Genomic DNA, 112265 nt, shown 5'->3' on the forward strand with positions numbered 1-112265 from the left:
TTTGGCTTCGGCGTTGCGCTGTTCCTGGCTCCAGCCGGCCCACGCGGGCTGCGTGAAGTTGGCGCCTTCGGTGAAGGTCGGCGTGAAGCTGTAGGCCGGGATCTGCCCCTGGCCCATGATTTTGTTGGCGATAATGTCGCGATCCAGCGTCATCTTCACCGCCGCACGCACCCGCGGATCGGTGAACGGCGCCCGCTGGTTATTGAGTTCGTAATAGAAAGTGCACAGATAAGGGTTAACGTGCAGTTGATCGGGCACTTCGCGCTTCATTTTGACGTACAGGTACGGCGGAATGGCGCTGTTGGTGATATCGATCTCGCCGCTGCGGAAGCGATTGACGTCGCTGACTTCAGAAGCGATCGGCAGGAAGGTCGCCTGGTTGATCACCGTCTGCTTGTTATTCCAGTAGCTCGGGCTGCGCTCCAGCACAATGCGCTCGTTCACCACCCATTCTTTCAGGCGGTAAGCGCCGTTGCCGACATAGTTGGCGGGCAGCGTCCATTTGTCGCCGAATTTCTCCACCACCGCGCGTTTGACCGGTTTGAGCGACGTGTGGCTCAGCATGCTGATGAAATACGGCACCGGTTCGCTCAGGGTCACCTGCAGCGTTTGATCGTCCAGCGCCTTGACGCCGAGAGTCTGCGGGCTCTTTTTGCCAGTCAAGATGTCGTCGATATTCTCGACTTTGGTGTACTGCAGGTAACTGGCGTAGGGCGAAGCGATTTTCGGATCGGCCAGGCGCTGCCAACTGTAGACGAAGTCTTGCGCGGTGACCGGGCTGCCGTCGCTCCACACCGCGCCGGGGCGCAGGTGGAAGGTCCACTGCCGATAATCCTGGTTTTCCCAGCTCGCTGCCGCCGCCGGCACTACATGCCCGTTGGCGTCGGTGCTCACCAGCCCTTCCAGCAGGTTAAGAATGATATTGCTCTCGGGTACGCCCTCGACCTTATGCGGATCCAATGAAGCCACTTCGCTGCCGTTGTTGATGACAATATTCTGCTGCTGCGCCAATTGGACGCCGGCCGGAACCTCCGCCGCCAAACTGCTATTTACGGCGATGACGCTCAACGCGCCGCTAATCAACAAGGTCAAAGAAGTGCGCTTCGGGGTTTGCTGCATAATCGAGGCTCCTTTTCACCGACAAGCATCGCTTATCGAAGTTTGTGAAGTGTTTATAAGAATTCTAAATAAACGGATACCAGCAAAAATCATTCCCGTTTTTATGGCGCATTTCAGTTAATTGACCACGGGAAAGTTGCTCGGAAATTAGCAGAAGCCAAATTCCATAGCCAATAAATTTTACAAAAATGTTAAGCAATTCTCTTTTATCGCACCAAGCCCGATCCAGCCCTTGTGATGAAGGGCAAAGGAAAACATGAAAACAACTTTGATTTTGAAGGAGAAAACTCAAAATTAGTTTCATTTGAAACTGTCGGCGCAATCCCGTCGCCGCACAAAGAAACATTCAGTTAACAAACCAGCCATTCAAAGAACAAACACCTGCCTACAGGCGGTTAATCACTAATAACACCTGGATGAAAGTGAGACAAGCCCCACAGAATGATGTGATTAATTTAACAACAGCTTTACCGTTTAACGAGGAGAAAACGCGCGGAAATGGGGAAAGAAAAGTGTCTTAAATAACGCTTAGCGTTTTTTTTAAGCAGCAACATGAGATTTATGCAACATAAGAGTGCAATGGCATAAATTTTATTCATCTTGTGCACTATAATAATGCGAACCAATAAATAATTTAACTTTTAAAATTAATTTTAGCCGCGCTCAAGGACAGAGACGCGGCCAAACGAGAGCGATTACAACAGGCCGGGGAATATCGCCTTAATGCCGGTAACGATAAATTCGATCCCGAGCGCCATCAGCAACAGGCCCATGATACGGGTGATCACGTTGATGCCGGTCTGCCCAAGCAAACGCACCAACAGCGGCGCGGCGCGGAACAATAACCAGCAGCAAAAAGCGAATAAGGCGATCGCCACCGTAAAGCCGAGCAGACTTTGCCAATTGTGATAACGGGAACTCCACACGATGGTGGAACTGATCGCCCCCGGCCCCGCCATCAACGGCAGCGCTAACGGCACCACGCCGATGCTTTCGCGGATCGCGCTCTCCGATTTCTCCTGTTTGTTCTGCTTATCTTCACCCAGCTTGCCGCTGATCATCGACATGGCGATGGTCACCACCAAAATACCGCCGGCGATGCGGAACGAATCGATGGAGATGCCGAACATCCGCAATATCCCTTCACCCAGGAACAGCGATGTCCATAGAATGATGGCAACCGACAGGTTGGCGGTCAGGTTGGTTTTATTGCGCCCCGCTTCCGCCTGGTAACTGGTCATGCTGATAAACACCGGCAAGATGCCCACCGGGTTGACCAGCGCAAACAGACCGACAAAGAACTTGATAAAGCCGGAAAGATCCAACAGAGATTGGCCCACAGATGGCTCCGCGTTAATTGCTGTAAAGGTGTGCTGACTATGCGCGCTAATGTAATGGAATTGCCGCGGGTAATCCATCCGGCCAGAGCAGCATTTTTGACTACCAGCAAGTTAGGCAACAAAACAAATGCCCTTTGTTAAAGTGATGTATGGCCTTTTGATTTTTTATGTTGAAAAAAGAGTCACCGATCACAGTTATTGAGAATCACTCTCAAAAACACCAAGCTGAAAGGTGTCAGCTTGCACTTTTCATGATTTAGATCACAAATCAACTACCCAACAGTGGGTAAGCTCTTAGTCGTAGTCAGGGAGTAGAACAAAGTAGGCCGCGGCATCGCCGGTTCCGTTCTCCTCACTGCCTGCCCCTCCGGTTGGCGTAGGGTGAAGCTCTTTAAGCAAATCAGCAGCATGCGAAGAAATAACGCGGGAAGACCCCGGTATTCTCATCACCGCTTATCCCCGTTACGACTATACTAGTGGCTCGCACGGCTTATTTACTGAAAGAGTTTAACATTATCAGGAGAGCATTATGGCTGTAACGAATGTCGCTGAACTGAACGAGCTTGTCGCACGTGTCAAAAAAGCCCAGCGCGAATATGCCAACTTCACTCAAGAGCAAGTGGATAAAATCTTCCGCGCTGCCGCCCTCGCCGCTGCTGATGCCCGTATCCCGTTGGCCAAAATGGCCGTGGAAGAATCCGGAATGGGTATCGTCGAAGACAAAGTGATCAAAAACCACTTCGCTTCCGAGTACATCTACAACGCCTATAAAGATGAAAAAACCTGTGGCATCCTGTCTGAAGATGACACTTTCGGTACCATCACCATCGCCGAACCTATCGGTCTGATTTGCGGTATCGTTCCTACCACCAACCCAACTTCTACCGCGATCTTCAAAGCGCTGATCAGCCTGAAAACCCGCAACGGCATCATCTTCTCGCCGCACCCGCGTGCGAAGAATGCCACCAACAAAGCCGCCGACATCGTGCTGCAAGCCGCTATCGCCGCCGGCGCGCCGAAAGACATCATCGGTTGGATCGACCAACCTACCGTTGAGCTGTCCAACCAGCTGATGCACCACCCTGACATCAACCTGATCCTGGCCACCGGTGGCCCAGGCATGGTGAAAGCCGCCTACAGCTCCGGCAAACCGGCAATCGGCGTAGGCGCCGGTAACACGCCGGTCGTGGTGGACGAGACCGCAGACATCAAACGCGTGGTCGCCTCTATCCTGATGTCCAAAACCTTCGACAGCGGCGTTATCTGCGCTTCCGAACAATCGGTCATCGTCGTTGACGCTATCTATGATGCGGTACGCGAGCGCTTCGCTTCCCACGGCGGCTATCTGCTGCAGGGCAAAGAACTGAAGGCGGTGCAGGACATCATCCTGAAAAACGGCGGCCTGAACGCGGCCATCGTCGGGCAATCCGCGCCGAAAATCGCCGAGATGGCGGGCATTAAAGTGCCGGCCAACACCAAAGTGCTGATCGGCGAAGTGAAGCTGGTCGACGAGTCCGAACCTTTCGCCCATGAAAAACTGTCGCCAACGCTGGCGATGTACCGCGCCAAAGACTTCGAAGACGCCGTCGCCAAAGCCGAAAAATTGGTCGCCATGGGCGGTATCGGCCACACCTCTTGCCTGTATACCGACCAGGATAACCAAACGGCTCGCATCGCCTACTTCGGCGATAAAATGAAAACGGCTCGCATCCTGATCAATACCCCGGCTTCTCAGGGCGGTATCGGCGACCTGTATAACTTCAAACTCGCGCCTTCGCTGACGCTGGGTTGCGGTTCCTGGGGTGGTAACTCCATCTCTGAAAACGTCGGACCTAAGCACCTGATCAACAAGAAAACTGTAGCGAAGCGAGCAGAAAACATGTTGTGGCATAAACTTCCGAAATCGATCTACTTCCGCCGTGGCTCGCTGCCAATCGCGCTGGAAGAAGTGGCGACCGACGGGGCGAAACGCGCCTTCATCGTGACCGACCGTTTCCTGTTCAACAACGGCTATGCTGACCAGATCACCAAGGTTCTCAAGTCACACGGCATCGAAACCGAAGTGTTCTTCGAAGTGGAAGCCGATCCGACGCTGAGCATCGTGCGTAAAGGCGCCGAGCAGATGAACTCCTTCAAACCGGACGTCATCATCGCGCTGGGCGGCGGTTCGCCGATGGACGCCGCGAAAATCATGTGGGTGCTGTACGAACATCCTGAAACCCACTTCGAGGATCTGGCGCTGCGCTTCATGGACATCCGCAAGCGTATCTACAAGTTCCCGAAAATGGGCGTCAAAGCGAAGATGATCGCCATCACCACGACGTCAGGCACCGGTTCGGAAGTCACGCCATTCGCCGTCGTGACCGATGACGCCACCGGGCAGAAATACCCGCTGGCCGACTATGCGCTGACCCCGGACATGGCGATTGTCGACGCCAATCTGGTGATGAACATGCCGAAATCCCTGTGCGCCTTCGGCGGCCTGGATGCGGTGACCCACGCGCTGGAAGCCTACGTGTCGGTGCTGGCGAACGAATACTCTGACGGCCAGGCGCTGCAAGCGTTGAAACTGTTGAAAGAGTATCTGCCGGCCAGCTATAAAGAAGGCGCGAAGAACCCGGTTGCCCGTGAACGCGTGCACAACGCCGCCACCATCGCCGGTATCGCTTTCGCCAACGCCTTCCTCGGGGTTTGTCACTCCATGGCGCACAAACTGGGTTCGGAGTTCCACATTCCGCACGGCCTGGCTAACGCGATGCTGATTTCCAACGTCATTCGTTACAACGCGAACGACAACCCAACCAAGCAGACGGCCTTCAGCCAGTACGACCGCCCTCAGGCGCGCCGCCGCTACGCTGAAATCGCCGACCACCTCGGCCTGAGCGCGCCGGGCGACCGCACCGCGCAGAAGATTGAGAAGTTGCTGGCCTGGCTGGACGAGCTGAAAACCGAGTTGGGCATCCCAGCTTCCATCCGTGAGGCAGGTGTGCAAGAAGCCGACTTCCTGGCGAAAGTCGACAAGCTGTCGGAAGACGCTTTCGACGACCAATGCACCGGCGCCAACCCACGCTATCCGCTGATTGCCGAACTCAAGCAAATCATGCTGGATACCTTCTATGGCCGCGAGTTCAGCGAAACGGTGGAAGAGGAAGCGGCTGCACCGGCCGCAGCCAAAACCGCGGTAAAGAAGTCCAAGAAATAACGGTTCCGTGAACCGATGAAAAAACCCGCCATTCGGCGGGTTTTTTATTGCGCCTGGCGCGCGGTTTTTCTTATCCCGCCGCCAAAACGCCTCAGCGGGCGCTGGCGGCATTTTCGCCCCTACTCCAGGGAGTGAATCGCCTCTTTATAATGCTTGCGACAGACGGAGACATAGCTCTCGTTACCGCCAATCACCACCTGCTCGCCGGCGTGCATCGCCTTACCATTCTCATCCAACCGCAACACCATGTTGGCTTTACGCCCGCAGTGACAGATGGTTTTCAATTCCACCAGTTTATCGGCCCAGGCCAGCAAATATTGGCTGCCGGTAAACAACTCGCCGAGAAAATCGGTACGCAAGCCGTAACACAATACGGGAATGTCCAGTTGGTCCACCACATCGCATAATTGCTCAACCTGCGCTTTGGTCAGGAATTGGCTTTCATCCAGCAGCACACAATGCACCGGCTGCTGTTGATGCTCTTGCTGGATCATGGCGTACAGCATCGAGTCGTTGTTATAGAGCTGCGCCTGCGAGGATAAACCAATGCGCGAACTGACTTTGCCTACGCCAAAGCGGTGATCGATCTCCGCAGTGAACACCAGCGTGCGCATACCGCGCTCTTGATAGTTATATGAAGACTGTAGCAGCGCGGTGGACTTGCCGGCATTCATCGCAGAGTAATAAAAATAAAGTTGAGCCATGGCCCCGCAACTCCGATGGTATAAGAAATATTCAAAATGTTGATTAGGACGGTAAGTGTACCATAACCTGCCCCCCGCCTCAGCCCAAAGCGAACGAATATTGCGTTCGCCGTAATAATGCGCTTTCAAGCGAAACATATCGTTCTGTCGGCCTGTTCTTTTTACAGCTATTTACAGGATAATGTATGCCTGTCATCACTATTAATTCTTGCTAATGGTTAAGCCCGGTGATTTGCCCATTAATGCCGACTTGCCCATTCCCTCTCGCTGGCGCTGCAGCCGCGGCGGAGCCCCCGTCTATTATACGCGAGCCCAATACCGGGCATTTAATCACCTGCGCCGACGCGCCAAGGTTTACTGACGCAATCTTTACCTATATACCCCTATTGTTTACAATGTCTGGCCTGCCGTGGCGTGATTAAGCCCACAGAACTCATTGTAATATTGATATAAATTACTACGATAACTTATCGATGAAAGCCTTGTGATACGCGCCTTTTAAAGCCTGTCTGCTGAAATTTTGACTTAAGCGTGCCAAGGGTAATAGTTAACAGCCCTTCCTATTATTAGTCGGACTGATCCGATTAACGGTTTTTTTAAAGGTAAATTTGAGTATTCAAGCCAATTTGGCTATTGCAGAAAAGAAAAGAGCACTCTATTATTATCGAGACGCCCCCCACCAATATAATTTGAGACTAGGACAATGAGCGAAGCATTAAAGATTTTGAACAACATCCGCACTCTGCGCGCCCAGGCAAGAGAATGCACACTGGAAACGCTGGAAGAAATGCTCGAGAAACTGGAAGTTGTTGTGAACGAACGTCGCGAAGAAGACAGCCAGGCTCAAGCAGAAATCGAAGAACGCACTCGTAAACTGCAGCAATACCGCGAAATGCTGATTGCTGACGGTATCGATCCAAATGAACTGCTGCAAACCATGGCTGCCAACAAGGCTGCCGGCAAAGCAAAACGCGCAGCACGTCCAGCTAAATACCAATATAAAGACGAAAACGGCGAACTGAAAACCTGGACCGGCCAAGGCCGTACTCCTGCGGTGATTAAGAAAGCAATCGAAGAGCAAGGTAAATCTCTGGATGATTTCCTGCTGTAATAGCGATTCAGTCCGTATCTGAAAGGCTCCCTGCGGGGGGCCTTTTCATTTTTAGAGCGTATAACCCTGATCCCGTCATTCCTCTCTCTTTTAGTAAATATCCTAATTCGCTTTTGCGCCGTACATGAGATCGCAGCGAAAAAAAAGGGACCCAAAGGCCCCTTCTCTCGCATTTATCCGCGTTCAATTATTGAACCTGATAGAATGCCTTATACCAGTCAACAAAGCGCTTCACGCCCTCTTCAACGCTGGTTTCCGGTTTAAAACCAATGTCACGATAAAGCTCTTCCGTATCCGCGCTGGTATCCATCACATCGCCCGGTTGCATCGGCAGCATATTCTTACGGGCCGTTACCCCCAATGCCTGCTCCAGAGCGCTGATATATTCCATCAGTTTAACAGGAGCACTATTGCCGATATTATAAACATGGTACGGCGCGGAACTGGTTGCCGGCGAGCCCTGCTCAACGGTCCATGACGGATCCGCCTGCGGAATAACCGCCTGCAACCGCACTATCGCCTCGGCGATATCATCGATGTAAGTAAAATCGCGGTGCATTTCACCGTGGTTATATACGTCGATGCTCTCCCCGGCCAATATGGCTTTGGTAAATTTGAACAGCGCCATATCCGGACGCCCCCAGGGACCATATACGGTAAAGAACCGCAGCCCGGTCGTCGGGAGACCGTATAAATGGGAATAGCTGTGGGACATCAGCTCATTGGCTTTTTTAGTCGCCGCATACAGTGACACCGGATGATCGACAGAATCTTCGGTGGCGAATGGAAGCTTGCGATTCAGGCCATATACCGAGCTGGAGGAGGCGTAAAGTAAATGTTCGACCTTATTATGACGGCAGCCTTCCAAAACGTTTAAATGACCGATCAGGTTGGCATCGGCATAAGCCAACGGATTGACCAGCGAATAACGTACGCCGGCTTGAGCCCCCAAATGAATGACTCGCTGGAACTGATGCCCGGCAAACAATGCCGCCATGCCTTCACGATCGGCCAAATCCAGCTTGATAAAGCGGAATCCCGGCTTATCCGCCAGTCGATCCAGACGGGCCGTTTTCAGGCCCACGTCATAATAATCATTCAGGTTATCAATGCCGACAACCTGATGACCGGCGGTCAATAAACGCTCTGCAACGTGATAACCGATAAACCCTGCGGCGCCTGTAACCAGGAATTTCATGCTCACTCCTTAAATAACCGGTTTAATCGAGGCGCCGCGGCCAATTGCGTAATAGGTGAAACCGCGGCTCTCTAAACGCTCCGGATCGTACAGGTTACGGCCATCGAAGATCACCGGCTGCTTCAACGCGCCCTTGATCACATCAAAGTCCGGCGCGCGGAAGTTCTGCCATTCGGTGCAGATCACCAGCGCATCGGCGCCGTGCAATGCAGCTTCTTTGGTGCCCACCAGCTTCAAATCGTCACGCTGGCCATAGATGCGCTGAACTTCGTTCATCGCCTCCGGATCGTAGGCTTGAACGGTGGCGCCTGCGGCCCACAGCTGTTCCATCAGCACGCGGCTGGAAGCTTCACGCATGTCATCGGTATTCGGCTTGAACGCCAACCCCCACAGCGCGAAGGTTTTCCCCTTAAGATCGCTGCCGAAGTAGTCGTTGATAAAACTGTTCAGCTTGTCTTTCTGCTGATAGTTGACCTGCTCTACCGCCTGCAACAGCTTCGGTTGGTAACCGATCTGCTCCGCCGTACGGATCAGCGCCTGGACATCTTTCGGGAAGCAAGAGCCGCCGTAGCCGCAACCCGGGTAGATGAAGTGATAGCCGATGCGTGAGTCGGAACCGATGCCCTGACGCACTTTCTCAATGTCCGCGCCCAGCATTTCCGCCAGGTTGGACATTTCGTTCATAAAGCTGATCTTGGTCGCCAGCATGCAATTAGCGGCATATTTGGTCAGCTCCGCACTGCGGATATCCATCATGATCATACGATCGTGATTGCGGTTAAACGGTTCGTACAGCTCGCGAATAGGCTCGATCACATCTTTATTGTCGGTACCGATCACGATGCGCTCAGGACGCATGCAGTCTGCCACCGCCGCGCCTTCCTTCAAGAATTCCGGGTTGGATACCACGTCAAACGGCACGTTGCTGCCGCGTTTCGCCAGCGTTTCAGCCATCACCTGACGCACCTTGTCCGCCGTACCGACCGGCACGGTGGATTTGTCGATCACCACTTTGCGATCGGTCATGTGCTCGGCGATAGTGCGCGCCACCGCGGTGACATACTTCAGGTCGGCGGAACCGTCTTCATCCGGCGGCGTGCCGACGGCGATGAACTGGATAGTCCCGTGCGCCACACCCGCTTTGGCATCGGTGGTGAAATGCAGACGGCCGGCCTCATAGTTTTGCTGCACCAGCGGCGTCAGACCCGGTTCGAAAATCGGGATATTCCCTTTTTTCAGGTTTTCGACTTTTCGCTCATCGACATCAATACACATAACGTCATGGCCAACTTCAGCCAGTACGGCGGCCTGCACCAAACCCACATAACCAATACCAAAAACTGTTACTTTCATGTGAAAATCCTAGTTTTCAAATTAAGACGAAAGATCACTCAATTATTTCTTGTCAGCGGCAACGACCTGTTGCAGCCACTGAGAAAATTCTTTGCCCAAGCTGGCATGGCGCATGCCGTATTCCACGAAGGCCTGCATGTAACCCAGTTTGTTACCGCAATCATGGCTCACGCCTTTCAGGTGATACGCTTCCACCGTTTCCTGCTGCATCAGCATTTCGATGCTGTCAGTCAGCTGAATTTCGTCGCCGGCGCCCGGAGGCGTTTTCGCCAACAGCGGCCAGATATCGGCGGAGAGGACATAACGACCGACAATCGCCAGGTTAGAAGGCGCTTTCTCCGGCGACGGCTTCTCGACCACGCTGACCATCGGCGCGCTTTCGCCCGGATGCAATTCGACGCCCTTACAGTCGGCTACGCCGTAGTTGCCAACATCTTTATGCGGCACAGGTTCAACCATGATCTGGCTGATGCCGGTGGTTTCGAAGCGCTGCAGCATGTCGTGCAAGTTGTCTTTTTTCGGATCGGCGCTGTATTCGTCAAGGATCACGTCCGGCAACACCACCGCGACCGGCTCATCGCCCACCATCGGGTAGGCACACATAATCGCGTGCCCCAAGCCTTTGGCATTCCCCTGACGGACTTGCATCACGGTAACGCCCTTCGGACAGATTGACTGCACTTCGTCCAGCAATTGACGCTTGACGCGTTTTTCCAACATCGCTTCCAGTTCGAAACTGGTATCAAAATGGTTTTCGATCGAGTTCTTGGAGGAGTGGGTGACCAGCACAATCTCGTTAATCCCTGCCGCAATGCACTCATTGACGACGTATTGGATCAGCGGTTTATCAACCAGCGGCAGCATTTCTTTCGGAATGGCTTTGGTGGCCGGTAACATCCGCGTACCCAAGCCTGCAACCGGGATCACGGCTTTTCTGACTTTGCGATTTACAGCAGGCATTATTTCCTCTCTTAAAGCTGAAGCGCTCATTTCATGAGCTCGGGCTCGATATAAAAAAACCTTCGGAGTATACCAGCTTATGCGCGCCTGGCATTAACCAGAACACAAATAGGAAACATTTAGGACTATTACCCGTTCTGATAATCGGAGAAGAAATAGACGGTTTAATTACCGATAAGTGAATAGCTTAAGATATCGCCGATCAACGTCCATTATTCGGCGCTGAGCATCAGCCGCAATCGGCCGCCGCTGCCCCATACCTGGCATTGCCAGGCCGTACAGCGTTGACTGATCTGGTTCATGTAGGTGGCGCCCAGCGTGCCCAGCGGCACGCCGTTGCTTAGCTGAATTTGATTGTCGCCGGTATTGACGTTGGCATGCAGCCCGGCGGAAACCAGAATCAGGTTTTTATTTTCGGCATGATAATATCCCAGCAACAGCGGGAATTGGCCGTCTAATTTCCCCTGCCGCAATAATTGATTAACCTGCTTTAACAATGCCGACATTTGCGGCAGGCGATGTTGTTGATTAGCCAGATGGTCTTGCAGCAACCCATTAAATAATGCGCGTAACAGCAGCGCCGCCAATACGCCATTATCACCGGCGCGCGTGACGTCCAGGCAATAGAACGCCAGGTCTTTTTCTGACAATGCCGCGATATCCAGCACCAGCCCGGGATTTTCGCCCGTGGTTAACTGGCGATAGTTGATCCGGCAATGCGCAATGGTTTGCTGCACCGGCGGCTGCAATTGCTTAAGCAGTTTGACGGCTTCGGAAGGATTCTTGCTCAGCGCGTCCCAATCCTGAAACAGCTCAACCTCTTCAATCGCCTGGGAGGTGAACATATTGGGGTATAAACACGCCAGCACCGCCTCACGCAGGCGATTGAGATCGGTCAGCGGCTTCAGCAGCACATCCTGTACGCCCAAACGCAGCACCTTGGCGATGTCCGCCATCTTGTCGGTAGCGGAGATCACCAGCACCGGGATCTGCAGCCCCTGCAGACGCAGGTGTTCAACGAATTCGATGCCGCCCATTTCCGGCATCGCGAGATCGCACAGAATCAGATCCGGCTTGAAGTCATCGACGGCACTCAGCGCCTGTAAACCGTTGGTCGCCTCGCCGGTTTCAGCGCCCAGCGAGGTCAGATAACCGACCAGCACGGAACGAAAAACCTGTTCGTCCTCAACGATCAAGATACGCTTGTGAGTGAGTGGTAATGCCATCAGCCGAGCCTCGTCCCTTTCCATAGTGTAATAGTGGCTCAAAAAGGTCACTTATGCTCGTCTGAAACAGACCAACCGCGCATTGCCAACCAAGAACCGATAATTATCTATTTTTTATCAACGGCAACAACCGATCCAGTTGTTTTTCAACCGCCAGCAACCCCGCCTCGATCGCTTCATCGGCGCGGTGGAAATCCAGCGTTGAGATCTGCGGGCAAAAAGGCTGGATCAAAACGTCCGGCGGATCGCTCGCCATCCGGTTGCGCTTCAGGCGATTTTCCAGCATTTGAATCGACGTGCTCATAATCTCCATCGCCGTCGGCGCCGTCGTCGGTTTGCGCTTGCGCATTCTGCCGACGCGCTCCCGCAGGCGCCCGCGCCAGGTCTCCGCAGGCGTATCGTCCGGGCGTTCGTCCTCGCCGCGTATCGAGAACAGATCCTGCTGCATCAAATGCGCGTCATGCTGCAGATCGACCGCAATGACAATATCGGCGCCCAGCGCCCGGCAGAGCGACACCGGTACCGGATTGACCACTGCGCCGTCCACCAGCCAATAGCCGTCGGCCCACACTGGCGCCAATAGACCTGGCATGCTGCAAGAAGCGCGCACCGCCTGATGAATATCGCCTTCGGTCAGCCACAGTTCGCGGCCGGTGCTGAGATTGGTCGTCACGGCGCCGAACTTCAGCGCACATTCGGCAATATCATTGATCTTCAACAGTTGCCCGACGGCAGTGAACACCCGATCGCCGCGCAACAAACCGCCGCGCTGCCAGGAAAAATCCATCAGACGAATGACGTCCCAATAGCTGAACGACCGCACCCACTGCTCCATCACCGGCAAACGGTGACTGGCGAATGCCGCCCCCACCAACGCACCGACAGAGCAGCCGGCAACGATATCGACCTCAATCCCCAGTTTCTTTAACGCATTGATCACGCCGATGTGCGCCCAGCCTTTAGCCGAGCCCGCTCCCAGCGCCAGTCCGATCTTGATTTGCCGCATAGCGCCATCCTCTCGGTAAAAGGTGTTCTCTGCTTTCAGGGTAGATTGTCACTGACGAATATTGTTAGGTAACATATGCGCTAAATTCATTTTCAGCCTCGTTTTCTCAGGAGTTATTTTGCCCGAATCATGCCCATGCGGCAGCGGACTGGCGTATAACGCGTGCTGCGCCCCTTTTATCAGCGGCAGTCAGCCGGCGCCGACGCCCGGCCAACTGATGCGTTCACGCTTCACCGCCTACGTGAATCATAACGTCGACTATCTGATCGCCACCTGGCACCCCGACTGCGGCGCCGAAGCATGGCGCAATGCGATCGTCGACAGTTTCAAAAACACCGAATGGCTGGGCTTGACGATCGTCGAGGAGCAAACCGGCCATGAGCCGGACGAAGGCTTCGTCGAATTCATCGCCCGCTTCACCGATGGCGAAAGCGGCGAGCCCCAGGCGATGCATGAGCGCTCACGCTTCCTTCGTCGCGATCAACGTTGGTATTATATCGACGGCAGCAAACCCCAGCCCGGCCGAAATGCGATATGTCCCTGCGGTTCAGGGAAAAAATATAAGAAGTGCTGCGGGCGCTAGCCGGCCGGCGCTTCACGTTAACGCCTGCGCAGACAGGCCGTTCAGTATCAGACAGGATCCTCAAACCCATGCCACACCAAAATGTACAACGAAAAGTGTTACGCACCATCTGCCCGGACGCCAAAGGGCTGATCGCCAAGATCACCAACATCTGTTACAAGCACGAGCTCAATATCGTCCAGAATAATGAGTTCGTCGATCACCGCACCGGGCGTTTCTTCATGCGCACCGAGCTGGAAGGCATTTTCAACGACAACACGCTGCTGGCCGATCTGGACAGCGCCCTGCCGGAAGGTTCGCTGCGTGAGTTGCACAGCACCGGACGTCGGCGCATCGTGGTGCTGGTCACCAAAGAGGCGCACTGCCTGGGCGATCTGTTGATGAAAAGCGCCTATGGCGGCCTCGACGTTGAGATCGCCGCCGTAATCGGCAACCACGACACGCTGCAAACGCTGGTGGAGCGTTTCGATATTCCTTTCCATCTGGTGAGCCACGAAGGATTGACGCGCGAACAGCACGACCGCGAAATGACGGCCAAGATCGATCAATATCAGCCGGATTACGTGGTGTTGGCCAAATATATGCGCGTGCTGACGCCGGCCTTCGTGCAACATTATCCGAATCAGGTGATCAACATTCACCATTCGTTCCTGCCGGCGTTTATCGGCGCGCGGCCTTATCACCAGGCCTACGAACGCGGCGTGAAAATCATCGGCGCCACGGCTCACTACGTTAACGACAATCTCGACGAAGGCCCGATCATCATGCAGGACGTGATCCACGTCGATCACACCTATTCCGCCGAGGATATGATGCGCGCCGGCCGCGACGTAGAGAAAAACGTGCTCAGCCGAGCCCTGTATCAGGTGTTGGCGCAGCGCGTCTTCGTCTACGGCAATCGCACCGTTATTCTGTAATCGCTCAATAAATCGGTGCATTTCGTTCAGGGATGCACCGCCAAGAATAAAAAAACGGCAAACGATTCATTTTCTGCATTTCAATGCTTTACACATCCGCTTCATTTGATATGATGCGCCCCGCTTACCGAGACAGCGCTCTCGCAAGCAAGGCCAGTTAAATAGCCATGCATATGGTGGGGTTCCCGAGCGGCCAAAGGGAGCAGACTGTAAATCTGCCGTCACTGACTTCGAAGGTTCGAATCCTTCCCCCACCACCATCTTCTCTCTGTTGATGAACTTGAAGCGAAAGCTGAAATATCATTAAACGCCGAGGGGGAGGATGAGAAGCTTCGACAAGGTTCGAGCCGAGCGCAGCGAGACAACGCGCTTTAGCGCGGTAATCCTTAGAAGCACACAATAGGAATTTAGCCCATTCCTTAAAAAATCAGCAAATCCATGAATACCATGGTGGGGTTCCCGAGCGGCCAAAGGGAGCAGACTGTAAATCTGCCGTCACTGACTTCGAAGGTTCGAATCCTTCCCCCACCACCATCTCTTACAAGAAATCCCAAAACCGAATTAAAAGCACATCGCCTCCATAATGCTCCGTATTGGGGAAGGATGAGAAGCTTCGACCAAGGTTCGAGTCTCACGCAGTGAGACAACGCGCTTTAGCGCGGCCCGCAGGGTGAGTCGCGCAGCGACGAATCATCCTTCCCCCACCACCATCTCTTACAGAAAATCCCAAAACCCACTTAAAGCACATCGCATCCAACACGTTGCATCCAATGTTCTCGTATCAATAAATCAAGTTATCTCCCCTTATTAACCGCTTTGATCCAGACGTTTTATTTCTCTCCTCCGCCCGTAACTTGAACTCCGGCCGACAATTCGCTATACCACTGGCTTCTTTAGTGCAGTAAGGAACAGGTGGATGCGAAACAATATTTGCGTTTTTTGTGGCGCCAGCGAAGGTGTCAATCCCGCTTATGCCGAGCAGGCTCGCCAACTGGGGCAATTGCTGGCCGCACAGGGACGCCGTTTAATCTACGGCGGCGGCAAAAAAGGACTGATGGGGATTGTGGCGGACGCGGTGTTGGCGGCGGGCGGTGAAGCTGTCGGCATTATCCCCGAGCGCCTGGTTGAAGCGGAAACGGCGCATCGCGGCCTGACTGAATTGGAAGTGGTGCCAGACATGCATACGCGCAAAGCCCGTATGGCGGCGCTGGCGGACAGTTTTATCGCCCTGCCCGGCGGCATCGGCACGCTGGAAGAGCTGTTTGAAATCTGGACCTGGGGGCAAATCGGGTATCACAACAAACCGGTCGGCCTGCTGAACGTCAACGGTTTCTATCGCCCACTGAGCCAGTTCCTCGAACACGTCGCCGATCAGGGCTTCATGCGCCACGACTATCTCGGTACGCTGCACATCAGCGAATCGGCGCAAACGCTGCTGCAACAGTTTGACGACTATCAACCCAAAAATTACGACCGCTGGGCGAAATAATGCCGGCTGCGCAGTCAGCGGGCTCGCCGCTGTCTGCGTTACATTTCCCGCCAAACTCTGCTACTATCACAGCACATTTTTCTCGTGAAAACGGCACCGCTCATGAAGTTTGTCTCTTTTAATATCAATGGACTGCGCGCGCGTCCGCATCAGCTGGCGGCAATTATCGAACAGCACCAGCCCGACGTGATCGGTCTGCAGGAAACCAAAGTTCACGATGACATGTTCCCATTGGAAGAAGTCAGCCAGCACGGCTATCACGTGTTCTATCACGGGCAAAAAGGCCATTACGGCGTGGCGCTGCTGACCAAAGCGGAGCCCCTGGCCGTGCGCCGCGGCTTCCCGACCGATGAAGAAGACGCGCAGCGTCGCATCATCATGGCCGATCTGGCTACGCCGCAGGGCACGCTGACGGTGATCAACGGCTACTTCCCGCAAGGTGAAAGCCGCGACCACCCGATCAAATTCCCGGCTAAAACACGCTTTTATCAGGATCTGCAAAACTACCTGGAGCAGCAGCTGTCGGCGGAATCCCCGGTGCTGATCATGGGCGACATGAATATCAGCCCCAGCGATTACGATATCGGCATCGGCGAAGACAACCGCAAACGCTGGCTGCGCACCGGTAAATGCTCCTTCCTGCCGGAAGAGCGCGAATGGATGGATCGCCTGCTGAACTGGGGCCTGGTCGATACCTACCGCCACGCCAACCCGGGGCGCAACGACGAGTTCTCATGGTTCGACTACCGCTCCAAAGGGTTCGACGACAACCGCGGCCTGCGTATCGATCTGCTGCTGGCCAGCACCCCGCTGGCTTCGCGCTGCATCGCCACCGGCATCGATTACCAAACCCGCGGCATGGAGAAACCTTCCGACCATGCGCCGGTCTGGGCGGAATTTACGCTGTAACCCCATCACCCCGGCGTCCGCCGGGGTTTTACTCTGTGAAGCCAATGAAAATTATCGACGTGGTAGCCGCCATTCTGGAAAAAAATGGCCGCATTTTGCTGGCCCAGCGCGGCGCAGACAGCGATCAGGCCGGTCTGTGGGAGTTTCCCGGCGGCAAAGTTGAGCCGGGTGAAAGCCAACCGCAGGCGCTGGCGCGCGAACTGGATGAAGAATTGGGGATTTGCGCCCGTATCGGCAACTATGTGGGCAGCAATCAGTGGCAGCAAGGCGAACGCCTCATCCGGCTACACGCCTGGCGAGTCGCGGAGTTCTCCGGTGAATTGCAGCTGCATTGTCACTCAGCGCTGGTGTGGGTCACGCCGCAACAGGCGCAGGAATATACCCTGGCCCCGGCCGACGTTCCACTGCTGGCGGACTATATCGCCGCGCAAGGCGATGCACGCTGAGCGCGGCGATAGGTTACATGGTCACTTCTTCAATCGCACCCAAATCAAGGGGTTGGTGCCGATGGTGTTAGGCTCACGCACGCACTGCAGCACTTCTCCTTCGACTTTGAGCACCGCGCCTTCGGAATAGTTTTGATTCTGGTAGACGCAACAGCGGTTGCAGGGTTGCGCCGGTGGCGAATTGGCGCCGTTTTTCGCCGTGCCCCAAATCTCCGGCGAAACCGGCAACACCACGTCCACATCGCCCCGGTTGGCGGCCGCCAGGCCGCAGTACGCCAGGGCAGCGGCAGCCAGCACCCCATTGAGTCCGTGCTTCATTCACTCTTCTCCTGCGCCTTACCGGCGCTTTTCCTGCGTTTTTTGCCTCCGCTGGAAGGCGGCGGCGGCAACCCACGAAACGCCATGCTCGCCCGGCTCTGCTTAGCCTGATAAATCAGCTCTTGCAGCGTGCCGACCAACGGCTGCATAAAGTCCTGATAACGGCAGGATTTCTCGCTGATTTGCGTCAGCGTTGCCTCCCAGTTGGCCGTCATATCAGGACGCGCAGCAAGATCCGGCAGCGAGTGAATCAACGCGCGCCCGGTTTCGCTGGAGTGAATATAGCGTCCCTTCTTGTACAGAAACGCCCGTTTGAACAGCAATTCGATGATCCCCGCTCGCGTCGCTTCCGTACCTAAACCATCGGTCGCCCGCAGGATTTTCTTTAGCGCTTTATCTTGTACAAAGCGCGCGATGCCGGTCATGGCCGACAACAGACTGGCGTCGGTAAACGGCCGCGGGGGCTGCGTCTGGCGCTCCACCACCTCACCGCGCTCACACAGCAGCTCATCATCTTTAGCCACCACCGGCAGCGGTGCGCCTTCGTTTTCTTCGTCGCGCTCCTTGCTGCCCAGCAGCGTACGCCAACCGGCTTCTGCCAGGAAACGCGCCTTGGCGATAAATTTGCCGCCGGCGATATCCAGCTCAATCACGCATTTGCGGAATACCGCATCCGGACAAAACTGCATCAGATACTGGCGCGCCACCAGCCCATACACGTTCCGTTCATCCTGCGTCAGATTAATCTTGCCGGCACGGGCGGTGGGAATGATAGCGTGGTGCGCATCGACTTTTTTATCGTCCCAGCAACGGTTGCGGCGATCGCTGTCGATCACCGGCTGCGGATACAGCTCAGGCTGGTGCACGCTGATGGCGTTCAGCACCGCGTGACGGCCGGCGAAATGCTCTTCCGGCAGGTAGCGGCAGTCGGAACGCGGATAGGTGATTAATTTATGGGTTTCGTACAACCGCTGGCAAACGTCCAGCACCTGTTGGGCGCTGAGGTTATAACGCCGGGCCGCTTCGATTTGCAGCGTGGAGAGCGAAAACGGCAGCGGCGCGGTATCTGATTCCCGTTTATCGTTATAGGACGTGACCAGCGCCGGCTGGCCCTCGATGCGCTTGACCACGTGCTCCGCCAACGGCCGGTGCAGCAAACGCCCCTCTTCGTCCTGATAAGGCTCGCACGACTCGCTGGGCTGCCACAGCGCCACGAAACGCTCTTCTTTCGGCGTAACGATGTGCGCCTTGACCTCAAAGAAGTCTTTCGGCACGAAGTTTTCGATCTCTTCATCGCGCCGCACCACCAACCCCAGCACCGGCGTCTGCACCCTGCCCACCGACAACACGCCGTCATAACCGGCGTTGCGGCCCAGCAGCGTATAAGCGCGGGTCATATTGATACCGTACAGCCAGTCGGCGCGTGAGCGCGCAAGAGCGGACACGCACAGCGGGATGAAGTCACGGTTGTCGCGCAGGCGTTCAACCGCGCGCTCCACCGCCTGCGGGTTGAGATCGTTGATCAGACAGCGGCGCACGTTCTGGCGTTTTTCCGGCGTCAGATCCAGGTAGTCCAGCACCTCATCCACCAGCAGCTGCCCTTCACGATCCGGGTCGCCGGCGTGAACTACTTCATCGGCTTCAAGCAGCAACTTTTTAATGGCGTTGAGCTGTTTACTGACCGAAGGCCGCGGCTGCAACCGCCATTTTTCGGGAATGATCGGCAGATCCGCCAATGACCAGCGCGCATAGCGGCTGTCATAAGCGTCAGGCTGAGCCTGCTCCAACAGGTGGCCTACGCACCAGGTCACCACATCGTTGTTGCCGCAGGCGATATACCCGTCGCCGCGGCGATGCGGCTTGGGCAATACGTCGGCAATGGCGCGCGCCAAACTCGGTTTCTCGGCTATGAACAGTCGCATTATTCACCGTTTTTCTGGCTGAACGTCATCAAGAATTCTCTTACTTCTGCATAGTTCCCACGGAAGACAATCCGCTGGGCTTTCTTTTCCAACTGATAGCAATACATCGGATCGTAGTACTGCTGCAACAGGGGCGCCAACCACTCGCGGTGCGCCTCGCCCTGGCCGCTGAGCCGCTGTGTCCGCAGCGCCGCTTCCAGTCGTTGCGTCAGCTGCTGGAAGCGTTCCAGCCCCAGGCGGCGGCGTATGGCAAACAGGCCGTGGTGCAGATAGTCGTCGTACTGTCGCCAGCCCTCTTCCATGCCATAGGCCTGTTCGAACTGTTCGCGCATGCCGTCGATATATTCCGCCTGCAAACGCGCCAGGCGAATGTCAAACGGATCGTCGATCACCGCCACCGGCGCCTGCTGCATCCCATTGAACAACGGCAGCGGCAAATTGTTGCTGCCGATGATCCGCCCTTCGTCTTCCAGCACCCAACGGCGGCTGCCACCATGCTGTTTTTTCAGCAATAACACAGCCAGACGATTCTCAAAATCGATCTGCGAGCTCTGGCCCGCCAGCGTTCGACCAAAAGATGAACCGCGATGGCGCGCCGCGCCTTCCAGATCGACGCCGTCGGCCAATTCGTTGACCAGCAACGTCTTGCCGCTGCCGGTATTGCCGCCCACCAGGGCCATCGGCAATGCCGCGCTTTGCGCCAGCACGCCGAGCAAATAATTGCGCAACGCCTTATAACCGCCAATGATCCGCGGGTACTCGACGCCGGCCTCATGCAGCCATTGCTGCACCAGCTGCGAGCGCAGACCGCCGCGGAAGCAATAGAGATAGCCTTCGGGCCGCTGCGCACAGGCCGCCAGCCAGGCGGCGGTGCGCTGTTCGCGCAGTTTGCCGTTCACCAGACTGTGGCCGAGCGCTATCGCCGCTTGCTGCCCATGCTGTTTATAGCAGGTGCCCACCGCCTGCCGCTCGCTGTCGATCATCAGCGGCAGGTTCAGCGCCTGAGCGAAGGCGCCCTGCTGAAACTCGATCGGCGCGCGCACGTCAATCAGCGGCACGTCCTGCAGGAAAATGCGTTGGTAATCGTCGCTGTCCGGCCTTCCTTGCATGTTGGACACTACACGACCTCGATCAGCGGCTTATCGGCCGATGCCACATGCAGCTCGCCAATGGCGTTGAGCGTAATGCCATGCTGTTCGGCAATCGCCAGCACCTGCGCTTCCGCCTCCGGCAATACCGCCAACAGCAAACCGCCGGAGGTCTGAGGATCGCACAGCAACTGGCGCTGCAGATCGCTCATCTCGCCCACCAGATGGCCATAGCTGTCGAAGTTGCGCCCGGTACCGCCCGGCACGCAGCCCTCGGCGATATACGCCTCGACGTCCGGCAGCTTCGGCACCCGATCGAACCAGACCGTCGCCTGCAGGCCGGAGCCCTGACATACCTCGCTCAGGTGGCCCAGCAGGCCAAAACCGGTGATGTCGGTCATCGCCGTGACGCCCGCCACCTCGGCAAAGTCGGCGCCCGGCTTGTTCAGGCGGCACATCACGTCCGTCGCCAGCCCCTGATGCTCGGGGCGCAGCTTGCTTTGCTTCTCGGCGGTCGTCAGCACGCCGATGCCCAGCGGCTTGGTCAGATAGAGTTTAGCCCCGGCCCGCGCGGCGCTGTTCTTCTTCACCCGCTCGGTATTGACCACGCCGGTGACCGCCAGGCCGAAGATAGGTTCAGGCGCATCGATGGAGTGGCCGCCGGCCAGCGCGATCCCCGCCTGCTGGCAGGCGAAACGCCCACCGTCGATCACCTGCTGCGCCACCTCCGGCGGCAGTTTGGCGATCGGCCAGCCGAGAATGGCGATCGCCATGATCGGTTTGCCGCCCATGGCGTACACGTCGCTGATGGCGTTAGCGGCGGCGATGCGGCCGAAATCGAACGGATCGTCGACGATCGGCATGAAGAAATCGGTGGTGCTGATAATGCCGACGCCGTTGCCGATGTCATATACCGCCGCGTCGTCGCGGGTTTCATTGCCGACCAGCAGACGCGGATCGACAAATTTCTCCCGCTCGCTGTGCAGGATGGTTTCGAGAACTTTCGGTGAGATTTTGCAGCCGCAGCCAGCGCCATGGCTGTACTGGGTTAAACGGATCGCTGGCGATGTCATAGTCCACTCCCTTCGATAACGGCACTCAAGATAACATAGGGTAGCGCTTGCCGAGGGGATTGATAAGAGCGTGCCGCCGATAAGCGAACGGCCTGCTCAGAAACCATGCAATTTTGCGGGGTTTGGCGCATTTTCGCCGCGCCCCGTCGGATAATACTTAGAAATAGCTGACGAAAGGCGTGCTGTCCGGCGGCGTCACTTTAGTGGCGGCCTTCAGCTGCGGCGTGCCCAGATAGAGGAAACCGACGATCTCGTCCTGCTCGCGGCAACCGAAGGCTTCACGCACCAGCGCATGCTCGGTCCAGGCGCCGGTGCGCCAGATGCCGTTAAAGCCCTGCGCCAGCGCCGCCATCTGCATCGCCTGCACGGCGCAACCGGCGGAAACCACCTGCTCCCAGCGCGGCACCTTGGTCTCTTCAGTGCAATGCGCGATGACGGTGATGATCAGCGGTGCGCGGAACGGCGCCTTGGTGGCTTTTTCGATCGCCGCCTCATCCAGCTGATCCTGCTTCGCCGCCGCCTGCAGCAGCTGACTGAAGCGCTCCAGGCCCTGATTCTCGATCATCACGAAACGCCACGGCTGCAGCGCGCCGTGATCGGGCGCACGCAGGCCCGCGTTGATGATGTTTTGGCGCACTTCCCCCGCCGGCGCCGGTTCCGCCAGGCGCGAAGCCGAGCGACGATTCAATAAAAGATCCAGAGCATCCATCGTAAACTCCTGATAACAATTTTCATTCCGGCCACGTTAACATAGCTAAACGGCGAGTTACAGCCTCGGCGATAGCGTCTGTGTGCCACGATTTAAAGCTGACATTTACCCGGCCGCTCATTAGGATAGCGGAACATTCTCGACTCTTGTTGGAGAGCACATGCGCACATTGTGGCAAATTATTGCCGGCATTTTCCGGTGGACATGGCGTCTGCTGAATTTTATCAGGGAACTGATCCTTAACCTGTTCCTGGTCCTGCTGATCCTGATTGGGGTCGGCATCTATCTGTCCTTCCAAAGTTCCTCCACCTCAACGGCCCCGGCGCGCGGCGCGCTGTTGGTCGATTTAAGCGGCGTGGTGGTCGATCAGCCTTCGGTAAACAACCGGGTGCGGCAATGGGGGCGTGAACTGTTGGGCGCCTCCAGCAGCCGCCTGCAGGAGAACTCGCTGTTCGACGTGGTGGACAGCATCCGCAAGGCCAAAGACGACAAAAACATTACCGGCATGGTGTTGCAGCTGAATGACTTCGCCGGCGCCGATCAGCCCTCGCTGCGCTATATCGGCAAAGCGCTGCGCGAGTTCCGCGACAGCGGCAAACCGATCTTCGCCATCGGCGACAGTTACAATCAAACGCAATACTACCTGGCCAGCTACGCCAACAAGGTCTACCTCTCGCCGCAGGGCGCGGTCGATCTGCACGGTTTCGCCACCAACAACCTGTATTACAAGTCGTTGCTGGACATGCTCAAGGTCACCACCAATATCTTCCGCGTCGGCACCTATAAATCGGCGGTCGAACCGCTGATCCGCGACGACATGTCCCCGGCGGCGCGCGAAGCGGACAGCCGCTGGATCGGCGGCCTGTGGCAGAACTATCTGGAAACCGTGGCGGCCAACCGGCAGCTGACGCCGCAGCAGCTGTTCCCCGGCGCCGCCGGCGTGCTGAGCGGCCTGCAGGCGGCAGGCGGCGACACCGCCCGCTATGCGCTGGACAATAAGCTGGTGGACGAGCTGGCGTCGCGCACCGCGATCGAAAATCAGCTGGTCAAAACCTTCGGCTGGGACAAACAGGCGAACGATTTCAACGCCATCAGCATCTACGACTACCAGCCGAAGCCGGACGCCAACCAGGGCGGCAAGATCGCCGTGGTGTTCGCCAACGGCGCCATCATTGACGGCCCGCAGACGCCGGGCAACGTCGGGGGCGACACCACCGCCGCCGAGCTGCGTCAGGCCCGTCTGGATCCGGCCGTCAAAGCCGTGGTGTTCCGCGTCAATAGCCCTGGCGGCAGCGTCAGCGCGTCCGAAGTGATCCGCTCCGAGCTGGCCGCCGTGCGCGCCGCCGGCAAACCGGTGGTGGTGTCGATGGGCGGCATGGCCGCGTCGGGCGGTTACTGGGTCTCGACGCCGGCCGACTACATCATCGCCAGCCCGAGCACGCTGACCGGCTCCATCGGTATTTTCGGCATCATCAATACCTACGAGAAAACCCTGGATACGCTGGGCGTGCACACCGACGGCGTAGCGACATCCCCGCTGGCCGATATCGCGGTCACCAAGGCGTTGCCGCAGGAGTTCTCGCAGATGATGCAGCTGAATATCGAAAACGGGTATAAGAACTTCCTCGATCTGGTCGCCAAATCACGCAAGATGACCCCGCAGCAGGTTGACCAAATCGCACAGGGCCACGTGTGGCTCGGCAGCGACGCCAAGGCCAACGGCCTGGTCGATCAGTTGGGCGATTTCGACGATGCGGTGAAGAAAGCCGCTGAGCTGGCGAAACTGCAACAGTGGCAGCTCGACTGGTTCGTCGACACCCCGAGCCTGAGCGATATGGTGCTCAGCCAGTTCGGCGTTTCCATTCACGCCATGCTGCCGGCGGCGATTCAGGCCATGCTGCCTGCCCCGCTGGCCTCGGTCGCCAATGCGGTGAAAGAGCAGCCGGGTTTGTTCAATAACTTGAACGATCCGCAGAACCGTTACGCGATCTGTCTGACCTGCGGAGAAGTCCGCTAACAAATAATTCTGCAGCCCGGCCTCCGCCGGGCTTTTTTTCTGCCGCCATGTCCCTATAATTCAGCCCATCTTATCTTTGTTAAAATCATAACCATGCAAAAGAAATCCATTTACGTCGCCTACACCGGCGGCACCATCGGCATGCAGCGTTCCGAGCACGGCTATATTCCGGTTTCCGGCCACCTGCAGCGTCAGCTGGCGCTGATGCCGGAATTCCATCGGCCGGAGATGCCGGATTTCACCATTCATGAATACGCGCCGCTCATCGATTCCTCGGACATGACGCCGGAAGACTGGCAGCACATCGCCGACGACATCAAACAGAACTACGATCGCTACGACGGCTTCGTGATCCTGCACGGCACCGATACCATGGCGTTCACCGCCTCGGCGCTCTCCTTCATGCTGGAGAACCTGGCCAAACCGGTGATCGTCACCGGCTCGCAGATTCCGCTGGCGGAGCTGCGCTCCGATGGCCAAACCAATCTGCTGAATGCACTGTACCTGGCGGCCAACCATCCGGTGAACGAAGTCAGCCTGTTCTTCAACAACAAGCTGTTCCGCGGCAACCGTACTACCAAAGCGCACGCCGACGGCTTCGACGCTTTCGCGTCACCCAACCTGCCGCCGCTGCTGGAAGCCGGTATCCACATTCGTCGCCAGCACGGCATCGACAGCCCGGTTTGCAACGGTGCGTTGCAGGTACATGACATCACGCCACAACCGATCGGCGTCGTCACCATCTATCCGGGCATTTCCGGCGCGGTGGTGCGCAACTTCCTGCTGCAGCCGGTCAAGGCGCTGATCTTACGCTCCTACGGCGTCGGCAACGCGCCGCAGAAGGCCGAGCTGATCGACGAGTTGCGCGCGGCTTCCGAACGCGGCATCGTAGTGGTCAACCTGACGCAGTGCATCTCCGGGCGCGTCAATATGGAAGGCTACGCCACCGGCAACGCGCTGGCGCACGCCGGGGTGATCAGCGGTTTCGACATGACGGTGGAAGCCGCTCTGACCAAGCTGCACTACCTGTTGAGCCAGCCGCTGACGCCGGAACAAATCCGCGCCCTGATGCAGCAAGATCTGCGCGGCGAGCTGAGCATCAACGGTTAACCTACCGATCTTTGGAGCGGCGATGAAAACGGCCCTGTTGTTGATTGATCTGCAAAATGATTTCTGCCCCGGCGGCGCGCTGGCGGTCACGGAGGGCGACGCCGTCATCCCGGTCGCCAATCAGGCGATCGCCGCCTGCCTGGCGCGCGGCGAACCGGTGGTGGCCAGCCAGGACTGGCATCCCGCCAATCACCGCAGCTTTGCGGTGAACTCCGATGCGCAAGTCGGCACCCTCGGTGAACTGGAAGGTTTGCCGCAGGTGTGGTGGCCGGTGCACTGCGTGCAAGGGAGCCTCGGCGCCGATTTTCATCCTCAACTGCAGCGGCAACACATCAATGCCGTCTTTCGCAAAGGACAGGATACGGACATCGACAGCTATAGCGCGTTCTTCGATAACGGCCACCGGGCGCAGACCGAACTGCACGGCTGGCTGCAATCGCAGGGCATTCAGCGGCTGGCGATCATGGGCCTGGCAACCGACTATTGCGTGAAGTTCAGCGTGCTGGATGCGCTGGCTGCCGGCTATCCGACGCAGGTGATCGTCGACGGCTGCCGCGGCGTGAATCTGCAGCCGGACGACAGTGAGCGGGCGCTGCAGGAAATGGCGCGCGCCGGCGCGCAGCTAGTTACCCTGTCACAATTTCTCGCCAATTAAATCCTGCCGGGCGCTATCGGCGCCCTCTCTGGGCGGCGGCGAAAATATCGACGCCGCTCACAATGCTGTTCTTCTTCTCCTCCAGCCGCTTGTGACCGGCAGGCGCTTTTGCTGTTATGGCAGCGACGCTTTTGGCGTCAAACGGTTATACGCATCCGGGGCCCGCTGAGCCCGGCTTTATTGTGACCGCTACTGGCGGTACGGTCGGCCTTGCCGATCCCAAGGAGACAAACATGAAAATAACCCGAAAACTGCTGCCTTTGCTGGCGGCGGTGCAGTTGGCTATCGCCGGTATCGGCGCGGCTCAGGCGGCCTATCTCTCCGTCGGCTACTTCAACGGCGGCGGCGACGTCACCGCCGGCCCCGGTGGTGACATCGACAAGCTGGACGTGACGCAAATCACCCACCTCAACTATTCGTTTGGCCTGATCTACAACGACGAGAAAGACGAAACCAATGCGGCGCTGAAAGACCCCGCTCGCCGCCACCAGATCTACCTGTCGCCGAAAGTCACGGCCGATCTGCAACGTCTGCCGGTGCTGCGCAAACAGAACCCCGAGCTGAAAGTGCTGTTGTCGGTCGGAGGCTGGGGCGCACGCGGTTTCTCCGGCGCCGCCGCCACCGCGGAAAACCGGGCGATTTTCATTCGCTCCGCGTTGCAGGTGATCGAGCAGTACCGGCTGGATGGGATCGATCTGGACTGGGAATACCCGGTAAACGGCGCCTGGGGTTTGGTGGAAAGCCAACCGGCAGACCGCGACAACTTCACCCTGCTGCTGAAAGAGCTTCATCAGGCGCTGGGTAAAGGCAAACTGTTGACCATCGCCGTTGGCGCCAACGTCAAAAGCCCACGTGAATGGGTCGATGTGAAAAATATTGCGCCCTACCTCAATTACATCAATCTGATGACCTACGACATGGCTTACGGCACGCAGTACTTCAATGCCAACCTGTACGATTCAACGCGTTGGCCAACCGTAGCCGCCGCCGATCGCTACAGCGCCGATAACGTAGTAAAGCATTATCTGGCCGCCGGTCTGAAACCGGCGCAGATGAACCTCGGGATCGGTTTCTACGGCCGGGTGCCGAAACGGGCGACCGAGGCGGGCATCGACTGGGACAAACCGGATGCCGCCAACCATCCGGTGACGCAGCCTTACTTCAGCGCGCGAGAAATCGCCCTGTTCCGCACGCTGGGATTGGATCTCAGCAAAGACACTTATTTTAAATACCGCGATATCGTCAACAAATTGCTCAACGATCCGCAGCAGCGTTTCCGCGAGCACTGGGATGACGACGCCAAAGTGCCATACCTGACGCTGCAATCCGCCGAAGGCAAACCGCTGTTCGCCATCTCGTACGAGAACCCGCGTTCGGTGGCCATCAAGGCCGATTACATCAAAAGCCAGGGATTGGGCGGTGCGATGTTCTGGGAATACGGCGCAGACGACAATAACCGGCTGGCGCAGCAGCTGGCGGAATCGCTGGGCATAAAGGGCGAGAAACGTTGAATCGACGGGGCGATGGCGACATCGCCCCGCTTTAGGGGTGGAGCCTTACTGCGGCTTGAGTTTCACCAGCGGCTCGGCAACGAACTGCTGCTTCAGCTCTTGTTTGCTCTTCATCACGATCTGCCCGTCGGTGCCGATGCTCATATGCTGCGGATCGACGTTGTTCATCGACTGCCACAGCATCACCGCCTGTAGGCTGTTTTCCTTTTGCTCCGGCGTCAGCGCCACGCCGTCCGGCCATTTGCCCAGTTCAACCGCCTGCACCAGGCGTTGGTATATCTCGGGCGTCATCGCCGCAATCAGATCTTTCACGTCCATCAGGGCCCTTCTCGCTTACGGAAGAATAATTAGCTGAATCGATTTTGTTGGTTAAATTACCGCTTAACCGGCCGTTTGATCGCCATTTTCACCATCGGTGAAACTCAGCGAGGCGGAATTGACGCAGTAACGGTCACCGGTCGGCTGCGGGCCATCGGGGAATACATGCCCCAGGTGCGCGTCGCAGTGGCCACAGCGGATTTCAACACGATGCATATTATGTGAATTATCATCAAGATAACGGATTGCATCGGCGGAAACCGGCTCGTAAAAGCTGGGCCAGCCGCAGCCGGAATCGTATTTGGTTTCGGAATAGAACAGCGGCTGGTTACAGCACAGACAATGGTACACGCCCTCACGCTTGTTCTGCAGCAATTTGCCGCTAAACGGCGCTTCGGTGCCACGCTGTTGCGTGACATAACGTTGGATTTCATTCAGTTCCGTGACCGGATGAGCGGGGGTTGTCTCTTTAGCCATTTGTGCTTATCTCTGAATGTGGATAATGTCAACGAAAACAATGATTAATAATAACAAAAAATTAACACCGCTGCAGGGGTTTTTGGCCTAAACTGTAGCCCATAAAGGCCACGTCACGATGATATGTGATAGCGATCACACATCTTGCGTATGCTGACTTTATACTTGGCGGCTTGTCCCCATATAACGGATGAGGCCGAGCGCAAATGGACTGTGCAATAAGCGTGCAAAACCACCCTTCCGGTTTGACTTGCCGCAAGTATTGACACGATTCCGCTTGACGCTGGGTAAGGTTTTTGTAATTTTACAACCAACCTTTTATTCACTAACAAATAGCTGGTGGAATATATGACTATCAAAGTAGGTATCAACGGTTTTGGCCGTATCGGTCGCATTGTTTTCCGTGCTGCTCAAGAGCGTTCTGACATCGAGATCGTTGCAATCAACGACCTGTTGGACGCAGAGTACATGGCTTACATGCTGAAGTATGACTCTACTCACGGCCGTTTCAACGGTACGGTAGAAGTTAAAGACGGCCATCTGGTTGTTAACGGCAAAACCATCCGTGTTACCGCAGAGAAAGACCCGGCTAACCTGAAGTGGAACGAAGTGGGCGTTGATGTGGTTGCTGAAGCGACCGGTATCTTCCTGACCGACGAAACCGCGCGTAAACACATCACCGCCGGCGCTAAAAAAGTGGTTCTGACTGGCCCATCCAAAGATGCGACCCCAATGTTCGTTCGCGGCGCCAACTTTGACAAATATGCCGGCCAGGACATCGTTTCCAACGCCTCTTGCACCACCAACTGCCTGGCGCCGCTGGCTAAAGTCATCAACGACAACTTCGGTATCGTTGAAGGCCTGATGACCACCGTTCACGCCACCACCGCGACTCAGAAAACCGTTGATGGCCCGTCTCACAAAGACTGGCGCGGCGGCCGCGGCGCATCCCAGAACATCATCCCTTCTTCTACCGGCGCAGCGAAAGCGGTTGGCGTGGTTCTGCCAGAGCTGAAAGGCAAACTGACCGGCATGGCGTTCCGCGTACCGACCCCTAACGTGTCCGTTGTTGACCTGACCGTGCGTCTGGAAAAACCGGCTACCTATGAAGAAATCAAGAAAGCCATCAAAGACGCCGCTGAAGGCTCTATGAAAGGCGTTCTGGGCTATGTTGAAGACGACGTGGTTTCCACCGACTTCAACGGCGAAGTGCTGACTTCCGTGTTCGATGCCAAAGCCGGTATCGCACTGAACGACAACTTCGTGAAACTGGTTTCCTGGTACGACAACGAAACCGGCTACTCCAACAAGGTTCTGGATCTGATCGCTCACATCTCCAAGTAATGGCATGATGTTAAGCTGATAATGAGGGCGACATTTTTTGTCGCCCTTTTTTTACCCGTCATCTTTCGAGTCACAGCGTTGTTCGCTGCACACACTCACCTCAGTCACTGTCTAAGCATGCGCCTGAGGGCCTGGTTGTGACCCGAAAGCTAATAGGGTCCATTTCTATTTCCGGCAAACAATAGGTTATGAAATGAACGAGAAAATTTTCACCCTGCCCGTTTCCGAACAGATTTCTCCTTATATCAGCCAGCGCCAACTCGATGAGCTGGGCGTGGTGGTCGTGTCGCACCCGAAAGTGCGCGCGGCGGTCGCGCTGCAGGGCGCCCATTTGCTGGCCTGGCAGCCTAGCGGTGAGCAGCCGGTGATTTGGCTCAGCAACAACACGCCTTTCGCCAAAGGCAAGGCCATCCGCGGCGGCGTGCCGATCTGCTGGCCGTGGTTCGGCCCGGTGGCGCAACCCTCCCACGGGTTCGCCCGCAACCAGCCCTGGAGCCTGACGGCGCACGATGAAGATGACAACGGCGTCATCCTGACCTTTACGCTGAAAGACAATGAGCAGACCCGCAAGCTGTGGCCGCACGCCTTCACGCTGATTGCTCGCTTCAAGCTGGGTGAAGAGTGCGAGATCGAACTGGAATCGCACGGCGATTATCAAGCCACGGCGGCGCTGCACAGCTACTTCCAGGTTGGCGATATCGATCGGGTCAGCGTGGCGGGCCTGGGCGAACCTTATATTGATAAGGTGGCGGGCGGCGTCGAAGCGCGTCAGACGGGCGAAGTGACCTTCGTCGGCCAAACTGACCGCGTCTATACCCGTCCGGAGGCCTTCAGCCTGATCCGCGATCCGGCGCTCGCACGCACCATCGAGGTTCATCACCATCATATGAGCGACGTTATCGCCTGGAACCCCGGCGTAGAGCTGTCCTGCAGCATGGGAGACATGCCGAACGACGGTTACAAGACCATGGTCTGCGTTGAGACCGGGCGCGTCAGCAAACCGCTGGTCGCCGCCGGCGAACAACCCGCCCGTTTGGGTGTGACCTTCCGCAGCCGTAAAAAGGCCTGAAACCCCGTGCGCGTCAGCGCACTACGGATGTGCAAAAGGGGCGCTCGCGCCCCTTTTTGATGCACGCCATGCACGCTTATCGTGCAATGCGCGATTAGAAGGTGTAGCTCACACCCGTCATCAGCAAACCGGTGTAAGATTTATCCACCATCGGGCTGTCTTTCACTTCATCCGACAACTTCACATAGCGGCCGAGGAAGAAGGCGTTCCAGCTCTTGTTGATCTGGTAATTGGCGCTCAGCTCGAGATACGGCGCCCAGCTATCGCTCGGGGTGTAGCTGTCCAGACCGCTGCGGCGCGATTCATTGGCGCTGATGCCATAGTAATATTTGTTCTGGTTTTTGCTGTTCCACATCACGCCTACGCCCGGAACCAGCGTCAACGCGTCCAGATCAAACTTGTACAGATAGGCCACATCGCCCACCAGCCCGTTGCTGTAGTTCAGCGTGTCGCCGGTGAAGGTGGTGCGAATGGTGCCCCACTCTGCGTTGTGTGAATAGGCCAGGCCGGCCATCAGCGTGCCGCGACGCTTGTCGAGACGCTTCATGCGATCGTCGTCGCTGTCGCCCGGACGGTAGCCCCATGGCGTGTAATACCCCATGATGCTCAGCTGATTTTCTTGATCTTTCCACAGGTAGTAACCGGCGGTCAGAGTACGGAAGTAGAAGTCGTCACCTTCATAGTCGATGACGGGCACCGGATAAACGCGATCCTGATAACCGCGATACGGGTCCGGGCTAACCAGCGCGGCAGCACCCAGTGACCAGGTTCCCGCCTGGGCACTTTGCGCACAAACCATTGCGGAAGCGATAATTGCTAGCGTTTTGAGTTTTGAAATCTTCACTGGTTCTTTTTCCATAAATTACAGGGTTAATAGCCGCAATAGTTTATGTGAAAATTTAGTTACGCGCCTAATCTTTACAATAGAAAACGACCAAGATCGAATAACTTATAGCGGAATTATGAATTAATCATGGCGGAACGATGACGATTCATGCCGCAGGCCGCGCCAGACAAGGCATTTGGTTATCCCGGCAATAACTGAGTCATTGATATGACTTAAAAAAAGCTTTTTCTACGGCAGGAAATTTTCCGGCAAGCAAACTAAGCTTAAATCAGAAGGTGAATTTATCCTGGGCCCAGTGGCATACAGCGCAACTCGCGATAATAAGCGCACCAAGTTGGCATACGGGTTGCTGTACTCAGGCGTATTCTCATCTTTCGGGAGCCAGAACACTATCACACGCTCTCTTTAACCTGTGCTAATAACGAAAGGACGGGCATCATGAACATATTTGACCACTATCGCCAGCGCTACGAAGCTGCCAAGGACGAAGAGTTCACACTGCAGGAATTTCTTACCATTTGCCGGCAAGATCGCAGTGCCTATGCCAACGCGGCCGAACGTCTGCTGATGGCTATCGGTGAACCTGTGATGGTCGACACTGCGCTAGAATCACGCCTGTCGCGCCTGTTCTCCAACCGCGTGATCGCACGCTATCCGGCCTTCGAAGAGTTCTACGGCATGGAAGAGGCCATCGAACAGATCGTCTCTTACCTGAAACACGCCGCTCAGGGCCTGGAAGAGAAGAAACAGATCCTTTACCTGCTGGGCCCGGTGGGCGGCGGCAAGTCCTCGCTGGCGGAACGTCTGAAAGCGCTGATGCAGCGCGTGCCCATCTACACCCTCAGCGCCAACGGCGAACGCAGCCCGGTCAACGATCATCCGCTGTGCCTGTTCAATCCGCAGGAAGATGCCACGATCCTGGAAAAAGAGTTCAATATCCCAAGTCGCTATCTCGGCACCATCATGTCGCCGTGGGCGGCGAAGCGCCTGCATGAGTTCGGTGGCGATATCACCAAGTTTAAAGTCGTGAAAGTGCGCCCTTCCATTCTGGAACAGATCGCCATCGCCAAAACCGAGCCGGGCGATGAGAACAACCAGGACATCTCGGCGCTGGTCGGTAAAGTGGACATCCGTAAACTGGAGAACCACGCGCAGAACGATCCGGACGCCTACGGCTATTCCGGCGCCCTGTGCCGCGCCAACCAGGGGATTATGGAATTCGTCGAGATGTTCAAAGCGCCGATCAAGGTGCTGCATCCGCTGCTGACCGCAACCCAGGAAGGCAACTACAACGGCACCGAAGGCATCTCCGCCCTGCCGTTCAGCGGCATTATTCTGGCGCACTCCAACGAATCCGAGTGGGTGACCTTCCGTAACAACAAGAACAACGAAGCGTTCCTCGACCGCGTGTATATCGTCAAGGTGCCTTACTGCCTGCGCGTGTCGGAAGAGATCAAAATTTACGACAAGCTTCTGGATCACAGTGAGCTGACCCATGCGCCCTGCGCGCCGGGCACGCTGGAAACACTGGCGCGCTTTAGCGTGCTGTCGCGGCTGAAAGAGCCCGAAAACTCGAGCATCTACTCGAAAATGCGCGTGTATGACGGCGAAAGCCTCAAAGATACCGACCCGAAAGCCAAGTCCTATCAGGAATACCGCGACTACGCCGGGGTTGACGAAGGCATGAACGGCCTCTCCACCCGTTTCGCCTTTAAAATCCTCTCGCGGGTATTCAACTTCGATCACGCCGAGGTGGCAGCCAACCCGGTGCACCTGTTCTATGTGCTGGAACAGCAGATCGAGCGCGAACAGTTCCCGCAGGATTTGGCGGAGAAATACCTGGAGCACCTGAAAGGCTATCTGATCCCGAAATACGCCGAGTTTATCGGCAAAGAGATCCAGACCGCCTATCTGGAATCCTACTCGGAATACGGACAGAACATATTTGACCGCTACGTCACCTATGCCGACTTCTGGATCCAGGATCAGGAGTATCGCGATCCCGACACCGGCCAGCTGTTCGACCGCGAGTCCCTGAACGCCGAACTGGAGAAAATTGAAAAACCGGCCGGCATCAGCAACCCGAAAGATTTCCGCAACGAAATCGTGAACTTCGTGCTGCGCGCCCGCGCCAACAACAACGGCCGCAACCCGAACTGGACCAGCTACGAGAAGCTGCGCACCGTGATCGAGAAAAAGATGTTCTCCAATACCGAAGAACTGTTGCCGGTGATTTCGTTCAACGCCAAAACATCGACGGACGAGCAGAAAAAACACGACGACTTCGTCGATCGCATGATGGAGAAAGGCTATACCCGCAAGCAGGTGCGCCTGCTGTGTGAATGGTATCTGCGGGTCAGAAAATCCTCATAACGCCTCAGGTAAGCGGCATTATCAGGGCCATGTCCACAGTCATGGACGTTGCAGCGCAGCCCACGGAGGGGCTGACACATTGCGCTGCCGCGCCGGGACATGAAGAGTTGGCAACGTCGTTTGGGGGAAGTATGGCCTATTTCATTGACCGGCGGCTGAACGGCAAAAACAAGAGCACGGTGAACCGCCAGCGCTTCTTGCGCCGTTACAAGTCGCAAATCAAACAGTCGATTGCCGAAGCCATCAACAAGCGTTCGGTCACCGACGTAGACAGCGGGGAGTCAGTCTCTATCCCCACTGACGATATCAACGAACCGATGTTTCATCAGGGGCGCGGCGGCACGCGCCATCGCGTTCACCCGGGCAATGACCACTTCGTGCAGAACGATCGCGTCGAACGGCCTCAGGGCGGCGCAGGCGGTGGCGGCGGCCAGGGCAACGCCAGCCAGGACGGTGAAGGCCAGGATGAGTTCGTCTTCCAGATATCCAAAGACGAGTACCTCGATCTTTTGTTCGAGGATCTCGCCCTGCCCAACCTGAAAAAGAATCAGTACAAGCAGCTGACCGAGTTCAAAACCCACCGCGCCGGCTACACCGCCAATGGCGTGCCGGCCAACATCAGCGTCGTGCGTTCGCTGCAAAACTCGCTGGCGCGGCGTACCGCCATGACCGCCGGTAAAAGGCGCGCGTTGCACGAACTGGAAGACGCGCTGACCCAGTTGGAAAACACCGAGCCGGTGCAACTGCTGGAAGAAGAGCGGCTGCGCAAAGAGATTGCCGAACTGCGCAAGAAAATCGAAAGCGTGCCGTTTATCGACACCTTCGATCTGCGTTACAAAAACTACGAGCGTCGGCCGGAGCCCTCCAGCCAGGCGGTGATGTTCTGCCTGATGGACGTATCCGGTTCGATGGATCAGGCCACCAAAGACATGGCCAAACGTTTTTACATTCTGCTTTATCTGTTCCTGAGCCGAACCTACAAAAACGTCGAGGTGGTCTATATTCGCCATCACACCCAGGCGAAAGAGGTGGACGAGCAGGAGTTCTTCTATTCGCAGGAAACCGGCGGCACCATCGTCTCCAGCGCATTGAAACTGATGAACGACGTGGTCGAAGAGCGTTACGATCCGGCGCAATGGAATATCTACGCCGCGCAGGCGTCGGACGGGGACAACTGGGCCGACGATTCACCGCTGTGTCACGAGCTGTTGGCGAAGAAGATCCTGCCAATGGTGCGGTACTACAGCTACATCGAAATCACTCGCCGCGCTCACCAAACGCTGTGGCGCGAATACGAAGATCTGCAAGCGAAATTCGACAACTTCGCCATGCAGCATATCCGCGAACCGGACGATATCTATCCGGTATTCCGCGAACTGTTCCGCAAACAGACCGCGTGAATAATATCGCGGTAATCATAGCAGCCGGAGAACCCGTTTTCCGGCTGTTTCTTTTTCACCCTGATATATCCCTCACACATAAATTTTGACCTTCACCGGCAAAATAATAAGCCGCATTATCCCGAATGACGACCTCTATTATTATTTCTTCTGAGGTTATTCCTAAACCTTCACATCCTCCCTCATGCGTCTTGATGGGAATATTCCCATTCAGTTATCGTTAACACACGCATCGGGTTCCACCCTAAGCGAAATTTGACTCATTTTATTTTCTATGGCTTCTCAGCCCGCTTCGGCGGGCAATTTACCTGTCAGCAGGTTAGACACCATGATCGATTACACCCTCTATGGCCTCAACAAGAATGATGTTGATGAATACCATAAGCAAATCTGCTGCCTGCTCGGCAAAAGCGTGCTGCTGGTGCTTATCGCCAACAAACCGATCACCAAACAGAATCTGCTGGCCAGTCTTATTCAGGAAGTTGAACAACAGCACGACGAGTATTTTCAAAAATTGCATCGCGCGGCAATAGAAATGATCGGCGTTAACGGGCGCTAGATCGATATGCGCAAGGCGGAAATCTACGCCATTATTGCCGCCGCCGTGGTGTTGATTATGCTGTTAATAATGAACTCCGGCAGCGATATCAGCGCTTATCCCTAATGCGAAGCGAAGCACCCCTTTGCCGCAAGGTGTCTCTTTTTTGGCCCGAAGCGCGTTTCTGCCCGGGTTTTATTTTGAACCGGCCGCTTCGTCAATCAATCCCGCCACGTCATCGGCATGGGAAACCAGCGAGGCATGACTGGCCTTCAGCACCATCACTTTCTTAGCCTGCAGCCGCTGCGCCATACGCCGTTGGTTCTCCGGCGCTATCATGCGGTCGTCGCTGGAGAGTTGATACCACGACGGTTTATGTTTCCAGGCGGGCTCACCGAGGGGGTTGCCGAAGGTATCGGCCAATGGCGCCTTCTGCGTCGCCGCCATCACCAGAGCCTCGTCGGCGGTAAGATCCTGGCAAAAGCTTTCGTGAAACTTGTCGGTCTTGATCCACAGATAACCGTCGCTGTCCGGAATCAGATTCGCGACTGCCGCAGGAGGATGCGCTTGCGTAATGCCACCGGGGCTTTCACCGGCATCCGGCGCAAACGCGGCAATGTAGACCAGGCCGACCACGTTAGGCTGGTTGCCCATTTCCGTGATCACCGCGCCACCGTAAGAGTGCCCCACCAACAATACCGGTCCCGCTTGCTGCGCGACCATCTTGCGCGCCCGTTCCGCATCCTCAGCCAGTGAGGTCAGCGGCATTTCCACCGCATGAATCGCCGAATAGCCCCTGCGCGACAACTCGATAATCACCTTACTCCAGTGCGCGGCGCCGCCCCAGAATCCGTGCACCAGCACGATGGTTGGTTTTGTGCTCATTGCCGACCTCTTCATCTCATTTGGAGGCGCTGTAGACAGATCAACAGCCGCCCTACAGGGACGCGCCTTGCAGCCGGCGACGTCGCGCGATCTCCATTTATATAGTTAGCACTGCGGTATTCGGCAATAGCTACGACGGGTTAAGGCGCTCGGTTTACAGGCGTCGTCATGACTTGCCGAGGCAGCGTACGCCGTGGCGGCAGTGCAAAAAACGGGATTAAAACTAGGATTTTTACCCATACCGATCTAAAATCCCACGCAAAAACAAAGACAAGTAAATTTGGTTCATCGGGAAAAGGAATGAAGTTGTGAAGGAAATGATCTCCATCGTATTGATGACATGCCTGCTGGCGCTGCTGTTTTCGTGGCTGTTCGTCTACGGTCTTAACATTCATTAAACCTACAGCAACACCAACCCCCCCTTCCTGGCTGACCGGCAGCGCATCCGGACGATGCGCTAAAAACCCCTCTCCCCGCATGTTTCTATCCCATCATTCGCCCGCCGACAGCTAAAAAGAACCCAAAGCTCGCCGGCGCAACGCGATCTCGCCTTCGTCTGCTCGCCCACTAAAACATCAATAAAATTTATGATTGATAACCTCGTCGCGTTTCCGGACATCTGAATGACTATTTTCCTTCTTCACACCGTTCCCGCCTGAAATCAGGCTGACAACCTTAAAATGTTACCGGTAACTATGTTGTTGATTTCTTTTCGTAATAAACATAAAGCCGTTAATAACCTTACATTCTTTATAGAAATAAATTATGCATTCTTATGGATAAAGGCATGAATTAACGGCCTTCGGTCATTGATTATCGCCCGCCAAGCTCCTAAAATTCGCGCGTAAAAATACAACTGGGATCGAGTTTCATGTCGTCGCTGTGGGTTGCAACGCAATACTGTTATTTTATTGGTCTGTTAGTTTCAATGATTTTCACCTACCTGGTAAGCAGGGACACCGTCAAAATTCGTTGCATCAGCGCGCTGACCATCGGGTTAACCTGGCCGTTGAGTCTGCCGGTCGTCTTGCTGTTTTCGCTGTTCTAACGCCCTAACCGGCTGTGCCGCCACGGATGCTTTTAAACAGCCGTGCTAATGGAATGGGTCAGCCGACGACGCTGCCCCCTCACCGGCGAAACAAGTGACGATACGGCGCATTGTTAAATGAAAGGCCATTTCCCCGCGTAACGTATTATTTAGGGGGCGACTATTCACCGCGCCGCGATCGCCAACGGCGGTACAGCCGCCCCGCGCCCCATACCATCAGCCATAGTAAAATATTCCCCCCCAACCAAAGCATCAGCAGGTAGAGGAAAGTCTGATAACCGGGTATGCCCCGATCGGCGAAGAACGGATTAAAGTGCAAGAATTTGACGATCGCGAAGGGATTAAGATTGAAACGGGTGAAGACGCAGGCGGTCAGCACAGGCGGCAACAGGATGTAAAACGCCAGGGTGAATATCAGCAGCAGCCTGGTGCCATGCGTGTTTTTATAATCTTTCATATCAGCGTATTGCTTGCTTCATCTCAGTGCGAGAATCGCCTGGCGATCGCTCGCCAATCGACCCTGCGGGCCAAAAATAGTTCCGCGCAAACGCGGGAATAAAGCCGGTTCAGCGTTTAATTCTCATTTAGCGCTCGGGTGATATATACCCTGTGGATTATAAATTACGATGCCGACGCGCCGCCTTCAACTGCAGCGTTTGCGTGGCGTCATCAGGAGGCCCTAATGAAACCGGACGCACTCTCCCTGCCGCCGAGCGCCAAAAAACTCAAAGTGATCTACGGCTGGTATATTTATGTGATCTATATCCTGCTGGTTTTCAACATTTACATGGCGGTCTACAACGTCTGCGTTCGGCATCCGATCGAAGCCCCGCTGCTATCGCTGTGTCACAGCCTGTTTCTCGCGCTGATGTTGCAACAGGTGCTCAAGAAAAACGTCGTTTTCGCCTGGATCTTGTTGGGCTATTTTATTCTGATGCGCCTGTATTACGCCAATGTGCTGCACATTGAGTTCACGCTGGTGAGCCGTGGCCTGGTGCTGCTGATTCTGACGCTGCTGCTGACCGGCACCGTGGCCGTCGGGCAGCTGGCCACGCCGCCACAGCGGCATGACTGGCTGGCTCGCCTAGGCTGGCGGCAATGGACGACGCTCGCGGCGCTGGCGGCGATCCTGACCCCGCTGATCACCACCGATTACCTCGGCTAAACGCGGTGCTATCTGGGGATATGGGGCTCTGAAATGTCTACGATGCGGCATATTTTGGTGTAGTTGCCTGCCTTCTCACAGATCTTGTCCGTGACGAACACGCTAAGGTAGCCCAGCAGCAGCAAGTAGCCAACCATGCACAAAATAAAGATAAGCGTTCTCACCGATAGCGACCAACCTGACAAGAGTATCTCCAGCATCATAACCTGAACGAGGCGCTTTAAAAGGATTTCATGTGCGCACTGGCCGCATCGGCGCACGTTCTGTAGTAACATTAAGCCACCACGCCAACCACCGGAAACGCCGATGCACCATCTGATGTTAGACATTGAAACCCTGGATATAAAACCCAGCGCCGTGATTTTGGTGGTCGCGGCGGTGTTTTTCGATCCCCGCACCGGCGAACTTGGCGCAGAATTCGAGGCCGCCGTCAGCAGCCAGAAAGATCAGCCGGGACGAACCATAAGCCTGGACACGGTTGCCTGGTGGGCGAAACAATCCGATGAAGCGCGCAAGCTGGCCTTCGGCGGCACCGAGAGCCTCAAGCGCGTGCTGAGCAGTCTCAGCCGTTTTATCCATATGAACAGCACCGATACGGTAAAGGTCTGGGGCAACGGTAAAGAGTTCGACTGCGCAATCCTCGAACACGCCTTCCAGCAATTGGAGATGCCCTGTCCGTGGAAATTCTGGGATACCCAGGATGTGCGCACGGTGATCACGCTGGCGGAACTGCACGGCTTTAACCCGAAAAAGACCCGTCCGTTCGAAGGCATGCCGCATCGCGCGTTGGATGACGCTCGCCATCAGGCCCGTTATGTGGCCGATACCGTCTCGGCGCTTTATCTCCGCCCGGGAGCGCAGCGCTGACCCGCTTTGCCCCTTTTCATTTGCCGCCAGAATCTCTACTCTAGCCCTCTTTGTCACTCGGACGTGCCTTTCCTGCTATGCAAAAGTTCCTGTTTCTGCTTCTCAGCCTGGTGCTGCTCGGCCCATTGGGCATCGATCTCTATCTGCCCACCATTCCCGCCATCGCCGTCGGCCTGGGCAGCAGTGAAGCGCTGATCCAATCCACCATTTCGCTGTTTATTCTGGTGCTCGGCCTCGGTCAAATCATCGCCGGTCCGTTGGTGGATAACTATGGCCGCAAACCGGTGGCGCTGGCCGGCATTATTCTCTACACGATCGGCGCGGCAATGGCGGCGCTGGCCACCAGCCCGACGATCTTCATCGCGTCGCGCCTGTTGCAAGGGGTTGCGGTCTGTTGCACCGCCGTCGTCGCCTTCAGCGGCGTGCGCGATCGGCTGAATGGCGACGACGCCGCCCGCGCCTTCGGCTTTCTCAACGGCACGCTGAACATCATCCCGGCATTGGCGCCGCTGCTCGGCGGCCTGCTCGCCGAAGCCTTCGGCTGGCGCGCGCCCTTTTGGTTCCTGGCCGGTTACGCGCTGCTGGTGTTGGTGCTCATCGCGCTGCGCCTGCCGGAAACTCGCCCCGCCGACACCGTGCCGGTCAAAGGGCTGCCGGTGCGCCAATACGCGCGCATCCTCAGCGAACGGCGTTTCCTTTCTTTTGCGGTGGTGAACTCCGGGGCGATGGGCATGGCGCTGACCTACGTTTCTCTGGCGCCTAACGTGCTGATGGGCACTGCGGGCCTGACTCCGCTGCAATTCTCGTTGGTGTTCGGCGCCAACGGCTTCTGGATCATGTTGGTCAGCTTCTTCGCTAACCGCATCATCCACAAAGTCGGCCGCCCGGTTTGTCTGGCGACCGGCGGCATTTTGATGGGGTTGGGCTGCCTGGGCCTGCTGCTGGGCGTCATGTGGCTTCCCGCGGCGGCGCAAGCGCACTGGCTGGCGTATATGCTGCCGGTCGCCAGCGCCTGCGCCGGGTTGGCGTTCGTGATGGGCCCGGCCACCAGCTATGCGCTGGAACCGTACTCCAATGAGGCCGGCGTCGCGTCCGCACTGGTCGGTTTCGTACAGATGGCCGGGGGCGCCGCGCTGGGGCTGCTGGCGATGGCGCTGCCGCTGCAACCGAAGCTGTCGCTGGCCTTGGTCATGCTGGCGGGCTGCCTGCTGGCGCTGCACGCGCGGCGGCTCAGCAAGCAGATTAAAGGACAGATCAGAAAAGTCGCCTGAGCCGCAGCTCAGGCTTCGGTAACAACCGGCACGCGTGCCGCCAACGCCGACAACAGTTCATAGCCTAACGTCCCTGCCGCCGTGGCCACCTCGTCCACCGGCAGGCGTTTTCCCCACAGCTCCACCTCGGCGCCCAGTTCAACGTGGGGACAGGGCGTCAAATCCACCGCCAGCATATCCATCGATACCGTTCCCAGGGTGCGCGTCAACACGCCATCGACCCATACCGGCGTTCCGGTCGGCGCATGACGCGGATAGCCGTCGGCATAACCGCAGGCCACCACGCCGATACGCTGCGCGCCGGCGGCGCTGTAACGGCCACCGTAGCCCACGCGATCGCCAGACTTCAGCTGCTGAATGCCGATGATCTCGCTGCTCAGCGTCATCGCCGGCTGCAACCCCGTCGATGCGATATCGTTCCAGCACCCGCTCGGCGAAGCGCCATAGAGAATGATCCCAGGGCGCACCCAGCTGCCGTGGGTCGCAGGATGCCACAGTGTAGCGGCCGAGTTGGCCAGGCAACGCGGCAGCGGTACATCGGCCGCCGCCGCCTCGATGGTAGCCATCTGCTGAGTTACGCCTTCCGGCCCGTCGGCGGTGGCGAAGTGACTCATCAGCGTAAGCTCGGCAATATTGGCGACAGCCTGCGCCCTGCGCCACACCTCATGCAGGCGCTCGGGCGCAAACCCCAGCCGATTCATGCCGCTGTTCACTTTCAGATAGACATCAAGCGACGCACTCAGCTTTGCGTCGGCGATCGCCGCCAGTTGCCAGTCGCTGTGCACCGCCGTCGTCAGGCGATAACGATCGAGCAAGGCCAGATCCTGTCGCTGGAAGAAGCCTTCCAACAACAGGATCGGCCCCTGCCAACCGGACTCGCGCAGCAACACCGCTTCGGCCAGATCCAGCATGGCGAAGCCGTCGGTGTGCGCCATGCTGCGCCAAACGTGTTTGATGCCGTGGCCATAGGCGTTGGCCTTGACCACCGCCCAGACTTTGGCGCCGGGGGCGAAACGGCGCACCACCTGCAGGTTGTTTTCAATTGCGCCGAGATGCATCGTGGCGGTTATCGGACGGGGCATCGCTTCTCCTTGGGGCAGCGTACAGCGGCCACGCGCGCCTGCGCGTGGCCGAAAAAGTCTATGACAGCGTCGACGATTAACGTGCGGGATGCACGTCGTTCAGCGGAACCGCGTGTTGCTGGCGAAATCCGGCGCTGTAACGCGCCACCGCCAGGTCATCGGAAGGGATTGCCGGCGTAATGCCGGACATCAGATCGGACAACAACTGCCCGGAACCGCAGGCCATGGTCCAGCCGAGCGTGCCATGCCCGGTGTTGAGGTACAGGTTTTTCAACGAGGTGCGGCCGACGATCGGCGTGCCGTCCGGCGTCATCGGGCGCAAGCCGGTCCAGAACGTCGCGTCTTCCACTCTGCCGCCGTTCGGGTAGAGATCGCGCACCACCATCTCCAGCGTTTCTCGCCGCTTTTGCTCCAGCTGAGTATTGAAACCGACGATCTCCGCCATGCCGCCGACGCGAATGCGCTGGTCGAAGCGCGTGATGGCGATTTTATACGTCTCATCCAGTACCGTAGAGAATGGCGCCGCCGCCTCATCGACGATAGGGATCGTCAGCGAATAGCCCTTCAGCGGGTAAACCGGAATAGACACCAGGCCGCGCAGCAGCGCCGTGGAGTACGAACCGAACGCCACCACATAGCTATCGGCTTTGAACACTTCCTCGCCGCACTGTACGCCGGCGATCTTGTCCCCCTCCACCAACAGACGGTCGACGCTGCGGTTGAACAGGAAGGTCACGCCCGCCTGCTCAGCCATCTTCGCCAACTGTTGCGTAAACAGTTGGCAATCGCCGGTTTCGTCGTTCGGCAACTGCAGGCCGCCGGTCAGCTTGTGCGCCACCTGCGCCAGCGCAGGCTCAACGCTACCGAGTTGGCCGGCTTCCAGCAATCGGTAAGGCACTCCGGCATCTTCCAATACCGCAATATCTTTCGCGGCGTTTTCGAACTGTTGTTGGGTGCGGAACAGCTGCAGCGTGCCGCCCTGACGGCCTTCGTACTGGATGCCGGTTTCCTGCCGCAGCGCCTTGATGCAGTCGCGGCTGTATTCCGCCAGGCGCACCATGCGGCCTTTGTTGGTCATGTAGTGTTCGGTGTTGCAGTTTTTCAGCATCTGCCACATCCAGTTCAGCTGGAAGCTGCTGCCGTCGAGACGGATCGCCAGCGGCGCATGGCGTTGGAACATCCACTTAATGGCCTTCAGCGGCACGCCCGGCGCCGCCCAGGGAGCGGCATAGCCCGGTGAAATCTGCCCGGCGTTCGCCGCGCTGGTTTCCAGTGCCGGGCCGGGCTGACGATCGATCACCGTCACCTCATGCCCAGCCTTCGCCAAATACCAGGCACTGGCTACGCCCACCACTCCACTACCTAAAATTACCACTCGCATCGCTGACTCCAGCCCAAGGCTTCACAAAGCACAATCTTCTGCTAACAGGAAATTAACTCAGTGAAAAAATCCGTCCAACAACTTCGTCATCAAACGTGACAATATTCACAATTAATTTATCGTCGATGGCCCGCGCATTTGCAATAGCCGCCAGAAAATAGCGATAAGATACGGTTTAAGGGGGTTTATGGCGCGAGGTCACCTCTGATTCGCTAGCATTGCTATCATTGATGGCATGGAAAATTGGCGTGATAAGCAACATGGATTTAACAGAATATAAAAATATCAGCTAACCTATAAATAGAATAAAAAACCACAAAAACAAAAAATACCAAAACAACTGGCAAATAACGGCACCACCCGCTGCAGCAGAAAAATCGCGTAAATTTTCAGCCCTTAATAGCCTTATTTTTACTGTTGGAATAAAGCGGCGTTCACTGTGGCGCCATCTTGTTTTCGCTGCAGCACGATATGAACGTTCAAGCCCCCAGCCGCGCCTAGAGTTCATACTGTCGCTATTCAGGAGAACCTCGCATGTTCATCGCTCTCTATCAGTTCTCAGTCAAAACCGGACACGAACACGCTTTTCGCCAGGCCTGGCTTGAATTGACGCAGGGCATCTATCAGCAACGCGGCAGCCTGGGCTCGCGCCTGCATCGGGAGGTGAACGGCAAATATATCGGCTATGCGCAGTGGCCAAGCCGCTCGGCATGGGAAAACGCCGGTGATATTCAGCTGGATGAACGGTACCGAGCGGCTCGGGATCGTATGCGCGCCACTTTATTGGCGGATGAAACGCTATTTGAAATGGACGTCACGGACGATTACCTGCAAATCAGGCCGTTCGACTGACCACAAGCCCACGCGTGCGGGCTTGTGGTGGCAGAAGAGAGAAGCATCAATGATGCAGCATCTCGTCCACGACTTCTTTGGTCTGCAGCTGGAATGGGTAGTAGGTCGGCCAGTTATCCATCTCTTTCAGCAACGCCTCCTGCGACGTGTTGCCCATAAAGATATGGAAATGCGCCGATTTGCGCGGCCCGATAATGTGATCGCTGAACTGTACGAATTTCGGCGCCTGGCTGTCGGCATCCTGGCACTCGAACAGATAACGCACGCCTTTCTTACCGGAGACATACGTCAGGATCTTATGCCCGGCGTACTTGTACTGACAGGCGCTGGATTGGTCGCCACGGTGAAATTCCATGATACCGTTCTCAATGCCAATGGTATCCACATCGGTGGCGTAACCTTTGCGGTAATACGCCTTCACCTCTGCGAAGGTTTTGCTCTTATCCTGCGCCGCTTTCTTCTTGAACACCGGGTCAAGATCCCCATTGATCAGATACGGATACACGGATTGCCATACGCCCTCCCAATCCGCCAGGTCGCGATCTTTGACGTCTTTATCGTCGAACACGCCTCCCTCCGCCTTTTTTTCCACTTCCGTCAGCGGCTTGCCATGTGAATGATGCCCGTGAGCCAACGTTTGCCCACTGATGAACAGCGCCGCCAGCGCCACTGCCAATTTGCCCAAATGCCTCGTCAAAACGCGCTCCTTGTCCGTTATTGAGAAAAATGAAAAGTTACAATATAACATAACATTTTTCAATCCCTGTCGCACAGCAGGCAATGTGTTGCACGCCCCTGCCGCAGGGCTATACTCGGAGAAGATGCGCGGTGTTGCACCGCCTTCTGCCGGGACGGGCGCCGGATCGACCGCCGTTCGCTCCTTTGCGTACCGGCATTTTTATTTCACTGATTTGCAATGGTTAATTATGACTTGAACTATGCTTGTTACAGGGTCTGCCGTTTGAGCAAGGCCCGTGAATAATGAGGGTGCGCTGATGACTACTTCAACACATGACAAGGTTAAGGATGATAAACGTCTGAGCGATGGACCGGACTGGACGTTCGAACTGCTGCAGGTGTATTTGGAGCAGATCGACCGCGTCGCCAAGCATTACCGGCTCGACACCTACCCCCATCAGATCGAGGTGATCACCTCAGAACAGATGATGGACGCCTATTCGAGCGTCGGCATGCCGATCAACTATACCCATTGGTCCTTCGGCAAAAAATTCATCGAAACCGAGCAGCGCTACAAACAGGGCCAGCAAGGGCTGGCGTATGAAATCGTCATCAACTCCAATCCCTGCATCGCCTACCTGATGGAGGAGAACACCATCACCATGCAGGCGCTGGTGATGGCGCACGCCTGCTATGGCCACAACTCGTTCTTCAAGAATAACTACCTGTTCCGCAGTTGGACCGACGCCAGCTCCATCGTCGATTACCTGCTGTTTGCTCGCCACTACATCAGCCAGTGCGAAGAACGCTACGGCGTCGAAGAAGTGGAACGGCTGCTGGACTCCTGCCATGCGCTGATGAACTACGGGGTCGACAGGTACAAACGCCCGCAAAAAATCTCTTTGGTGGAAGAAAAAGCGCGCCAGAAAAGCCGCGAAGAGTATCTGCAAAGCCAGGTGAATACGCTGTGGAAGACCCTGCCACGCGTCGAGCGCGAAGAGTCGCCTGAGCAGGCGCGCCGATATCCGAGCGAACCGCAGGAAAATATCCTCTATTTTATCGAGAAGAATGCGCCACTGCTGGAACCGTGGCAGCGTGAGGTGCTGCGCATCGTGCGCAAAGTCAGCCAATATTTCTACCCGCAAAAACAGACCCAGGTAATGAACGAGGGGTGGGCGACCTTCTGGCACTACACCATCCTTAACCATCTTTACGACGAAGGCCGGGTGACCGAGCGGTTCATGCTGGAGTTTTTGCACAGCCACACCAACGTGGTTTATCAGCCGCCGTACAACAGCCCATACTATAACGGCATCAACCCGTACGCGCTGGGCTTCGCCATGTTCCAGGACATCAAGCGCATCTGCCAATCGCCGACCGAGGAAGATCGCTACTGGTTCCCGGACATCGCCGGTAAAGACTGGTTGGACACGTTGCACTTCGCCATGCGCGACTTTAAGGATGAGAGCTTTATCAGCCAGTTCCTGTCGCCCAAAGTGATGCGCGACTTCCGCTTGTTTACCGTGCTGGACGACGATCGCAACAACTACCTGGAAATTGCCGCGATCCATAACGAAGCGGGCTACCGGGCAATCCGCCAGGAGCTGTCGGCTCAATACAATCTGAGCAACCACGAGCCGAACATTCAGATCTGGAACGTAGACCTGCGCGGCGACCGTTCGCTGACGCTGCGCTACATCCCGCAGGAGCGCGCGCCGCTCGATAAGAGCCGCCGCGACGTGTTGAAGCACCTGCATCGCCTGTGGGGCTTCGACGTGATCCTCGAGCAGCAAAACGAAGACGGAAGCGTGGAATTGCTCGACCGCTGCCCGCCGCGGCCTACGCCGCTGTAACCGCCATAACGACAAAGGGCGCCAACACGGCGCCCTAATTATGTCATTCGCACGGCATCAGCGGCGCGCTTCGGTCAGATCGCTCGGCATGGTGCCCTGCATGCTCTGCCAAATCGCCCCGCTGTCTTTACCGTAGTTGCGCACGGTGTCCATCACCTGGTCGTACAGCTTCTCATGGCAAAGCGTAGACAGCTTGCTGTAGAAAGTCAGCGCCAGCTTGCGCGCTTCCGGGTTGGAGAAGTAGTAACGGCCCACGCGGGTGTACAGCCCTTTCAGGCCGTTGAAAATCAGGCCATAGATCGGGTTGCCGGAAGCGAACGCCAGACCACGGAAGATCTCATAGTCCAGGACATTGAAGGCATCCGCCTGATCTTCCACCTCGGCGGCTTTCGCCAGCACTTCCTGCGCCTGCTCAGGATGATTGCGCACCGCAGCGCGAATAAAGATCGATGCGATATTGGTACGCACGGACAGCAGGTTATCGATCAGCTGCGGGACGCTTTTGTGATCGAGACGAGCCACGGTCTCAAGGATATTGAGGCCGGACGTTTCCCAGAAATTGTTCACTTTGGTCGGTTTACCATGCTGAATGGTCAACCAGCCATCGCGGGCAAGACGTTGCAACACTTCACGTAACGTGGTGCGCGTGACGCCAATCAACTCCGAAAGCTCACGCTCCGCGGGCAAAATAGAGCCAGGGGGGAAGCGATTATTCCAAATACTCTCAATAATGTACTCTTCCGCGAAACCGGCAGGACTCTGCGCCTTTATGACCATGTGTTTGACGTTCCGTTGCGACGATAAAATCAGTAAAAGTAATCAGCTCATCATACCAGATCACACAGACATGACATAGCGTGAGCGAAAAACAATAAACGAAAGTGTGCATAAAGTGGCAAAAAACGCGCAAAAACACCGGCCCTGAGAAATTTGCCACCGTAAAACAAGCTCCGGTTGCGCCCGCCCCCGCCGCGTTGTTAGGGTACGTGCTACGACTGATTTAAGGATGCATAAAGGACAATGGAAACAACCCTGCGCAGCGCCCTGCTCAAAAACTTCCTGGGGCAATCTCCCGACTGGTACAAACTGACCATTCTCATTTTCCTGGCGATCAACCCGCTGGTGTTCTTTTTCGCCAGCCCGTTTCTCGCGGGTTGGCTGTTGGTGATCGAGTTCATCTTTACCCTGGCGATGGCGTTGAAATGTTACCCGCTGCTGCCGGGCGGCCTGCTGGCGCTGGAGGCCGTGGCCATCGGCATGACCAGCCCGGCGCAGGTTTCGCAGGAAATCGAACATAATCTGGACGTGCTGCTGCTGCTGGTCTTTATGGTGGCCGGCATCTACTTTATGAAGCAACTGCTGCTGTTCGTGTTCACCAAACTGCTGCTCAATATCCGCTCGAAAACGCTGCTATCGCTGGCGTTCTGCCTGGCGGCCGCTTTCCTTTCCGCCTTCCTCGATGCGCTGACGGTCGTGGCGGTAGTGATCAGCGTCGCCACGGGGTTCTATTCCATCTATCACAATGTGACGTCGAACCGCTCCGACGGCGACATCGGCGATGACAGCGATTTCACCGGCGAAGAGCGCAAGCAGACGCTGGAGCAATTCCGCGCCTTTCTGCGCAGCCTGCTGATGCACGCCGGCGTCGGCACCGCGCTCGGCGGAGTCATGACCATGGTGGGCGAGCCACAGAACCTGATCATCGCCAAAAGCGCGGGCTGGGGCTTTATCGACTTCTTCCTGCGGATGGCGCCGGTCACTTTGCCGGTGCTGGCATGCGGCCTGCTGGTCTGCTGGCTGGTAGAGCGTTTTCGCCTGTTTGGCTACGGCACGCCACTGCCGGAAGCGGTGCGTGAGGTGCTGAAAGAGTATGATCGCAAGGCCACCGCAGGCCGCAGCAAGCAAGAAAGGCTCAAGCTGGTGATGCAGGCGCTGATCGGCGTTTGGCTGGTGCTGGCGCTGGCCTTCCACCTGGCGGAAGTTGGGCTGATCGGCCTGTCGGTCATCATTCTCGCCACATCGCTGTGCGGCGTGAACGACGAACACGCCATCGGCAAAGCGTTCCAAGAGGCGCTGCCGTTCACCGCCCTGCTGACGGTATTTTTCACCGTGGTGGCCGTGATCATTGAGCAACACCTGTTCAGCCCGGTGATCCAGTTTGTACTGCGCGCCGAGCCCGCTTCTCAGCTTTCACTGTTCTACCTGTTCAACGGTCTGCTGTCGTCGGTTTCCGACAACGTATTCGTCGGCACGGTTTACATCAACGAAGCGCGCACCGCGCTGGAAACCGGCGCCATTGCGCTGAAACAGTTCGAACTGTTGGCGGTCGCCATCAATACCGGCACCAACCTGCCTTCGGTCGCGACCCCTAACGGCCAGGCGGCGTTCCTGTTCCTTTTGACGTCGGCCTTGGCGCCGCTGGTGCGTCTGTCGTATGGCCGCATGGTGTGGATGGCCCTGCCTTATACGATCGTATTGACCGTGGTCGGCCTGCTGTGCGTACAGTTCACGCTGGAGCCGGCGACCGAACTGTTGACACAGTGGCACTGGCTGACGCTGCCGCCTGTCGACGCCATCGGCCACTGATGCGGCGCCGGCAGGGTAAACCGACTATTTTTACGCTGAAACCGGCCCAGGTGGCTGGCAGCGAGGGGGAATTGGTTTACACTGCCAGTTCAATTGCTTACTGCATGGAAGAATCTAGATATGTTGCAATTCTTTAACCGCTGTTCACAAGGACGCGGCGCCTGGCTGCTGATGGCCCTGACAGCGTTGGTGTTGGAACTGGTCGCGCTCTATTTCCAGCACGTTATGCTGCTGCAGCCCTGCGTCATGTGCATTTACGAGCGTTGCGCGCTGTTCGGCATCCTCGGCGCCTCACTGGTGGGCGCCATCGCGCCGAAAACGCCGCTGCGCTATGTGGCGATCCTGCTGTGGATCTACAGCGCCTGGGAAGGCGTACAGCTGGCGTGGAAACACACCATGATCCAACTGCACCCCTCGCCGTTCAATACCTGCGATTTCTTCGTCAGCTTCCCGTCCTGGTTGCCGCTGGATAAATGGCTGCCGGCGGTGTTCCACGCTTCCGGTGACTGTTCCGTGCGTCAATGGCAGTTCCTGACGCTGGAAATGCCACAGTGGCTGGTGGGTATCTTCGGTGCCTATCTGCTGGTGGCGCTGATTGTGCTGATCGCGCAATTTGTCCGCCCACGCCGCCGCGATTTGTTCGGCCGCTGATAGGCCAACAAACAAAAAACGGCGCCTCAAGGCGCCGTTTTTTTAGGGTATTACTGTTGAATTCAGAGATAACCCCATTTCAGGTATGTGTAAGGAAGTAAACGAGCACGATCAGTGCCCCAGCTACGGCAAACAGACGGACCATTTTCATTGTTATGCTCTCGAACTTGCGGGAGAGCGGCCAAATTACCCAACTTATCGTTTAAAAAGAAGCATCCTGGCTCGATTAAGCGCGTAATTTACATAACATTAAACTTCTGCGTTGCCAGCGGGCCAACACATGCTGTGCAGGCACTTTCCTCACGCCCTGCGGGCATCAATAAATTACCGTTATTTATGAACGACTGCGTCTTTGTCACATTCAGAGCACAATATTTTGGTGAAGTTTGCCCATAAAATCCTTATAGTATCGGCAAAGTGAGTACTACCGATTTCCCTGGTGTTGTTGTGTGTCTTGCCCCTCATCTTTGCAGGGGCTTTTTTCCTTCTCCCCCCAACCGTCAGTCCCCGCTGCCTTTAAATAAATCATTCAAATTTAACTCTGCGCGGTATCACTCATTGGCCAACGTTCGCGCACTAATGATTAAAATCGTTCGTGATTCTTTCCTTATGCTGAATGCAGTAGGCCAATGATATCAAGGACACGATTTATGCCGGATAGCACATTTCCCCCCACGTCTCAGCGCCCGTTCCTGCGGCGCATGCTGCTCAAAGCAGGGAAAAAATTCCTGCGCTGGAACGGCGAATTTCAGACTCGCCATTCGCTCATCTCCACCACGCCGCGGATCGGTAATCATGAATTTAATTGGGTGACGGCGCTGGAAGCCCGTTGGCCTGCCATTCGCCAGGAGTTGGATCGGTTACTGGAGCATCCGGAGGACATCCCCGCGTTCCACCAAATATCACCGGATCAGAAACGCATCTCCAAAGGGGATAATTGGAAAACCTTCGGGCTATTTGTCTACGGGGAGCGCGTTGATGAGAACTGCGCCATTTGTCCGCACACCGCACAGGCGGTCAGCGAGATCCCCGGCATGCGCACCGCCATGTTTTCGATCCTTAAGCCGCACTATCACATCGTCCCCCACAAAGGCCCGACTCGCGCCGTGGTGCGCGCGCATTTGGGATTGATCGTGCCAAAGGATCGGGAAAAGCTCTGGATCCGCGTCGACGATCAGATCCTGCACTGGGATGAAGGCAAGGTCATTTTGTTTGATGACTCTTATGAACATGAGGTGCGCAATGATACCGACGAACTGCGTGCGGTGCTGTTTCTCGATATCGACCGGCCGATGGACAAAGTGGGGACGGCGGTAAATAAACTGCTGTTCAGCCTGATTAAAGCCAGCCCTTACGTGAAGCAGCCGCTGAAAAATCTGGCCAACTGGCGCCGCCGCGACAAAAAAGAGTGAAGTGACGGCTTATGCCATAACCTCACGCCTGCCGGTTAGCGCAATTGCAGAGGGCGGCGTGTCCTGACACGCCGCCCTCTTGCATGAAAACGCGTCTTGCTGCGCAAGCGGTCCGGCGTTATCTGGCCCAGTCCGGCTTGTTAAGGATATGGTCCTGCCAGTCCACCACTTCGCTCTCGCGCACCGCGATATGCCGCACCGTGATGCGCTCACCGTGCATCGCCGCCTTGGAGCCGCTCAGCAACGGGTGCCAGGGGAACAGCGGCTTGCCCTCACCGATCAGGCGATAGGCGCAGGTCGGCGGCAACCAATCGAAGGTGGTGAGGTTTTCGCGCGTCAATTTGATGCAGTCCTCTTCCAGCTCGAAGCGCCGCTCGTAGTTACGGCATTGGCAGGATTTGATGTTGAGCTGGTTGCAGGCTACGTTGGTAAAATAAATCTCGTCGGTATCTTCGTCGATCAGCTTATTCAAACAGCATTGCCCGCACCCGTCGCACAGCGATTCCCACTCTTGTTCTGACATTTCCGCCAGCGTTTTCTGTTGCCAAAAAGCGAGTTGTGACATGTTAGCGTCCGGTTTCGGTAAATGGATAACTCACCTGCGCACAGGTTCGAGGGGGGACTATATAGACATTTTAGCCGCGAGATGCAAGTTTTGCCGCCGACGATGCCGGCGGCCAACAGCGATCAGATCACCCGGGTGCTGAGCGCTTTACCGTTCAGACTGATTTTCAGCATGTCGCCGGAAGCCATCGGGCCTACGCCCTGCGGCGTGCCAGTCAGGATGATGTCGCCGGCGCGCAGCGTGAAGAAACGGCTCATGTAGCTGATTAGCGGCAGGATCGGCGTGATCATGTCACGCGTATTGCCCTGCTGGCGCAGTTGATCGTTGACGGTCAACGACAGCTCGGCGTTTTGCGGATCGCCGAATTCCGCCACCGGGATAAACCCTGACATCGGACAAGACCCGTCGAAGGCTTTGGCCTTTTCCCACGGCTGACCGGCCTTTTTAAAACCGGCTTGCAGATCGCGCAGCGTCAGATCAAGCGCCACGCCGTAACCGGCAATCGCACGCGCCACGCGATCTTCGTTGGCCTGCTTCAACGGCGTGCCGATCAGTACCGCCAGCTCTACCTCATGATGCACCGCACCGAACTCTTTAGGGATGGCCACCGGCTGGCGGATATCGCATAACGCCGTTTCCGGTTTGATGAACACCACCGGCTCGACGGACACCGCGCTGCCCATTTCCTTGATGTGATCGGCGTAGTTGCTGCCGACGCAGACCACCTTGTTCACCGGGAAATCGAGCAGCGAACCCTGCCAGTCTCTGTGTTGATACATACCGCTTCTCCCAAACTGTAGAGGCTTGGCGCGCCAAGCCGATTATTGGTGTGCCGGATCAATGCCCGATCGCGTCTGCCATCATACCCACGGCGATAGCGAAATAGTAAGAGCGATTCCAGTGCATCAGGGTGCGGAAATTATCATAGACCAGGAAGGTCCGCCCCTGCAGATCATCCGGCGCGATGATCCAGCCGCGCTGCACGGCGTGCGGCAACGCGCGGCCATCCGCACGGCGCACGCCGCGTTTCTGCCAGTCGTTGACGCTGCGCGCCTGCGCGTCTTTCAGGCCCAGTTCGGCTCGATTGAAGCCGGCGGGCAGTTTGACCTCGCGCCCCCAACCGATGCCGGGCTGCCAGCCCTCTTTGGACAGGTAGCTGGCCGTGGACGCGAAAACGTCGTCAATGTTATTCCAGATATCGATGCGCCCGTCACCGTCGCCGTCCGCCGCATAGCGCAGGAAGGAGCTTGGCATAAACTGACATTGCCCCATCGCGCCGGCCCAGGACCCTTTCAGTGGCGTATCGCCAACGTGCCCCTGTTCGACTATCTGCAACGCCGCCAGCAGCTCCCGGCTGAAAAAGGCCTCGCGGCGCCCTTCGAACGCCAGCGTCGCCAGCGCGGACACCACGTCCTCCCGCCCCTGGATCTTGCCATAGGCGCTCTCCATGCCCCACAGCGCGATGATATAGCGCCCCGGCACCCGATAGCGTTCGCTGGCCCGCAGCCATTGCGCATGGCGCTGCCGGTACAGTTCGCGCCCCTGCCGCACCTTGGCGGGCGACATCACCCGCCGCAGGTAATCGTTCAACGTGATCTTCTGCTCCGGCTGATTGCGATCGGCCTTGATCACCCGATCGACGAAATGGATTTGCGCAAAGGCGCGGTCAAGGGTGGCCTGACTGATGCCCTGTTCCCGCGCCCGGCGCTTCAGTTGCTCGACATACGCCGGGAACTGCGCCGGATCGCGCCCGCTGGTCGCCAGCGTCGTCTCCTGCGCCGCCTGCGGTGCGCCCGGCATCATCGCACCGCCCAGCGCCAGCCAAACGGCCAACGCGGTACTTCTCGCCGAACGTGTCATCATACCTCCCCTGACCGTAGCGGCGGTCTCAGGCCTTGTCGCCCGCCAAATGCTGATTGAGCAGGTTTTCCACCGGCGGCGGGAACTGCAGGTAATAACCTTCGTCTTTCAGCGCCTGCTTCACCTTTTCGATATCCGCCGAGGCCAATTTCTTGCGTTCATCGAGTGAAAGCATCATGGCGAATTGCGGTACGCCGAAACTTTTCATCAGCGCTTCCGGCACACGAGAGAAATCGTCTTTTTTTTCGACATAAAGATAAGTTTGATCGCGTTTCGGGCTTCTATAGATCACACAAAGCATTTTTTTAACTCTATTTAATTGAGGGAGCGTCTTGCCTGGATATAACTCTGACTATAACATGCTTATAGTACATCGGAATATCGCACCCCGAGTGGTATTCCGGGGATTTAAAGTTGCTGAGACTGAGTCAGGATAGATGTCACAATCGCCAATTGAGCTAAAAGGCAGCAGTTTTACCCTATCGGTTGTTCATTTGCATAATTCGCAGCCCGAGGTAATACGCCAGGCGTTACAGGAAAAAGTTGAGCAAGCGCCCGCTTTTCTGAAAAACGCCCCTGTTGTTATCAACGTCGCAACGCTGGATGGCGATGCGAACTGGAAAGAACTTCAACAGGCTGTCGCGGCGGCAGGTCTGCGCGTTGTGGGTATCAGCGGTTGCAGAGATGAGCGTCAAAAGCGCGCGATAGCCCGTGCCGGGCTGCCGTTGCTGAGCGAAGGCAGAGGCCAGAAAATGGCGGCGCCGGAGCCTGCACCTGCGCCCGTGGTGGCGGACAACGCCCCCGCCAAAACGCGTATCATCAGCACCCCTGTCCGTTCCGGCCAACAGATTTACGCCCGCAACTGCGATCTTATCGTGACCAGCAGCGTTAGCGCCGGCGCCGAACTGATTGCCGACGGCAACATTCATGTCTACGGCATGATGCGCGGTCGCGCGCTGGCAGGCGCGTCAGGCGACACGCAATGTCAGATTTTTTGCACCCACCTGGCGGCTGAGCTAGTCTCTATCGCAGGGCAGTACTGGTTGAGCGACCAAATCCCGTCCGATTACGTCGGGCAGGCCGTACGACTCAGCCTGTTGGATAACGCTTTAACCATACAACCTTTAAATTAAGCCCTTTTGACAAGGAATCCATTTCATGGCACGCATTATTGTTGTTACATCGGGTAAAGGGGGCGTTGGCAAGACCACTTCGAGCGCGGCCATCGCTACCGGCCTGGCCCAGAAAGGCAAGAAAACCGTCGTGATCGATTTCGATATCGGCCTGCGTAATCTTGACCTGATCATGGGCTGCGAACGTCGGGTAGTTTATGATTTCGTGAACGTGATTCAGGGCGACGCCACGCTGAATCAGGCGTTGATCAAAGACAAACGCACTGAAAACCTCTATATCCTGCCGGCTTCGCAGACACGCGACAAAGACGCGTTAACCCGTGAAGGCGTTGAAAAAGTCCTCAACGATCTCGGCGAGATGGATTTTGACTTCGTGGTCTGCGACTCTCCGGCCGGTATCGAAACCGGTGCGCTGATGGCGCTGTATTTCGCCGACGAAGCGATCATCACCACCAACCCGGAAGTCTCTTCGGTACGCGACTCCGACCGTATCCTGGGCATCCTTTCCTCCAAATCGCGCCGCGCCGAGAAAGGCGAATCGCCTATCAAGGAACACCTGCTGCTGACCCGTTACAACCCGGGCCGCGTCAGCCGTGGCGACATGCTGAGCATGGAAGACGTGCTGGAAATCCTGCGCATTCCACTGGTGGGTGTGATCCCGGAAGACCAGTCCGTACTGCGTGCTTCCAACCAGGGTGAGCCTGTCATTCTGGATGCCGAGTCAGACGCCGGTAAGGCGTATGACGATACCGTTTGCCGCTTGTTGGGGGAAGAACGCCCATTCCGCTTCATTGAAGAAGAGAAGAAGGGTTTCCTGAAACGCCTTTTTGGGGGATAAACCATGGCCTTATTAGACTTCTTTCTGTCCCGCAAAAAACAGACAGCCAATATAGCCAAGGAACGGCTGCAGATTATCGTCGCAGAGCGTCGTCGCGGGGACAGTGAGCCCCCGTATCTGCCTGATTTGAAACGCGATATTCTGGCGGTTATTTGCAAATACATTCAGATCGATCCTGAAATGCTGCATGTGCAGTTCGAGCAGAAAGGGGACGATATTTCGGTACTTGAACTTAACGTGACATTACCGGAATCGGAAGAAGCAGCTAAATGATTGCGACGCATTAATTACCCCCTGTATATTTTATGCAGGGGGTAACTGTATGTGCATCCAGTTATTAAGCATTATCGGCAGCAAAAAATCGATTTTTCCCTTTGGGACAATTCCCAATTAACTTTGCCGCCACCTCGTTTAAAGTAAATTCTGGCCAGATTTACCTTCAACGCATTATTTCCTGCCTATATTCACCCGAGCAGAGTTTCCCTACCCTGCCCTGGTGATAACCAGCGATTAATAATCTTTCAGGATGTCCTGCAACGGCGCCATTAATAAATCGCCGCGCCAGCCGCTGATTAATTCAGGGCGACTCTCGCCGTCCTTCAGTTTCCAATGCCAGTTCAACAATTGGTTAATTTGGCGACGGGATGCCAGCAGCTCGCTGCTCAACCCGCTTTGCTCGCTGACGGTGGCGATAGCGGCCTTGATGTCCTTAAACACCTTCTTGTAGCCCGGCTGATCGATAAGGTTAGCCAACGGCGCCGGCAAATCGGACTCCTCCAGCGCTTCGGCTTCGGCCACCAGCGCCAACAGCGTTTTGCCGTGATAACGGATCTCCGGCCCGCTCAGGCCCAGCGAATCCAGTTCTCCCAGCGAAGACGGCATAAAGCGCGCCACCTGCCACAGGTTCTCCTCGCGAACCACGAAGTTCACCGCCAGATCGCGCTCGCGCGCCTGGCGCAACCGCCATTCCGCCAACTTCTGCAGACACCCAAGCTGACGCGGGCGCAACTGCCAGGCATTGCTGATTTCGCGATAGGCCACTTCCGGCGCCAGCGCCTCGCTACGGCGTTGGCACAGCAGCAAGCACTCGTTATTGGCCGCAGCGGTCCAGCCGGCCTCTTCGGTCTCCTGCACCAGCTGTTTGGCCATCGGCAGCAGGTAGAACACGTCGGCGGCCGCATACACGCACTGTCTTTCAGTCAGCGGGCGCGCCAGCCAATCGGTGCGCGACTCGCTCTTGTCCAGTTCAACCTTCATGTACTCCGCCACCAGCGTCGCAAAGCCGCAGGAGAGCGGCCGACCGGTAAAGGCCGCCAAGATCTGAGTGTCGATCATCGGCGTCGGCAGCGTTTTAAAGGCGTTGAGAAACACTTCAAGATCTTCACTGCCGGCATGCAGAAACTTCACCACGGCGGTGTCGGCCAGCAGCTCGACAAACGGTTGCCAGTGCTTGATCGGCAGAGGATCGATAAGGGAGAGTTGTTCACCGTCGTAAAGCTGGATCAGGCCCAGCTGCGGATAGTAGGTACGCGTTCTGACAAACTCGGTGTCCAGCGCAACCTGGGCATGCTTTCTCGCCTGCTCGCAGACCTGCTGCAATCCGGCATCGGTAGTGATCAACTGATAATTCAAAACATCATTCTCTTGTAGGATTCAAACACAACAACGCCGGCATTCACCGGCGTTGTTGATAGGCTGACGCGAGAGCAAAACCTAGGCGGCATCGGCCGGCTTAGGCGCTTTTTGCTCATCGCGCAATTCTCGCCGCAAAATCTTGCCGACGTTCGACTTCGGCAGTTCATCGCGGAACTCAACAATTTTAGGCACTTTATACCCGGTCAGGTGGCGTCGGCAATGGGTCAACAGCTCTTCCTTGGTCAGCGAGGCGTCTTTCTTCACCACGCAGATCTTCACCGTTTCGCCGGAGACCTCGCTGGGCACGCCGATTGCCGCACATTCCAGCACTTTCGGGTGCTGGCTGACCACATCTTCAATCTCGTTCGGATACACGTTGAAACCCGAGACCAGGATCATGTCTTTCTTGCGGTCGACGATGCGCACAAATCCCTGATCGTCCACGGTCACCACATCACCGGTCGCCAGCCAGCCGTCTTTCAGCACTTCGTCGGTGGCATCCGGGCGCTGCCAATAGCCTAACATAACTTGCGGCCCTTTGACCCACAGTTCGCCCGGCTCGCCCGGCGGCACGTCATGGCCGTTGTCGTCCACCAACCGAATGTCCGTCGACGGCACCGGCAGACCGATGCTGCCGCTGTAGTGTTTAAGATCGTAAGGGTTGCCGGCCACCAGCGGCGCGCACTCCGTCAGGCCGTAACCTTCCAGCAGGTGTTTGCCGGTGGTTTTCTCCCACTTCTCGGCCACCGATTTTTGCACCGACATGCCGCCGCCGACCGAGAAACGCAGCGTAGAGAAATCGAGCTTGTGGAAGTCTTCGTTATTCAGCAACGCATTGAACAGCGTATTCACCCCGCTCATGGCGGTGAACGGGTATTTGCCCAATTCTTTCACCAACCCCGGAATGTCACGCGGGTTGGTGATCAGCAAATTGCGCCCGCCCAGATCGATAAACAGCAGGCAGTTCACCGTCAGCGCGAAAATGTGATACAGCGGCAGCGCCGTCACCACCAGCTCCTGCCCTTCACGGAACAGCGGCGAATAGGCGGCCTTGGCTTGCTCAAGGTTGGCCTGCATGTTGCGGTGAGTCAGCATCGCCCCCTTCGCCACCCCGGTGGTGCCGCCGGTGTATTGCAGGAAAGCCAGATCGGCATTAATGATGTCCGGTTTTACATATTGCAAACGGCGGCCGCGCTGCAGCGCGCTGCGGAAGGAAATGGCGTCCGGCAGATTGTATTTTGGCACCAGACGCTTAACGTATTTGACCACGAAGTTGACCAACGTGCCCTTGGCAGCCGACAGCTGATCGCCCATGCGCGTCAGGATCACGTGTTTGACCTGGGTGTTGAACACCACTTTTTCCAGCGTATGGGCAAAGTTGGAGACGATGACGATGGCGCTGGCGCCGCTGTCGTTCAACTGGTGCTCCAGCTCGCGCGGGGTATACAGCGGGTTGACGTTGACCACCACCATGCCGGCACGCAGAATGCCGAACAGGGCAATGGGATATTGCAACAGGTTAGGCATCATCAGCGCGACGCGGTCGCCCTTCTTCAGGCCCAGCTCATTTTGCAGGTAAGCCGCGAAAGCCCGGCTGCGTTCTTCCAGTTTGCGGAAGGTCATCACCTCGCCCATATTGATAAAGGCGGGCTGATCGGCATAGCGCTGCACGGCATGCTCAAACATTTCGATCAACGACGAATAGCGATCGGCATCAATCTCTGCGGGCACATCTGCCGGATACCGTTTTAACCAGACCTTATCCAAGGTATTACTCCTGAAATCATTACTAATTATCATCGCAGCCCTCAAACTCGCAGCCTAACCATAACAATATTTTAACTCAGCAGACCAGTTCGGGTTTTAAACATTACTCAGGTTGCGATGTACGTCACTAATTGTCGGATATTCCTTATCCCAAAAAACAAAAGGGCGGCCTGAGCCGCCCTGTCAAATTTGTTCACATCAAGCGTATGTTACTCGGTTACGATGGTTTGCACCTGTGCCGGGCCGGGGTTGTACCAGCCATAGCCTGCGCCCCAACCGGGTCCCCACGGGCCACCGCGCCAGCCCCAAGGGCCCATCGGCGCAGGCGGCATCACCACCTGCTGTACCAGATGCCAGCGCTTGAAACCGGTCACGTTCATCGTTACGAAGCGATATGGCGTCATGCCGATCCGCCCCTCTTTCAGGCCGGTGATAGGGCCGACGACGGTCACCAGTTGGCCTTTGAAATCGACCGGTTCGAGGAAGCCGTTCACCGTGGCCAGCAAGCGGCCGTTCGACGGTTCGCCCAGTATCGGCCGCGCACCGCTGTCGAGCGGCACCGCCGCGATCTCCAGCAGCGTGCGCCCTTGTTCGTTGGCGACGTTCACCACGGTGCCGCCGAAGCGGGCTTCCGCGCCGGTAAACAGGTTCGGTGCATTTTGTACCGAGGAAAGCTGAGTCACCGGCGAAGGGCTGGAGCCTTTGATCGCATCCGGTACGGTGACGCACCCGGTCAGAACCAGCGCGCCGCAGGCGACGGCCAGCAGCGACAGCTTTTTACTTGCAGTGCGGATTAACATGGTCGCAATCTCCTGAAATGCCTGTAACTTTGACCGCGTTTCAGCGCTCAAGTTGCAGGCCTTCATCGCCCGGCATCAACATCAGCACAATAACGCCGCGATTACTCGCGGCCCGGCAGTTTTTTCCAGGTCACTTCATTGCGCAGGTAGGTCGGCTCGGCGTTTTCCACCGCCACCGCCAGCCCCTGTTGCCAGGCGTGCAGCGCCAGCGGCAGCATGTCTTCCGCCTGCGGCAACAGCATCTGGCCGTCGCGCACGCTCAGCGTGGAACCGTTGACCAGATCGGGGTAGGTTTGCCAGCCGGTGCCGACGTGGGCCCATTCGCCCTGCAGGCGCTGTGCGCGCTCGAGCGCCTGCGCCGGCGACAGCACCGCCTCGCCTTCGCTTTCCAACCAACGGCCGTCGGCCTGACGTTCGAACTGCCCCCAGTAGACCTCGCCCATGCGCGCATCGATCGCCGCCAGCACACGCTCCGCGCCGCTGACGCGCCAGGCGCCCTGCGCCATGGTTTGCAGCGTAGAAACGCCAATCATCGGCAGATCGGCGCCCAGCGCCAGGCCCTGAGCGATGCCGATGCCGATGCGCACCCCGGTAAAACTGCCGGGGCCGCGGCCGAAGGCCAGCGCATCGAGCTGGTTGAGCGCCAGGCCGGATTCCGCCAGCACCTGCTGCACCATAGGTAAAATACGTTGCGTATGCTCGCGTGGGCACAGCTCAAACAGGGCGTGGATTTCGCCTTGATTCCAGACGGCGACGGAACAGGCTTCCGTCGCGGTATCGATCGCTAAAATTCGCGTGGACATGCCAACCTCTGGCGGGAATAAAACTGGGTTTTTCATACAGGGCGCGCATTGTAGCACAGCCCCGTAAGCCCTTCATCTTTCACGTGGCCGACGTATCAGCGGCCTGCAAGAAGGCGATCGCCTGCTTCAGATCGCGGGTACGCGGCGTAGGCGGCAGGCTATTGAGGAACACCTCGCCATAAGGGCGCATCACCAGACGGTTATCGCAGATCACCAGCACGCCGCGATCGTCGGTATCGCGGATCAAACGGCCCACCCCCTGTTTCAGGGTGATGACCGCATCCGGCAACTGCACGTCATTGAACGGATCGCCGCCGCGCAGGCGACAATCTTCAATGCGCGCCTTCAGCAGCGGATCGTCCGGTGAGGTAAACGGCAGCTTATCGATGATCACGCACGACAGCGCATCGCCACGCACGTCCACCCCTTCCCAGAAGCTGCTGGTCGCCACCAACAGCGCGTTACCGGCGGCGACGAACTGCGCCAGCAGTTGCCCTTTGCTGGTTTCCCCTTGCAATAAGACCGGCAGCGTCATCGTGGCGCGGAACTCTTCCGCCAGCTCGCGCATCATCTGGTGCGATGTGCACAAGAAGAAGCAGCGGCCGTTGTTGGCTTCGATTAATGGGCGCAGCATGCGCGCCAGCTGGCGCGCCCCGCCGGGCTGATTCGGCGAAGGCAAAAAGCGCGGCACGCACAGCAACGCCTGTTTGGCATAGTCGAACGGGCTCGGCAACAGCAGCGTTTTGGCCTTGGTCAGCCCCAGCCGTTCGGTGAAGTGACCCAACTGATCGTTAACCGACAGCGTGGCCGAGGTAAAGATCCAGCTGCCCGGCTTCTCGTCCAGCATTTCGCGGAAACGATCGGCCACCGTCAGCGGCGTCAGCGCCAACACGAAGTGGCGCGAATTGCACTCATACCAATAGCTGTAGCCCGGTTCCGTCACCGCCTTGAGGCGTTTGAGACGCGCGCGATACAGCGTGGCGCGCTCAAAGGCGGCGTCCAGCAGCGCCGAACGCCCCAGCGACAGTTTCATGACGTCATAACACAGCTCCAGCGCGTCATCGAGCAGCAACAAAGCGCGCTGCACGTTCGGTTCGCCGAGCACATCCCGCAGGTTGCCGCGAAAACCCGGCTCCCCCAGATTCAGACGGAAATCTTGCGTGCTCAGGCTGAGACGGTCGGCGCTTTTTTGCAGTTGGGCGGCATCGCGCACCTCGGTGCGGTAGGCGATGGTGATGTCCTTCGCCAGATCCAGCAGTTGGCGGCTGGTGAGCTGCTGGCCGAAATACTGGCTGGCGATGTCGGGAATTTGGTGCGCCTCATCGAAAATCATCACCTCGGCTTCCGGGATCAGCTCGGCGAAGCCGCCCTCTTTCACCACCATATCCGCCAGGAACAGGTGATGGTTCACCACCACCACATCCGCATCCATCGCGCGGCGGCGCGCTTTGACCACGAAGCAATCCTGATACAGTGGGCAGTCGCTGCCGAGACAGTTGTCATTGGTGCTGGTCACCAATGGCCAGACGAAGCTGTCTTCCGCCACTTCGCTGCAGGTGCTGATATCACCCTCTTTGGTCTGCGACGACCACTTGCGCAGTTGCACCAGATCGATCAACGTCTGCCCCGCCAGCTCCCCGCCGGCCATCGACTGTTGCTCAAGACGCTCCAGACACAGGTAGTTGGAGCGCCCCTTCAGCAGCGCCAGCTTGCCTTTGTACTTCAGCGCCTTGGCGACGGTGGGCAGATCGCGCGCATACAGCTGATCCTGCAGCGCTTTCGAACCGGTGGAGATGATCACTTTGCGATCGGCACGCAGCGCCGGCGCCAGATAAGCGAAGGTTTTGCCGGTGCCGGTGCCGGCTTCCACCACCAGTTCCTGCTTGAAATTGATCGCTTCGGTAACGGCTTGCGCCATCTGCCGCTGCGGCTCACGCGGTTTGAATCCCTTGATAGCCTGCGCCAATGCGCCGTCTGTTGCAAAATCGTCTGTCACGCTGTCTCTCTGCCGGTGTCATTCAGCGGTGATTATGCCAAGCCTGCCGCCCGGCTACCACCCACTTTATCGCCGCGCTTTTTCATCACCGGCTGTGCTACCCTTAGCGGGACTATGATATGGAGATAAGCAAATGAATATCGAAAGAATTGATCCCGATCAGCGCTGGTCCGAAGCCGTGGTGCACAACGAGACCGTTTACTACACCAGCGTGCCGGAGAATCTGGACGATGACGCGACCGCGCAGACCGCCAACGCTCTTGCCGCCATCGACGTGCTGCTGGAACGCGTAGGGTCGGACAAAAGCCGTATTCTGGATGCCACCATCTTCCTGGCCAATACCGCCGACTTCGCCGCGATGAACGCCGCCTGGGACGCCTGGGTCGTCGCCGGCAGCGCGCCGGTGCGCTGCACCGTGCAGGCTCAGCTGATGAATCCGAAGTACAAGGTGGAAATCAAAATCATCGCCGCGCTGTAAGCCTCGCGCAGACGAAAAAAAACCGCAGACGGCAACGCCTGCGGTTTTTTATTGCCCGCTATCAGGACAGTTTGAGGATCACCATCCCCGTCAACAGCAGCGCCAGGCCAATCCAGCCTTTGGCGTTCAACCGCTGGCCGAACATGATCCAGCCTGCGGCGATGGTGGCGGCGATACCGAAACCGCCCCACAACGCGTAAGCGATTGACAGATCGATGCCCTTTACCGCCTGCGCCAGGGCGCTGAACGCACCGAGTACCGACAGCAGCGACAGCAATCCCAGCCAAATTTTACGGAAACCGTCCGACATCTTCAGGAAGATGTTGGCGATGATTTCCAGCACGATGGCCAATCCCAGGAACCCAATGTGGTACAACTCAAACTGTTGCATGGTTGTCACCTCGCGGGCTGACCTGTTTTCGCTCTTTGCGGGTACCGGATTTCACCAGCATGATACCGGCGATCAGCGTAGCCAGACCCAGTACCTTCAGCGCCGAAATGGGCTCGTCGAACCACAGCACGCTGAACAGGGTAATGAACAGAATGCCGATACCTTCCCACAGCGCATAAGCCACGCCCAACGCCACGCGTTTTACCGCTACTGACAGCAACACATAAGACGCGGTGATCATCACGTACATCACGATATGCCCGATCATGCCGCCATTGACGCTGGCGTATTTCATCGACAAGGTGCCGATGATTTCGGTCATGATGGCCAAACCTAAAAAGATCCAATAAATCATAATTTTTCTCCCAAACGGCGAATAACGCGCGCCAAGGCATATTTATCCCGATTTATCTCGTCGAACGGCCGCAGTACGGCGCGCAAGACGCAGAGATCCCTGGGGATAAACTGACCCAAACGCAAAAAGAATGTTTGCCCGGCTGAACGGTAGAGCGAAGGCGTAAGCCCGCTACCAGCACCGGTTAAGGGAGAAAGACGCTATAGCTCGCTGCACCAGTGATGCTCACTGGCAAGGATCGCAGACAGGAAGAGTTGGCACGTAGAGGTTCTGAGGGTAGTTCCGTTAATAGTCATCATAATAGTTCTCTATTATCAGCCGCACACCGTGCGATTTGCCCAATATCCTCATAAAAGTAAAATTTTCAACTGAGATATTTTTACCATAGCCAAAATAAGAAAGCAAACTGCCGTTTTCATAAAAAAGCAGAAAAAAACGGGTTAAAAATAAGAAAGTTAATCGCGATAAAAATTAAAAAAGGCCCAACGGAGCGTTGAGCCTTGCGAGATCCGCGGGTGAGCAAATAAGCGCCAACCCCAGGCCTGGCGCGGGTTACAACGCGGCGCCGCTGACGGCGCTGCGCGCCAGTTCAGTGATGCGCGCGTAGTCGCCGCTTTCGAGCGCATCGGCCGGCACCAGCCAGGAGCCGCCGATGCACAGCACGCTTTTTAGCGCCAGATAATCGCGGTAATTGTTCGGCGTAATGCCGCCGGTCGGGCAAAAGCGCACCTGCGGGAACGGGCCGCCGATCGCCTGCAGCGCCTTAACGCCGCCGTTGGCTTCAGCCGGGAAGAATTTGAATTCGCGCAGGCCGTAATCCATGCCCAGCATCAGTTCAGATACGGTGCTGATGCCCGGGATCACCGGGATTGACCCCGCCGTCGCCGCCTGCAGCAAAGCGTCGGTCAGCCCCGGGCTGATGGCGAACTGCGCCCCGGCCTCGGTCACCTCCCGCAGCTGCTGTGGATTGATCACCGTACCGGCGCCGATGATCGCCTCCGGCACCTCTTGGGCGATAGCGCGGATAGCCTCCAGCGCACAGGCGGTGCGCAGCGTCACCTCCAGTACCCGCACGCCGCCGGCAACCAACGCTTTCGCCAGCGGCACCGCCTGTTCCAGCGTGTTGATCACGATAACAGGCACCACCGGCCCCGCCGTCAGGATCTGTTCAGCGCTGGTTTTCCAGTTTTTCATCATTCTTTCTCCATTACTCGCGGTTAACAATGGCACGCCCCTGCCACAGGGCTCCGCGCAAACGCGCGAACGTCCGGCCGTACCGTAAGTGATGTGGCCCACGCGCAGATCGCAGGCAAAAAAAAAGCCGGCAGACGGGCTGCCGGCATTGCGCATTACTCGAACTCGTTCCAGGAACGGCCGTCGCGGGTGATCATCGCCACCGAGGCCACCGGCCCCCAGGTGCCCGCCTGATAAGGCTTAGGCGCTTCGTTGTCGGCTTTCCACGCGTCCATGATGGAGTCGACCCACTTCCAGGCCTCTTCCACTTCGTCACGGCGCACGAACAGCGCCTGAATGCCGCGCATGGTCTCCAGCAGCAGGCGCTCGTAGGCGTCCGCCACGTGCTCCTGGTTGAAGGTTTCCGAGAAACTCAGATCCAGCTTGGTAGTCTGCAGGCGGTGCTTGTGATCCAGCCCCGGCACCTTATTCAACACCTGAATTTCGATGCCTTCGTCCGGTTGCAAACGAATGGTCAGCTTGTTTTGCGGCAGCTGCTGATAAGAGTCGCTGAACAGGTTAAGCGGCGGATTCTTGAAGTACACCACCACTTCCGAGCATTTGGTCGGCAGACGTTTACCGGTACGCAGATAGAACGGCACCCCGGCCCATTGCCAGTTGTCGATGTCCACGCGGATGGAAACGAAGGTCTCGGTGCTGCTGCTCTTGTTCGCCCCTTCTTCTTCCAGATACCCCGGCACTTTCTTGCCCTGGACGAAACCGGCGGTGTACTGACCGCGCACGGTGGTTTCCCGTACATTGGTCTGATCGATGCGGCGCAGCGAACGCAGCACCTTCACCTTCTCGTCGCGGATACGGTCGGTGGTCAGATCCGCCGGCGGCGACATGGCGATCATGGTCAGGATCTGCAGCAGGTGGTTCTGGATCATGTCGCGCATTTGGCCGGCCTGATCGAAGTAGCCCCAGCGCCCTTCGATGCCCACCTCTTCCGCCACGGTGATCTGCACCGAATCGATGGTGCGGTTGTCCCAGTTGGACGCGAACAGCGAGTTGGCGAAACGCAGCGCCAACAGGTTCAACACCGTCTCTTTGCCGAGGTAGTGGTCGATGCGGTAGACCTGGGACTCGTTGAAGAACTCCGCCACCTGATCGTTGATCACGCGGGAGGACGCCAGATCGGTGCCCAACGGTTTCTCCATCACCACGCGCGCCGGCTCATGGTTCAGCTTGGCTTCGCCCAACCCTTTGCAGATGGCGCCGAAGGTGCTTGGCGGCATGGCGAAGTAGTTGATGGTGGTGCGATGCTTCTGATCCAGCATTTTACCGAGTTTGGTAAAGTTCTTGCTGTCGTTGACGTCCAGATTGCAGAAGTCCAGTCGCGCGCTCAGCGTGGCCCAGAGTTCGTCATCCAGTTTTTCCTTCATGAAGGTGCCAAGCGCTTCCTTGACCACTTCGGTATAGGCTTTTTTATCCCACTCCGCGCGGCCGACGCCGATGATCCGCGTATCCGGGTGGATGTGTCCGGCTTTCTCTAACTGGTACAGGGAAGGCAGCAGCTTACGGCGCGCCAAATCACCTTTCGCGCCGAAAATAACCAGGTCACACGCCTGGGCTGTAGAGGTTACCGCCATGTTCATCTCCTCGTTGCAGGATATTTGTAATTTTCTTACATTACTAATGTACTCTGTTTGACTACGGCCAGCAAACCCGGCGCAGAAGCAGAAAAAAGACGTTAAGATCTCAGTGGTAGCGCCACTGCGCGCCGGCGCCCTCACAGGCGGGCAAAACTGTAATTTTTCGTCTTTTTTGACGCTCTGTTACCATTATGAAAGTTAGACACAGGTCATATTCTGGTGAAAAAAGCCTGCATACGCCCTGTCGAGACTGCCAACGGTTACCAGCACGTAGTATATTTTCACTAAACCGGCATTGATATCTCCTTTGTTTGCAATCGACATACCCTATCGATTTCAGGTTACAGCCGCTCGTTTGGCGTCTGCTTGCACGGCGAACACGGGCGAAATTCGGCGCTGTTGCTTGAAAGCCACAGGGATAAAACCATGAGTGACTCTCGTTATATGAATACGCTGGACAAAATCCAGAGCCATCTGGAGCTCCTGAGCAAATCTGAAAGGAAAGTCGCCGAGGTGATCCTGGCCTCCCCGCAGACCGCCATTCACTCCAGCATCGCCACGCTGGCGCGCATGGCCGACGTCAGCGAACCCACCGTCAACCGTTTTTGCCGTCGCCTTGATACCAAAGGCTTTCCCGACTTCAAACTGCATCTCGCCCAAAGCCTGGCTAACGGCACGCCCTACGTAAACCGCAACGTCGAGGAAGATGACAGCGTCGATTCCTACACCAGCAAGATCTTCGAATCGGTGATGGCCAGCCTGGATACAGTAAAGGCAAATTTGGATATTGCCGCAATCAATCGTGCGGTTGACCTGCTCACCCAGGCAAAAAAGATCTCTTTCTTCGGTCTGGGCGCCTCCGCCGCCGTGGCCCACGACGCGATGAACAAATTTTTCCGCTTCAATATTCCGGTGGTCTACTTCGATGACATCGTCATGCAGCGCATGAGCTGCATGAACTCCGGCGAGGGCGACGTGGTGGTGTTGATCTCTCACACCGGCCGCACCAAGAACCTGGTGGAAATGGCCCACCTGGCGCGAGAAAACGACGCCACGGTACTGGCTATCACCTCGCGCGACACCCCGCTCGCCCAGGCGGCGACCCTCGCGTTGCTGCTCGACGTGCCTGAAGACACCGACGTTTACATGCCGATGGTGTCGCGGATCGCGCAATTAACGCTCATTGACGTGCTCGCCACCGGATTTACCTTGCGCAGAGGGGCTAAATTCAGAGATAACTTGAAGCGGGTCAAAGAAGCGCTCAAAGAATCGCGCTTTGATAAAGGCGTAGTCATTCCCAACAGTTTTGACTCGTAACCCGACGAAGAAAAAAGTCGCCGTTCAACAGACATTTGAATGGCGACATCAGAGGCTGTACCCTGTTAATACGCTCATGCGGGTAACCCGGGTGAAATATCAGTGTTGTAAAATTACATTTCACGCCTGGTTTCGTTATCCGACGTTATCGCAACACCAATATTTGCTTCACCAGTCAACGGAGTAATACATGTCCAGACGGCTCAGAAGAACCAAAATCGTTACCACCCTGGGTCCGGCTACAGACCGCGACAATAATCTGGAAAAGATCATTGCCGCCGGCGCCAACGTAGTTCGGCTTAACTTCTCCCACGGCAGCCCGGAAGATCACCAGGCTCGCGCAGACAAAGTGCGCGAAATCGCTGCCAAACTGGGACGTCACGTCGCTATCCTTGGCGATCTGCAAGGGCCGAAAATCCGCGTTTCCACCTTCAAGGAAGGCAAAATCTTCCTCAACGTGGGCGATAAATTCCTGCTGGACGCCAACCTGTCAAAAGGCGAAGGCGATAAAGAAAAAGTCGGTATCGACTATAAAGGCCTGCCTGCCGACGTCGTGCCGGGCGACGTCTTGCTGCTCGACGACGGCCGCGTTCAGCTGAAAGTGCTCGAAGTTCAGGGCATGAAAGTGTTTACCGAAGTCACCGTTGGCGGCCCGTTGTCCAACAACAAGGGCATCAACAAACTCGGCGGCGGCCTGTCGGCCGAAGCGCTGACCGAAAAAGACAAGGCGGACATCGTCACCGCCGCCAAGATCGGCGTCGACTACCTGGCGGTCTCCTTCCCGCGCACCGGTGAAGATCTGAACTATGCTCGCCGCCTGGCGCGCGACGCAGGCTGCAACGCCAAGATCGTGTCCAAGGTTGAGCGCGCCGAAGCGGTCTGCAGCGACGAAGCGATGGACGACATCATTATGGCCTCCGACGTGGTGATGGTCGCCCGTGGCGATCTGGGCGTCGAAATCGGCGATCCGGAGCTGGTCGGGATCCAGAAGAAACTGATCCGCCGCGCCCGTACTCTGAACCGCGCGGTGATCACCGCGACTCAGATGATGGAGTCGATGATCACCAACCCGATGCCGACCCGCGCCGAAGTCATGGACGTGGCCAACGCCGTGCTGGACGGCACCGACGCCGTCATGCTGTCGGCGGAAACCGCTGCCGGCCAATACCCGGCGGAAACCGTGGCGGCGATGGCGCGCGTTTGTCTGGGCGCCGAGAAGATCCCGAGCATCAACGTTTCCAAACACCGTCTGGACGTGCAGTTCGACAATATCGAAGAGGCGATCGCCATGTCTTCGATGTATGCGGCCAACCACCTGAAAGGCGTCACCGCGCTGATCGCCATGACAGAGTCCGGCCGCACCGCGCTGATGATGTCACGCATCAGCTCCGGCCTGCCGATCTTCGCCATGTCGCGGCATGAGCACACGCTTAACCTGACCGCGCTGTATCGCGGCGTGACGCCGGTGTATTTCGACAGCCATAAAGACGGCGTCATCGCCGCCAACGAAGCCGTCAATCGCCTGCGCGACAAAGGCTTCCTGGTCTCCGGCGATCTGGTGATCGTCACCCAGGGCGACGTGATGGAAACCGTCGGCACCACCAATACCAGCCGTATCCTGCGCGTCGAGTAATTCACGCCGCAGACGAAATGCCGGCCGGCCCACCTAGGCCGGCATTTTTTTGCTCTGACACTGCCATTACGACGGAGAACGCCATGCTCCACCAGCACAATTCCGCCTCGGCCTGTGATGAGCTCGAGCTCGATGGACGCGGCCTGACGCAGCTCGACGAATCGCTGTTTGCCGGCCACGCGCTGCGCAAGGTCAGCCTGTACGACAACCGGCTGACGGTCTTCCCTACTTCCCTATTCCGGCACCAGAACCTGCAGGTGCTGAATATCTCCTGTAATCAGCTCGAGCGTCTGCCGCCGGAGATAGGTCAGTTGCAACAGCTCGAGATGTTCGATTTTGGTCACAACCGCGCGAGCGAACTGCCTGAAACATTGGGGCAGCTGCACCGGCTGAAATACCTCTACCTGAGCGATAACGGCTTTAGCGACCTGCCGCGTGCGCTGGCGCAACTGCAGCAGTTGGTTTACCTCAACGCGACCGATAACCAGCTGACCGCCTTGCCGCAGGCAATACCGAGGCTGGCGGCGTTGCAGGAGCTGCGTTTATACAACAATCGCATCCGCAGCCTGCCCGACGAAATCGGGCAACTGCGCGCGCTGCGCGAGTTGCATATCATGAAAAATGCCCTGACCACGCTGCCGGCGGAAATGGCTCTGCTCGGCGAGCTTGAGATACTCGATGCGGCCAACAATGCCATCACCGAACTGCCGGCAGCCTTCTGCCGCCTGCCGCGATTGAGCGAGCTGAACCTGCGTTTTAATCAACTGACGCGCCTGCCGGAAAATATCGGTGAGCTCACGGCGCTGAGAAGTCTGGATCTGCGCGCCAACCGCCTGAGCGATCTGCCGGAAAGCCTCGGTGAACTGAGCCGGCTGCGCAAGCTGGATCTGCGCTGGAATGATTTCACCCACACGCCCAACGTCATTGAGATCCTGCGGGCGCGCGGCTGTATGGTGCACATCTGAAGTGACGCCGGCCAGGGTGCGGCCCGACCGGCGTTAGCGGTAGATAGGATTAACGATACAGATCGTCGCGCGAGTAGGGTTCAATCTCCCCTTCCTTGCGCGTCTTCAACAGTTTGAGGATCCAGGTGTACTGCTCAGGGTTCGGGCCCACCAGATTCTCCACCTCTTCGTTCATGCGGCGGGCAATGCGCGGATCGTCCGCTTCGGCCAGATCGTCCATCGGCTCGCGAATATAGATATCCAGCATGCTGGTTTTGCCGTCGTATACCGGGAACAACGGCACGATCGCCGCACGACACACTTTCATCAACCGCCCGACCGCCGGCAACGTCGCCTTATAGGTGGCGAAGAAGTCGACAAACTCACTGTGCTCAGCACCGTGATCCTGATCGGGCAGATAGTAACCCCAATATCCCTGGCGAACCGAACTGATAAACGGTTTGATGCCGTCATTGCGCGCGTGCATGCGGCCGCCGAATTTACGACGCACGGCATTCCACAGGTAGTCGATCAGCTGATTGCGCTGATTGTGGAACATCGCCGCCATCGGTTGACCGCGCGCGGCCATCAACATCGCCGGCACATCCACCGCCCAGCCATGTGGCACCAGGAAAATCACGTTACGCCCTTCCGCGCGGATCTTGTCCAACACCTCTTCACCGTGCCAACGCACGCGCTTGAGCACTTTTTCCGGTTTGGTGCAGGCCAGTTCCGCCATCAGCACCATCGACTGCGGCGCACAGGCGAACATCTGGTCGATAATGTGCTCACGCTCGCTTTCCGGCAGTTCCGGCAAGCAATACAGCAGGTTGATGCGGGCACGACGACGCGCCCCTTTCGCCAGCTTGCCGGCCAGTGTGCCGATCGCCCCCAGCACCGGATCGCGCAGGCGCGCAGGCACCAGCGAAACGCCGGCCATCAGGCCGGTTCCCAGCCACACGCCCCAGTAGCGCGGGTATAAAAAGGCTTTTTGAAACTGCGGGATGAACTCTACGTTCGATTTCTTCTCGTTTTGCATGCACATGCTCTTCGCTTAGCAATTCGGCTAATCATAATTGCCATCACCAATTTTGCAATTAACAACCGCGAACCGCCCAGATAAAACAGCATCGGCCCGCAATCAGGCCGATGAAATTAACGGCGCCGGAGCGCCGGAATAAGGGGGACGTTAATCCAGTTGCAGCTGAGGAACCACTTCCTTCACCTGCGCCAGATAATCGCTGCGGTCTTTGCCGCTCAGGCCTTCGGAACGCGGCAGCTTGGCCGTCAGCGGGTTCACCGCCTGTTGACCGGTCCACAGTTCAAAGTGCAGGTGCGGCCCGGTGGAACGGCCGGTGTTGCCGGAGAGCGCTATGCGATCGCCACGCTTCACCTTCTGGCCCGGTTTCACCAGCAGCTTTTTCAGGTGCATGTAGCGCGTGGTGTATTGGCGGCCGTGGCGGATCGCCACATAGTTGCCGGCTGCGCCGCTGCGCTTGGCGATCACCACCTCGCCGTCGCCGACCGCCAGCACCGGCGTGCCGACCGGCATGGCAAAATCGACGCCTTTGTGCGGCGCCACGCGGCCGGTCACCGGGTTCACACGGCGCGGGTTGAAGTTGGAGGAGATGCGGAACTGTTTCATGGTCGGGAAACGCATGAAGCCGCGTGCCAGGCCAGAGCCCTGGCGATCGTAGAACTTGCCGTCCTCGGCGCGGATCGCATAGTAATCTTTGCCGCCCGTGCGCAGACGCACGCCCAACAGTTGGCTTTGCGATTTCTTGCCGTCGAAATGTTCGCGCGACATCAGCACGGAGAACTGGTCGCCCTTGCGCAGTTTGCGGAAATCGAGCTGCCATTGCAGCGCCTTGATCACCGCATTGATTTCGTTACGGCTCAACCCGGCGTCGCCGGCGCTGCTGACGAAGCTGCCGTTAACGCGGCCGCTGATCACGTTGTTGCGCCATTCGCCCTGCTGCGCCTCTTTCGACTCTTTGAAGCTGTTGCCGACGCGATCGTAGGTGCGGGTTTCTCGACGAGAAACTTCCCAGGTCAACTGCTGCAGATCGCCCGCTTCGTTCACGGTCCACGACAGCTGTTGGCCGATCTTCAGGTTGCGCAGATCGCGGTTTTGCGAAGCCAGCAGCGTGACATCCGACATATCGATGCCGTACTGCGTCAGAATGCTGCCGAGGGTATCGCCGGTGGAAACCACATATTCATGCACGCCATCATCGCCGGCATCCTTCTGGTCCAGCTCATCCTGCGGGATTTCGTCATCGGGGGTGGGTTGGTCGGCATCTATCGGTTCACTGGCTTCGGGGAGCAATGACCGCAACTGGCTGGATTCTAACTCGACGCTCTTGGCGATGGGATTGTGTTCTGGGTGGTAAACAAAAGGCCGCCAAACAGCGACGGCCAATGTGACGACTGTCAGCGACCCCAGCATGACGCGGTGGGGCCGTGGCAGGTTGTTATACGCCAGAGCGATAGTTCGGACTATCTGCTGCACTCGATATTATCCTCATAAGCTTACTTCAGGCAGCTCACGTACTGGCTTGACAACTGTGTCAGGAATTTCCCGTAGCTGTCCTTCCCCAGCGCGATGCCGATGCCCAGCGGGTCCAGCGTTCCGGAACGCACAGTGGTACCCTTGGCGACGGCATTGATTACGGCCGGCCTGAATTGTGGCTCAGCAAAAACGCATACCGCTTTCTGCTCAACCAACTGTGTTCGAATTTGGTGTAGGCGCTGTGCTCCAGGCTGAATTTCGGGATTGACGGTAAAATGGCCCAACGGACTCAAACCGTAGTGTTTCTCAAAGTAGCCGTAAGCATCATGAAAAACAAAATAACCCTTACCTTGCACAGGCGTAAGCATGTTACCAACATTTTTGTCAGTTTGCGTCAGCAGATTCTCGAACTGGCGCAGGTTTGCGTCTAATTTGTCCTTATTTTGCGGCATAAGTTCCAACAATCTGTCGTGAATCGCGATCGCGGTCACTTTTGCCACCTCCGGCGACAGCCAAACGTGCATATTGTACTCGCCGTGATGATGCCCATGATCGTCATCAGCATGGTTATGCGCCTCGCCTGCATGATCATGATCGTCGTCATCTTCGCCTTTCATCAGCAGCGGCTTCACCGCGGGCAGTTCGCTGATGGCGAGTTTGCGGGTTGCCGAGATAGGCACCAGCGCCTTGGTCAGGAACGCTTCCATGTCCGGTCCGACCCACAGCACCAGGTCGGCAGAACGCAAACGCTGAATATCGGAAGGCCGCAGCGCGAAGTCGTGCGGCGAAGCGCCATCCGGCAGCAGCACCTCGGTCGGCGTCACGCCGTCGGCGATAGCCGAAGCGATAAAGCCCAGCGGACGAATCGTCGTCACCACCGCCGCGGAAGCGCTGCTCAGCGGGCCGGCCATCACGAGTGCGCTGGCCAGCAGCGTGCGCTGCAGCCATTTATTTTTCTGTGCCATCATCAGTAATCCCATCGTTTTCATCAACAAGGTGTGATATTATAACATTCGCTTCGTTCTGCAACCTGTAATCTCGAGATGTCTACACTGATAACGCTAAAAAATATCTCCGTCGCCTTCGGCAGCCGCAAGGTGCTGTCGAATATTTCCCTCAGCCTGCAGCCTGGCCGCATTCTCACCCTGCTGGGCCCGAACGGCGCGGGTAAATCCACGCTGGTGCGCGTAGTGCTGGGATTGGTAAAACCGACCGCCGGCACGCTGGAGCGTGAGCCCGATCTGCGCATCGGCTACGTGCCGCAAAAGCTGCACCTCGACGCTACCCTGCCATTGACCGTCAGCCGCTTTATGCGCCTGAAACCGGGCGTAAAGAAAGCCGACATTCTGCCGGCGCTCAAACGCGTGCACGCCGCCCACCTGCTCGACCAGCCCATGCAAAAGCTCTCCGGCGGCGAAAACCAGCGCGTGCTGCTGGCGCGAGCGCTGCTGAATAAACCGCAGCTGCTGGTGCTGGACGAACCCACGCAAGGGGTGGACGTCAATGGCCAACTGGCGCTGTACGATCTGATCGATCAACTGCGCAAGGAGCTGGGGTGCGCCGTGCTGATGGTCTCGCACGATCTGCATCTGGTGATGGCGAAAACCGACGAGGTGTTGTGCCTCAATCAGCACATCTGCTGCTCCGGCGCGCCGGAGGTGGTCTCGATGCATCCCGAATTCATCGCCATGTTCGGCAACCGCGGCGCAGAGCAGCTGGCGGTGTATCGCCACCATCACAACCACCGTCACGACCTGCAGGGAAGAATTGTCTTGAAGAAAACCGGGAGCCGCGAAGCATGATCGAATTGTTACTTCCCGGCTGGCTGGCCGGGGTGTTGTTGGCCGGCGCCGCCGGGCCGCTGGGCTCCTTTGTGGTCTGGCGCCGCATGTCCTACTTCGGCGATACCCTGGCGCACGCCTCGCTGCTCGGCGTCGCCTTTGGTCTGCTGCTCGACATTAACCCCTTCTATGCGGTGATCGCCATTACGCTGCTGCTGGCCCTGGCCCTGGTGTGGCTGGAGCGCCGCCCGCAGCTCTCGGTGGATACCCTGCTCGGCATTCTGGCGCATAGCGCCCTGTCGCTGGGACTGGTGGTGGTGGCGTTGATGTCCAACGTGCGGGTCGATCTGATGGCCTATCTGTTCGGCGATCTGCTGTCGGTCACGCTGAGCGACATCGTGATGATCGCCGGCGGCGTCGCCGTGGTGCTGTTGGTGCTGTGGTGGCAATGGCGCGATCTGCTGTCGATGACCATCAGCCCTGAGCTGGCGCACGTCGACGGCGTCAATCTGGCGCGGGCGCGCACCGTGCTGATGCTGATCACCGCCTTGACCATCGGTCTGGCGATGAAATTCGTCGGCGCGCTGATCATCACCTCGCTGCTGATCATTCCGGCGGCCACCGCTCGCCGCTTCGCGCGCACGCCGGAGCAGATGGCGGGCATCGCGGTGCTGCTCGGGATGGTGGCGGTTACCGGTGGCCTAACCTTCTCGGCGTTTTACGATACGCCTGCCGGCCCTTCGGTGGTGCTCTGCGCCGCCGTGCTGTTCACGCTGAGCCTGTTTAAAAAACAGCAGGCTTGATTAAAGCCGGGATATGACAAGGGCCGCATCTGCGGCCCTTTCTTGTTGGTTGGCGGATTAAAAACTTACGCTTCGCGTTCGAGGCCGAAATGCCGGTAGGCATGCTGCGTCGCCAGACGGCCGCGCGGCGTGCGCTGGATAAAGCCCTGCTGGATCAGGAACGGTTCGATCACGTCTTCGATGGTCTCGCGTTCCTCGCCGATCGCCGCCGCCAGGTTATCCAACCCGACCGGGCCACCGGTAAACTTGTCGATAATCGCCAACAGCAGTTTGCGATCCATATAGTCGAAGCCTTCGGCATCCACGTTAAGCATATCGAGCGCCTGCGCCGCCACCGCGCCGCTGATCACGCCGTTGGCGCGCACTTCGGCGAAGTCGCGCACCCGGCGCAACAGACGGTTGGCGATACGCGGCGTGCCGCGCGCGCGGCGGGCTACCTCATGGGCGCCCTCGTCGGACAGCTCCAGCCCCAGGCACCCGGCGCTGCGAGAGACGATGTGCTGCAGATCCGCCACCTGATAAAACTCCAGCCGCTGGACAATGCCGAAGCGATCGCGCAGCGGTGAGGTCAGCGAACCGGCGCGGGTGGTTGCACCCACCAAGGTAAACGGCGGCAGATCGAGCTTAATCGAACGCGCCGCCGGCCCTTCGCCGATCATGATATCCAGCTGATAGTCTTCCATCGCCGGATACAGCACCTCTTCCACCACCGGTGACAGGCGGTGGATTTCGTCGATGAACAACACGTCGTGCGGTTCGAGGTTGGTCAGCATCGCCGCCAGATCGCCCGCCTTCTCCAGCACCGGGCCGGAGGTGGTACGCAAATTCACGCCCATTTCGTTGGCCACGATGTTGGCCAGGGTGGTTTTCCCCAGCCCCGGCGGACCGAAGATCAGCAGGTGGTCGAGCGCGTCGCCGCGCTGCTTGGCCGCCTGGATGAAAATCTCCATCTGCTCGCGCACGTGCGGCTGGCCCACATATTCGGTCAACAGCTTGGGACGAATGGCGCGATCGAGGACTTCTTCCTCGTTGAGCGGTTCGGCGGAGATCAGGCGATCGGCTTCAATCATTATCTACCTCTTAGCGGCCTTACAAAGCAGCGCGCAACGCGTCGCGGATCAGGGTCTCGCAGTCGGCACCCGGTTTGGCAATTTTGCTGACCATGCGGCTGGCTTCCTGCGGCTTATAGCCCAGCGCCACCAATGCCGAGACCGCTTCGGCCTCCGCATCCGCCTCAGGCGCTTTCTCAGCGGCGGACGGCAAGCTGATCTCGCTGCTGTTGAATAGATCGCCGTTGAGCCCTTTGAAGCGGTCTTTCATTTCTACCACCAGGCGTTCGGCGGTTTTCTTGCCCACGCCCGGCAGCTTGACCAGCGCGGTGATCTCTTCACGCTCCACCGCGCTGACGAACTGCTGCGCGGACATGCCCGACAGGATCGCGAGCGCCAGTTTCGGCCCGACGCCGTTGACCTTGATCAGCTCGCGGAACAGCGCGCGCTCTTGCTTATCGTTGAAGCCGTACAGCAGCTGCGCGTCTTCGCGCACCACGAAGTGGGTAAACACGATGGCCTCTTGCCCCAGTTCCGGCAGCTCGTAAAAGCAGGTCATCGGCATGTGCACTTCATAGCCCACGCCGTTCGCCTCCAATAACACCAGCGGCGGCTGCTTTTCCAGAATATTTCCTCTGAGACGACCTATCATTTACCCTCCTGCAGAATGACCGGGCATGGCGCCCTGCCATGCCGTTGCTGGTAAAGCTTATAACATAAAAAAGGCTGGATGAATATCCAGCCTGAGCAATCATCGCTTCGCGTCAGCGCAAACGCCCGCGCGCCAGGTTAAGCCGCCCTTCGCTCATCCGCAGCACGTTCTGGCTGAGGTGGCAGTGGGTGATGGCGATGGCCAGGGCGTCGGCGGCGTCCGCCTGCGGGTTGGCCGAGAGTTTGAGCAGCGAGCGCACCATGTGCTGCACCTGCGCCTTTTCGGCTGCGCCGGTGCCGACCACGGTTTGTTTGACCTGCCGCGCCGCATACTCGAACACTTCCAGATTCTGATTCACCGCCGCGACGATCGCGACGCCGCGCGCCTGACCGAGCTTGAGCGCCGAATCCGGGTTCTTGGCCATAAACACCTGTTCGATGGCGAAGAAGTCTGGCTGAAACTGGGTGATGATCTCGCTGACGCCGGCGTAAATCAGCTTCAGCCGCGTCGGCATGTCGTCCACCACCGTGCGGATGCAGCCGCTGGCGATATAGCTCAACTGGCGCCCCTGCTGGCGGATAAGGCCATAGCCGGTGACGCGTGAGCCGGGATCGATACCGAGTATGATCGCCATATCTACATCCACCTTGCATGCACGGCGCCGCCTGATGGCGGCGCCCGTTTTACCGGATTACAGCGTCGCCGCCACTTCGTCGGAGATCTCACCGTTATGGTAAACTTCCTGCACGTCGTCGCAGTCTTCCAGCATATCGATCAGGCGCAGCAGCTTAGGCGCCGTTTCCGCGTCCATGTCGGCCTTGGTCGATGGGATCATCGACACTTCCGCCGCTTCAGCTTCGAAGCCCGCCGCGGTCAGCGCGTCTTTCACCGCGCCCAGGCTTTCCCAGGCGGTGAACACGTCGATGGCGCCATCGTCATAGGTCACGATGTCTTCCGCACCGGCTTCCAGCGCCGCTTCCATCACGCTGTCTTCATCCAGGCCCGGTGCGTAAGTGATTACGCCCTTCTTGGTGAACAGGTAGGCAACGGAACCGTCGGTACCCAGGTTGCCGCCGCATTTGGTGAAGGCGTGACGCACTTCCGCCACGGTGCGGTTACGGTTGTCGCTCAGGCATTCGATCATGACGGCGGTGCCGCCAGGGCCGTAGCCTTCGTAGATGATGGTTTCCATGTTGGTATCATCATCGCCGCCCACGCCACGCGCGATCGCCCGGTTCATGGTGTCGCGCGTCATGTTGTTCGACAGCGCCTTGTCCATCGCCGCGCGCAGACGCGGGTTGGAATCCGGATCGCCGCCGCCCAGCTTCGCGGCAGTGACCAGCTCACGAATAATCTTGGTGAAAATTTTACCGCGCTTGGCGTCCTGCGCCGCTTTACGGTGCTTTGTGTTGGCCCACTTACTATGACCTGCCATAAAAAATCTCCGAAAAAAACTACTGGACTGAATTGATCACGAACTCTTCAATCGCCTGCTGATTGCTCCACGACTTGGTCAACTTCACGGCCTCGGCCGCCTCAAGCCATTGGTAAGCGTGATGCTCGGTAATCACCGGATCGCGCTCCTCGGGCAACGCCAGACAGAACCAGTGCTCTTTATTGCGCGTGGTTCCCGGCGCATAGCGATGTCGCAAATGGACAAAGAGTTCAAACTCCACGCAGCGTTGGCAATCGAACAACGGCAGGTGCTCTGCTTCGATATCGATGCCGACTTCTTCCATGACTTCACGCCGCGCGGCATGCGGTGGCGACTCATCCTGCTCCAGACTGCCGGTGACCGACTGCCAGAACTCGGTATCGTCGCGCCGCTGTAACATCAGCACCCGACCACTGGATTTCGCGTAAATCACTACCAGGATAGATTCAGGGCGCTTATAACTCATCACTCGCTCTCTTGTTCCGCACCGGCTTTCTTTACCACGCTGATCGCCAGCTCCTGCAGCGACGCCGGGTTGGCGAAGCTCGGGGCGTCGGTCATCAGACAGGCCGCCGCGGTGGTTTTCGGGAAGGCGATCACGTCGCGGATATTGTCGGTGCCGGTCAGCAGCATCACCAGACGGTCCAGGCCGAAGGCCAGGCCGGCGTGCGGCGGCGTGCCGTACTTCAGCGCGTCCAGCAGGAAGCCGAACTTCTCGCGCTGTTCGTGTTCGTCGATGCCCAGAATGCTGAATACCGTCTGCTGCATTTCGCTGCGGTGAATACGCACCGAACCGCCGCCCACTTCGTAACCGTTGATGACCATGTCATAAGCGTTGGCGATAGCGTTGACCGGCGCTGCGGCCAGCTCTTCCGGGCTCATGTCGCGCGGCGAGGTGAACGGATGGTGCATCGCCGCCAGGCCGCCCTCTTCGTCTTCTTCGAACATCGGGAAGTCGACCACCCACAGCGGCGCCCAGCTGTCGAGTTGGGTCAGCCCCAGATCGCGCCCCAGCTTCAGGCGCAGCGCGCCCATCGCATCGGTGACAATCTTGAAGCTGTCTGCGCCGAAGAACAGGATGTCACCGGTCTGCGCGTCGGTACGCGCCAGGACAGCTTCCAGCACTTCCGCGCTGAGGAATTTGGCGATCGGGCTCTGCACGCCTTCCATGCCGGCGGCGCGGTCGTTGACCTTCAGCCAGGCCAGGCCTTTCGCGCCGTAGATGTTGACGAAAGCGCCGTACTCGTCGATCTGCTTGCGGGTCAGCTGTGCGCCGCCCGGTACGCGGATCGCCGCCACGCGGCCTTTGGCGTCGTTGGCCGGGCCGGAGAACACTTTGAACTCGACGTCCTTGACCAGGTCTGCCACGTCCACCAGCTCCAGCGGGTTACGCAGGTCCGGCTTATCGGAACCAAAGCGACGCATCGCTTCGGCGAAGGTCATGACCGGGAAATCGCCCAGATCCACACCCTTCACGTCCAGCCACAGTTCACGCGCCAGTTTCTCCATCACTTCACGCACCTGGTCGGCGGTCATGAAGGAGGTTTCGACGTCGATCTGGGTAAATTCAGGCTGACGGTCCGCACGCAGGTCTTCGTCACGGAAGCATTTGACGATCTGGTAGTAACGATCGAAGCCGGACATCATCAGCAGCTGTTTAAACAGCTGCGGAGACTGCGGCAGCGCGTAGAATTTGCCCTTGTGCACGCGGCTCGGCACCAGGTAATCGCGGGCGCCTTCCGGCGTCGCTTTGGTCAGCATCGGCGTTTCGATGTCGAGGAAGCCGTGGCTGTCCATAAAACGGCGCACGAAGCTGGTGATTTTGGCGCGGGTCTTCAGACGCTCGGCCATTTCCGGGCGGCGCAGATCCAGGTAGCGGTATTTCAGGCGCGCTTCTTCGCTGTTGACCTGGTTGGAGTCCAGCGGCAGCGGCTCGGAGCGGTTGATGATCTCGAGCGCGTGGGCAAACACTTCCACTTCGCCGGTGGCCATATCTTTATTGATCTGGCTGTCCGGACGCGCACGCACGGTGCCGACGATCTGGATGCAGAACTCATTGCGCAGGTCGTAGGCCTTGTCGAACGCCACTTTCTCGTCCGGATCGAAGAACACCTGCACGATGCCTTCGCGGTCGCGCATATCAATAAAGATCAGGCCGCCGAGATCGCGACGACGATTGACCCAACCACACAGAGTGACTTCCTGGCCCACGTGGGACAGATTCAACTGCCCGCAATATTCAGTACGCATACGCTATCCTTTTACACAGCCGATGCCGCGCCGGGCTACTGCGCCCCTGTCGCGCGGCTGTTATCTGATAAATTCTACTTGTTACCCGGTTTAAAATCCGTCGCATACCAGCCGGTGCCCTTAAGCTGGAAACCGGAAGATGAAATCAACTTGGTCAACGCGGGCTGCCCACACGCCGGGCAGTCTGCCAGCGGCGCATCGGAAAATTTTTGCAATTTCTCTAACCGATGGTTGCAAGCACCACATGCATATTCATAAATCGGCATAGGTCGTTGGATTAAAGAGTGTTGAAAAAAGGGAGTCATTATAAAGGAAATTCATCCGCCCGATAAGTGCGAACACAGCATTGTTACTGCACTAAATGGCGCGTTTTTGTTCGAATCAACACATCGGTTAACAAATTTCCCATTAACCTGCGACAGTTTTTTCACGTAGCCTGATTCTCCCCCGGTTTTGCGCCGAACGCAGCTCGCCCGACGCGCCGAACAGTTTTTATCCACTTCGCAACGAGATGAAATCCATGCTGAAACTTGACGCTCAAACCACCGCTCTGGTGCTGATCGATTTGCAAAACGGCATTCTGCCCTACGCCGGCGGCCCGCACGGCGCCGACCAGGTGGTGGCGAACGCCACCCTGCTGGCCGCGCGTTTTCGCATGCTGGGCGCGCCGGTGCTGTTGGTGCGAGTCGGTTGGTCAGACTCCTTCGCCGAGGCGCTGAAACAACCGGTGGATAAACCGGCTCCCGCGCCCGCCGGCGGTTTGCCGGCCACCTGGTGGGAGTTCCCCGCGCCGCTGGCGGTCTGCGACAGCGATATTCTGATCACCAAGCGCCAATGGGGCGCCTTCTACGGCACCGATCTGGACTTGCAGCTGCGCCGTCGCGGCATCAAATCCGTAGTCTTGGGCGGCATATCCACCAATATCGGCGTGGAATCCACCGCCCGCGCCGCCTGGGAACACGGCTATGAGCTGGTGATCGCCGAAGACGTCTGCAGCGCGCAGAACGCGGAAATGCACCGTTTCGCGTTCGAACACATCTTCCCGCGTTTGGCGCGGGTGCGCGACACCGGCGAAATTCTTGCCGCGCTCGACCGGTAACGTTAAGTTGTAGCCTGATAAGCCAAGCACAAGTAAAGGAAGACAAGCCGTGATCTACATCGGACTGCCACAGTGGCAACATGCAGCCTGGAACCGTATCGGGCTGCGCGACTTGGCGGATTACAGCCGCTACTTCAACTGTGTGGAGGGCAACACCACCTTCTATGCGCTGCCGAAGCTGGAAATCGTGCAGCGCTGGCGCGACATGACCGGCGACGATTTTCGCTTTTGCTTCAAATTCCCGTCGGACATCAGCCATAAGGCCGCCCTGCGCAACTGCGCCGCCGAGCTGCAGGCGTTTTACCACTGCCTGAGCCCGGTGCATCAACGCATCGGGCAATTGTGGCTGCAGTTGCCAGCCGCCTTCGGCCCCGATGAGCTGCCGCGCATGTGGCAGTTCTTCGAAAGCCTGCCGCAGGAGTTCACTTACGGCGTCGAAGTGCGTCATCCGGCATTTTTCGCCAAAGGCGAGGAAGAGCGCGCGTTGAATCAGGGGCTGCATCAGCGCGGCATCAATCGGGTGATCCTCGACAGCCGCCCGGTGCATCACGCCGCCCCTAATACCGCCGCCGTGCGCGATGCCCAGCAGAAAAAACCGAAGCTGCCGGTGCACGCGTTAGTCACCGCCGACCAACCGCTGGTGCGCTTTATCGGCGGCGACCAATTGGCCGACAACCTGCGCTGGTTCGAAGCCTGGCAGCAAAAACTGCCGCTGTGGCAGCAACAGCATCAACCGTATCTGTTTATTCATACGCCGGACAACGGCGATTCGCCCCAGCAAGCGCAAAAAATTTGGCAGCAGCTGCGCCGGGCGATCCCCGATTTGCCTGCGCCGCCGGACTGGCCAGAGCAAGATGCACTGTTTTGACCTATTAATCTGACCAATAACATCTAATATTTCCCCGCGACAGTGAATACAATGACGGCTATGATGCTGGCTGCCAGTTTTGGTTAGGGAACGGAGTTAAAAATGGTAAGCGCGCTTTATGTAGTGCTCGGCGCATTGTTGTTGATCAAACTCTCTTATGACGTTGTCAGATTAAGGATGCAGTACCGCGTAGCCTACGGCGACGGCGGTTTTTACGAATTACAGACCGCCATCCGCGTGCATGGCAACGCCGTTGAATACATTCCTATCGCTGCTGTATTGCTGGTGATTATGGAAATGAACGGCGCGGAAATCTGGATGATCCACCTTTGCGGCCTGATGCTGATGGCCGGGCGACTGGTGCATTACTACGGTTTGCGCAACCGCGAGGTTCGCTGGCGTCGTTCGGGCATGGCCGCGACCTACATCTCTTTGTTGTTGATGGTTCTGGCAAATATCTTCTATCTGCCCTGGGATCTGATTTTCAGCCTGCATTGATCCCGTTTTATCATCAGGCGGCCGCGCCGCCTGCTTCCGCTCCGCTTTTTTACGCTTTTCTGTTAGACTACGCAGCTTCGAATTCTGAACTGATTTGCCGCTATGCCAAACCGCGATACTCTTTTCTCCGCCCCCATCGCCAAACTGGGCGACTGGACCTTCGACGAACGCGTCGCCGAAGTGTTTCCCGACATGATCCAACGCTCCGTTCCCGGCTATTCCAACATCATCTCGATGATCGGCATGCTGGCCGAACGTTTTGTGCAACCCGACAGCCGGGTGTATGACCTGGGCTGCTCGCTGGGCGCGGCGACGCTGTCGATGCGGCGGAATATCAGGGTGCCCGGCTGCACTATCGTCGCCGTCGACAATTCGCCGGCGATGGTGGAACGTTGCCGCCGCCATATCGACGCCTTCCGCGCCGACACGCCGGTAGACGTCATCGAAGCCGATATTCGCGACATCGACATCGAAGACGCCTCGATGGTGGTGCTGAACTTTACGCTGCAGTTCCTCGAACCGGCCGATCGCCTGCGCCTGCTGGAAAAAATTTATCGTGGCCTGCGCCCGGGCGGCGCACTGGTGCTGTCGGAAAAGTTCAGCTTTGAAGACGCCGAAGTCGGCGAGCTGCTGTTCAACATGCACCACGATTTCAAGCGCGCCAACGGGTACAGCGAGCTGGAGATCAGCCAAAAACGCAGCATGCTGGAAAACGTGATGCTGACCGACTCGGTGGAAGCGCACAAGGCGCGTCTGCAACAGGCCGGATTCGAGCATGCCGAAGTGTGGTTCCAGTGCTTCAACTTCGGTTCATTGATCGCTCTGAAAGCGGGGGATGCGCAATGATCGAGTTTGGTGACTTCTATCAGCGCATTGCCAAGAGCCCCCTCAGCCACTGGCTGGATACGCTGCCCGCTCAGCTGAGCGCCTGGCAGCGCGAATCGCTGCACGGCAAATTCAAGCAGTGGTTCAACTCGGTAGAGCATTTGCCGACGCTGACTCCCACCCGTCTCGATCTGCTGCACGGCGTGCGCGCCGAGATGGAGCCGGGGCTGTCGCCGGGCCAGCTTGAAGGCATCGAGAAAATGCTGCGCACCCTGATGCCGTGGCGCAAAGGGCCCTTCTCGCTGTATGGCATCGATATCGATACCGAATGGCATTCCGACTGGAAATGGGATCGCGTACTGCCGCACATTTCTCCGCTGGCCGGCCGCACCATTCTCGACGTCGGCTGTGGCAGCGGCTATCACCTGTGGCGCATGATTGGCGCCGGCGCACACTTCGCCGTGGGTATCGATCCGATGCAGCTGTTCCTGTGCCAGTTTGAAGCCGTGCGCAAACTGTTGGGCGGCGATCAGCGCGCCCATCTGCTGCCGCTCGGCATCGAGCAGTTGCCGGATCTGGCGGCGTTCGACACCGTGTTCTCGATGGGGGTGCTGTATCATCGCCGCTCGCCGCTCGATCATCTCTATCAGTTGAAAAATCAGCTGGTGGCTGAAGGTGAGCTGGTGCTGGAAACGCTGGTGGTGGAAGGCGACCGTCACCAGGTGCTGGTGCCGGGCGATCGTTATGCGCAGATGCGCAACGTGTATTTCATCCCTTCCGCCGAAGCGCTGAAATGCTGGCTGGAGAAGTGCGGCTTTATCGACGTGAAGATCGCCGATATGTGCGTCACCAGCCTCGAAGAGCAGCGACGCACTGACTGGATGACCAGCGAATCGTTGGCCGAATTCCTCGATCCGAACGATCGCAGCAAAACGGTCGAAGGCTATCCGGCGCCGCTGCGCGCCGTGCTGACCGCCAAAAAGCCCTAGCGCACGCTAATCGGGCCGGCCTGCGCCGGCCCGCCTTCACCCGTTACTGACATCGACAATCCGCAGTTCATAAACCATCGTCGCGTTTGGCGGGATCTGCGGCGCATAGCCAGTTTCACCGTACGCCAACGCCGGCGGCACCACCATCGTCAGCGAGCCGTGATTTTTCAGATGGCCGATAGCCTCGCGGAACAACGGCGGATAGGCGGAGAGCGGCTGGGACATCACCTTCCCACTGCGATCCATATCCTGAATCACGCGACCGTCGGTTAAACTTTCTTTCACCACGATATCCACCCGCGCGTTTTCCGTAATGGCCTCATCACCCGCATAATCGATGCGATACCAGAAACCGGAAGGCGACTTCTGCGTGCCCTTCTTCTTTTGGAACTCGGCAACGAACGCCTCACCTTTGCTGGCCTGCGTCTTCGCCGCCTGGTTTCTGGCGTCGTTCACCGCTTTTTCCGACTCCGCCAGTGCGCTGTTCAACTGCGCATCGCTCAACTGGTAATGGCCGTTGAAGGTATCGATCACGCCCGCCAGCAGCGCGGTTTTGTCGGGCGTGATACCCCAATTTTTACGTTCCGCCAGCATTGTTTGAATATCGCGCCCCAAAGCGACACCGGCGGCATAGCTCTGTTGCTCCGGCTTTTTCTTCAGCGCTTGCCTATCCGGCAGCCATTTGGCCCGCGATCTCAGCCCGTCCAGTTCCTCACGCAAGGCTTGCTGCGCCTGATGCGCGGCCGCCAGCTCCGTCGCCGTTTTATCCGCCTGTTGCGCCGCTTTATCCCGTTGCTGCGCAGCCTGCGCGCTTTCCGCCGTTACCACCGCCAAACGTTGTTCCAACGCTTTAGCTTGTTCGGTTTGCGTCTTGTTTTTTTCCTGCAGCTGCGCCAGCTGCTGAAGTTCACCCGCCGCTTTGGCGGCCTCGATCTTTTGTTGCTCCAGCGCCATCTTCAGGTTTTTCTCTTGCTGCTCGGCCTGCTGGCGTTGGTCATCACGCTCTTTTTGCAGCGCTGCCAACTGCTGCTGAAGTTCCCCCGTCGTTTTGGCAGCCTCGGCCTTTTGCTGCTCGAGCGCCATCTTCAGGTTTTTCTCTTGCTGCCCACCCTGCTGGCGTTGGCTTTCCTGCTCTTTTTGCAACTGCGTCAGTTGTTGTTGCAGTACGCCGAGCGCCTTGGCGGCTTCGGCCTTCTGCTGTTCCAGTTCAGCGGCGGCCGCTTTTTGGTCCTGTTCATAACGCTGGCGCGCTTTATCATTGGCAGCTTGCGCCGCCGCCAGTTTCTCCTGCCAAACCTGTTGCTGCGCGTTATCAGACTGTTTTGGCAAGGCCGCCAACCGTTGCTCCAGCGATGCGATGCGTCGATCCCGCTCCTCGGTTTGCTGCTTTTGCCGCGCTAACGCCGCTTGCGCCTCAGCGATTTGCGCCTGAGCCTTACGCTCCTGCGGCGTCAGGTTCAGCGCCTGTCGCACGCCGCTGGCAAAGTCGCTCAACGCGCTCAGATCGGGCGCCGGAGCCGGTTTATCGGCAACCGCCAGGGAAGACGCGACGCGCAACGCGGTCAGCTCCTGCTGCAGTGATTGAATAGCGGCTTGCTGTTGTTCCAGTCGAGTCTCTTTCTCACGCAGCGCCTTTTGCAACTGCGTCAGTTGCTTTCTCTGCGCAGCCGTTTCACGAAGTTGAACCGGCCGGGACGCCGGCTTTTGGATTTCCCGGGGCGGGGTAACCGCGGCGTCAGCCGCCGGTGCATCCTGTTGCTGGTAGCGCTCGGCAAACTGCAATAATGCAGGCACATCGTCATCCGCCACGGCCAGCGTTGGCGCAAGCGCCAGCGATATCATCAGGCTCAGCAGTGCCTTTCTCGCACGCGGGGTCATTGGGCGCGTTCTCCGCGCTCAGCCAGACCGGTCATCATTGCAGAACTGATGTCTGCGCAGAGACGGCTGGTGCGATAACGATACAGCGCATCGACGGTTTCCTGCGTGCCCGTATTGATCCGCTGGCGCACGCCGGCATACTGCGCCGCACCGCTCATCAAGGTATCGAACTCGCGTTTGAATTTCTGATATTTCTCGTTATCCATGCCGCGCATGGCATCCAGTTCGCGTTGGCACTGCTGCATGCGCTCGGCCTCACGCTGCCGCTTATCCTGCTCCGCAACTTCTTCTGCGCTGGGCGGCCTACTCAATGTAGAAACGGGCCGCTTGGCGGTCTGGCAGCCGGTCAGGGCCAACGTCAGTAAAAGCGCAGCGGTCCAACAGTGTGCCGTTCGGGTCATTATCGTTATCTCCTTGTAAAGTCCGCCGTCGATGTGCTCTGTGGCTGCGCCGACGGCTCTCCTCATTGGTGCTGTGATGTTCCGGCCATAAAAACCGGCGGTGAACAGGTATAAAATGCAGACGCGATAATGAGCGGCAGAGCGCAAATCATTCACCACGACAATACATACCAAAAAAATCATTTAATATTATGATATTTAAAGGATTTTAACTCACAAACTTATCAGTAGGGCATGACGAGCGCAAGAGAAGAGATGGCGCCTGACCGAGCGAGCAACAGTGCAGGAATGGGCCAGTGTCTTAACAAGACATAAAAAAAGCCCCGGCAAAACGCCGGGGCCTGGTACTTGCGTGATCGCCGAAGGCTCAGTGACACGCAAAGGGGTCTTACGGCCCGGAAACCGGTTATCAAACGCGGTTAGCTGCGTGTTTATGCGCTTTGCGCCAAGGGGTCAACCAAGGCCAGCGCGTTTTTCATCGCCTCCACCATTTCGCCATCCACGCAATAATGGCTAAATTCGTCAAACTCGTTATCGGAACACATGGTGACCCCCGCCTTGCGATAACGCATGGTCGATGGCACCAGATGGCCGGAAGAGCTGTGCAATTCATGCAGGCCGATATCGACAAACTTGTGCAAATTGCTCAGACGCACGCCGGCGCCCGCCATGATCACCGGGCCCTGGCTGGCCTGACGCAAATCACGCAACAGCGGCAGGCCCAGTTCGGCGCTCTGCTGTTGACCGGAAGTCAGAATGCGCGCCACGCCCAGGTCGGTCAGTTGCTCCAGCGCCACCATCGGGTTTTGGCACATGTCGAATGCGCGATGGAACGTGACGGCCATCCCCTCGCACAACGCCATTACCTCGCGCATGCGCGGCAGATCGATATGCCCTTCTTCGTCCAGCATGCCGACGACCACGCCGGGGAATCCCAACTCGCGGATCTGGCGGATATCCTGCTTGATCACCTCGAAATCCACCGCGCCATAACAGAAATCGCCACCGCGAGGGCGTACGATCGGATGAACCGGAATCGAAACCCGTTCCCGCGCCAAACGCAGCGTGCCATAACTCGGCGTCAATCCGCCCTCGCTCTGGCTGGCGCATAACTCGATACGATCGGCGCCCGCCCGTTCGGCCGTTAGCGCGCAGTCGACGCTAAAGCAACAAACTTCCAGTTTTATCATTGTCACCCCCAGATAACGGCCAACATACGGCGGCAATTGTTCATTTCTTCATTTCTCACGTAGGCTCATGCTTAGGCATAAACCGGCTCAGGGTTGTAACTATGGCATTCAATTTTGATCAATGGGTAGACCGCAGTCACAGTGACAGCGTTAAGTGGGATAAATATCGCGACCGCGACATCATTCCGCTGTGGGTCGCCGACAGCGACTTCGCCTCCCCGCCGGCGGTCATCGACGCCTTGCAGCGGCGCGTGGCGCACGGCGTGTTCGGCTACACGCACCCATCCCCCGATCTTCTTGAGGTTTTTACCCGCCGCATGGTAGAGCGCTACCGCTGGCACATCAAGCCTGAATGGATCCTTTTCCTGCCCGGCCTGGTGTGCGGCCTGAACCTGTGCGTGCGCGCCTTCACCGAAGACCATCAGAGCACGCTCGCGCCCAGCCCCATTTATCCGCCATTTCGCAAAGCGGCCAAATTCGCCGGGCGCAAGCACCTCTCGGTACCGCTGGCGGCAACAGGCCAACGTTGGGTGCTGGATTTTTCCGCGCTGCATGGGCAGCTCAGCGGCAATGAGAAGCTCCTGCTGCTGTGCAACCCGCAAAATCCCGGAGGCACCGTTTATCGTCGAGAAGAGCTGTCGCAGCACCATCAGTTCGCCCGCGAGCACGATTTAATCGTCTGTTCGGATGAAATCCACTGCGAATTGCTGCTTGAACCCGGCGCACGGCATATTCCTTTCGCCACCCTGAGCGAAGACGCGGCCCAGCGCAGCGTAACGCTGATGTCGCCGTCAAAGGCGTTTAATCTCGCCGGGCTGGGCGCCTCGATGGCGATCGTCCCTAATGAGGCGCTGCGACAAAAGCTGAAACGCGCGCGCAGCGGCATCGTGCCGGAGGTCAATCTGCTGGCGCTGGTCGCCGCCCAGGCGGCCTATCAATACGGGCAACCCTGGCTGGACGAGCAGTTGATTTATCTGCGCGCCAATCGCGATCGGGTGACAGAACGCATCAACGCCATGCCGGGATTGAAGTTGTTGCCGATTGAAGCCACCTATTTGGCCTGGATCGACTGCGGCGCGTTGCCGGTGGACAATCCGCATCAGTTCTTCGAGCGCGCGGGCGTTGGATTAAGCGCCGGTTTGGATTTCGGCGATCGGCGCTTTGTACGACTGAACTTCGGTTGCCGGCGGGCTCTGCTCGATGAAGCGCTCGATCGCATGGCGCGGGCCTGCGCCACGCTGTTCGACTAGCCTTGCTCGCTGGCGACAATGTCCCGAATGGAGTAAGGATGAAACTTGATCGTGACCGTTCCATCGGTGATGGCCAGCGTCGGATTCGGCAACCGCTCGCCCTCGCCTTTTGGCGAGCTTTGCTTCAGTTTGATCCCCGGCGCCAGCAACGCTTCATCAGCGAGATGGCTCAGCGCGCGGGCGTGCAACGTCTGCGGATCGCCGCTCAGCACTAGCTCGACATGTTCCCACCCTTCATGCGGATACCGTTTCTCCCCGGGATACGGCAGCTCGACGCAATCTATCCGCCACGGCCCCACGGCCAGCGGCTGCTGTAAATCAAACAGACAGATAGGCCGCCCGTTGATCATCGATTCGGACAACAGTGTCCCGCACTGTATCAATCCCTGGCGCCAGCGTTCGGCGGTCGCGTTCTGGTGACAGCGCAAGGAAATGTGATCGGCGGTAAACGAGGACAGGTCAAGCTGCAATCTGGCGGCGAATTGTTGCAACGCCTGCTCGAAACGCGGCAGGTCGAGCCTCAGATCGTCAAGCTCGGCAATGGCCTGCAAGGGATTGGTCATAGAAACCTCAAAACAACGAGCGCAAAGTTAAAGGCCGTAATTTACACGGTGGCGACGGCGCTCGCCAGAGTGGCGAGATTTTTCAGCGGCAGTACAGCATAATTTTCGGTTCTGGATGGGGGACGAAAAACCCAGCGTTTATTGAGATGGCAGCTTATTAGTTCGGCAATTAAATAAAAAATAGGATTTTTCGCAGGCCATTATATCATTTCCTTATGACAGTAAGATTTAAGTTATTTTGCACAAAACCCTCCGCCACCTGCGGGCTAAATCGATTGATTTTTTTCGCTTAATCAAACCTCACCCACTTATATAAGTCACACAAAACATGAAGTTTAACCAATTGTAAACAAAGAGAATGCCGCGCAAAAAATGATGGAAAACTAAGGATTATCTTAATTTAATGCCGGGCAATTGATTCACCCACTCAACTCGGCTACTTTGGGGGAAATTTAAATTAGAGATGATCATTATGTTATTGCTGACGATATCCTTGGTGTTGATAATTATCGCCGTATACGCCATCTACCGTCATTTTAAATCTCGCAGCACCAATACGCTGGATTCCGGTCGCCGCAATAAAAAACGCTAGCCCCTCATTTTTTCCACCGTATATCTTCTCTCGGTTGTCCATCTTTTATCCCCACGGCAATAACGCGCGCCTCCGCAACTGTTTCATCGCTGCGGTCGCGCCAACTGCTGACGGGCTCCCTCAGATCGGTTACAATTGCAGGCTGTTTTGTGGAGGTCGCCGCCGCCCGCGCGCCGTTGGCCACCACCGTTGAATCCCTCGGGGGCTGGTTTCGGCCCCTCGTTCGTCATTAAGGTAACCCGGTGAATATTCAGGTTCTTCTTTCAGATAAAGTCAGCCAGGCGCTGATCGCCGCTGGCGCGCCAGCCGATTGCGAAGCGCAGGTCCGCCCATCCGCCAAGGCGCAGTTTGGTGATTACCAGGCCAACGGCGTGATGTCAGTCGCCAAAAAGCTGGGCATGCCGCCCCGTCAGCTGGCGGAAAAAGTGGTGCAACTGCTGGATCTCGGCGACGTCGCCAGTAAAGTGGAAATCGCCGGCCCCGGCTTTATCAATATCTTCCTGAACAGCGACTGGGTCGCCCGCCAGGCCGACCAGGTGCTGAACGCACCGAAATTGGGCATTGCGCCGGTTGAACCGCAAACCATCGTTATCGACTATTCCGCGCCGAACGTGGCGAAAGAAATGCACGTCGGCCACCTGCGCTCCACCATCATCGGCGACGCCGCAGCGCGTACTCAGGAGTTTCTGGGCCATAAAGTGATCCGCGCCAACCACGTCGGCGACTGGGGCACCCAGTTCGGCATGCTGATTGCCTACCTGGAAAAAATGCAGAATGAAAACGCCAGCGATATGGGCTTGTCCGATCTCGAGCAGTTCTACCGCGAAGCCAAGAAGCATTACGATGAAGACGCCGAGTTCGCCGAGCGCGCACGCGCTTACGTCGTGAAGCTGCAGGGCGGCGATCAATACTGCCTGAAAATGTGGCGCAAGCTGGTCGACATCACCATGGCGCAAAACCAGCTGACCTATAACCGCCTGAACGTCACGCTGACCGAAGACGACGTGATGGGCGAAAGCCTGTATAACGCGATGCTGCCGGGCATCGTCGCCGATCTGAAAGCCAAAGGGCTGGCGGTGGAAAGCGAAGGCGCCACCGTGGTGTTCCTCGACGAATACCAGAACAAGGACGGCGACCCGATGGGCGTCATCATCCAGAAAAAGGATGGCGGCTACCTCTATACCACCACCGATATCGCCTGCGCCAAGTATCGCTACGAGACCCTGGGCGCCAATCGCGTGCTGTATTACATCGATTCCCGCCAGCATCAGCACCTGATGCAGGCCTGGACCATCGTGCGCAAAGCCGGTTATGTGCCGGAGTCCGTCTCGCTGGAACATCACATGTTCGGCATGATGCTGGGCAAAGACGGCAAGCCGTTCAAAACCCGCTCAGGCGGCACCGTGAAGCTCTCCGATCTGCTGGATGAAGCCATCGAACGCGCCGAACAGTTGATCGCCGGCAAAAACCCGGACATGCCGGAAGACGAAATGAAGACCATCGCTCGCGTGGTCGGTATCGGCGCGGTGAAATACGCCGATCTGTCGAAAAGCCGCACCACCGACTATGTTTTCGACTGGGATAACATGCTGGCCTTCGAAGGCAATACCGCGCCTTACATGCAATACGCCTATACCCGTGTGGCATCGGTATTCAAACGCGCCGGGATCGACGAAAGCAGCCTGACGCTGCCGCTGACCCTGACCGAAGAGCGTGAAATTGCGCTGGCCACTCGCCTGCTGCAGTTCGAAGAGGTGCTCACCGCCGTCGCGCGTGAAGGCACGCCGCACGTCATGTGCAGCTACCTGTACGATCTGGCCGGCTTGTTCTCCGGCTTCTACGAGCACTGCCAGATCCTCAACGCCGACAGCGAAGAAGCCCGTCAGAGCCGCCTGAAGCTGGCGCTGCTGACCGCCAAAACGCTGAAAACCGGCCTGGATACGCTGGGCATCGAAACCGTCGAGCGCATGTAAACCGCGCCGCGCAGAAAAGCAAAAAGGTCGCCGTGGCGACCTTTTTTTTTTACGCTTTCACTCGGCTCAGACGACCCGGCGCGCGAAATCACGCGGGCGGAAACCCAACCCGGCCAGCACGCCGAAGTAGGCTACCACACCGGCCACCACCACCGCCGCCAAGCGCAGCAAACGCTCCAGCATGTTGCCCTGATCCCAGGCCGGCATCAGCCACATCAAGCCAATCAGCACGGCCGACATCACCAGCACGGCAATCACCAGCTTGGTGAGGAACAGCGCCCAACCCGGCTGTGGCTGGAAGATTTTCTGCTTGCGCAGCTGCCAATACAGCAGCGCGGCGTTCAGGCAGGCCGCCAAACCGATCGACAGCGCCAGGCCGGCATGCTTCAGCGGACCGATAAACGCCAGGTTCATCACCTGCGTCATGATCAGCGTAATGATGGCGATCTTGACCGGCGTTTTGATGTCCTGACGCGAATAAAAGCCCGGCGCCAGCACCTTAACCACGATCAGCCCCATCAGCCCCACCGAGTAAGCCACCAGCGCGCGTTGCGTCATCGCCGCGTCAAAGGCGCTGAACTTGCCGTACTGGAACAGCGAGACGGTCAACGGTTTGGCCAAAATACCCAGCGCAATGGCGCTCGGCAGCGCCAGCAGAAAGCACAGGCGCAGCCCCCAATCCATCAGGCGCGAATACTCGTCGTGGTTGCCGCTCGAGAAGCTTTTGGCCAGCGACGGCAGCAGGATGGTGCCCAATGCCACGCCCAGCACGCCGGAAGGAAACTCCATCAGGCGGTCGGCATAGTACATCCAGGACACCGAGCCGGACACCAGGAACGATGCGAAGATCGTGTTGATGATCAGCGAGATTTGGCTGACCGACACCCCAAGGATCGCCGGCCCCATCTGGCGCATCACCCGCCAGACCCCGGCGTCGCCCAATTTGATGCGCGGCAGCACCAGCATGCCGATCTTGCGCAGGTGCGGCAGCTGATAGCCCAGTTGCAGCACGCCGCCGACCACCACCGCCCACGCCAGCGCCAGCACCGGCGGGTGGAAATACGGCGCGGCGAACAGCGCGAAGCCGATCATGCTGACGTTAAGCAGCGTTGGCGCAAAGGCCGGGATCGAGAAACGGTTCCAGGTATTGAGGATCGCCCCCACCAGCGAGGCCAGCGAAATCAATAGAATATAGGGGAAGGTAATGCGCAGCAGCGCCGACGTCAGCGCAAACTTGTCGGGCGTATCGGTAAAGCCCGGCGCAGTGATATAGATCACCCAGGGCGCGGCCAGCATCCCCAGCACCGTCACCACCGCCAGCACCAACGTCAACAGCCCGGAGACATAGGCGATAAAGGTGCGCGTCGCTTCCTCGCCCTGCTGGCTCTTATATTCCGCCAGGATCGGCACGAAAGCCTGCGAAAATGCGCCTTCGGCAAAGATACGACGCAGCAGGTTAGGAAGTTTGAACGCCACGAAGAAGGCGTCCGTTGCCATGCCGGCCCCGAACACGCGCGCGACGATCGCATCGCGGGCAAAGCCCAACACCCGCGAAAACATCGTCATCGAGCTGACGGCAGCCAAGGATTTGAGTAGGTTCATGTGGTTGTCTGATAGGTACCGTAAATATCAACGCCTGCAACAGCAGGCGTCAGTGAAACAATCGGCTCAGTTTACGCATCCGGAAAAGAATAGCTACCGCCATATGTTACATAGAGTTATCGCGTAACAAACGCTCGACCACCCGCTGCGCAACCAGCGCCTGCTCGCCGCCGGTTTCCGGCGCGCTCTGATTGGCGACGGCGCAGAGGAAATGCCGCACCGCCCCGTCGAAACCGCGTTGCACCAGCGTGCTTTGCCAACCCGGCACCGGCTGTTCCAACTCGCCCTGCGCATCTTCGCGCAGCCAGTGGCGCATATCGGTCAACTGATACCGCGCGCCGTCTGTCACCGCCTGCACGCTTTCGCGCTGGCTGCCGCCGCGGCGATGCATACTGGTCGTCACCAGCGTATCGCCACAGGCGAAGTGGTGCTCGGCGTACAGCATTTCGCCTGCAGCGTTGGCGTGCACGCTGCCGCTCAGCAGTTGCTCGCCTCCGCCCGCCAGCCACAGGGCGGTGTCCACCACGTGCAGATAGTCATCCAGCAGGGTAAAGCGCAGATCGTGAGGGCCGACGCTGTCCGCCCGATGTTTATCCATGCGAATGGAGGCGGGCTGATTCATTTGCTGCTTGAGTTGGCGGTAAAGCGGCGCGAAACGGCGGTTGAACCCCACCATCAGCGTTTTGCCCCGCCGCTCGGCCAACTCAAGCAACTGCTCGCCCTGCTCCAGCGTTTCCGCCAGCGGTTTATCGACGTAAACATGTACGCCACGGTTAAGCAGCTCGCCAATGACCGAAAAATGGCTGGCGGTGCTGCTGTGGACAAAGACCGCATCGCACTGTTCGGCCAAGTTGTCCAGCCGAGGGAAACAGGCCATGCGGTAGCTGTCGCACAGCGGCTGCGCTTTCTGTTGATTAGGCGAGAAGCCGCCCACCAGCGTCCAGTCCGCCGCCTGACTGAGGATCGGCAGGTAGGCCTTCTGCGCGATGCTGCCCAGCCCCACCACGCCCACGCGCAATTTAGTCATGTGTTTCCCTCGCCAACAGTTGCTGCACCTGCCGTTTCAGCTCCGCCACGTCGTTTTCCAACGCGCTGACCCTGGCGCTCAATTCACCGTCGATCTCCGACTCGAGCGCCGGCGGCGCCTCATCGATTGGCCCGCTGAACAGATGCATGAAGCGGCTTTCGCGCTTGCCCGGCTCGCGCGCCAGGCGCACTACGAACGGGCCGTCTTCGCGCGTGGTCAACTGCTGCAGCACCTGTTCGACCTCGCTGACATCGCTGAACTCGTGCATTCGGTTGGTGCGCGTGCGCAGCTCGCCCGGCGTTTGCGCGCCGCGCAGCAGTAAGGTGGCGATCACCGCCAGTTCGGCGGGAGAGAGCTTCAGCTGGCCAAACTCGGAATTGCAAAACCGCTGCTCGTATTTCACGACCCGATTGCCGAACCCGCTGAGGGTGCGCAGGAAATGTTTGCGCAGCAACAGATCGAGGAGTTGCTGCACCTCGCTTTCGCTCAGATCCATCACCGGCTCGCGGTTGGTCTTTTGGTTACAGGCCAGGGTAATGGCGTTAAGCGAAAGCGGGTATTGGTCCGGCGTCGTCACCTGTTTTTCCAACAGGCAGCCGATGACCCGGGCCTCTTTGGCGTTCAATTCATATTTCATCGTTTGGCCTCAACGTGGGGGTAGCCACTCTTTATTGGTGTATGCCGTCAAAACGTGGTCTTGCCACTTGCCGTCGATCAGCAGGTAATCTTTGGCGTAACCTTCGCGTTCGAATCCCAGACGCGTCAGCAATGCGCCGCTGCGCTGGTTATGCGGCATATAGTTGGCCATGATGCGGTGCATGCGCTGTTGGCGCAGCATATAGCGGATGGCGGACTGCAAGGCTTCGAACATCAACCCCTGCCCCTGCCATTTCTCCCCCAGCGAATAACCGAGGAAACAGGCGTGAAACGAACCGCGCAACACGTTGCTGAAGTTCGCCACGCCGCGGACTTCCTGCTCTTCCGGATCGAGCAGGATAAAATAGTAGGCGCTGCCCTGCTTTTGCATTTCAGCGATCATCCCCAGGCGCGCCTGCCAGCCGGACGGATAACAATGGCTTTCATCGCGCACCGGCTCCCAGGGTTTGAGAAAGGTCCGGTTCTCGGCATAATAGTCCGCCAGACGATAGGCGTCCCGTTCATGCACTAAACGGACCACCATCCGGTCGGTAGTAAGACGTACTTTTGGCGATGCAGAGCGGTAGCCGAACATCATTTCCCCCGCGGTCAAAACGGTTCGATAAGAAGTATTTATTAGGAAGCCTCGTGGATAATTATCCGACGCCAATCTGAGGCCATGACTTTATGTTGCCAATAGCGCCTCAGAACCGCGCTCCCTTGCATTCAATATAACCGTAGGCCGCCCCCGAGGTAAAATACCGGCCGCTCAGTAAATCGCCGAATACGCGTTTTACGGCGTTTTTCCGCCAATTTTGCAGTTCAGGTAACACCTTGACGATAAAAAAATATTATCTACTCCGCCCCTGTCGCCGTCCGCCAATTGGGTAGAGAATGGTGGGGTTGCCTTCCCCCTCTCTCTTAATTGCTCATGGTGATGCATGTCTCTGGTGTCGCAAGCGCGCAGCTTGGGTAAATATTTTCTGTTGCTCGACAACCTGCTGGTGGTTTTAGGCTTCTTTGTCGTGTTCCCGCTTATTTCGATCCGCTTCGTCGATCAACTGGGATGGGCGGCGCTGATCGTCGGCATCGCGCTGGGTTTGCGTCAGTTGCTGCAACAAGGGCTCGGCATCTTTGGCGGCGCGGTCGCCGATCGCTTTGGCGCCAAGCCGATGATCGTCACCGGCATGCTGCTGCGCGCCGCCGGTTTCGCCACCATGGCGATGGCCGATGCGCCGTGGATCCTGTGGTTCTCCTGCGCGCTGTCGGCCCTCGGCGGCACGCTGTTCGATCCGCCGCGCACCGCTTTGGTGATCAAACTGACCCGTCCGCACGAACGCGGCCGCTTTTTCTCGCTGTTGATGATGCAGGACAGCGCCGGCGCGGTAGTCGGCGCGCTGATCGGCAGTTGGCTGCTGCAATACGATTTCCACTTTGTCTGCTGGGTCGGGGCGGCGATCTTCGTGCTGGCCGCCGGCTGGAACGCCTGGTTACTGCCGGCTTATCGCATCTCCACCGTGCGCGTACCGATGAAAGAAGGCATGTTGCGGGTCGTGCGCGATCGCCGCTTCCTCACCTATGTCCTGACGCTGACCGGCTACTATATGCTGGCGGTACAGGTGATGCTGATGCTGCCGATCGTGGTCAATGAAATTGCCGGCTCACCGGCGGCGGTGAAATGGATGTACGCGATCGAAGCGGCGCTGTCGCTGTCGCTGCTCTATCCGCTGGCGCGTTGGGGTGAAAAACATTTTCGGCTTGAACAACGCCTGATGGCGGGCCTGCTGCTGATGACGCTCAGCCTGCTGCCGATCGGCCTTGCCAGCAGCCTGCAAGGCGTGTTCACGCTGATCTGCTGTTTCTATCTGGGTTCGATCATCGCCGAGCCGGCGCGCGAAACGCTCAGCGCGTCGCTGGCCGATCCGCGGGCGCGCGGCAGCTACATGGGATTCAGCCGCCTCGGGCTGGCGTTGGGCGGTGCGTTGGGATATACCGGCGGCGGTTGGATGTACGATACCGGGCGGATGATGAACATGCCGGAGCTGCCCTGGCTGCTGCTCGGCGCCGTAGGCTTCGCCACGCTGCTGGCGCTGTACTGGCAATTCAGCCCGCGGCGCAACGCGTCGGTGATACTGCGCGGCGGCTAACGCCATAGAAATCCGGCCGAATCAGCAACAGCTGCTATCCTGTTAGTAAAAACACCCACAGGAGCCCGTCGGCATGAGCGAAGAAGCCAAATTACCGCAACTACTCGAACATATGATACTGAACTTGCGCATGATTTATGCGCGCTCCACCTTGGTGGAAAAGGCGCTGGCGCATATCCTCGCCAGCGACGCCGGCCTGAAAAACGATATTATCAAACAGCTGCAGGTCGTCACCGCCGCCAACGAACGCGATCAGATCGATTTGGAACAAGCCCGCATTCACCTGATCGATGTGCTCAACTCGGTACCGGTCAAGAAATAGCACTCCTCGCCCGCGCCTGTTGCGCGGGCAATATCGCAATAACGCACCATCCAACACACGCGTTTCAAGACAGCCTCGATAAGCTGTGGTAACTATTGCTGTTAAAACCTGACAACCCGGAGCAAGCATGAAACTGTTCATTTACGATCATTGCCCATTCTGCGTTAAAGCCCGCATGATTTTCGGCCTGAAACATCTGCCGATTCGCCTGGTCACGTTGCTCAACGACGATGAAACGACCCCGTTCAATCTGATTGGCAAAAAAATGGTGCCGATCCTGATCAAAGACGACGGCGAAGCAATGCCGGAAAGCCTGGATATCGTGCGCTATATCGATGGCTTGGACGGCAAACCGGTGCTGACCGGCCGCACCAACCCGGCCATCGCCGAGTGGTTGCGCCGGGTCGACAGTTATGCGGCCAAATTGCTGTTGTCGCGTATTGCGCATGCCGATTTCGAAGAATTTGCCACCGACAGCGCCCGCCGTTACTTTATCGATAAAAAGCAGGCGTCAATCGGTGATTTCGCCGAGCATCTCGCCAACAGCGCCGATCTGATCGCCGAACTGGAGGCCGACCTGCAAACGCTGTCACCGCTGATCGTCTCCGCCGACGCCGTGAACGGCGAGCTTTCTGAGGACGATATTCATCTGTTCCCGCTGCTGCGCTCATTGTCGATCGTCGCCGGGGTTGCCCTGCCGGACAACGTGGAAGCCTACCGCAACCGCATGGCGCAGCGCAGCGAAGTGCCGTTGCTGCTGGATATGGAACAATAACGTCCGACAGTCACAAAAAGGATATGGCGTACTGATGCTGAAAATGGTGCTCGCCACCGCTCGCGATCGGGCGCGGCTGAAGGAAATTACTTCCGTTCTGATTCGTTATGGTTTGCAAGACGTTCTGCGCCTGCTGGGCCTGGGGGCGTTGCTGCGTGGCGCCCGCAGTGAGCCCGCACGGCAGAGCGCGCAGCCCCTTCCTCAGCGGCTGCGCGAAGCGCTCGAGGCGCTCGGCCCAACCTTCGTCAAATTCGGCCAGATCCTGGCCACGCGTTCTGACCTGCTGGATCCGGCCTGGACCGACGAACTGGATCGCCTGCACAGCCAGGCGGCGGTGTTGCCATGGGAAATGCTGGCGCCGCAGATCATCGCCGATCTCGGGGATGACCCCGAGCAGCTGTTTGCCGAATTCGATCGCACACCGCTGGCCGCGGCGTCGATGGCGCAAATTTACCGCGCGCGCCTGCACAGCGGCGAACAGGTAGTGGTGAAAGTGCTGCGCCCCGGCCTGGCAAAAACCATTCACGCCGATCTGCGGCTGCTGGCCTCGCTGGCGGAAACCGTGGAGCAGCAGAGTCAGGCGCTGGCGCGCTATCGACCACGGCAGATGGTCAGAGCGCTGGCGACGGCGCTCAATCATGAACTGGATTTGACCCATGAAGGGCATAACTGCGATCGCGTCGCCGGCATGTTTGCGCGTGAACCCGACGTGGTCGTGCCGAAAATCTATTGGCAATGGTCTTCCCCGCGTCTGTTAGTGCAGGAATACTTGCCCGGCACCGCGCCGGAGAACCCCCGGCAGTTGGCGGAAGCGGGATTTGACGGCCCGCTGCTGGCGCAGCGCGGCGCCCGTGCCTTTATGAGCATGGTGCTGGAGCACCGGCTGTATCACGCCGATCCGCACCCCGGCAACGTGATGGCGCTGAGCGGCGATCGCGTCGGCTTCATCGACTTCGGCATGGTGGGGCAGCTGTCCGAACGGCGGCGCAACCAGTTGCTCCTGCTGCTGCAGGCCATCGCCGATCGTCAGTCCGAAGGCATCGTCAACACGCTGATCGCCTGGTCGGACAGCGAACCGCTGGATCTGATGGACCTGGAGCTGGCGGCGCAAAACTTTCTCGACAAGCAGGCCGCCGCCACCCTGACGCTCGGCAAAGCCCTCACTGACCTGTTGGTGATGGCGCGTGAGCACCAGCTGGCGCTGCCGCCGGATCTGGTGCTGCTGTTCAAGGCCTTAATCACCGCCGACGGCGTGCTGCACCGGCTGGATCCGGCCTTTGACATCGTCGCCACGCTCAAACCGATGCTGCAACAAACGGTGCTGCAACGTTATGCCCCTGACGCCGTGCGCCAACGGCTCTTGGCCCTGGGCGGGGAAGCGCTCGACGCCGGAGAGGAGCTGCCGCAAACCCTGCGGCTGTTGGTGCGCCGCCTGAAACACGGGCAGCTCAATGCCGACATTAACGTCAAGAACCTCGGTCAGTTGAGCAAAGCGCTGGAGCGCAGCGCCGTTACCCTGGCCATCGCCATCGTCACCGCCGCTTTTGCCCTGGGGCTGGCGCCTTATCTGATGCATTCGTCGCTGCGGCTGTGGGGCATTCCGCTGTTCCCGCTGTTGGGAGGCGCAGCCTGCCTGGCCGGCGTGATCCTCTTGGCGCTGCGATTACGGCGCTGACGCTTTCGGCGTTATCCGATAGGTCTCGCCCTGTTTTACGCGCACTATTCCCGCCATACCGCCGCCTGCCGTTTTCACGCGCAGGCGGAGCGTTTATAATGATTAATCAATTATCTGCAGCACTTTTCGCCAGCAGTCGCAATGAGGCATTAATGAAGAAGATCCTGATGGGCGCAGCCGCCCTGCTGTTCGCCGGCGTATTGGCCGGTTGCAATCAACTGACCCAGTACACCCTGAGTGAGCAGGAAGTGAATGACTACCTGCAGAAACATAACGACTATCAGAAGCAAATCGGCGTGCCCGGCCTGCTGGACGCCAACATCGTGCTGACTCAGTTGCAAAGCCAGATCGGCCGCAGCGAACCGGGTAAAGTCACCCTTTCCGGCGACGCCAAGGTCAACATCACGTCGATTCTCGGCCCGCAGACCGCTGATCTGAAGCTGACGCTGAAGGCGCAGCCGGTTTATGACCGGGCGCAGGGCGCCATTTTCCTGAAGGACATGGAGCTGACCGATTACAGCGTGCAGCCGGAAAAAATGCAGACGGTGATGAAAGCGCTGACGCCGTATTTGAACCAGTCGCTGAAATCCTACTTCGACCAAAAGCCGGCTTATGTGCTGAATCCTGACAACAGCAAAACCGAAGCGCTGGCGAAAAAACTGGCGAAAGGGTTGGAAGTGAAACCGGGTGAATTGGTGATTCCGTTCAGCGACTGACGCCGCCTGAGAACATCAAGCCCGCCGCTCGGCGGGCTTTTTACTGCCGGGAAAGCGTTACTGTGGGGCGCTGTAGGCGATTTCGCCGGTGTTGCAGTTGAGCGTCACGTTGTAGGTTTTATCTGCCTTGGTGCCACGCACCGTCAACGGCACCTGCCATACCTGATCCTTGCCGCTGATGGCATCCGGGCTAACCCAGGCAATCGGCGTTGCGGTACCCAGCAGCTTTTTGTCCGACTCCCAGCGCGTAATGCGGTTCTGCAAGAAGTCGCGCTTGACCTGGGCGGCGATATCCGCCGGCTGCAGGCCCGCACACTGCCCCACCTTGGCGGTGCGCTGTTCGTGATCCTGCGCCCACACCGTCGTCGATGCTCCCATCATGGCCAACAAGGCGATAGCCAAACCCGTTTTTTTCATATGTCCTCCCGTTGTGATTAGCGCTATCCGGGCGCCCATCCCTGGCTCACAACAGGGCTTCGGCAAAGGGTTACCGTTTGACGAACTCAATGACAAACAGCGCATCCAGGCCCGGATAGATTTCCTTGATCACCTGCTTCAGTTCGCCGAGCGACATGTTCTCCTGCTGTGCGTGGCGTTCGGTCAGCGCATCCAGGCGCACCGGCGTTACCGACAGCACTTCGATAAAGCAGAAAAATACACCGTCCTCATTGCGGCTGACGCGCAATACCTCGCCCGGTTCAAAATGCGATTCACTGGCATCCCGAATGGTGATGGTTTTACGCCCGGCCAGAATGTCTTGCTCAAAGCGGCTGAAGAAAGTTATTTCACGGCTCATTTTAGATCCTTTTTCATCACAACACCGCAACATAAGTCATTATGCCGCCTGCTTTTCTGACGCAGATCCCTCTTTTGGGGTAGAGGCCGCTTTTTTCGCTTTGCTTTCCGCTGGTTTCTTGAGGGTTTCCGCCGGCGATGCGCCGCGCAGAATCAGACCCAGCGCATCCTTGTTTTCCGCCAGGAAGAAGCTCAGCCCTTCGCGCTGTTCGTCATCCAGGTTCAGTGGCGCGTGCTGCAGCCACTCCCCAAGGTTGTCCGCCAGATCCAGCATTTTGTCGTAGGCGTCGGCTTCTTTCTTGCTCGCGAAAGTCATTTTTTCCTCACCGTTTCTCACCACCACATATTTAACTTCAACCGCCATGCGTGCGTCCTCAAATACTCAAATTACTGTTATTATATACAGTATAAATAGATCGTGGCGGGAAGGCAAACCGCCGCCCGCCTTTGGCTTATTTCAGCAGCCGCACCTTGCAGCTTTTGCCTTTGATTTTGCCCTGCTGCAACTGTTGCAGCGCCTTGCGCGCGCTGGCTTTGCGGATCGCGACATAGGCATGCACCGGGAACATATCGATCTTGCCCACTTCCGCCGCCGTCAGCCCGGCATCACCGGTCAGCGCCCCGAGAATATCGCCGGGACGGATCTTCGCCTTGCGGCCGCCGTCGATGCACAGCGTCACCATTTCCGCCTCCAGCGAGCCGTTGGCCGCCCCGCTCAGCTCGGACACCGGCGACCAGTCGACGCTCATCTGCAGATAGTCTTCAATCGCGTGCGCACGCGCCATTTCCTGCGGCGTGCACAGGCTGATCGCCAACCCGCTCATGCCGGCGCGGCCGGTACGGCCAATACGGTGCACATGCACTTCGGGATCGAACGCCAGCTCGTAGTTGACCACCAGCTCAAGCTCTTTAATATCCAGCCCGCGTGCGGCGACGTCGGTCGCCACCAATACCCGGCAACTGCGGTTGGCGAAACGCACCAACACTTGGTCGCGGTCGCGCTGTTCCAGATCGCCATGCAGCGCCAGCGCACTGATGCCGCGGGCCTCCAGGGCCTCAAGCACCGTCTGACAGTCGCGCTTGGTATTGCAGAACACCACGCAGGACGCGGGTTGATGATAGCGAATGGCCGACACCAGCAGCGCTGGGCGCTGATCGCGCGTGGTCTCATAAAAGCGTTGTTCGATGGAGGTCTGCGCTTCGCCATCGTCCACCTCGACGCTCAGCGGCTGGCGTTGAACGCGCGCGCTGATGCGCTCGATGCCTGCCGGGTACGTGGCGGAAAACAGCAGCGTCTGACGTTGCGGCGGCGTATAGCTGATCACATCGTCGATGTCGTCGGCGAACCCCATGTCCAGCATGCGATCGGCCTCATCCAGCACCAGCACCTTCAGCTCGTCCAGCTGCAGCGTTTTCTTGCGCAGGTGTTCCTGGATACGGCCCGGCGTCCCCACCACGATGTGCGGCGCATGCACCAGCGAATCGAGCTGCGGCCCCATCGGCTGGCCGCCGCACAGCGTCAGGATCTTGATGTTTTGCGTAAAACGCGCCAGGCGACGCAGCTCTTTGCTCACCTGATCGGCCAGCTCGCGGGTGGGACAAAGCACCAGCGCCTGCGTGGCGACCTGACCGACGACGATACTGTTCAGCAAACCAATGCCGAAGGCCGCCGTTTTACCGCTGCCGGTTTTCGCCTTGGCGCGCACGTCCCGCCCTTGCAGGATGGCGGGCAATGCGGCGGCCTGTACCGGCGTCATTTCGGCGTACCCCAGTTCGTTGAGGTTGGCCAACTGTTCGGCTGGCAGCGGCAGGGAAGAAAAAGAAACTGTGCTCACGGCGATAACTCTTATATGACGAATGGAATGGCGGCGCGCCCGCAGGTAAGCGCCGAATCAGCGGTAAATGATAACAGAGATGGGCGGCGTTACGGGGTGCGGGCATAAAAAAACCCGCCGGCGGCGGGTTTCTCGGCAACGCAGTCGTTAAATCGCAACGACGTTGGCTGCGGCTGGGCCACGTTGGCTGTCCTGGATGGAGAACTCAACCTGCTGGCCTTCAGCCAGGGTCTTGAAACCATCGCTGACGATAGCGGAGAAATGAACGAAAACGTCTTTAGAGCCGTCGGCAGGGGTAATAAAGCCGAAACCTTTGCTTTCGTTGAACCATTTAACGTGACCAGTGATCTTGCTCATTTGTGTTTCCTTTACTTGATAAACCTGCCTTGACGGCACGAGACGCGAAAACCTTTCGATAAGTAGGCCTTCTTTCGCCGTCGGTTATTAACGCACAATCGCTCATACAGGGCAAATATTTCTGTTTGTTATAAAAACAGCCAGTTAGCAACAAAACCGGCGCGGCGGCTGCGCGCGCAATCGTTTTCGTATATACTGCCCGCCGATCATCAATCCGCTTACTTTCACCGATCCAGGTACGAAACTATGTTAACGATTGGAACCGCCCTGCGCCCTTCCGCCACCCGCGTCATGTTGCTCGGCTCCGGCGAGCTGGGTAAAGAAGTCGCCATTGAATGCCAGCGCCTCGGTCTGGAGGTGATCGCCGTCGATCGCTACGCCGATGCGCCGGCCATGCATGTGGCGCACCGCAGCCACGTCATCAATATGCTGGACGGTGACGCGTTGAAAGCCGTCATCGAACACGAGCGGCCGGACTATATCGTTCCCGAAATCGAAGCAATCGCCACCGCCATGCTGGTCGAGCTTGAACGCCAGGGCCACCGCGTAGTGCCCTGCGCCGAAGCCACACGCCTGACCATGAACCGTGAAGGCATCCGCCGTCTGGCGGCGGAAGAGCTCGGTCTTCCCACCTCCAGCTACCGCTTTGCCGACAGTGAAATCGCTTTCCGCCAGGCGGTTGAGCATATCGGCTACCCGTGCATCGTCAAACCGGTGATGAGCTCTTCCGGCAAAGGCCAGAGCCTGATCCGCACGCCCGAACAGCTGCAAAGCGCCTGGGATTACGCCCAACAGGGCGGCCGTGCCGGCGGTGGCCGGGTGATCGTCGAAGGGCTGGTAAGATTTGATTTTGAAATTACGCTGCTGACCATCAGCGCCGTGGATGGCGTGCATTTCTGTGAGCCGATCGGGCACCGTCAGGAGGATGGGGATTACCGCGAATCCTGGCAGCCGCAACGCATGTCGGCTACGGCGCTGAGCCGGGCCCAGGCTATCGCCGAGAAAGTGGTGAAGGCCCTGGGGGGCTTCGGGCTGTTCGGCGTGGAGCTGTTCGTTTGTGGCGACGACGTGATCTTCAGCGAAGTGTCGCCACGCCCGCACGATACCGGCATGGTCACGTTGATTTCACAGGATCTGTCTGAGTTCGCCCTGCACGTGCGCGCGTTTCTCGGTTTGCCGATCGGCGCTATCCGCCAGTTCGGCCCTTCCGCTTCAGCGGTGATCCTGCCACAGCTCACCAGCACCGATGTGCGCTTCAGCGGATTGGAAAACGCGCTGCGCGGGCACAACCAGCTGCGTCTGTTCGGCAAGCCGGAAATCGCCGGCCAGCGCCGCCTGGGTGTAGCGCTGGCAACGGCGGACACCACGGAACTCGCGGTGGAGCTGGCGAAACAGGCCGCCGCCGCCGTGGCGGTCAACCGCTAAAACTGACGGGGCCGCTTGCGCGGCCCCGATAACATCAATAGTCTTCGTCTTCTTCAGCATCGTCATCCCGCGACGCCTCCGGCGCGGCATCCTGCTGTTCGTCTTCGTCATCGAACAGCACCGCGACATGCGCGCCCTGATGCTTCTCACGAATTTCCTGCGCAACGCGAGCAATGGCCTCACCGCTGCTCATGCCCTGTTCCATCAGCTGATGGATGCGATCCGCCGCTTCCTGCTGCTCCGCGTGGCTCAGTAATGGCATACCTGCATGCATGTGTCGTTCTCTCCGGCAAAAGGGAGAAGGAGTATACGCGCTAACGCGGCGGATCCCAACGTCTTGTGCCTCAGGCCGGCTGTGAACAGCCGTTATCGTTGCGCCACTGCTTTAAACGGTGCCGCCACAGCATGACATGCCACCCCTGCTTCACGCCGCGCGCATTGGCGAGCATCGCTCTGTCGATGCCACGTTGGTAAAACTCTTCGGTAATCTGATTCTGAGCGGCCGGATCCGGCTCACGGCGAATGCTGTGGCAAATCCCCAGCGCTTCGCGGGTGATCTGCCAATGAAACGCTGGCCGAATGGCGATGGTGCTCGCATAACGCAGGTTGAGCCGCTCCAGCATTTCGACGATTTTCATATAGTGGCGCTGATAATCCACGTTAGCCTTGCCGGTGCGACGGCGATTGCTGATCGACTTGTCGTGCACCCGTTGGCGGTATAGCGGCGTGCTTAAATATTTGACCCGCTTGGCATTAAACATGACCTCCGTCGTCCAGGGAATATCCTGGTGATGTAAGCCCGGTTCAAAATAGAGCCGATGCTGGCGGATAAAATCGAGACGATATATCGCCAACCACACAACGTGAATAAACTTTCGCGATTTCAACGCGCGTTCGAACCATTGAACGCCAGTGATAACATCAGTGGTACGTAAACGCTCCTGAGGAAAAATCGGCTGCAATTCGTCCTGGCTGGCAAAATAGCGTTCGCCATTGCATTGCATCACGTCTAACTGGTGCCGTTCGGCCTGCTCGAGCAGCGTGGAATACATTTCCGGCGCCAACAGATCGTCAGCGTCGGGAAACGCCACGTATTTTCCTCGGGCAACGGCGAGCCCGGCATTACGCGCATTGGAAACGCCGGCGTTCGCCTGATCGATAACCCGAATATGCGGATGCGCCGCCGCATAGCGGTGGGCGACCTCCCCCGAACCGTCGGTGGAACCATCGTTAACGATGATCACCTCCAACCGCTGTTCTCGTTGGGCAAGCAACGAAGCCAGGAAAGGTTCTAACAGTTCTCCCGCATTGTGCATCGGGACGATGACGCTCAGCATTAACGACATAGGCAGCTCTTCAATAAGAATGTAACAAAATGATAATTTTATTTTTTTGAAAAATAGGAATCGCTTCAGCGCCCGAGCGAAATATGACGCAAACATTCACATTTCCGCCGCGAGCTAAATAAGATTCATCTTGTTTGTCTTTTCATGCTTTCTACAAGAAAGCGTTCCACAACAAGGAATAACTTTCACAAGACGGCCACCTTAAAAAACACAGGCAAAACCGTTTCGCATCGCCCGCTTAATAACAGCGAGCAACAATAAAAGTGTGAAATTAACGAGTTGTCTTTATATTTCTCGGGTCTTGCGCCCTCGGTGAAAAATGCTTCCAGTTATTTTGACGTTAAATTTTTAACATATCGAAGTATAAACAATGGCGCAAAAAATGCCTTATTTCAGGTTTATTGAACTGCCGTTTATGTGAGGTGTGCTGCATGTCTCGCATGGCAAAACATGCATGCCATGGCCGTCTATGGCACACTAGCCGCCAGATATTGCCGTCTTCACAGCCAGGTTTATTGACGTTCATGAGCGTAACCGCCCCAAACATAAAGTCTTTGCCCTACCATCGCAGCGCCCTGATGACGCTTTTTGCCCCGCTTTCATCGCAGCCTTGGGCGATGCTGCTGCACTCGGGCTTTGCCGACCATTCGCACAACCGCTTCGATATTCTGGTCGCGCAGCCGCGCATTACTCTCACGACTCATGGCGCCACCACGGAAATCATAAGTGACGACGTAACAATACGGTCGCAACAAGATCCGTTTGAGTTGTTGCAACAGCAGATGGTGGCGCAAGGTTGGCAACCGGCCTTTAATCCGGATCTGCCGTTTCAGGGCGGCGCACTGGGGCTGTTCGGCTACGATCTTGGGCGGCGGGTGGAAAGCTTGCCGCAGTTGGCCGAAGCCGACCTCGCCTTGCCGGACATGGCGGTGGGCATTTATGACTGGGCGCTGATCGCCGACCACCGGCTGCAAACGCTGACGCTGCTCAGCTATGGCGACGTGGAACAGCGCTGGCGCTGGCTCAATAGCCAAACCGCGCCTGCGGCACGCCCTTTCACGCTGCTGAGCGACTGGCGCGCCAATATGAGCCGGCAGCAGTACGGCGAGAAGTTCCAACGCATTCAGCACTACCTGCGCAGCGGCGACTGTTACCAAATCAATCTGGCGCAGCGATTCTCCGCAGACTATCAGGGAGATGAATGGCAGGCGTTTTGCCGATTGAGCGCCAGCAACCGCGCGCCGTTCTCCGCGTTCTTGCGTCTGCCGCACAACAGCGTGTTGAGCGTTTCTCCCGAGCGCTTCCTGTGGCTGGAGCAGCAGCGCATCCAAACCCGCCCGATCAAGGGCACGCTGCCGCGGCTGGCGGACGCGGAACAAGACGCCGCACAGGCTCGTCGTTTGGCCGGTTCACCCAAAGACCGCGCTGAAAATCTGATGATTGTCGATCTGCTGCGCAACGATATCGGCCGCGTCGCCCAGCCCGGCAGCGTGCGCGTGCCGGAGCTGTTCGTCGTGGAGCCGTTCCCGGCGGTGCACCACCTGGTGAGCACCATCACCGCAACCCTGCCGGACACCGCCTCGGCGACCGAACTGCTGCGCGCCTGCTTCCCCGGCGGCTCGATCACCGGCGCGCCCAAGGTGCGGGCGATGGAAATCATCGAAGAACTGGAGCCGCAGCGTCGCAACGCCTATTGCGGCAGCATCGGTTACCTGAGCGCCTGCGGCACCATGGACACCAACATCACTATTCGCACGCTCGTCACCGAAAACGGCCGCATCCATTGTTCCGCCGGCGGCGGCATCGTGGCGGACAGCCAGGAACAGGCGGAATATCAGGAGACCTTCGACAAGGTTGGCCGCATTCTGCCGCAGCTCGGGGAGTGCGCCCAGTCGTGATCCCACCAAATGCACCGGCTTCACTGCACGCCTTTATCAGCCGTTTCCAACTGCAGCTGCCGCAGGCGGCGCAGATCTCGCTCAATGTGCGCCCGGCCGCGGTGCTGATCCCGATCGTCTGCCGCGCCGAGCCGACGCTGCTGTTGACCCGCCGCGCCGACTCGCTGCGCAAACATGCCGGCCAGGTGGCCTTCCCCGGCGGTAAAACCGACGCTGAAGACGGGTCAGCGATCGTGACGGCGCTGCGAGAAGCGCAGGAAGAAGTGGCGATACCGCCGCAGGCGGTTACCATACTCGGCCAAATGGCGCCGCTCGACAGCAGCACCGGATTTCAGGTCACGCCTATCGTCGGCCTGGTCTCGCCGGACGTGCAGTTCCGCGCCAACGAAGGCGAAGTGGCTGACGTGTTTGAAATGCCTTTGCGGGAGGCGCTGACCCTGTCGCGTTACTACCCGCTGGACATTCATCGCGCCGGCCATACGCACCGGATTTACCTTTCCTGGTACCACAGCCAGTTTATCTGGGGGCTGACCGCCGCCATCATTCGCCGCCTGGCGCAGCAAGTCAGTATTTAGCCGGCATTGCGTGATCTGACTCGCAATCTGGCACGGTTGCCGGCCTCCGCTGCGGGTAAAGCGATCGAAATCACTTCATTTGATCGCTTTTTCAACTACCGTTCCGGTTGAATGGTTTTAAAAAAACTGTAAACCCTCTCTTAAACCTTACGAAATACCTGTAAAATACCACCGTCCGAGATAAACCACTGTAGAAACAGGGATTAAGCCGGCGGCGTTCAGCAAGGAAAGCTGGCGCGATTACCGTTAATGGAGCTTGGGCGAAAGCGGATGCCCCGCACAAGGGTTCGCCCCGGGTAATCAGTAAAAAAAGCGACACCACGGATTATTTAATTTCATGCGAAAAAGGCAGCCGAACCCGCACGGCCCTTTTACAATATCGCTGTTCCCTGCGCGGTTTTTAACCGCCGCAGCCATAACAATACGTCTCTTTAAGGAGTTTTAGCGTGATTAGCGTTTTCGACATGTTTAAGATCGGCATCGGCCCGTCCAGCTCTCATACGGTTGGACCGATGAAAGCCGGCAAACAGTTTGTCGACGATCTGGTAAATAAAGGCCTGATGCCTTCTATCACGCGTGTTGCCGTAGACGTTTACGGCTCACTCTCATTGACCGGCAAAGGTCACCATACCGATATCGCTATCATTCTCGGCCTGGCCGGCAACATGCCGGACACCGTCGATATCGATAGCATTCCGGGTTTTATTCGCGATGTAGAACAACGTCAACGCCTGATGCTGGCCAACGGCCTGCATGAAGTCGATTTCCCGCGCGACGGCGGCATGGTCTTCCGCAGCGACAACCTGCCGCTGCACGAAAACGGCATGCAGGTCCACGCCTTCGCCGGCGATAAAGAAGTGTACAGCAAGACCTATTACTCTATCGGCGGCGGCTTCATCGTCGATGAAGAGAACTTCGGCAAGGCCGCCGAGCAAGAACTGCAAATGCCTTATCCGTTCAATTCCGCGCGCGAAATGCTCGACCACTGTCGCGAGACCGGGCTGTCGCTGTCCGGCATGGTGATGCAGAACGAACTGGCGCTGCACAGCAAGCAAGAGATCGACACCTACTTCGGTAACGTCTGGCAAACCATGCGCGCCTGCATCGATCGCGGTCTGAA

Annotated in this window: 111 protein-coding genes, 2 tRNA genes and 1 other RNA gene (2 of these 114 only partly in view); 53 read left to right on the forward strand and 61 right to left on the reverse strand. The window is 57.7% G+C overall.

The features are described from left to right. Positions 1–1119, reverse strand: the 5' portion of a protein-coding gene (locus ACSBQS_RS09610) for an ABC transporter substrate-binding protein (protein ID WP_197666138.1). It extends 519 nt beyond the left edge of the window; the window shows 1119 of its 1638 coding nt (coding positions 1–1119); its start codon is at positions 1117–1119; its stop codon lies beyond the left edge, outside the window. Between the two features lie 695 nt (positions 1120–1814). Continuing rightward, the gene (locus ACSBQS_RS09615) at positions 1815–2459 is read right to left on the reverse strand and encodes a YchE family NAAT transporter (RefSeq protein ID WP_015378089.1); all 645 of its coding nucleotides are present in this window, start codon (positions 2457–2459) and stop codon (positions 1815–1817) included. 529 nt (positions 2460–2988) lie between these two features. Here ACSBQS_RS09615 and adhE point away from each other — a divergent pair. Further along, the gene (adhE, locus tag ACSBQS_RS09620) at positions 2989–5661 is read left to right on the forward strand and encodes a bifunctional acetaldehyde-CoA/alcohol dehydrogenase (protein WP_094142705.1); all 2673 of its coding nucleotides are present in this window, start codon (positions 2989–2991) and stop codon (positions 5659–5661) included. Between the two features lie 119 nt (positions 5662–5780). Here adhE and ACSBQS_RS09625 read toward each other — a convergent pair whose 3' ends face one another. Beyond that, positions 5781–6365 (reverse strand): thymidine kinase, encoded by a 585-nt coding sequence (locus tag ACSBQS_RS09625; protein ID WP_033650224.1) that lies wholly within the window; start codon positions 6363–6365, stop codon positions 5781–5783. 703 nt (positions 6366–7068) lie between these two features. Between ACSBQS_RS09625 and hns the strand changes: the two genes are divergently transcribed. Continuing rightward, the gene (gene hns / locus ACSBQS_RS09630; RefSeq protein ID WP_004932170.1) at positions 7069–7476 is read left to right on the forward strand and encodes a histone-like nucleoid-structuring protein H-NS; all 408 of its coding nucleotides are present in this window, start codon (positions 7069–7071) and stop codon (positions 7474–7476) included. Between the two features lie 187 nt (positions 7477–7663). On the opposite strand, the gene ACSBQS_RS09635 is transcribed toward hns, so the two are convergent. The 5 genes from ACSBQS_RS09635 to rssA all read right to left on the reverse strand — a co-directional run bounded on the left by ACSBQS_RS09635 (position 7664) and on the right by rssA (position 13219). Further along, entirely contained in the window at positions 7664–8674 is a 1011-nt protein-coding gene (locus tag ACSBQS_RS09635) for an NAD-dependent epimerase (RefSeq protein ID WP_172756184.1), read from the reverse strand. Positions 8675–8683: 9 nt separating this feature from the next. After that, complete coding sequence (locus tag ACSBQS_RS09640; RefSeq protein WP_094142707.1) at positions 8684–10027, reverse strand: UDP-glucose dehydrogenase family protein; 1344 nt, start codon at positions 10025–10027, stop codon at positions 8684–8686. A gap of 42 nt (positions 10028–10069) precedes the next feature. Further along, positions 10070–10987 (reverse strand): UTP--glucose-1-phosphate uridylyltransferase GalU, encoded by a 918-nt coding sequence (galU, locus tag ACSBQS_RS09645; RefSeq protein WP_033650221.1) that lies wholly within the window; start codon positions 10985–10987, stop codon positions 10070–10072. Between the two features lie 212 nt (positions 10988–11199). Further along, a complete protein-coding gene (rssB, locus tag ACSBQS_RS09650; protein ID WP_004932178.1) occupies positions 11200–12213 on the reverse strand; it encodes a two-component system response regulator RssB in 1014 nt (337 codons plus the stop codon). A 103-nt stretch (positions 12214–12316) separates the two neighbouring features. Next, positions 12317–13219, reverse strand: coding sequence for a patatin-like phospholipase RssA (rssA, locus tag ACSBQS_RS09655; protein ID WP_089191886.1), 903 nt, complete (start codon positions 13217–13219; stop codon positions 12317–12319). 118 nt (positions 13220–13337) lie between these two features. Here rssA and ACSBQS_RS09660 point away from each other — a divergent pair, with 118 nt between their 5' ends. From ACSBQS_RS09660 to ACSBQS_RS09695, 8 genes are all read left to right on the forward strand, one after another. Next, on the forward strand, positions 13338–13802 hold the full coding sequence (locus ACSBQS_RS09660; protein WP_033643306.1) for a YchJ family protein: 465 nt from the start codon (positions 13338–13340) through the stop codon (positions 13800–13802). Positions 13803–13870: 68 nt separating this feature from the next. Beyond that, positions 13871–14719, forward strand: a complete 849-nt coding sequence (purU, locus tag ACSBQS_RS09665; RefSeq protein WP_004932187.1) for a formyltetrahydrofolate deformylase — start codon at positions 13871–13873, stop codon at positions 14717–14719. A gap of 175 nt (positions 14720–14894) precedes the next feature. Next, positions 14895–14979: transfer RNA gene (locus ACSBQS_RS09670), tRNA-Tyr, on the forward strand. Between the two features lie 189 nt (positions 14980–15168). Next, a tRNA-Tyr gene (locus tag ACSBQS_RS09675) sits at positions 15169–15253 on the forward strand. 48 nt (positions 15254–15301) lie between these two features. Further along, a non-coding RNA gene (locus tag ACSBQS_RS09680) (RtT sRNA) lies at positions 15302–15429 on the forward strand. A 206-nt stretch (positions 15430–15635) separates the two neighbouring features. Beyond that, positions 15636–16208, forward strand: a complete 573-nt coding sequence (locus ACSBQS_RS09685; protein ID WP_004932190.1) for a TIGR00730 family Rossman fold protein — start codon at positions 15636–15638, stop codon at positions 16206–16208. 102 nt (positions 16209–16310) lie between these two features. Then, positions 16311–17117, forward strand: coding sequence for an exodeoxyribonuclease III (gene xthA / locus ACSBQS_RS09690; protein ID WP_004932192.1), 807 nt, complete (start codon positions 16311–16313; stop codon positions 17115–17117). Between the two features lie 44 nt (positions 17118–17161). After that, positions 17162–17563, forward strand: coding sequence for a pyrimidine (deoxy)nucleoside triphosphate diphosphatase (locus ACSBQS_RS09695; protein WP_033650971.1), 402 nt, complete (start codon positions 17162–17164; stop codon positions 17561–17563). Between the two features lie 21 nt (positions 17564–17584). On the opposite strand, the gene ACSBQS_RS09700 is transcribed toward ACSBQS_RS09695, so the two are convergent. From ACSBQS_RS09700 to ACSBQS_RS09720, 5 genes are all read right to left on the reverse strand, one after another. Beyond that, entirely contained in the window at positions 17585–17881 is a 297-nt protein-coding gene (locus ACSBQS_RS09700; protein WP_033643308.1) for a YnjH family protein, read from the reverse strand. Continuing rightward, positions 17878–19803 (reverse strand): DNA topoisomerase III, encoded by a 1926-nt coding sequence (locus ACSBQS_RS09705; RefSeq protein ID WP_021503851.1) that lies wholly within the window; start codon positions 19801–19803, stop codon positions 17878–17880. The genes ACSBQS_RS09700 and ACSBQS_RS09705 overlap by 4 nt, the downstream gene beginning before the upstream one ends. Next, complete coding sequence (gene mnmH / locus ACSBQS_RS09710) at positions 19803–20912, reverse strand: tRNA 2-selenouridine(34) synthase MnmH (RefSeq protein ID WP_164057232.1); 1110 nt, start codon at positions 20910–20912, stop codon at positions 19803–19805. The genes ACSBQS_RS09705 and mnmH overlap by 1 nt, the downstream gene beginning before the upstream one ends. Positions 20913–20920: 8 nt before the next feature. Next, positions 20921–21964: a selenide, water dikinase SelD gene (selD, locus tag ACSBQS_RS09715; protein WP_042784711.1), complete on the reverse strand. Its 1044-nt coding sequence runs from the start codon at positions 21962–21964 to the stop codon at positions 20921–20923. A 157-nt stretch (positions 21965–22121) separates the two neighbouring features. Next, a complete protein-coding gene (locus ACSBQS_RS09720) occupies positions 22122–22673 on the reverse strand; it encodes an NAD(P)H nitroreductase (RefSeq protein ID WP_004932204.1) in 552 nt (183 codons plus the stop codon). 160 nt (positions 22674–22833) lie between these two features. Here ACSBQS_RS09720 and sppA point away from each other — a divergent pair, with 160 nt between their 5' ends. The 4 genes from sppA to ACSBQS_RS09740 all read left to right on the forward strand — a co-directional run bounded on the left by sppA (position 22834) and on the right by ACSBQS_RS09740 (position 27966). Further along, the gene (sppA, locus tag ACSBQS_RS09725; RefSeq protein ID WP_089194849.1) at positions 22834–24690 is read left to right on the forward strand and encodes a signal peptide peptidase SppA; all 1857 of its coding nucleotides are present in this window, start codon (positions 22834–22836) and stop codon (positions 24688–24690) included. A 93-nt stretch (positions 24691–24783) separates the two neighbouring features. Continuing rightward, on the forward strand, positions 24784–25800 hold the full coding sequence (gene ansA / locus ACSBQS_RS09730; RefSeq protein ID WP_033643312.1) for an asparaginase: 1017 nt from the start codon (positions 24784–24786) through the stop codon (positions 25798–25800). A gap of 22 nt (positions 25801–25822) precedes the next feature. Next, complete coding sequence (gene pncA / locus ACSBQS_RS09735; RefSeq protein WP_089191889.1) at positions 25823–26455, forward strand: bifunctional nicotinamidase/pyrazinamidase; 633 nt, start codon at positions 25823–25825, stop codon at positions 26453–26455. 233 nt (positions 26456–26688) lie between these two features. Next, complete coding sequence (locus ACSBQS_RS09740; protein WP_197666135.1) at positions 26689–27966, forward strand: glycoside hydrolase family 18 protein; 1278 nt, start codon at positions 26689–26691, stop codon at positions 27964–27966. A gap of 45 nt (positions 27967–28011) precedes the next feature. Here the strand turns inward: ACSBQS_RS09740 and ACSBQS_RS09745 are convergent, their stop codons facing one another. Both ACSBQS_RS09745 and msrB read right to left on the reverse strand, forming a co-directional pair. Continuing rightward, positions 28012–28284, reverse strand: coding sequence for a YeaC family protein (locus ACSBQS_RS09745; RefSeq protein WP_004932218.1), 273 nt, complete (start codon positions 28282–28284; stop codon positions 28012–28014). Between the two features lie 63 nt (positions 28285–28347). Beyond that, positions 28348–28761 (reverse strand): peptide-methionine (R)-S-oxide reductase MsrB, encoded by a 414-nt coding sequence (msrB, locus tag ACSBQS_RS09750; RefSeq protein WP_197666134.1) that lies wholly within the window; start codon positions 28759–28761, stop codon positions 28348–28350. Positions 28762–29109: 348 nt separating this feature from the next. On the opposite strand from msrB, the gene gapA reads away from it, so the two are divergent. After that, positions 29110–30105 carry a glyceraldehyde-3-phosphate dehydrogenase gene (gene gapA, locus ACSBQS_RS09755; protein WP_016927474.1) on the forward strand — a complete coding sequence of 332 codons (996 nt, stop codon included), beginning with the start codon at positions 29110–29112 and terminating at the stop codon, positions 30103–30105. Between the two features lie 193 nt (positions 30106–30298). After that, positions 30299–31174 carry a D-hexose-6-phosphate mutarotase gene (locus tag ACSBQS_RS09760; RefSeq protein WP_033643316.1) on the forward strand — a complete coding sequence of 292 codons (876 nt, stop codon included), beginning with the start codon at positions 30299–30301 and terminating at the stop codon, positions 31172–31174. 94 nt (positions 31175–31268) lie between these two features. Here the strand turns inward: ACSBQS_RS09760 and ACSBQS_RS09765 are convergent, their stop codons facing one another. Beyond that, positions 31269–32033 (reverse strand): MipA/OmpV family protein, encoded by a 765-nt coding sequence (locus ACSBQS_RS09765; protein ID WP_069100696.1) that lies wholly within the window; start codon positions 32031–32033, stop codon positions 31269–31271. Between the two features lie 426 nt (positions 32034–32459). Between ACSBQS_RS09765 and yeaG the strand changes: the two genes are divergently transcribed. The 3 genes from yeaG to ACSBQS_RS09780 all read left to right on the forward strand — a co-directional run bounded on the left by yeaG (position 32460) and on the right by ACSBQS_RS09780 (position 36353). Next, entirely contained in the window at positions 32460–34394 is a 1935-nt protein-coding gene (gene yeaG / locus ACSBQS_RS09770) for a protein kinase YeaG (protein ID WP_016927472.1), read from the forward strand. 131 nt (positions 34395–34525) lie between these two features. Beyond that, positions 34526–35794, forward strand: a complete 1269-nt coding sequence (locus tag ACSBQS_RS09775; RefSeq protein ID WP_033643318.1) for a YeaH/YhbH family protein — start codon at positions 34526–34528, stop codon at positions 35792–35794. Positions 35795–36122: 328 nt separating this feature from the next. Continuing rightward, complete coding sequence (locus ACSBQS_RS09780) at positions 36123–36353, forward strand: hypothetical protein (RefSeq protein WP_033643319.1); 231 nt, start codon at positions 36123–36125, stop codon at positions 36351–36353. Positions 36354–36527: 174 nt separating this feature from the next. Here the strand turns inward: ACSBQS_RS09780 and ACSBQS_RS09785 are convergent, their stop codons facing one another. Further along, complete coding sequence (locus tag ACSBQS_RS09785; RefSeq protein WP_042784718.1) at positions 36528–37217, reverse strand: alpha/beta hydrolase; 690 nt, start codon at positions 37215–37217, stop codon at positions 36528–36530. Between the two features lie 871 nt (positions 37218–38088). Here ACSBQS_RS09785 and ACSBQS_RS09790 point away from each other — a divergent pair. After that, positions 38089–38265, forward strand: a complete 177-nt coding sequence (locus ACSBQS_RS09790) for a GhoT/OrtT family toxin (protein ID WP_033634815.1) — start codon at positions 38089–38091, stop codon at positions 38263–38265. Positions 38266–38425: 160 nt separating this feature from the next. Here ACSBQS_RS09790 and ACSBQS_RS09795 read toward each other — a convergent pair whose 3' ends face one another. Then, positions 38426–38722: a hypothetical protein gene (locus tag ACSBQS_RS09795; RefSeq protein WP_033643321.1), complete on the reverse strand. Its 297-nt coding sequence runs from the start codon at positions 38720–38722 to the stop codon at positions 38426–38428. Between the two features lie 225 nt (positions 38723–38947). Between ACSBQS_RS09795 and ACSBQS_RS09800 the strand changes: the two genes are divergently transcribed. The 3 genes from ACSBQS_RS09800 to ACSBQS_RS09810 all read left to right on the forward strand — a co-directional run bounded on the left by ACSBQS_RS09800 (position 38948) and on the right by ACSBQS_RS09810 (position 41568). Further along, positions 38948–39430 carry a hypothetical protein gene (locus tag ACSBQS_RS09800; RefSeq protein ID WP_089194855.1) on the forward strand — a complete coding sequence of 161 codons (483 nt, stop codon included), beginning with the start codon at positions 38948–38950 and terminating at the stop codon, positions 39428–39430. Between the two features lie 306 nt (positions 39431–39736). Continuing rightward, positions 39737–40297 (forward strand): 3'-5' exonuclease, encoded by a 561-nt coding sequence (locus tag ACSBQS_RS09805; protein WP_033643325.1) that lies wholly within the window; start codon positions 39737–39739, stop codon positions 40295–40297. Between the two features lie 77 nt (positions 40298–40374). After that, positions 40375–41568, forward strand: coding sequence for a Bcr/CflA family efflux MFS transporter (locus tag ACSBQS_RS09810; RefSeq protein ID WP_033650957.1), 1194 nt, complete (start codon positions 40375–40377; stop codon positions 41566–41568). Positions 41569–41576: 8 nt separating this feature from the next. Here ACSBQS_RS09810 and dadX read toward each other — a convergent pair whose 3' ends face one another. Further along, positions 41577–42650, reverse strand: coding sequence for a catabolic alanine racemase DadX (gene dadX, locus ACSBQS_RS09815; RefSeq protein ID WP_342163273.1), 1074 nt, complete (start codon positions 42648–42650; stop codon positions 41577–41579). A gap of 76 nt (positions 42651–42726) precedes the next feature. Next, positions 42727–44031, reverse strand: a complete 1305-nt coding sequence (locus ACSBQS_RS09820) for a D-amino acid dehydrogenase (protein ID WP_033643328.1) — start codon at positions 44029–44031, stop codon at positions 42727–42729. A gap of 534 nt (positions 44032–44565) precedes the next feature. On the opposite strand from ACSBQS_RS09820, the gene ACSBQS_RS09825 reads away from it, so the two are divergent. After that, positions 44566–44883 carry an antibiotic biosynthesis monooxygenase family protein gene (locus tag ACSBQS_RS09825; RefSeq protein WP_046687236.1) on the forward strand — a complete coding sequence of 106 codons (318 nt, stop codon included), beginning with the start codon at positions 44566–44568 and terminating at the stop codon, positions 44881–44883. Positions 44884–44929: 46 nt separating this feature from the next. On the opposite strand, the gene zinT is transcribed toward ACSBQS_RS09825, so the two are convergent. Next, a complete protein-coding gene (zinT, locus tag ACSBQS_RS09830) occupies positions 44930–45580 on the reverse strand; it encodes a metal-binding protein ZinT (protein ID WP_033643330.1) in 651 nt (216 codons plus the stop codon). A gap of 298 nt (positions 45581–45878) precedes the next feature. Here zinT and ACSBQS_RS09835 point away from each other — a divergent pair, with 298 nt between their 5' ends. Then, positions 45879–47414 carry a SpoVR family protein gene (locus tag ACSBQS_RS09835; RefSeq protein WP_033643331.1) on the forward strand — a complete coding sequence of 512 codons (1536 nt, stop codon included), beginning with the start codon at positions 45879–45881 and terminating at the stop codon, positions 47412–47414. A gap of 57 nt (positions 47415–47471) precedes the next feature. On the opposite strand, the gene fadR is transcribed toward ACSBQS_RS09835, so the two are convergent. Continuing rightward, complete coding sequence (gene fadR / locus ACSBQS_RS09840; protein ID WP_033643333.1) at positions 47472–48191, reverse strand: fatty acid metabolism transcriptional regulator FadR; 720 nt, start codon at positions 48189–48191, stop codon at positions 47472–47474. A gap of 243 nt (positions 48192–48434) precedes the next feature. Here fadR and nhaB point away from each other — a divergent pair, with 243 nt between their 5' ends. The 3 genes from nhaB (at position 48435) to ACSBQS_RS09855 (ending at position 52063) form a co-directional block, all read left to right on the forward strand. Then, positions 48435–50000 (forward strand): sodium/proton antiporter NhaB, encoded by a 1566-nt coding sequence (nhaB, locus tag ACSBQS_RS09845; RefSeq protein WP_042784729.1) that lies wholly within the window; start codon positions 48435–48437, stop codon positions 49998–50000. 120 nt (positions 50001–50120) lie between these two features. Beyond that, positions 50121–50651 carry a disulfide bond formation protein DsbB gene (gene dsbB / locus ACSBQS_RS09850; RefSeq protein WP_033643335.1) on the forward strand — a complete coding sequence of 177 codons (531 nt, stop codon included), beginning with the start codon at positions 50121–50123 and terminating at the stop codon, positions 50649–50651. 650 nt (positions 50652–51301) lie between these two features. Next, entirely contained in the window at positions 51302–52063 is a 762-nt protein-coding gene (locus ACSBQS_RS09855; protein WP_149542727.1) for an aspartyl/asparaginyl beta-hydroxylase domain-containing protein, read from the forward strand. A gap of 118 nt (positions 52064–52181) precedes the next feature. Here ACSBQS_RS09855 and ACSBQS_RS09860 read toward each other — a convergent pair whose 3' ends face one another. From ACSBQS_RS09860 to ACSBQS_RS09875, 4 genes are all read right to left on the reverse strand, one after another. Beyond that, entirely contained in the window at positions 52182–52628 is a 447-nt protein-coding gene (locus tag ACSBQS_RS09860; protein WP_025159803.1) for a YcgN family cysteine cluster protein, read from the reverse strand. 122 nt (positions 52629–52750) lie between these two features. Continuing rightward, positions 52751–53407, reverse strand: coding sequence for a fumarylacetoacetate hydrolase family protein (locus ACSBQS_RS09865; RefSeq protein WP_033643338.1), 657 nt, complete (start codon positions 53405–53407; stop codon positions 52751–52753). Positions 53408–53465: 58 nt separating this feature from the next. Next, positions 53466–54488: a lytic murein transglycosylase gene (locus tag ACSBQS_RS09870; RefSeq protein ID WP_187048922.1), complete on the reverse strand. Its 1023-nt coding sequence runs from the start codon at positions 54486–54488 to the stop codon at positions 53466–53468. A gap of 28 nt (positions 54489–54516) precedes the next feature. After that, positions 54517–54789 (reverse strand): YcgL domain-containing protein, encoded by a 273-nt coding sequence (locus tag ACSBQS_RS09875; protein ID WP_033643340.1) that lies wholly within the window; start codon positions 54787–54789, stop codon positions 54517–54519. Between the two features lie 136 nt (positions 54790–54925). On the opposite strand from ACSBQS_RS09875, the gene minC reads away from it, so the two are divergent. Genes minC through minE form a run of 3 tightly spaced genes read left to right on the forward strand, consistent with a single transcriptional unit; the run spans position 54926 to position 56732 of the window. Beyond that, entirely contained in the window at positions 54926–55621 is a 696-nt protein-coding gene (gene minC, locus ACSBQS_RS09880) for a septum site-determining protein MinC (RefSeq protein WP_033650952.1), read from the forward strand. A gap of 25 nt (positions 55622–55646) precedes the next feature. Next, positions 55647–56459, forward strand: coding sequence for a septum site-determining protein MinD (gene minD, locus ACSBQS_RS09885; RefSeq protein WP_004932300.1), 813 nt, complete (start codon positions 55647–55649; stop codon positions 56457–56459). Between the two features lie 3 nt (positions 56460–56462). Beyond that, positions 56463–56732, forward strand: coding sequence for a cell division topological specificity factor MinE (gene minE / locus ACSBQS_RS09890; RefSeq protein WP_004932303.1), 270 nt, complete (start codon positions 56463–56465; stop codon positions 56730–56732). Between the two features lie 237 nt (positions 56733–56969). Here the strand turns inward: minE and rnd are convergent, their stop codons facing one another. The 5 genes from rnd to ACSBQS_RS09915 all read right to left on the reverse strand — a co-directional run bounded on the left by rnd (position 56970) and on the right by ACSBQS_RS09915 (position 63460). Further along, on the reverse strand, positions 56970–58091 hold the full coding sequence (rnd, locus tag ACSBQS_RS09895) for a ribonuclease D (RefSeq protein WP_033650951.1): 1122 nt from the start codon (positions 58089–58091) through the stop codon (positions 56970–56972). 81 nt (positions 58092–58172) lie between these two features. Next, on the reverse strand, positions 58173–59861 hold the full coding sequence (gene fadD / locus ACSBQS_RS09900) for a long-chain-fatty-acid--CoA ligase FadD (protein WP_342163284.1): 1689 nt from the start codon (positions 59859–59861) through the stop codon (positions 58173–58175). 209 nt (positions 59862–60070) lie between these two features. Further along, positions 60071–60661, reverse strand: coding sequence for a Slp family lipoprotein (locus ACSBQS_RS09905; RefSeq protein ID WP_021503867.1), 591 nt, complete (start codon positions 60659–60661; stop codon positions 60071–60073). 101 nt (positions 60662–60762) lie between these two features. After that, on the reverse strand, positions 60763–61464 hold the full coding sequence (gene tsaB / locus ACSBQS_RS09910; RefSeq protein WP_033643345.1) for a tRNA (adenosine(37)-N6)-threonylcarbamoyltransferase complex dimerization subunit type 1 TsaB: 702 nt from the start codon (positions 61462–61464) through the stop codon (positions 60763–60765). Between the two features lie 79 nt (positions 61465–61543). After that, positions 61544–63460, reverse strand: a complete 1917-nt coding sequence (locus ACSBQS_RS09915) for an ATP-dependent DNA helicase (protein WP_004932318.1) — start codon at positions 63458–63460, stop codon at positions 61544–61546. Between the two features lie 133 nt (positions 63461–63593). Between ACSBQS_RS09915 and ACSBQS_RS09920 the strand changes: the two genes are divergently transcribed. After that, positions 63594–63938 (forward strand): RidA family protein, encoded by a 345-nt coding sequence (locus tag ACSBQS_RS09920; RefSeq protein WP_004932322.1) that lies wholly within the window; start codon positions 63594–63596, stop codon positions 63936–63938. A gap of 61 nt (positions 63939–63999) precedes the next feature. On the opposite strand, the gene mdtI is transcribed toward ACSBQS_RS09920, so the two are convergent. The 4 genes from mdtI to zwf form a co-directional block, all read right to left on the reverse strand. After that, positions 64000–64329 carry a multidrug/spermidine efflux SMR transporter subunit MdtI gene (mdtI, locus tag ACSBQS_RS09925; protein WP_016927446.1) on the reverse strand — a complete coding sequence of 110 codons (330 nt, stop codon included), beginning with the start codon at positions 64327–64329 and terminating at the stop codon, positions 64000–64002. Continuing rightward, entirely contained in the window at positions 64316–64684 is a 369-nt protein-coding gene (mdtJ, locus tag ACSBQS_RS09930; protein WP_004932327.1) for a multidrug/spermidine efflux SMR transporter subunit MdtJ, read from the reverse strand. Before mdtJ ends, mdtI begins: the two co-directional genes overlap by 14 nt. A 552-nt stretch (positions 64685–65236) precedes the next feature. Then, entirely contained in the window at positions 65237–65878 is a 642-nt protein-coding gene (locus tag ACSBQS_RS09935; protein WP_187048923.1) for a bifunctional 4-hydroxy-2-oxoglutarate aldolase/2-dehydro-3-deoxy-phosphogluconate aldolase, read from the reverse strand. 155 nt (positions 65879–66033) lie between these two features. After that, positions 66034–67509 carry a glucose-6-phosphate dehydrogenase gene (gene zwf / locus ACSBQS_RS09940; protein WP_033643346.1) on the reverse strand — a complete coding sequence of 492 codons (1476 nt, stop codon included), beginning with the start codon at positions 67507–67509 and terminating at the stop codon, positions 66034–66036. 447 nt (positions 67510–67956) lie between these two features. Between zwf and ACSBQS_RS09945 the strand changes: the two genes are divergently transcribed. The 3 genes from ACSBQS_RS09945 to ACSBQS_RS09955 all read left to right on the forward strand — a co-directional run bounded on the left by ACSBQS_RS09945 (position 67957) and on the right by ACSBQS_RS09955 (position 71427). Further along, a complete protein-coding gene (locus ACSBQS_RS09945) occupies positions 67957–68829 on the forward strand; it encodes a MurR/RpiR family transcriptional regulator (protein WP_033643347.1) in 873 nt (290 codons plus the stop codon). A gap of 190 nt (positions 68830–69019) precedes the next feature. After that, positions 69020–70462: a pyruvate kinase gene (gene pyk, locus ACSBQS_RS09950; protein WP_353440159.1), complete on the forward strand. Its 1443-nt coding sequence runs from the start codon at positions 69020–69022 to the stop codon at positions 70460–70462. Positions 70463–70545: 83 nt separating this feature from the next. Then, on the forward strand, positions 70546–71427 hold the full coding sequence (locus ACSBQS_RS09955; RefSeq protein WP_197666127.1) for a leucine-rich repeat domain-containing protein: 882 nt from the start codon (positions 70546–70548) through the stop codon (positions 71425–71427). A gap of 49 nt (positions 71428–71476) precedes the next feature. Here the strand turns inward: ACSBQS_RS09955 and lpxM are convergent, their stop codons facing one another. The 3 genes from lpxM to znuA all read right to left on the reverse strand — a co-directional run bounded on the left by lpxM (position 71477) and on the right by znuA (position 74883). Then, the gene (gene lpxM, locus ACSBQS_RS09960) at positions 71477–72445 is read right to left on the reverse strand and encodes a lauroyl-Kdo(2)-lipid IV(A) myristoyltransferase (RefSeq protein ID WP_042785718.1); all 969 of its coding nucleotides are present in this window, start codon (positions 72443–72445) and stop codon (positions 71477–71479) included. Between the two features lie 150 nt (positions 72446–72595). Continuing rightward, positions 72596–73918 carry a murein DD-endopeptidase MepM gene (gene mepM / locus ACSBQS_RS09965; RefSeq protein WP_033643350.1) on the reverse strand — a complete coding sequence of 441 codons (1323 nt, stop codon included), beginning with the start codon at positions 73916–73918 and terminating at the stop codon, positions 72596–72598. A gap of 20 nt (positions 73919–73938) precedes the next feature. Continuing rightward, positions 73939–74883, reverse strand: coding sequence for a zinc ABC transporter substrate-binding protein ZnuA (gene znuA / locus ACSBQS_RS09970; protein ID WP_033644289.1), 945 nt, complete (start codon positions 74881–74883; stop codon positions 73939–73941). Positions 74884–74961: 78 nt separating this feature from the next. On the opposite strand from znuA, the gene znuC reads away from it, so the two are divergent. After that, positions 74962–75720 (forward strand): zinc ABC transporter ATP-binding protein ZnuC, encoded by a 759-nt coding sequence (znuC, locus tag ACSBQS_RS09975; protein ID WP_004932357.1) that lies wholly within the window; start codon positions 74962–74964, stop codon positions 75718–75720. Then, positions 75717–76502, forward strand: coding sequence for a zinc ABC transporter permease subunit ZnuB (gene znuB / locus ACSBQS_RS09980; RefSeq protein ID WP_172755978.1), 786 nt, complete (start codon positions 75717–75719; stop codon positions 76500–76502). Before znuC ends, znuB begins: the two co-directional genes overlap by 4 nt. A gap of 65 nt (positions 76503–76567) precedes the next feature. Here the strand turns inward: znuB and ruvB are convergent, their stop codons facing one another. The 7 genes from ruvB to ACSBQS_RS10015 form a co-directional block, all read right to left on the reverse strand. Then, complete coding sequence (ruvB, locus tag ACSBQS_RS09985) at positions 76568–77572, reverse strand: Holliday junction branch migration DNA helicase RuvB (protein ID WP_033643352.1); 1005 nt, start codon at positions 77570–77572, stop codon at positions 76568–76570. 19 nt (positions 77573–77591) lie between these two features. Then, positions 77592–78203, reverse strand: a complete 612-nt coding sequence (gene ruvA / locus ACSBQS_RS09990) for a Holliday junction branch migration protein RuvA (protein WP_033643353.1) — start codon at positions 78201–78203, stop codon at positions 77592–77594. A gap of 112 nt (positions 78204–78315) precedes the next feature. Then, positions 78316–78837: a crossover junction endodeoxyribonuclease RuvC gene (gene ruvC, locus ACSBQS_RS09995; protein WP_004932367.1), complete on the reverse strand. Its 522-nt coding sequence runs from the start codon at positions 78835–78837 to the stop codon at positions 78316–78318. Positions 78838–78894: 57 nt separating this feature from the next. Further along, on the reverse strand, positions 78895–79638 hold the full coding sequence (locus tag ACSBQS_RS10000) for a YebC/PmpR family DNA-binding transcriptional regulator (RefSeq protein WP_004932370.1): 744 nt from the start codon (positions 79636–79638) through the stop codon (positions 78895–78897). Between the two features lie 19 nt (positions 79639–79657). Continuing rightward, positions 79658–80104: a dihydroneopterin triphosphate diphosphatase gene (gene nudB, locus ACSBQS_RS10005; protein ID WP_004932373.1), complete on the reverse strand. Its 447-nt coding sequence runs from the start codon at positions 80102–80104 to the stop codon at positions 79658–79660. Next, a complete protein-coding gene (gene aspS, locus ACSBQS_RS10010) occupies positions 80104–81888 on the reverse strand; it encodes an aspartate--tRNA ligase (RefSeq protein WP_033643354.1) in 1785 nt (594 codons plus the stop codon). Before aspS ends, nudB begins: the two co-directional genes overlap by 1 nt. Before the next feature lie 74 nt (positions 81889–81962). Then, entirely contained in the window at positions 81963–82193 is a 231-nt protein-coding gene (locus ACSBQS_RS10015) for an FmdB family zinc ribbon protein (RefSeq protein ID WP_320204121.1), read from the reverse strand. Between the two features lie 215 nt (positions 82194–82408). On the opposite strand from ACSBQS_RS10015, the gene ACSBQS_RS10020 reads away from it, so the two are divergent. From ACSBQS_RS10020 to cmoB, 5 genes are all read left to right on the forward strand, one after another. Continuing rightward, positions 82409–82987 (forward strand): hydrolase, encoded by a 579-nt coding sequence (locus ACSBQS_RS10020; protein ID WP_434990406.1) that lies wholly within the window; start codon positions 82409–82411, stop codon positions 82985–82987. Positions 82988–83039: 52 nt separating this feature from the next. Continuing rightward, positions 83040–83855: a DUF72 domain-containing protein gene (locus ACSBQS_RS10025; protein WP_096242837.1), complete on the forward strand. Its 816-nt coding sequence runs from the start codon at positions 83040–83042 to the stop codon at positions 83853–83855. A gap of 102 nt (positions 83856–83957) precedes the next feature. Next, positions 83958–84353, forward strand: coding sequence for an MAPEG family protein (locus tag ACSBQS_RS10030; protein WP_004932387.1), 396 nt, complete (start codon positions 83958–83960; stop codon positions 84351–84353). 102 nt (positions 84354–84455) lie between these two features. Next, positions 84456–85199, forward strand: coding sequence for a carboxy-S-adenosyl-L-methionine synthase CmoA (gene cmoA, locus ACSBQS_RS10035; protein WP_033650946.1), 744 nt, complete (start codon positions 84456–84458; stop codon positions 85197–85199). Then, entirely contained in the window at positions 85196–86167 is a 972-nt protein-coding gene (gene cmoB, locus ACSBQS_RS10040) for a tRNA 5-methoxyuridine(34)/uridine 5-oxyacetic acid(34) synthase CmoB (protein WP_197666126.1), read from the forward strand. Before cmoA ends, cmoB begins: the two co-directional genes overlap by 4 nt. 36 nt (positions 86168–86203) lie before the next feature. Here cmoB and ACSBQS_RS10045 read toward each other — a convergent pair whose 3' ends face one another. The 3 genes from ACSBQS_RS10045 to cutC all read right to left on the reverse strand — a co-directional run bounded on the left by ACSBQS_RS10045 (position 86204) and on the right by cutC (position 89636). Continuing rightward, positions 86204–88045, reverse strand: a complete 1842-nt coding sequence (locus ACSBQS_RS10045; protein ID WP_434990410.1) for an FKBP-type peptidyl-prolyl cis-trans isomerase N-terminal domain-containing protein — start codon at positions 88043–88045, stop codon at positions 86204–86206. Beyond that, positions 88042–88446, reverse strand: coding sequence for a hypothetical protein (locus ACSBQS_RS10050; RefSeq protein WP_197666125.1), 405 nt, complete (start codon positions 88444–88446; stop codon positions 88042–88044). The genes ACSBQS_RS10045 and ACSBQS_RS10050 overlap by 4 nt, the downstream gene beginning before the upstream one ends. A 431-nt stretch (positions 88447–88877) precedes the next feature. Next, entirely contained in the window at positions 88878–89636 is a 759-nt protein-coding gene (cutC, locus tag ACSBQS_RS10055; RefSeq protein ID WP_060660624.1) for a copper homeostasis protein CutC, read from the reverse strand. A 101-nt stretch (positions 89637–89737) separates the two neighbouring features. Here cutC and ACSBQS_RS10060 point away from each other — a divergent pair, with 101 nt between their 5' ends. Continuing rightward, positions 89738–90886, forward strand: a complete 1149-nt coding sequence (locus ACSBQS_RS10060; RefSeq protein ID WP_197666124.1) for a MalY/PatB family protein — start codon at positions 89738–89740, stop codon at positions 90884–90886. On the opposite strand, the gene ACSBQS_RS10065 is transcribed toward ACSBQS_RS10060, so the two are convergent. Beyond that, positions 90883–91449, reverse strand: coding sequence for a VOC family protein (locus ACSBQS_RS10065; RefSeq protein ID WP_197749569.1), 567 nt, complete (start codon positions 91447–91449; stop codon positions 90883–90885). The two genes, ACSBQS_RS10060 and ACSBQS_RS10065, sit on opposite strands and share 4 nt — an antisense overlap. A 475-nt stretch (positions 91450–91924) precedes the next feature. Beyond that, positions 91925–92083: a hypothetical protein gene (locus ACSBQS_RS10070; RefSeq protein ID WP_154219869.1), complete on the reverse strand. Its 159-nt coding sequence runs from the start codon at positions 92081–92083 to the stop codon at positions 91925–91927. A 200-nt stretch (positions 92084–92283) separates the two neighbouring features. Between ACSBQS_RS10070 and argS the strand changes: the two genes are divergently transcribed. Next, on the forward strand, positions 92284–94014 hold the full coding sequence (argS, locus tag ACSBQS_RS10075) for an arginine--tRNA ligase (protein ID WP_033650942.1): 1731 nt from the start codon (positions 92284–92286) through the stop codon (positions 94012–94014). Between the two features lie 66 nt (positions 94015–94080). Here argS and murJ read toward each other — a convergent pair whose 3' ends face one another. From murJ to rimJ, 4 genes are all read right to left on the reverse strand, one after another. Continuing rightward, positions 94081–95616: a murein biosynthesis integral membrane protein MurJ gene (gene murJ / locus ACSBQS_RS10080; protein ID WP_033643367.1), complete on the reverse strand. Its 1536-nt coding sequence runs from the start codon at positions 95614–95616 to the stop codon at positions 94081–94083. Between the two features lie 106 nt (positions 95617–95722). After that, positions 95723–96643, reverse strand: coding sequence for a Gfo/Idh/MocA family protein (locus ACSBQS_RS10085; RefSeq protein WP_096242320.1), 921 nt, complete (start codon positions 96641–96643; stop codon positions 95723–95725). Then, positions 96636–97280: a YceH family protein gene (locus ACSBQS_RS10090; RefSeq protein WP_042784746.1), complete on the reverse strand. Its 645-nt coding sequence runs from the start codon at positions 97278–97280 to the stop codon at positions 96636–96638. The genes ACSBQS_RS10085 and ACSBQS_RS10090 overlap by 8 nt, the downstream gene beginning before the upstream one ends. Before the next feature lie 9 nt (positions 97281–97289). Then, positions 97290–97874, reverse strand: a complete 585-nt coding sequence (gene rimJ, locus ACSBQS_RS10095) for a ribosomal protein S5-alanine N-acetyltransferase (protein WP_033644290.1) — start codon at positions 97872–97874, stop codon at positions 97290–97292. A 346-nt stretch (positions 97875–98220) separates the two neighbouring features. Here rimJ and mdtH point away from each other — a divergent pair, with 346 nt between their 5' ends. From mdtH to ACSBQS_RS10120, 5 genes are all read left to right on the forward strand, one after another. Next, on the forward strand, positions 98221–99426 hold the full coding sequence (gene mdtH / locus ACSBQS_RS10100; RefSeq protein ID WP_033643370.1) for a multidrug efflux MFS transporter MdtH: 1206 nt from the start codon (positions 98221–98223) through the stop codon (positions 99424–99426). A 73-nt stretch (positions 99427–99499) separates the two neighbouring features. Beyond that, positions 99500–99748 (forward strand): hypothetical protein, encoded by a 249-nt coding sequence (locus tag ACSBQS_RS10105; protein ID WP_033643371.1) that lies wholly within the window; start codon positions 99500–99502, stop codon positions 99746–99748. Positions 99749–99875: 127 nt separating this feature from the next. Beyond that, entirely contained in the window at positions 99876–100523 is a 648-nt protein-coding gene (gene grxB / locus ACSBQS_RS10110; protein ID WP_434990415.1) for a glutaredoxin 2, read from the forward strand. Positions 100524–100557: 34 nt separating this feature from the next. Next, positions 100558–102198 carry an ABC1 kinase family protein gene (locus ACSBQS_RS10115; RefSeq protein WP_434990417.1) on the forward strand — a complete coding sequence of 547 codons (1641 nt, stop codon included), beginning with the start codon at positions 100558–100560 and terminating at the stop codon, positions 102196–102198. Between the two features lie 152 nt (positions 102199–102350). Next, positions 102351–102914: a lipoprotein gene (locus ACSBQS_RS10120; protein WP_016927416.1), complete on the forward strand. Its 564-nt coding sequence runs from the start codon at positions 102351–102353 to the stop codon at positions 102912–102914. A gap of 57 nt (positions 102915–102971) precedes the next feature. On the opposite strand, the gene yebF is transcribed toward ACSBQS_RS10120, so the two are convergent. The 5 genes from yebF to cspE all read right to left on the reverse strand — a co-directional run bounded on the left by yebF (position 102972) and on the right by cspE (position 105901). Further along, positions 102972–103331: a protein YebF gene (gene yebF / locus ACSBQS_RS10125; RefSeq protein WP_089191905.1), complete on the reverse strand. Its 360-nt coding sequence runs from the start codon at positions 103329–103331 to the stop codon at positions 102972–102974. 70 nt (positions 103332–103401) lie between these two features. After that, positions 103402–103710: a N(4)-acetylcytidine aminohydrolase gene (yqfB, locus tag ACSBQS_RS10130; protein ID WP_004927562.1), complete on the reverse strand. Its 309-nt coding sequence runs from the start codon at positions 103708–103710 to the stop codon at positions 103402–103404. 39 nt (positions 103711–103749) lie between these two features. Continuing rightward, a complete protein-coding gene (locus ACSBQS_RS10135; RefSeq protein ID WP_099785903.1) occupies positions 103750–104073 on the reverse strand; it encodes a YebG family protein in 324 nt (107 codons plus the stop codon). Between the two features lie 88 nt (positions 104074–104161). After that, positions 104162–105544 carry an ATP-dependent RNA helicase DbpA gene (gene dbpA / locus ACSBQS_RS10140; protein ID WP_033643376.1) on the reverse strand — a complete coding sequence of 461 codons (1383 nt, stop codon included), beginning with the start codon at positions 105542–105544 and terminating at the stop codon, positions 104162–104164. Positions 105545–105691: 147 nt separating this feature from the next. Then, positions 105692–105901 (reverse strand): transcription antiterminator/RNA stability regulator CspE, encoded by a 210-nt coding sequence (gene cspE / locus ACSBQS_RS10145; protein ID WP_004927572.1) that lies wholly within the window; start codon positions 105899–105901, stop codon positions 105692–105694. Positions 105902–106147: 246 nt separating this feature from the next. Between cspE and purT the strand changes: the two genes are divergently transcribed. After that, positions 106148–107326, forward strand: coding sequence for a formate-dependent phosphoribosylglycinamide formyltransferase (gene purT / locus ACSBQS_RS10150; protein ID WP_117187797.1), 1179 nt, complete (start codon positions 106148–106150; stop codon positions 107324–107326). Positions 107327–107360: 34 nt separating this feature from the next. Here the strand turns inward: purT and ACSBQS_RS10155 are convergent, their stop codons facing one another. Together ACSBQS_RS10155 and ACSBQS_RS10160 are read right to left on the reverse strand one after the other, a co-directional pair. After that, a complete protein-coding gene (locus tag ACSBQS_RS10155) occupies positions 107361–107600 on the reverse strand; it encodes a YoaH family protein (RefSeq protein WP_033643378.1) in 240 nt (79 codons plus the stop codon). 70 nt (positions 107601–107670) lie between these two features. Continuing rightward, entirely contained in the window at positions 107671–108672 is a 1002-nt protein-coding gene (locus ACSBQS_RS10160; RefSeq protein WP_033643379.1) for a glycosyltransferase, read from the reverse strand. A 524-nt stretch (positions 108673–109196) separates the two neighbouring features. Here ACSBQS_RS10160 and pabB point away from each other — a divergent pair. The 3 genes from pabB to sdaA form a co-directional block, all read left to right on the forward strand. Beyond that, positions 109197–110570, forward strand: coding sequence for an aminodeoxychorismate synthase component 1 (pabB, locus tag ACSBQS_RS10165; RefSeq protein WP_149542801.1), 1374 nt, complete (start codon positions 109197–109199; stop codon positions 110568–110570). Next, a complete protein-coding gene (locus ACSBQS_RS10170; protein WP_187048126.1) occupies positions 110567–111145 on the forward strand; it encodes a CoA pyrophosphatase in 579 nt (192 codons plus the stop codon). The genes pabB and ACSBQS_RS10170 overlap by 4 nt, the downstream gene beginning before the upstream one ends. A gap of 446 nt (positions 111146–111591) precedes the next feature. Further along, on the forward strand, positions 111592–112265 hold the 5' portion of the coding sequence (gene sdaA / locus ACSBQS_RS10175) for an L-serine ammonia-lyase (protein ID WP_025159820.1). The gene runs 691 nt beyond the window's last position; 674 of the gene's 1365 nt are visible here — the first part of the coding sequence; it begins with the start codon at positions 111592–111594; its stop codon lies off the right edge, out of view.

This window comes from Serratia sp. H402Y, from assembly GCF_051172415.1.
Taxonomy (GTDB): Bacteria; Pseudomonadota; Gammaproteobacteria; order Enterobacterales; family Enterobacteriaceae; genus Serratia; species Serratia ureilytica.

Bases quoted from the DNA above. Each gene is read 5' to 3' on its own strand.
- ACSBQS_RS10115 (WP_434990417.1), top strand. From the start codon at position 100,558: ATGCTGAAAATGGTGCTCGCCACCGCTCGCGATCGGGCGCGGCTGAAG.
- rimJ (WP_033644290.1), bottom strand. From the start codon at position 97,874: ATGTTCGGCTACCGCTCTGCATCGCCAAAAGTACGTCTTACTACCGAC.
- yqfB (WP_004927562.1), bottom strand. From the start codon at position 103,710: ATGAGCCGTGAAATAACTTTCTTCAGCCGCTTTGAGCAAGACATTCTG.
- ACSBQS_RS09785 (WP_042784718.1), bottom strand. From the start codon at position 37,217: ATGAGCACAAAACCAACCATCGTGCTGGTGCACGGATTCTGGGGCGGC.
- dadX (WP_342163273.1), bottom strand. From the start codon at position 42,650: ATGCCCCGTCCGATAACCGCCACGATGCATCTCGGCGCAATTGAAAAC.
- rssB (WP_004932178.1), bottom strand. From the start codon at position 12,213: ATGGCATTACCACTCACTCACAAGCGTATCTTGATCGTTGAGGACGAA.
- mdtJ (WP_004932327.1), bottom strand. From the start codon at position 64,684: ATGATTTATTGGATCTTTTTAGGTTTGGCCATCATGACCGAAATCATC.
- ACSBQS_RS09875 (WP_033643340.1), bottom strand. From the start codon at position 54,789: ATGCTTTGTGTGATCTATAGAAGCCCGAAACGCGATCAAACTTATCTT.
- ACSBQS_RS09625 (WP_033650224.1), bottom strand. From the start codon at position 6,365: ATGGCTCAACTTTATTTTTATTACTCTGCGATGAATGCCGGCAAGTCC.
- mdtH (WP_033643370.1), top strand. From the start codon at position 98,221: ATGTCTCTGGTGTCGCAAGCGCGCAGCTTGGGTAAATATTTTCTGTTG.
- ACSBQS_RS09700 (WP_033643308.1), bottom strand. From the start codon at position 17,881: ATGAAGCACGGACTCAATGGGGTGCTGGCTGCCGCTGCCCTGGCGTAC.
- ACSBQS_RS10065 (WP_197749569.1), bottom strand. From the start codon at position 91,449: ATGACCAATCCCTTGCAGGCCATTGCCGAGCTTGACGATCTGAGGCTC.
- ACSBQS_RS09805 (WP_033643325.1), top strand. From the start codon at position 39,737: ATGCACCATCTGATGTTAGACATTGAAACCCTGGATATAAAACCCAGC.
- yeaG (WP_016927472.1), top strand. From the start codon at position 32,460: ATGAACATATTTGACCACTATCGCCAGCGCTACGAAGCTGCCAAGGAC.
- ACSBQS_RS10070 (WP_154219869.1), bottom strand. From the start codon at position 92,083: ATGGACAACCGAGAGAAGATATACGGTGGAAAAAATGAGGGGCTAGCG.
- grxB (WP_434990415.1), top strand. From the start codon at position 99,876: ATGAAACTGTTCATTTACGATCATTGCCCATTCTGCGTTAAAGCCCGC.
- ACSBQS_RS09760 (WP_033643316.1), top strand. From the start codon at position 30,299: ATGAACGAGAAAATTTTCACCCTGCCCGTTTCCGAACAGATTTCTCCT.
- ruvB (WP_033643352.1), bottom strand. From the start codon at position 77,572: ATGATTGAAGCCGATCGCCTGATCTCCGCCGAACCGCTCAACGAGGAA.
- ACSBQS_RS09945 (WP_033643347.1), top strand. From the start codon at position 67,957: ATGAATACGCTGGACAAAATCCAGAGCCATCTGGAGCTCCTGAGCAAA.
- mdtI (WP_016927446.1), bottom strand. From the start codon at position 64,329: ATGCAACAGTTTGAGTTGTACCACATTGGGTTCCTGGGATTGGCCATC.
- ACSBQS_RS09790 (WP_033634815.1), top strand. From the start codon at position 38,089: ATGTCGTCGCTGTGGGTTGCAACGCAATACTGTTATTTTATTGGTCTG.
- ACSBQS_RS10090 (WP_042784746.1), bottom strand. From the start codon at position 97,280: ATGAAATATGAATTGAACGCCAAAGAGGCCCGGGTCATCGGCTGCCTG.
- ACSBQS_RS09955 (WP_197666127.1), top strand. From the start codon at position 70,546: ATGCTCCACCAGCACAATTCCGCCTCGGCCTGTGATGAGCTCGAGCTC.
- ACSBQS_RS09640 (WP_094142707.1), bottom strand. From the start codon at position 10,027: ATGAAAGTAACAGTTTTTGGTATTGGTTATGTGGGTTTGGTGCAGGCC.
- ruvC (WP_004932367.1), bottom strand. From the start codon at position 78,837: ATGGCGATCATACTCGGTATCGATCCCGGCTCACGCGTCACCGGCTAT.
- ACSBQS_RS10020 (WP_434990406.1), top strand. From the start codon at position 82,409: ATGCTGAAACTTGACGCTCAAACCACCGCTCTGGTGCTGATCGATTTG.
- ACSBQS_RS09870 (WP_187048922.1), bottom strand. From the start codon at position 54,488: ATGACACGTTCGGCGAGAAGTACCGCGTTGGCCGTTTGGCTGGCGCTG.
- ACSBQS_RS10030 (WP_004932387.1), top strand. From the start codon at position 83,958: ATGGTAAGCGCGCTTTATGTAGTGCTCGGCGCATTGTTGTTGATCAAA.
- msrB (WP_197666134.1), bottom strand. From the start codon at position 28,761: ATGGCTAAAGAGACAACCCCCGCTCATCCGGTCACGGAACTGAATGAA.
- ACSBQS_RS09745 (WP_004932218.1), bottom strand. From the start codon at position 28,284: ATGGACGTGAAAGATCTGATTGCGGCGATGACGCCCGAGATATACCAA.
- ACSBQS_RS10105 (WP_033643371.1), top strand. From the start codon at position 99,500: ATGAGCGAAGAAGCCAAATTACCGCAACTACTCGAACATATGATACTG.
- ACSBQS_RS10060 (WP_197666124.1), top strand. From the start codon at position 89,738: ATGGCATTCAATTTTGATCAATGGGTAGACCGCAGTCACAGTGACAGC.
- cspE (WP_004927572.1), bottom strand. From the start codon at position 105,901: ATGAGCAAGATCACTGGTCACGTTAAATGGTTCAACGAAAGCAAAGGT.
- rssA (WP_089191886.1), bottom strand. From the start codon at position 13,219: ATGCGGCAAATCAAGATCGGACTGGCGCTGGGAGCGGGCTCGGCTAAA.
- ACSBQS_RS09865 (WP_033643338.1), bottom strand. From the start codon at position 53,407: ATGTATCAACACAGAGACTGGCAGGGTTCGCTGCTCGATTTCCCGGTG.
- cmoB (WP_197666126.1), top strand. From the start codon at position 85,196: ATGATCGAGTTTGGTGACTTCTATCAGCGCATTGCCAAGAGCCCCCTC.
- ACSBQS_RS09810 (WP_033650957.1), top strand. From the start codon at position 40,375: ATGCAAAAGTTCCTGTTTCTGCTTCTCAGCCTGGTGCTGCTCGGCCCA.
- zwf (WP_033643346.1), bottom strand. From the start codon at position 67,509: ATGGCGGTAACCTCTACAGCCCAGGCGTGTGACCTGGTTATTTTCGGC.
- ACSBQS_RS09860 (WP_025159803.1), bottom strand. From the start codon at position 52,628: ATGTCACAACTCGCTTTTTGGCAACAGAAAACGCTGGCGGAAATGTCA.
- dsbB (WP_033643335.1), top strand. From the start codon at position 50,121: ATGTTGCAATTCTTTAACCGCTGTTCACAAGGACGCGGCGCCTGGCTG.
- minE (WP_004932303.1), top strand. From the start codon at position 56,463: ATGGCCTTATTAGACTTCTTTCTGTCCCGCAAAAAACAGACAGCCAAT.
- ACSBQS_RS10045 (WP_434990410.1), bottom strand. From the start codon at position 88,045: ATGACCCCGCGTGCGAGAAAGGCACTGCTGAGCCTGATGATATCGCTG.
- cmoA (WP_033650946.1), top strand. From the start codon at position 84,456: ATGCCAAACCGCGATACTCTTTTCTCCGCCCCCATCGCCAAACTGGGC.
- pncA (WP_089191889.1), top strand. From the start codon at position 25,823: ATGAAAACGGCCCTGTTGTTGATTGATCTGCAAAATGATTTCTGCCCC.
- ACSBQS_RS09765 (WP_069100696.1), bottom strand. From the start codon at position 32,033: ATGGAAAAAGAACCAGTGAAGATTTCAAAACTCAAAACGCTAGCAATT.
- ACSBQS_RS09935 (WP_187048923.1), bottom strand. From the start codon at position 65,878: ATGAAAAACTGGAAAACCAGCGCTGAACAGATCCTGACGGCGGGGCCG.
- znuB (WP_172755978.1), top strand. From the start codon at position 75,717: ATGATCGAATTGTTACTTCCCGGCTGGCTGGCCGGGGTGTTGTTGGCC.
- hns (WP_004932170.1), top strand. From the start codon at position 7,069: ATGAGCGAAGCATTAAAGATTTTGAACAACATCCGCACTCTGCGCGCC.
- ACSBQS_RS09720 (WP_004932204.1), bottom strand. From the start codon at position 22,673: ATGGATGCTCTGGATCTTTTATTGAATCGTCGCTCGGCTTCGCGCCTG.
- ACSBQS_RS09635 (WP_172756184.1), bottom strand. From the start codon at position 8,674: ATGAAATTCCTGGTTACAGGCGCCGCAGGGTTTATCGGTTATCACGTT.
- sppA (WP_089194849.1), top strand. From the start codon at position 22,834: ATGCGCACATTGTGGCAAATTATTGCCGGCATTTTCCGGTGGACATGG.
- purT (WP_117187797.1), top strand. From the start codon at position 106,148: ATGTTAACGATTGGAACCGCCCTGCGCCCTTCCGCCACCCGCGTCATG.
- lpxM (WP_042785718.1), bottom strand. From the start codon at position 72,445: ATGCAAAACGAGAAGAAATCGAACGTAGAGTTCATCCCGCAGTTTCAA.
- ACSBQS_RS09795 (WP_033643321.1), bottom strand. From the start codon at position 38,722: ATGAAAGATTATAAAAACACGCATGGCACCAGGCTGCTGCTGATATTC.
- ACSBQS_RS10160 (WP_033643379.1), bottom strand. From the start codon at position 108,672: ATGTCGTTAATGCTGAGCGTCATCGTCCCGATGCACAATGCGGGAGAA.
- ruvA (WP_033643353.1), bottom strand. From the start codon at position 78,203: ATGATAGGTCGTCTCAGAGGAAATATTCTGGAAAAGCAGCCGCCGCTG.
- selD (WP_042784711.1), bottom strand. From the start codon at position 21,964: ATGACATCGCCAGCGATCCGTTTAACCCAGTACAGCCATGGCGCTGGC.
- ACSBQS_RS09855 (WP_149542727.1), top strand. From the start codon at position 51,302: ATGCCGGATAGCACATTTCCCCCCACGTCTCAGCGCCCGTTCCTGCGG.
- minC (WP_033650952.1), top strand. From the start codon at position 54,926: ATGTCACAATCGCCAATTGAGCTAAAAGGCAGCAGTTTTACCCTATCG.
- ACSBQS_RS10155 (WP_033643378.1), bottom strand. From the start codon at position 107,600: ATGCATGCAGGTATGCCATTACTGAGCCACGCGGAGCAGCAGGAAGCG.
- mnmH (WP_164057232.1), bottom strand. From the start codon at position 20,912: ATGCAAGGAAGGCCGGACAGCGACGATTACCAACGCATTTTCCTGCAG.
- ACSBQS_RS09835 (WP_033643331.1), top strand. From the start codon at position 45,879: ATGACTACTTCAACACATGACAAGGTTAAGGATGATAAACGTCTGAGC.
- ACSBQS_RS09920 (WP_004932322.1), top strand. From the start codon at position 63,594: ATGAATATCGAAAGAATTGATCCCGATCAGCGCTGGTCCGAAGCCGTG.
- minD (WP_004932300.1), top strand. From the start codon at position 55,647: ATGGCACGCATTATTGTTGTTACATCGGGTAAAGGGGGCGTTGGCAAG.
- ansA (WP_033643312.1), top strand. From the start codon at position 24,784: ATGCAAAAGAAATCCATTTACGTCGCCTACACCGGCGGCACCATCGGC.
- ACSBQS_RS09800 (WP_089194855.1), top strand. From the start codon at position 38,948: ATGAAACCGGACGCACTCTCCCTGCCGCCGAGCGCCAAAAAACTCAAA.
- fadR (WP_033643333.1), bottom strand. From the start codon at position 48,191: ATGGTCATAAAGGCGCAGAGTCCTGCCGGTTTCGCGGAAGAGTACATT.
- nudB (WP_004932373.1), bottom strand. From the start codon at position 80,104: ATGAGTTATAAGCGCCCTGAATCTATCCTGGTAGTGATTTACGCGAAA.
- cutC (WP_060660624.1), bottom strand. From the start codon at position 89,636: ATGATAAAACTGGAAGTTTGTTGCTTTAGCGTCGACTGCGCGCTAACG.
- ACSBQS_RS09740 (WP_197666135.1), top strand. From the start codon at position 26,689: ATGAAAATAACCCGAAAACTGCTGCCTTTGCTGGCGGCGGTGCAGTTG.
- ACSBQS_RS10015 (WP_320204121.1), bottom strand. From the start codon at position 82,193: ATGACTCCCTTTTTTCAACACTCTTTAATCCAACGACCTATGCCGATT.
- ACSBQS_RS10000 (WP_004932370.1), bottom strand. From the start codon at position 79,638: ATGGCAGGTCATAGTAAGTGGGCCAACACAAAGCACCGTAAAGCGGCG.
- ACSBQS_RS09775 (WP_033643318.1), top strand. From the start codon at position 34,526: ATGGCCTATTTCATTGACCGGCGGCTGAACGGCAAAAACAAGAGCACG.
- adhE (WP_094142705.1), top strand. From the start codon at position 2,989: ATGGCTGTAACGAATGTCGCTGAACTGAACGAGCTTGTCGCACGTGTC.
- tsaB (WP_033643345.1), bottom strand. From the start codon at position 61,464: ATGTCCACGCGAATTTTAGCGATCGATACCGCGACGGAAGCCTGTTCC.
- pabB (WP_149542801.1), top strand. From the start codon at position 109,197: ATGAGCGTAACCGCCCCAAACATAAAGTCTTTGCCCTACCATCGCAGC.
- ACSBQS_RS09695 (WP_033650971.1), top strand. From the start codon at position 17,162: ATGAAAATTATCGACGTGGTAGCCGCCATTCTGGAAAAAAATGGCCGC.
- znuC (WP_004932357.1), top strand. From the start codon at position 74,962: ATGTCTACACTGATAACGCTAAAAAATATCTCCGTCGCCTTCGGCAGC.
- purU (WP_004932187.1), top strand. From the start codon at position 13,871: ATGCCACACCAAAATGTACAACGAAAAGTGTTACGCACCATCTGCCCG.
- ACSBQS_RS09780 (WP_033643319.1), top strand. From the start codon at position 36,123: ATGATCGATTACACCCTCTATGGCCTCAACAAGAATGATGTTGATGAA.
- ACSBQS_RS09705 (WP_021503851.1), bottom strand. From the start codon at position 19,803: ATGCGACTGTTCATAGCCGAGAAACCGAGTTTGGCGCGCGCCATTGCC.
- murJ (WP_033643367.1), bottom strand. From the start codon at position 95,616: ATGAACCTACTCAAATCCTTGGCTGCCGTCAGCTCGATGACGATGTTT.
- ACSBQS_RS09905 (WP_021503867.1), bottom strand. From the start codon at position 60,661: ATGTTAATCCGCACTGCAAGTAAAAAGCTGTCGCTGCTGGCCGTCGCC.
- ACSBQS_RS09820 (WP_033643328.1), bottom strand. From the start codon at position 44,031: ATGCGAGTGGTAATTTTAGGTAGTGGAGTGGTGGGCGTAGCCAGTGCC.
- pyk (WP_353440159.1), top strand. From the start codon at position 69,020: ATGTCCAGACGGCTCAGAAGAACCAAAATCGTTACCACCCTGGGTCCG.
- ACSBQS_RS09825 (WP_046687236.1), top strand. From the start codon at position 44,566: ATGTTCATCGCTCTCTATCAGTTCTCAGTCAAAACCGGACACGAACAC.
- galU (WP_033650221.1), bottom strand. From the start codon at position 10,987: ATGCCTGCTGTAAATCGCAAAGTCAGAAAAGCCGTGATCCCGGTTGCA.
- ACSBQS_RS10135 (WP_099785903.1), bottom strand. From the start codon at position 104,073: ATGGCGGTTGAAGTTAAATATGTGGTGGTGAGAAACGGTGAGGAAAAA.
- znuA (WP_033644289.1), bottom strand. From the start codon at position 74,883: ATGGCACAGAAAAATAAATGGCTGCAGCGCACGCTGCTGGCCAGCGCA.
- ACSBQS_RS10085 (WP_096242320.1), bottom strand. From the start codon at position 96,643: ATGACTAAATTGCGCGTGGGCGTGGTGGGGCTGGGCAGCATCGCGCAG.
- aspS (WP_033643354.1), bottom strand. From the start codon at position 81,888: ATGCGTACTGAATATTGCGGGCAGTTGAATCTGTCCCACGTGGGCCAG.
- yebF (WP_089191905.1), bottom strand. From the start codon at position 103,331: ATGAAAAAAACGGGTTTGGCTATCGCCTTGTTGGCCATGATGGGAGCA.
- nhaB (WP_042784729.1), top strand. From the start codon at position 48,435: ATGGAAACAACCCTGCGCAGCGCCCTGCTCAAAAACTTCCTGGGGCAA.
- gapA (WP_016927474.1), top strand. From the start codon at position 29,110: ATGACTATCAAAGTAGGTATCAACGGTTTTGGCCGTATCGGTCGCATT.
- ACSBQS_RS10120 (WP_016927416.1), top strand. From the start codon at position 102,351: ATGAAGAAGATCCTGATGGGCGCAGCCGCCCTGCTGTTCGCCGGCGTA.
- xthA (WP_004932192.1), top strand. From the start codon at position 16,311: ATGAAGTTTGTCTCTTTTAATATCAATGGACTGCGCGCGCGTCCGCAT.
- ACSBQS_RS09685 (WP_004932190.1), top strand. From the start codon at position 15,636: ATGCGAAACAATATTTGCGTTTTTTGTGGCGCCAGCGAAGGTGTCAAT.
- ACSBQS_RS10050 (WP_197666125.1), bottom strand. From the start codon at position 88,446: ATGACCCGAACGGCACACTGTTGGACCGCTGCGCTTTTACTGACGTTG.